Consider the following 115,343-nt stretch of genomic DNA (forward strand, 5'->3'; position numbering starts at 1 on the left):
TCAGCAAAGAAGAATTAATGCCTTTTAAAGATATTGTGGACAGTTTTTGTATTATGTACGCTGCAGCGAATAACAGACTGGAAAATGGTAAGGCTTATGAATTAATGAAAGATAAGACGGTTTATTTTATTGGTAAACTATTTACAGATTTTCCAAAAGCTGGTGATGAAATTGCTTATTTAGGAATTGATCGAATAGCGAGCGATGGATCACCATATGAAGCAGTTAAATGCTTTTTAACGAAAGAGAGTGCAGAGAAGTTCAATAGTGAAAAAAGACCTGTCACCCCTGCAAACTTGGCTTATCTAAAATCATTCTGGGGTAAACCAGTAATTATTGAGCCCCATCGTAATTATTGGATCGAATTTTTTTAGAAAGTATAAAAGAGCGTAAGATTCTATCAAAGATCTACGCTCTTTTTCTAACACTAAATATATTACATAATTTATATTATGTATCTCATAAACTATCCAAGGCATTTTTCTGTTCGTCATTTACGATATGCGTATACAAGTCCGTTACCTGAGTGCTGGCATGTCCTAGCTGATGGCTGACCAAAACTTGGGATTTGGTTGCATCATAGAGACGAGTTGCTAGGGTATGGCGAAGCTTGTGGGGTGTCACACGGACTTTGAAGTCTTCTGAATACTTGGCCACCATCTTTTCGACACTAGAAGCATCAATCCGGTTCGGAACACCTCGATATAAGGTTAAGAAGAGTGCTGTATCGGTCTTTTCTGTCTTGTAGCGTTTATCCCGAATAGCGAGATATTGCTCTAAATAAGGCTTAGCAAAGGCAGCGACATTAACCGAGTCACGTTTTCCACCTTTTCGAGTGACGTCAATCACCATCATCTTAAGATTGAGATCTCGAAGATCCAGGTTAACTGCTTCAGAGAGACGGACACCAGAGGCAAGAAGGAGTGCGATAATCGCTAAATCTCGTTCTTTATTCTTATTAAAGGAGGATAAGGCACGATTTGAGAGAGTTTTAGGGTATTCCTCATCTATATATTTCAAAAACCCCTCTGTTTCATCACCTAAAAAGAGCTTTTGCTTGATATTCTCAGCCCGTGCAGCTAAAGTTTCTTTCTTTTTCTTGGTAGCAACCTTCTTCATGACGTTGCGGTAGAAATACGGTTCACCTTGCTCGTTTTCAACTTCTTCGGTCAAATACTTATAGAGACTAGATAGTGCAGAAAGGGTGCGGTTAATCGTTGTTTGGGAAACCCCGTTTTTTGTCGTATTGGCATTGAGCAGAGGACGTTCACGTAAGTAAAGAATAAAGGATTCCATGTCTTTCTTGGTCATGTGCTCCAGAACGTCTAAGGGGATCTCGGCCATGGTGTCAGCATCCGATATACCAGATTCTAAGACCCAGGTGAAAAATCGATCGTATTCCTTTAAGTATTCGTACAAGGTTGTAAAACTGTATGGAACGGCCAGTTTCGATTGGTAATATTCCAATACATACCAGGGCATGACTTGTTTGAGTTTATCAATCCGTTCTAATAAGATCTCGCGTTTCATGTTTTTCTCCAAATCTTTCTATACTAGTAGTATAGCATAGCCAGATATATTTTTCAAGAAAATTATTGTTTTTCGGAAAGATGTTATAGGGGTTATATAGGACTGTTTTGTATCTCTTTCTATACTAGATCCCTTTCAAACACAAAACAATCAGTAAATCTCCCGGATCTACTGATTGTTTTCTTCTGTAACTTATTATTTTTCTACATACTGAAATGGAATCTTGCTACCACAGAGCCAATTATAGACTCGATCATTGACTTGAACATTCATAGCTTCGTGGGCATATTCTGGCATGATTAAATGCTCTTTTGGACATTTTAATCGATTATAAATGGCAAACTGCGTTTCAGGATAACAGACATCATCATCCAGCCCTGTAATCATGTGAACCTGTCCTTTGATGCGATGGGCAAAGTTTTTTACATCAATATAGGCCAATGTCTGAATCAAACGATCTTCGGTTTCGTGGAATGGATCATGGAACTTGAAATAACGGAAAAGCTCGTCATATGCCTCGCTGGTGTTCCCAATCTCCAATACTCGTCTGAAATCTGATAAGAATGGATAAATAGCTACCGTTCGTTGTATACGAGGATTCAATCCAGCAGCAACCAGGGCCAAGGCACCACCTTGTGAGGCTCCATAGCTGGCAAGTTTGCTGTCATCTACTTGAGGAAGGCTGGCTACAATTTCAATTAACTGGTAAAGATCTAAGTAGATATCCTTATAAAAGAGCTCATCTGGACCTTCCACGGCGCCACGGATAATCTGTCCTTTTACCGTATTTCCAAGTGGTGAACGATCTCCGTCGGTTGAAAAGCCTGACTGACCTCTTACATCCATAGTCACAACACCATAGCCGGCTACTGTATAAGGCAGCATGTCAGACCAATCCCAACAACGGCCCATATAGCCATGAAAATGGAAAATAACTGGAACCTTTTGATCCGTTTTTGGGAGAACAACCCGCGCATAAACAAGCCCATCTCGTGTTCCTTTAAAGGTTAATTCATAACAAATCACATTTGGAATGCTGAAATCTTGTTCTTCGAGCTTGTATTCAGGCAGACTAGTAAGGTTTGCTAGGGCTTGATCCCAAAAAGCATCAAAATCTGCGGGAACCTCATCTCGTCCCTTATAATCTTTCATTGTTTCTAATAATTTGGGATCTTTCATATAATCCTCCTTAAGTATGTGTAATCGCTACCAAAAATGTACCATATTTACTTAAGGATTGCAAGAGACAAATAAAAATTACATAACCGAAATTATGTAATTTACTTATAGATTCAAAAATAGACTTAATTGTTTCACTAGATCTGGATTAGTGGGTAAAGCTGAATGATGAGCTTTACGACCGTTTAAATTCACTTCTGTATAGGCTTGTTTCTCAAAAATAGATTGTGCTGCTTGGGCACTAGAAAGGGGGACGATCCCGTCTGATTTTCCAGCAAAGCTACCGACAAAGTTAAGGACCTCTACTTCTTTTTCTAAGCGATGCTTCCATTTTTGAAAATCATCATACATTTCCTGATTGAATTGGTAAGGACTGCCAATAATAGCGAGCTTGCTCACGGTAAGTTTTTTCTTTTCTAAAAAACCACTTTCCAATAAGCCAGTCAAAACTAGTCCACCATTGGAGTGCCCGACTGCCTTGAACTCTGTAAAATAATAGTGATCAAGGAGGTAGGTGATGGCGATCTTAAGGGATTCGATTTGCTGCTTGATATTGCTGTAGCCATCTCGATTGTTCTCGAAGCCAATCACAATCATCGGATTCGGCTCTTTCGTATTCAGTCTTCCCTCCATTTCTATAGAATCATCATTATTGACTTTTATTTTTAAGAGACTCTGTTTTTTTCTAGAAAAGCGATGGAGCATGCGGATGGTTCCGTTGAATCGCTGGATACTGGCTGAACTCCCAGGTACAAAGATGATTGGCCTGATTGGTGGTTTCTTTGACCCTTTAGGAAATTCAAAGGGCTTTCTGTGCGAAGAAAACAGTCTTACAAAGAAACGAATGACTTGTTGAAATAGTTTTTTTAACATCTTTCCTCTAGTAGTAGTTTCTAAAAGAACCCAGAACAGTGTGTTCCAGGCCCTCTTAGAAACGATTATTTCCGTTTTTTCTTATTTTTGCGCATTTGTTTGGCCATCTTGTTCATCGCCCGTTTCATCATGAATTCACCGGCTTTTCCTTTGAGACCACCACCAAACATTTGGCTCATATCAGGCATTCCAGCGCCTCCACCAAGAGCTGACAAGTCAGGCATGCCACCTTGACCCATCATGCCTTCGAGGGCAGACATATCAGGCATTCCACCAGGCATATTCTTCGGCATATTATTTGGATTGAGCCCCATTTGTTTCATCATCTTGTTCATATCGCCAGAGAGGACGCCTTGCATCATCTGTTTGGCTTGATTAAAGTCCTTGATGAATTTATTGACTTCGACAAAGCTATTTCCTGAACCAGCAGCAATCCGACGACGACGGCTTGGATTTAACAAATCTGGATTTTCACGTTCAGCTGGGGTCATGGATGATACGATCGCACGTTTGCGAGCAATTTCTCGTTCATCGACCTTGAGGTTCTTCATGGCTGGATTGTTGGCCATCCCTGGAAGCATCTTGAGCAGGTCTTCCATTGGTCCCATGTTTTGAACTTGATCTAATTGATCGATGAAGTCATTAAAATCGAAGGTATTTTCCCGCATCTTCTCAGCGAGTTCAAGGGAACGTTTCTCATCGTATTCTTGAGAAGCCTTCTCGATCAGCGTCAGCATATCCCCCATACCGAGGATCCGACCAGACATGCGGTCTGGGTGGAAGGTTTCGATATCAGTGATTTTTTCACCAGTACCAGTGAACTTGATTGGCTTCCCAGTAATCTGACGGACAGAAAGGGCCGCACCACCACGGGTATCCCCATCAATCTTGGTCAAGATCACCCCGGTCACTTCGAGTTGTTCGTTGAACTCACGCGCCACATTGGCCGCTTCTTGACCGATCATGGCATCGACAACCAAGAGGATTTCATTTGGCTCAGCAAGGGCTTTGACATCACGCAACTCGCCCATGAGTTTTTCATCGATTTGCAGACGACCCGCCGTATCGATCAAGACATAGTCATTGTGGTTGGCTCTCGCTTGCTCCAAACCTTGACGAACGATCTCCACTGCAGGGACTTCTGTACCAAGTGAAAAGACAGGGACATTAATCTGCTGACCAAGGGTCTTCAACTGGTCGATGGCTGCTGGACGATAGATATCGGCCGCAATCATCAAAGGACGTGCATTTTCTTCCTTGACCAATTTGTTGGCCAATTTCCCAGCAAAGGTTGTTTTACCAGCCCCTTGAAGACCGACCATCATGATAATGGTTGGAATCTTTGGAGATTTGATAATGTCTGCTGTTTCTGAACCTAAAATCGCTGTCAATTCTTCATCGACAATCTTTACGATTTGTTGGGCAGGGTTGAGGGTTTCGATGACCTCATGACCTACGGCCCGCTCACGGACGCGTTTGATGAAGTCTTTTACAACAGGAAGGGCAACGTCGGCCTCTAAGAGGGCTAGACGAATCTCTTTGGTTGCCTCTTGGACATCTGCTTCAGAGATTTTCCCTTTCTTACGAAGATTTTTAAAGACGTTTTGTAAACGTTCGGTTAAGCTTTCAAATGCCATTATTTTCTCCTATTTTTTCAATTCAGTGGAAATCGTCCGAAATGTTGGAAACATTCTAGTTCTTCGGGTGTAACTTCTTTCATGATTTCATTTGGATATCCCCAACAGCTAAAACCTATTTGCATAGCCTTGGAGATATCATTGGGCGAGATAATCTGTAGCCGACTAGGAAATGGTTCCTCTGCAGCTAATAATTTACAGGGTATTCCTTTATAGATGACAAGATTTTCCATGATTACTCCCGATTGTCAATACTTGATAAAATTTCAACCTGCTCTTGTAGAAAAGTATCTTCCGGATAGCGTTCTAAAATCTGATCAAAAATCTGGCTGCGTACAATGTAGTCAGAGTACATATGCAACTTCATCTCATAATCCTCTAGAATCTTCTCTGTCCGCTTAATATTGTCATAAACCGCCTGACGGCTCACTCCAAACTCTTCCGCAATCTCAGCTAAGCTGTAGTCATCTGCGTAATAAAGCTCGATGTAGTTCATTTGCTTGTCCGTTAAGAGCGCTGCGTAAAACTCAAAGAGCGCATTCATTCGGTTGGTTTTCTCAATTTCCATACCTTTCATTATATCAAAAAAGCCCGCCAAAGACTAGCGGGACTTACCTATTTTGTCTCATAAGAAACAAGGAGGTCCGATTTCAAATGATTTAAAACAAGATTGATGTTTACTAGCGAAAGACTCCTGTGAATTACGTAATATAAATTATGTAAATCTAATTATTTTCTAAGTAAAACTCAAAGCGTTCTCCAACATATTGGCTCTTTACATACTCAAAAGCGACACCATTATCAAAATATGAGATTTGAGTCAATCCAAGGATGGCCTGTCCTTTGGGGATTTCTAAATATTCAGCAATCTTCTCTTTGGCTAATCGTGCATAGATGGTTTGTTGAGATTTGCCAATTCGATAGCCGTGCTTTTCCAAGGTTTGGAAGAAATGACTGGTTACTTCTTCTTTCTTGAAGTTCTTGATAAATTTCTCTGGGATGGAGGTAACTTCATAAACGACTGGTATACCATCCGCATAACGAACCCGTTCCATTCGAACAATTGTTTCGGTCTTGTCGATACCAAGCTTATCTACTTCTTGAAGGCTAGGAATGGTACGTTTGTAGGAAATAACCTGTGTCGAAGGGATCTTCCCCTGTGCCTTCATGATTTCAGTAAAACTAGTTGTCCCCCGCATCTTTTCCTGGACGCGCGTGCTAGCGACAAAGGTACCACTACCAACACGGCGCTCCAGTACTCCTTCTTCTACCAAGAGTGTAATAGCTTGACGGAGGGTCATCCGACTAACCTGGAACTTCTCAGCCAAGTCCCGCTCACTAGGGAGGCGCTGTCCAATTTTCCAGATTTTCTGGTCAATTTCGGCTTTAATTTGATCGTGAATTTGTATGTAAGCTGGAATCATCTTGCTACTCTTTCTGTGTGTTATAACCTATTGTAGCGCAATTTTGTTAAATCTTCAATCCTAGTCAGTCTTGATTGGTAATGAAGGGGCTTTTGTGTTAGAATAGAGGAAAAGAATTTTCTAGAAGAAGGGGAAAAGATGACAAACCTATCAACTGATTTGCATGATGTTGAAAAAATCATCGTGCTTGACTACGGTAGCCAGTACAATCAGCTCATCTCTCGTCGTATTCGTGAGATCGGTGTCTTTTCAGAATTGAAGAGTCACAAGATTACTGCAGCTGAAGTGCGTGAAATCAATCCAGTTGGGATCGTTCTTTCAGGCGGACCAAACTCAGTGTATGAAGAAGGATCTTTTGACATTGATCCTGAAATTTTTGAACTTGGAATTCCAATTTTGGGGATCTGCTACGGGATGCAGCTATTGACACACAAACTTGGAGGAAAGGTTGTTCCTGCAGGCGATGCTGGTAACCGTGAATATGGTCAATCTGAGCTTAGCTTGACGGAGTCTTCTGCTCTCTTTGCAGGCACACCAGACAAACAATTGGTCTTGATGAGCCACGGGGATGCTGTTACAGAAATTCCTGCTGACTTTGTTCGTACAGGTACTTCTGCTGACTGTCCGTATGCATCGATTGAAAACCCAGATAAGAAAATCTACGGTATCCAATTCCACCCAGAGGTTCGTCATTCAGTTCATGGTTATGATATTTTGCGTAACTTTGCTTTGAATATCTGTGGTGCCAAAGGTGACTGGACCATGGATAACTTCATCGAGATGCAAATCAAACAAATCCGTGAAAAAGTTGGAGATAAACGTGTTCTCCTTGGTCTTTCAGGTGGTGTTGACTCTTCAGTTGTTGGGGTTCTTCTCCAAAAAGCTATCGGAGATCAATTGATCTGTATCTTTGTAGACCACGGTCTTCTTCGTAAAGGAGAAGCTGACCAAGTCATGGATATGCTTGGTGGTAAGTTTGGTCTCAATATCGTTAAAGCAGATGCTGCCAAACGTTTCTTGGACAAGTTGGCTGGTGTATCTGATCCTGAACAAAAACGTAAAATCATCGGTAACGAGTTTGTTTATGTCTTTGATGATGAAGCAAGCAAGCTAAAAGACGTGAAATTCTTGGCACAAGGAACACTCTACACTGACGTGATCGAGTCAGGTACGGATACTGCTCAAACCATCAAGTCTCACCACAATGTGGGTGGTCTACCAGAAGACATGCAGTTCGAGCTGATTGAACCACTCAATACTCTTTACAAGGATGAGGTTCGTGCCCTTGGTACAGAGCTTGGTATGCCAGACCACATCGTATGGCGCCAACCATTCCCAGGTCCAGGTCTTGCCATCCGTGTCATGGGTGAAATCACGGAAGAGAAACTTGAAACTGTTCGTGAATCCGATGCGATCCTTCGTGAAGAAATTGCCAAAGCAGGTCTTGACCGCGATATCTGGCAATACTTCACTGTTAACACTGGCGTTCGTTCCGTAGGTGTTATGGGAGATGGTCGTACTTACGACTATACCATTGCCATCCGTGCTATCACTTCTATCGATGGAATGACAGCTGACTTTGCCAAAATCCCTTGGGAAGTACTCCAAAAAATCTCTGTACGTATCGTAAACGAAGTTGATCACGTTAACCGTATTGTCTACGATATCACAAGTAAACCACCTGCAACTGTTGAGTGGGAATAATATATAAGAGTAACTTAGGCTAAGAATCCTTGATTTAACAGCATTTTAGTTGTTGTAAATGGTATTTAAATAATATAGATACATTTGGATTGTCGCCAAAGTGTCGCCAAAAGAAGCTCTTAATTAGAGCTTCTTTTGTTATATATAATGAAAAAGAGAAATAAAATGACTTATTATTACTTAAAAAGTGAAGAATCGACTTCAGAAAAATTGAAGTTATATATAGAAAAAAATGTTATTGATAAAAAAAAGGGGAAAATAGAGGATAAATTAGGTGATGCGTTTGAACAATATTGTGAGAATTTATTTTCATCAATAGAATTACTAAACTGTTATAATGGAACTTCTTGTTTAACTGAAGAATATAACATGTTTGATTTTTATATTTTTCAAATACTTCTTAACTTAACTAGTGTTTTCCCCAATCAAATAAATAAGATTAATGCTACAAGAGAAATACCGACTTTAAGCACAGGGGGAAACCCAAAAACAGATTTACTAATCACTGTTAATGAGGGAGATGATGAAATAAAAGTACCTGTAAGTATAAAACAGAGTATGTCTGATAAGGTGAGTATAGCTGAATTTTCAGTTGATACAATTATTAATGAGGTAGGTATAGAAAATCCAAATTTAATAAGTTTAATGAAAAAACATCAATCAGATAGTTCTGCAAAAAATTTTAGCGATCAAGAAAAAAGTACTTTAAAATCAGAATTAAATGTCTATAGAGAAAACTTAGTAAGGTGGGCTTTAACTGGTTCAAAAGAAAAGACTGAAGATATTCGTAATCCAGATTATCTTATTAGATTTAATCTTAATAAATATACAAAAGACACTATAAGTGATATTTGTGTAAAATCTGTTGAGATATTTTCTATGGACGATTATGTAAATAAAACATTGCAATCAAAAGCTGGTTTTGGTACTGGCCTTCGATGGACATATGCAACAGGTTCCAAAGGAAACAAAATACAATTTAAAGGTTAAAAATCATAAGAAGGAATTAATGAGATGTCTTTTAATTTTGATAATCATCAGAAATCGTTATCCGGTTCAGCATCTAATTTAACATTGAATATTATGCTTAATGAATTATTGTTAGTTCCAAGTATAAATATATCAGTTAGTAAGAATTATTCTATAGGCTATGAGGGTTGTAAAAAACAGTTTAAAATGGACTATAAAATTTGTTTTCATGATTTTGATGATGAAGTTTGGTTGATAAAATCAACAAGTTCGATAAGAAGTGATCGTTTATATGGAAATGAATTCTTTGCACAAAATATTAAAATTCTGGATCCAAAAGTGACCAATATTTTTGTAGTTATCCCAGATTCAGTAAATGCTGTAGAGTTAAAGAATAAAAATGATTATTCCATCAAGATTCGTAGTAAAATTTATAAATCGTTTATAGATGACCTGCTAACATTTTCGGAATTAAGAGATAAGATTTTAGCATACGCTTCTTCAAAATTAACTCAAGGAATAAAGTCTAACATTCTTGGAAATAATGCGGAAGATCTGATAGTTAATCTTCTAATTGATAAAAATAATATATTACTATGGAATAATTATAGACAAAATCATAAAACAATAAAATCCAGTACCTACAACTGGTTCCTTAAAATACTTTTAACCTCGGGTTTCAATAAAACAAAGAATAAAACAATTGAAAGAATAATTGCTACAAATATAATACCTAATTTAAATAATGGAGGTAAACCTAAAACGGATGTGATGTTTACTGTACTTTCAAATGGGATTGAGGAGTCAAAAACTATTAGTATAAAGCATACCCAAGAGCGTGTAGTAACGATTCATGAGGGAGATGTCGAAGATGTTATCAAAGCATTAAAACTTCGTCCAGACTCTCCATTATCTCAGGCGTTGAGGAAATTCCAACATTTCGGTAGTTTTAAACTTCTTTTGGAAAATGATCATAATGCATATAATGTACTAGAAAATCAGCTTCACAAATATAATAAAGAGTTGGCATTGTTATTTTTGTTTGGAATTAACAGCCCTTTAGTAAACAATCCGATCCAGATTCCTGACATGATTTTATATACTAGCAATTTTGAAGTATTCTCTAGAAATAATTTCATAATTAATTATATAGAAAAATATGCTTCTAGCGGGCAGTTAAATACACCTTTTAAATGGACGTATCCAAGTAAAAAACGGGGGAAAAAAATTCAAATCAAAGGTTTTACAAATAATCAAAAATAGCGGAGTATTCTCCGCTATTTTTGATTTGTATCAAATTAGAAAGTGTTTCATTTTATCTGCAACTGCTTTTATCATTGGAACAGCTACAGAATTCCCAAATTGTTTATACATTTGCGTTCTTGAAACAGGTACTTTAAAATCATCGGGAAAGCCCATTAATCGTTTACATTCCAATTCACTATATAAGCGTAATCCCGTTTCCCCACCTATAACAAATGTTCCCGTTAAACGCTGAATTTTATGATAACTAGCAACTAATGTATTAACTTGTATGTCACTGTATTTATCAATAATTTGGGGTTTTCCGTCATTTTTTTTAAATAGATAAGTTTCTTGCAGATGTTTTGAAATAGAATACCCTTCGGGATTTTCTTCAAGTATAGTACCTACTGCTACTTTCTCATTGCTTCCTTCTGGAAATTCAAAATCATCTACTTTTAAATCTGGTCGAAATCCTACAATAATAATTCTTTCTCTCCTTTGGGGCAATCCAAATCGCTGTGCGTCTAGGATTTTATAAAAAACTGAATAACCTAGCTCATTTTTTAAGGATTTTAGAATTACTTTAAAAGTATTGCCGTTATCATGAGTAACTAGTCCTTTAACATTCTCAAGTAAGAAAGCTTTTGGTCGTTTTTCTTTTAAGATTCGAAGTACATCGAAAAATAAAGTTCCTTGAGTTTCATGTGTAAAGCCTTCTCGTTTCCCAATATGACTGAATGGTTGGCAAGGAAATCCAGCTAGAAGTATATCGTGATCAGGTATATCCTTCTCATTAATTTGAGTAATATCTCCATCTGGTTTTTCACCATAGTTCTCCTCGTAAGTCTTTGAAGCAAACTTATCCCATTCAGAGCTGAAAACGCATTTAGTGTTAGTATCTTCAAATGCTTTTCTTATTCCACCAATACCAGCAAATAAATCTATAAACCTAATTTTATTTTTAGAAACATCATGTTTATCATTTGATCTCTTTGTTTCTAATCCAAGTTTAATTAAGTTTGAGCATTTTTGACTAAAGTTTTTACAATCATCTATATTAAGTGAGTCAATTGCATCAATTTCATCTTGAGTAAGATATATGTTTTTCATTATCTTTTTATTATTTATTGGTTTTCTGCCGGCTCCATTTCTAATGCCACCTTTCATGTATCCTTACCTACTTCTTAATTTTTAATATAAACTATTATACCATCTTTTTGAAAAAACAAGGTGTTTTTTTGATTATTCGTCCGTAAAAAGTGCTTTTAAAAAATTAAATCAAATGATCATCTACATCTACATTTATATATACTTCAACTTTTTTGCTTTCTAATTCGTCAAATACTTTTTGAAATTTAGCTAATCTTTCGACATAGTTTAAAGTATCTATAGTAATTTCCTTCTTATTCTTAAAATATACATCATTATCATCAATTTTATCAGTCAATAGATCATTTCCACGATTAATTTGGTATTCAAACAAATTTTTATGCACTTCGTCCTCTAATAGGTTATATGCAATCCATCCATAAGATCTTCCATCATTTGGTGTGAGAAGATCGAAAAAATCTTCTTTTATCAGCTCAAAGAAATGATCAATAGTTTTTGATAAATTACGTAATGTGTCTTGTTTAGTACCAAAGTAAAAACTGTAATACTTTGAAAAACTCATACTATAAACTCTTTGAGATTCAATTTCCAATTTCAAAATTAAACGTTGAACAGCTGCAAATATAATATTTTGGAATTCACTGTCTTCAATAAATTCCTTTCGACTAGTTGTGTTGCTAAAAGCTAAAAGTCTCAAGCGTTTTTTTACAATGTATTCAGAAAACGGCACGTAATCTATTAATAATTTAACTATGTCAGAATTATATTTCTCAGAAATGAAAGCATCGCAAAAAACTTTAAATAAAAATTGTGGCAAAAAAATTTGGTATGAAAAATAATCAATCCCTTCAGCATCTCCAACTACGTTCCAAATCAAATTAGAGTACGTACTATTCATATTTTCTGCTATAGTTTCTACTATTTCATCAGTATATTTTATTTTTCTATTTAATAGTCTACTCATAGTCTGAGTGGAAATCTGTCTAGAAAACCCATAATACGGTTCTTTACCGGCAAAGTTCGGATTTTGGGAATTTGAGGAGATTGTTACTTCATTCTTCTTAGAATATAAAATCTCATATTGTTTTAAGTTATTATTCTTTATATAGTTTTTGATCTTTAAATTTAAAAGATACTCAACATAATCACCGCTACTTTTAAAAATATTTTTCATTATTATGCCTCATATTAAAAATATTGTATAGAAGTCTTTAATTATTTTATAAAATCTATACAACAATTTTATTGATTATATCATTATTTTTATAAATAATCAAAATTAGTTGTATGAAAAATCAATAAATTTAGGATGATTTTACGTAATTAACATACAACATTATATTTGAGATAATTGATTAGTAGATTAGTTTAAAACTACATATAGTCCAAATGGTGCACCATAGACGGATTGAAACAATATGTTAATCAGTTCTAAAAACTGATTATACTTCATTGGTCTTCACCGTAATTTTGTTGTGTCTTTTTTCACTGTATTCGGTAAATGTAATGATAATATTGTTTTTTTCCGTCAATGGGCGGAAAGGACATTATGCTTAAAGATAAAATTAGAAATTTGTACTGTGAATTACTTGGGTTAAATATAAAGAAACGATTGATTGATAATAATATTTGTCAGAATGAGATATCTCATTATTTTTATGATGAAGTAAAATTGATTTCAGCACCAACAATAAGCCAAATATTAAAGGGTAAGAGAAATATTACTAATGATTCTGTAGTCGCTTTACAAGATACATTGAATCTATCTAATGTGAAGAGTATATTTTTTCCAGATCTAATTTTTTGCAATTTGCTACTTAAAAAGTTAATACACTTTATTCTTACTGATGATCACTTTATAGGTAGCACAACGCGAGATCTTTTTAAAGAAAAAGAAAATGTTATTCAAGAAAATATCTCATTACTAGCGAATGAACTATATAGTTTCTTCCCTGACTTTCCAGAAGAGGAGACTTCTTACCAAATTTCTGACAGTTTGACGGATTGGTTGATTGAATTTGTTGCTCTTGTAGCACAACTTTAAAAATTATTGTTTCATTAATACTGAAAGCGGCACATAGCTAATTCATTTATTATAGAACTGTACTTAGCTAAGACAGTCCAGCTCAGACTAAAAAATGAGCATAGTGAGGTCTCAATTAAATAATCAAAAAGGAGTCTAATATAAATGACAATTAAAACAAAGCATCGCAAAAGTGGATACTCTGCTCAAACAGCAATGAACTATATAAGAGCTAATGAGGCTATCTACAGTTTAAGCACGGAACTAGAACCCCAACAACTATTTGAGGATGGTAAGCCAACAGGAGAAATTGGAGCCTACAAGGCTACTTTTGTCCAAGAAGGCGTAGAACCCTTTCAAGTTAAATTTGAAGATAAAGTTAAGCTTCCTAACTTTCTCAGTTTGATTCAATTCGACAACCTTCAAGCTGTAGAAGTTCGATACAATGTTTACTTTAAAGCAGATGGAATTAAAGAGGTTAAATAATAGTGTTTAAAGAAGAAATAAATTTTCAAGCATATTTGCTCCAGAGTCTAAATATGACTCTTGGAGCCTTGATACAGGGAGAAACGAGTTATACTAACAGTTTTAACATTGTAATTAAAGAAGATGGCTTTATTTTCATTCCTAGACTTCCATGTTCATATATTTTAGATAATGAACTCTACAATAAGATTTACCTGATTGCTAACGCTTCGCTCTATCCACATTACACCTTATTAAAGCAAAATGCCACTTACTTTATTCCTTTAAAAACAAATGATATTCATGTTCAACGTGGTCTCTTTTTTCCATGGAAGGCGGGAATTTCAAAACGCTTGATTATTCCTGATCTCGATAAATTCACAGCTGAACTTCCAAAAAATTATGTTCCAATTATGGAAAATTTTTCCCTAAATCTTGATAAAATCAATCATATAGCTATTTGTGGTAACTCTGGTTCAGGTAAAAGCTACGTTCTTACCTACTTACTAAGTGTTCTCGTTAAACAGAGTGAACTTATCATCGTTGATCCAAAATTTGATAGTCCTAGTCGTTGGGCACGCGAGCATAATATTTCGGTTATTCATCCATTAAAAAATCGCTCTAAATCTGATTTTGTTTCAGAGGTCAATGAACAGTTAAGTCAGTGTGTTAATTTAATTCATGAACGTCAGGCAATCTTATATGATAATCCTAGTCATGAATTTACTCATCTTACAATTGTAATGGACGAAGTATTGGCGTTATCAGAAGGTGTTAATAAGACAATAAAAGATTCTTTTTTATCCCTTTTGTCGCAAATCGCTTTACTCGGACGTTCCACAAAGATTCACTTGCTTCTCGTCAGTCAACGCTTTGATTATACAACTATCCCTATTTCTGTACGTGAACAGCTCAACGTTCTCATCCAAATAGGAAATATCAACAAAAAGACTACTCAATTTTTATTTCCCGATCTTGATCCTGAAGGAATCGTGATTCCAATTGGTCATGGTACAGGCTTAATACAGGTAATTGATAATGAGCATCCTTACCAGGTACTTCCTTTACTTTGTCCAACATACTACACTAAGAAAGGTATTCATTAATGATTAAAAAAACATTCTTTATAAAAACATATAACCTTAATATATACTTGATTCTATTTTCACTTTTAACAGGATTTATTGGATGGTCATTAAATTTTCTATCGAACTCAATTGATCTAAGTTTACCGATCTCTTTTGACTTCTCACAGATTAATTTCTTTTTAAGTTTAGGGAGTCATTACTCCTATAATGCAATGATTGGTATTCTCTTTATCTTATTTTCATCAATCATGATTGAAGTTCTGAATCGAGTAAGGTTTGATAGTTTCCTCAACTATCTCAAGTCTATATATCACACATTTAAACTTCGTAATTTCTTAATACAGCGAGAAATTACGAGGGATGCAAAAACTATAGAAAACCAAGTCATTGCACCAATAAATCAAATTAATGATAGTTTCAATCGCTGTGCTCGTAAAAGCGTAATAGATATCCAAAACGATGAAGTTAAAGTCTTTATAAAAGTTCCAAGAGACCAGCAAGGGCAAAAACTCTTAGGAGATATGATCTCTCATCTTAAAGACGAGATAGCTAGTCAACATCCTGACTACTACTTCTCTGCACCTAATCGTTTACGCAACAACCTATGGGTGATTGGTAAAAAAAGATAAAAGAAAGAGAGGCTGTGGCTTGCGTTAAGCAATAGCCAAACTGCCTCTCTTTAATTGATACATAGAATTGGGTTTTACTACGACTCCCAATTCTCCAATAATCTATAATCAGAAAGGTTTAATAATATGGCAAAAGAACATCGTTCGAGTAAATGGACATTTATTTTCTACAAAGAAAGTGCACCTGTTGACTATCTTGAAATTCTTGAAGAATTACACGTACCATTTGTCTTAAGTCCTTGGCATGATAAAGATATTAACCGACAAACTGGAGAATATAAAAAAGCACACAAACACGGAGCATTCTTCTTCGATTCACTCAAAAGTTATAAACAAGTATCTGAGTTAATTAAGGAGAAACTTAATGGCCCGTCACATGTTGAAATAGTTCAGTCTCCAAAAGGACTTTTTAACTATTTTACTCATGCTGAAAATAAAGAGAAAACTCAGTATGATGTAAATGATATTGAAGTTGGTTGTGGCTTTAATCTTGATAAATTTCTTGTTGAGGTTAACTCAGAAGATTTTATTAATGAGGTGGTTGATATAATTACTCAAAAAGATTTTACCGAATTTGAAGAATTGGTGTTGTATGCACGTAACAATCAAAAGCAACTACTAAATTTTATTGTTGATCGCACCTTTTTTTTTGCTAAATATCTCGATTCACGGCGATGCAATCCATTACGAAAGAAGGTAAAGGTTGAAAAAGATGAATAATAATATTCGAATTATCACATATAACGATTTAGTTAAAATAGGCTTTGCCAAAGCCACAGCTCAGCAAATTATTAGACAAACAAAGCTTAGTATGGTAAAACAAGGATATACCATTTATAATAATAGAAGACTAGGAACAGTTCCTACAGATGCTGTTGAAAAGATTCTTGGCTTTAAGTTACATGAATAGAAAGAAGGTAACTTATGGTAAAGACAAATTTTCAAGATGTCTATATTGACGAGAAAGGACAATACTATTATGAGGTTAGTTTAGGAACCGATAATATTACAGGTAAGCGTATTAAGAAAAAAGCTCGAAAAAATGCTAACGGAAAGAAATTTTCATCTGCAAAAGAAGCATATACAGAAGCTATCAGGATTAAAAATGATTACCTACAATCACATGGCTATTCAAATTATGATATGACTTACGAACAGTTCATGAATACGACCTACTTACCATATTATCAATCAGAAGTAAGTGAACACACATATTCTACACGCCAACCTACATTAAATTTAGTCATAAAACGATTCGGGAAAAAGAAACTCAAGGATATTTCTATTAGAGATGTACAGAGTTTTAGAACATGGCTACTATCTAAAAAATGTGGGAACTATTCTCAAGCATATGCTAGCTTGACTTTTGGAATGTTTCGTAAATCTCTTGAATTTGCTGTAAATATGCAATTTCTTGATACTAATGTTTCTATGAAAGTCAAAGCAATTCCGAAAGGTAAAACACATTCTCGATACTGGACAAAGCAAGATTTTGAAGAAGTTATCAGTTGTATATATATTGAGGATTTCTATGAACATTTAAGCTTCGTTTTACTATGGCTCTATTTTTGTACAGGATTGCGTGTAAATGAGGGAACTGCTTTATGGTGGAATAATATTGACTTTGAGAAAAAACAGCTTACTGTCAATCATATGTTGATTATGTCAAGCAAATCAAAATGGATTCGTCAAAATCATACCAAGACTGATTCAGGTTTACGGACAATCTCGTTAGATGATGATACAATCGCTATTCTCAAAGAATGGAAAGATAGGCAAGCTAGTTTTGGAAGAATAAATTTTGTTTTAAGTTATGACGGAAATCCTATGCTTAAATCAACCATATCAAGAATTATTAAGAGGTATGCAAGATTAGCAAAAGTTCCAGAAATACAAGCAAAAGAACTAAGACATTCTCATGCTTCTTATCTTATCAATGAATTAAACGCTTCGGTTCTTATAGTCTCTAAACGTTTAGGGCATTCTTCCCCTGAAATAACATTGAAGCACTATGCTCACTTATGGTCAGGTGTTGATAAGGAATTATCAGAAGAAATGACTGGCTTAATTTCAATTAAGCATGCAAACAAAACAATGATACATTTTAATGGCAACCAATCATTATCGAAAAGGTCGCCAAAATTGTCTCCAAAATAATCAAATTTAGCCAAAAACACTGTTATATCAACGTTTCTAAATCTCTGTTTAGTCGTTGAGTGGGAATAAAATGACTTGATAAAATAACGCTTGAAATCATTGATTTCAGCGTTTTTTTATATATGTAAGACAGCATTTATAATCAAAATAACCTCTACCTCTAGACCAGTTCCAGGCAGTCTATATCAAGGAGCAAAATTTCCTAATTCAAAAAACATAGAAAATATAGACGGAACTTGTGAACTCTATTTGGGTGTTAGATTAATATTAAATAATTTAGAATGAAACAGGTTCTTGTATGAAGCTCGTACTTATGTTATGATAGTTTTAAATCTATTCCTTTTGAGTAAGGAATTCATAAAGTTAGGAGAATCAAATGTCTAAAATTACAGTTTCGCGTCAAACTGGCCTTGTAGGTGTATTAATGAAGGTAAACGTTTATATCAATGGAGAATGTGTTGCCAACTTAAGCAAAGACGAAACCGTTACACTTCCGCTTCCTGAAGGGCTTGATATGGTTAAGGTTTACGTAGATCAAAGAGGAGCCTTCACTCGTTCTAAGGAAGTGATCGTAAAAGCTGGTCAAACAGCTATTATTAAAGCTTCAGCTATGAAAACACTTCTAGGTATTTTCGGAAAAATCTTAGGTATTCCTTATCTCTCAATCGAAGTAACAGATTAAAAAGCCATCATTCGATGGCTTTTTAATGTATGCACACTAATCTTATCTTACATAAAATAATCTCTTTGAATCAATAATGATGATTACTTGTTGTTAAAATTATACGAGCAATTTTGAAATTTTCTCAGTGAGAAAAGTGCTTGAAACAGTATGATTCAAAACTTAGTCATGGAACTTCCTGGATTGCTGAAATCATCCACTGGATAATTTCAGCTAACCTCCTCACTCACTTAAGGAAAGTTTCTAAAATACTTCGTATTTGAACTGAAATCATCTAGCATTGGTTTTTTTATAGTTTATTTCCTCTTGATTTGTTTAGTATGAAAACGAAAAACTATTAATCCGATTGCAAGGAGCATCAGGACTCCCAGTCCAATCATAAGGTACAAAGGAAGCTTGTTGGTTTCTTTCAGTAGTGTTTCTGTATTGAGCTTGGTATCAATCGTATTAAAGCTATCTCCTGCTTTCTCAATGATATCCTGTTTTAGAGCTTTGAGGGACTTGACAAGGTTTTTATCAGAGCTTAGCTGACTATTAGAAAGCTTGCTAGCAAAATCAACTAATTGTTTGGTTTGTTCATTCGTTATAGCACCCTCTAATTGATAAGTTTCCAGAATCTTTTTTACCAGCTTTTGGAAATCTTTCTTCTCGAGCTTTTTGTCTTGATTGCTTCCTGTTAGAGCTGCGATTTTAAGATCGATGACAGCTACATTGAGCTTATCTTCATGGAAGCCTTTTTTACGGGCACTCTCTTTATAGATGGTTGCAAGCAGGGATAATTCTTCCTGAGCAAGTGTTTTGTTTTCATCAGATATGGTGCTACCATTTTGCTCAAGGGAGTATGCGACCGCTGCAAGGGCACTCAGGCCTGATGCTACTGTTGGAGATGCAATCGTGATGTCGGCGTGTTTCTAGCCCAAGAGTGGTCAGTGCATTGCGATGCATATCCGCTGTTACTTCTGTTATATTTTGAGGAGTGACAATGTGCACGCTAACGGGCGCTTTCTTGGCTTGTTTCTGCAGTTTAACGGAGGAATAATGATCTCCATTCTCATCAATAGTAAAACTTGTATAAGCAGAAGGATTCATGATTTTCCATTCCTTCTCATTTTCCTCGTTATACATCAAGAGACCGAGGGTCTGTTCTACTTCAAATTCATCCAATGATGAGCCAATGACATAGTCAGCTTGGCTATATTTTTGATCAATGACTTTTTGAATGGTTGAGTTTGCAAAAACTGTTGAAGAGCTTGCAAGGAGGGCTAAGCAGCTTACGATTAAGATTCCAATAAATTTCCTGAATGGCTTCATACCTTCTCCATAACTACTTCTATCATACTAAACCTCTTTTGGACAATAAAAAGGAAGCAGGTTTTATCCCTTTGCCTCCCAACTAGTTTATCCTTTTTATCTTAAGACTGACTTACAGCTCCTTTAAAAACAGATGGCAGTTTGCTCCATAAAAAACAAGGGATTCTTCCCTTGTTTAGAGCGACTGCTTGTATTAGAACCAGGAAAATAGTTTCATGATGAACTGATTCATTTCAACGAGACGTGAATAATAATAATTTCCCCCATTAACGTAGAGCTCTGAGCCATGTAAAAATGAAATAGGATGGAGATAAATATAGGTCTTCCCTGTGACATTACCAAGACTCGGTGCAACCACTTCTTTTGAGTATTTACGAGCTAATTCAAGACTGTTTTTCCCGCCATTTTTTTCTACATATTCAATGTAATCCTGTCCGAAATTATAAGCCTGAACAGCTGTCCAGGGATCGACTCCCTTCTCCTTTGCTTTTCGCAGATTCTCAGAGAGGGTTTGAATCCCTTGCCGGATACTTTCTTTGTTATTGGTGATAGAATTTGTCTGGCCTGTTGCACTTTCACTGGCCTGCATGACATCATCTTCCTTGCCCTTGGTCTCTGTATAAATCATAGCAAGGATCAGATCTTCATTCGTACCAGTATCTTCCTCAGCCAGTACTTCACGCACTAAGGTACGATAAGTCATGACCTGTTTGACATCCCGGTGTATTTGATAACCCTTGAATATGAAAAAGACGAGCAAGAGGCAAAAGAAAATTTTTATTATTCGTTTCATCATTATTTATTCTGAATGTCCTCTATATTCTTGATGAGGATCGAGTAAGTCCCATTTTCATTCTGAATGAACTCTACCGATTCAGCATCTTCGTAAACATGGTTAGGGACCAAAAGCTCAATTCCGTTTGAAAGGGAAAGTTTTTGGTTTTCAAATTTCTTCAATTGGCGGCTGGCATCAATCTCATCGAAGCGAACAGGATCTGGAATAGTCTCTTTCACCTGATCGACAAAACTGAGTCGAGCCGTTAAGTTGTTATCGAACAAATCATTGGCTAACTTTTCAGGTGACAATTCATTCTCTTCTTCCAGTTGGTTGAAAATTGCTGATTTGACCTTGGATTGGAACTGAAAATCATCTTGTTGGAAGTTCTCAGCAATCCGTTGGGCTGTTTTTTCGATTTCTTTGATCGATTTTTTAGGTGAAATCTTAGGTTGTTCCTGGAGGAGATTCTCAGAGAAATAGTTCAAGAAAGCCCCATTGAACTTGATTCGTTTTTCGATCAAATGGTACTTGCGACTTTGAAGATTGATGACCAAGGCTTCATCGGCCCCCGTTCCAAAGCCAGGTAGATTGTTTTGCGTTAGCTTGATTGGGTTATCTACTTCTCCTCCAAGATGGGTCAAGGTTTCCCGTAAGGCAATCCGAAGAAAGGCAAAATGATCCACCCCTTCTTTTGAGAATTGGATAAACACCAAATCGTTGGTCTTTTGATTATCAGAGACGACAAATTCTTCTTTCCAGCGATTGGCTAAGGCTACTGAAGTTTCTAGGAGATCATCCGTTATCATCTTAAGGAATGGATTGTCTTCCTCAAAAATGCCGGTCTTCGCCTCATCGGAATAGACCCGCTCAATCTTTTTGCGCAAGTATTCCTCAATTTTTGGGGTGATATTCAGGAATTTGTCTGCTAGATAAAGATCGGTATCATCTGGGCTAAATTGATGAATGATGGCTTTTTTTACGTAAATATCCATAAGATGGTTTAGTCCTCGTAAAGTGGGAAGGCATCTGTCAAGGCTATGACTTGGTTCCGCACCTCTTCTAATACAGCTGGGTTCTCTGCGTTTTTCAAGGTTTTAATCATCAGTTCAGCCACTGTACGGCTTTCCTCTACTCCAAAACCACGAGCGGTGATGGCTGCTGCCCCGATACGGATTCCACTGGTCTTGAATGGTGATAAAGTTTCGTAAGGGATAGAGTTCTTGTTGAGAGTAATGTTGACTTCATCCAACAAGTTTTGCGCCACTTTCCCATTTTCAACGACTTTCGTCACATCGACAAGGAAAAGGTGGTTCTCAGTTCCGCCTGAAATGACACGGAAATCAGGATCTTTTAAGAAGACATCCGCCATAGCCTGACTGTTTTTAATGACGTTCGCTGCATACTCTTTAAAGGCTGGATCCAACGCTTCTTTAAAAGCGACAGCTTTGGCTGCGATGACATGCTCCAAAGGTCCTCCTTGGATACCAGGGAAGATAGCTGAATTGATCTTCTTGGCCAAATCTTCATCATTGGTTAAGATCAAGCCACCACGAGGGCCACGAAGGGTCTTGTGAGTGGTCGTGGTCGTGATATGGGCATAAGGAACTGGACTTGGATGAAGACCTGCCGCTACCAAGCCAGCGATATGGGCCATGTCAACCATGAGCTTGGCTCCTACTGCATCCGCAATCTCACGGAATTTTGAGAAATCAATAATCTGAGAGTAGGCTGATGCACCAGCAACGATGAGCTTTGGCTTCACTTCTTGGGCTTGTTTTAAGATGGCGTCAAAATCCAAGAGTTCTGTTTCGGGATCCACGCTGTAAGATACAAAGTTGTAGGTTTGCCCTGAGAAGCTCACAGAGGCGCCGTGAGTTAAATGTCCCCCTGCAGCCAGATCCATCCCCATAACAGTATCGCCAGGCTCAATCAAGGCCATATAAGCAGCACAGTTGGCCTGACTACCTGAGTGGGGTTGAACATTGGCAAACTTAGCACCAAAAATTTCCTTAGCGCGTTCAATCGCCAAGCTTTCAACGACGTCTACAACATCTGTCCCACCATAGTAACGATGACCAGGGTAACCTTCAGCATATTTATTGGTCAGGATAGACCCTTGTGCAGCCATAATTGCCTTTGAAACGACGTTCTCAGAAGCAATCAACTCGATATTGTTTTGCTGGCGCTCCTCTTCTTTTGCGATGGCATTCCATAGGTCCGCATCATAGGCTTTGTAATCTTCTTTGTCAAAAATCATAGGTCTTCTCCTTTATAAAAAAATATTTATGTACATTATCACTGAGGAAATTCATCATCCTCAAAGGAAAGCTCGGGCACATGTGCAAGCAAATCAGCTTTCGTTATAGAACCTTGCCGCAAAATCCTAGCTTTAGAACCAGAGATATCCAAAATAGTTGAATCTTGGCCAGTCAAGAAGTCATCATCCTCCATACCAGGAACCACTTGATCAAATTCGCTTACAATAGCCTCATACTTTGTTCCACTTGCATGACCTGAAAGATTAGCCGAGGGACCTACCAAAGGGCCGTATTTACGAACTAATTCCAATGTTTTTGGGTGAGCCGGAATACGGAAACCAACTGTATCTAATCCTGAATGAATCCAGTCTGGGACCTTGTCATTCGCCTGAAGAATGATAGTGAGAGGCCCTGGTAAGAATGAATCAATCAGTTTTGTTAAATAACTGGGTTGATTTTTCGAATATAGTCTGATATCTTCTTCGCCGGCTACATTTAAATTCAGTGCCTTGTCTCTCGGTCTACGTTTTAATTCGTATATATAATCAACTGCCTCTTGGTCCAAAGCTTTAGCGAAAATACCATAGACTGTTTCAGTTGGCAGAATAACCGCACGGCCTGCTTCTAATTCTTTCTCAATGTTATCCATTGTCTACTACTACCATTCTATCTTGTCCAAATTGGTCTTTCAGAACGCGAACGCGTTTGTTGGGAAATACTTCTTGAAAGAGCTCTTTTACTTTGCCTCCTTGCTTATAGCCGATTTCTAGATAAATCTTTCCATCTGCTGTTAAAACACTTGGTGCCTGCTTGGCAATCTTTTCGTAGATGGCATATCCATCACGATCCGCAAAAAGAGCTAAGTGGGGTTCAGAGGCTAAAACGTTGGCTCCAACCTCTTCTACATCATCGCGAGAGATATAGGGTGGGTTGGACACAATCAGGTCATAAGGACCTTCTAGTTCGTCCAGTACATCTGACGACTTGAATTCAAGGACTGCTTCTAACTGCTTGGCATTTTCTTGAGCCAGGGCTAAGGCCTCCTCTGAGACATCACTAGCTTGAACCTGCCAGGAAGGTCTAGCAAGGGCTAGGCTAATAGCAATGGCACCACTACCTGTTCCGATATCTAGAACTCGTAAGGCTTCCTCATCGTTTTCCTCCAGTATGAGATCCACCAACTCCTCTGTCTCTGGTCGTGGGATCAGCACTCGCTTGTCAACTGTAAAAACATGGCCACAGAATTCTGCGCTGCCAATAATATACTGGGCAGGGACGTGATGTTTCAACTGCTCAAAGATGGATTCAAGCAAGTCCTGGTCCTCTGCTTCCACTTCTTTTTGCAAGACAAGGACAAAGTCTGTAAAGGTCCAGTTTTTTAAAGCTCGATACGCGAAGGAGAGGCTTTCTGCTTCCTCTCCAACGGCTATTAATGCTTCTTCATACTGGGCTAATAATGGTCCCAACAACATTATTTATTCAACTCTTCTAGTTTTTGAGTTTGGTCATACAAGACCAAAGCATCTACCACTTCGTCCAGTTTACCAGATAAGATAGTATCCAGTTTTTGAAGGGTCAAGCCAATCCGGTGATCGGTCACACGGTTTTGAGGGAAGTTATAAGTCCGGATCCGCTCTGAACGGTCACCAGTACCGATAGTGGACTTCCGCTCAGCGTCTTGCTCGTCTTGGGCAATCTGAGCAAAGTGGTCAGCCACACGCGCACGGATGATCTTCATGGCTTTTTCGCGGTTCTTCTGTTGCGTCCGTTCTTCCTGCATCTCTACCTTGATATTGGTTGGCAAGTGGACGATACGAACGGCTGTTGCGACCTTGTTGACGTTCTGTCCACCCGCACCAGATGCGTGGTAGATGTCAATCCGAAGATCTTTTGGATCAATGTCGTACTCAACTTCTTCAATTTCTGGCATGACCAGAACGGTTGCTGTAGAGGTATGGACACGCCCTTGGCTTTCTGTCACAGGAACCCGTTGCACCCGGTGGGCACCAGATTCATACTTGAGTTTCGAGTAGACTGATTGACCAGAGACCATGGCTACGACTTCTTTGATCCCGCCAACGCCATTGTAGGAAGCTTCCATGACTTCAAAGCGCCAGCCTTGGCTTTCTGCGTATTTTTGGTACATCTGCAATAGATCACCAGCGAACAATTGGGCTTCGTCTCCTCCTGCTGCCCCACGGATTTCCAAGATAATGTTCTTATCATCGTTTGGATCTTTTGGAAGAAGTAAGATCTTCAGTTTTTCTTCGTATTCTTCTTTTTCAGCCTTAGCATCCTTAAGTTCTTGCTTGGCCATTTCTTCCAAATCAGCGTCTCCACCTGATTCTTTAATCATTTCTTCAGCATCGACGATATTTTGAAGGACTTGTTTGTACTCACGGTAAGCTGTCACCGTGTCACGAGTGGAAGCTTCTTCTTTTGAAAGCTCCATAAAGCGTTTGGTATCAGAGACCACATCTGGGTCACTCAACAATTCTCCTAACTCTTCATAACGGTCTTCTACAGCTTGTAGTTGATCATAGATATTCATGTTTGCTCCTTAAGATTTCTTTTCTTGCTTAATATCTGGATTAAAATAATGCTTGCGGCAAACCGAGATATAGGTCTCGTGTCCACCGATCTGGATCTGCTCTCCATCGTAGACGGGTTTTCCCGCTTGGGTACGCAAGACCATAGTCGCCTTGCGGGAACAGTACTGGCAGATAGTTTTGATTTCCTCGATCTTGTCCGCTAACAAGAGGAGGTGTTTGGAACCTTCAAAGAGTTCATTTCGGAAATCATTTTTGAGGCCGAAAGCCATCACCGGCACATCCAGTTCATCCACGACTCTTGCCAGATCATAGACATGGTGGCGTTTCAAAAACTGGGCTTCATCGATCAAGACACAATAGGGTTTCTCTTCCAAACTTTGGATATAACCGAAGATATCTGTCTCGTCTTCGATGGCCATCGCTTCCCGTTTCATACCAATCCGGCTAGAAACTACTCCCACTCCATCTCGTGTATCGATTGCCGAGGTCATGATGACGACGCTCTTACCTTGCTCTTCATAATTATGGGCCACCTTCAAAATCTCAATGGTTTTCCCCGAGTTCATGGTCCCATATTTATAATATAATTGTGCCATTTTCCTTCTGTTCTCTCTAAAAGTGTTTCATTATATTTTACCATATTTTTGCCCAGCTTTGTATCCTAAAATGTGATAAAATAAGGTTAAGATTTATGAAGGAGGTGGCGCAATGCCATTTGTACGTATTGATTTATTCGAAGGGCGCACATTGGAGCAAAAGAAAGCTTTGGCCAAGGAAGTAACCGAGGCTGTCGTTCGGAATACAGGTGCTCCCCAATCTGCTGTCCATGTCATTATTAATGATATGCCTGAAGGAACCTACTTCCCTCAAGGTTTGATGCGCACTAAATAAGAGAGTGGGACAGAAATAGGTAATTCGTTAGAATTCGATTTCGTCGTCCCACCTCCGCACAGTTGAGTAGGGCTGTAAAAGCTGATGAAATCAGCGAAGTAGAGTCCACTCAACCACTGCGTTTTGCTCGATAATCCAAAGACAATTGAGAGGCTAGGACTTTTGTCCCAGCCTCTTTTAGGAAATTTGGTATTTCTTTTGAATCTGCCATAGTCGTATCTGGTAACAAATACCACTAACGACAATACTAGAAATTAAGCCAATCCAGTAAGCATACGGACCTAGGTTAGTGACATGGTCTAAAAAGATCCCCAAGGGAATAGAGACACACCAGTAACAAAAGACACCAAGTAAGAAGGGAACGGTAGTATCCTTGTACCCCCGAAGAATCCCTTGAATCGGTGCTGCGACTGTATCTGCTATTTGGAACAGCAGGCTATAGGTCATGAAAATGGCTGTCTGATGAATAAATTCTGAGTCAGTTCCATAGAGACCCGCCACTTGATAGCGATACAGATAGAGGAAAGTGAGGGTAAAAAAGGCAAACCCAAAGGCTGTCCAGCGTCCGATCCGACAATATTGACGAACGACATCGGGACGCCCAGCCCCAATCTCAAAGGAAACGATAATAGCCATGGTATTGGAGATGCTAGCTGGGAAAGCATACATAAGGGTTGAGAAGTTCATAGCCGACTGGTGACTGGCAATGGTCATAGATGGGAATTTAGCCATGAGCAAGCCCACTACAGAGAAAATAATCACTTCTGCAAACACAATCCCTCCAATCGGTAATCCGAGTCGGATCGTCTCTTTCATCTCTTTGAGGTTGAGAGGTTGGATCTTCCATAGTTGGTAGATAGCTACTTTAGGATGTTTGAAAAGAATCAAGAAAGCAATGATGAGGAGAACCCAGTAAGCTAAGGATGTCCCTAGTCCTGCTCCTGCTCCTCCTAGCTCAGTTAGACCAAAAGCTCCATAGATCAACATGTAGTTAAAACTTGCATTTAAAGGCAATAAGAGGAGCATGAGGTACATGGACAAGCGAGTGAGGCCCAAGGTATCTAGCAAGGAACGGACCACACTAAAGAGTAAGAGTGGCAAAATTCCTAGAGACAGAAAGGCTAAATAATGGGTTGCGATCCCAGCTACGACACTTTCTAGACCAATTTTTCTTAAGACAATCGGTGCAATCAGCAAGACAAAAGCAATCAAAAGAACAGCCATCATAAAAGAGAGATAGATAAATTGATAAAAATCAGAAGCGATTCGTTTTTTATTTCCCTGTCCTAAATGATGACCGATAATCGGTGTTAAAGCTGATACAATCCCCGTTAAAAAGGTAAAAAATGGATTCCAGAGACTTGTGGCAGTCGAGACTCCAGCTAAGTCTAAGGTATTGTATTGTCCCGTCATGGCTGTATCCACAAAACTAGCAGAGTAGTTGGCAAGTTGATAGACCAGGAGAGGGATAAATAGACTGATAAACAAGCGCAAGCGCTCTTTAAAATGATGGGTTAGATACATGGTAGGACTCTCTTCTTATCATGGTGAAATTTTCTCTTACCACTCTACTATATGTCTCCTTAAATGTCAAAAAAATTAAAAAACTGAAGATTTAACGGATCCTCAGTTTTTTTAGATTATTTTTTGTTGCGGTTTAAGATGGCGTTCAGAATGATAGCCAAGACACTGGCAACAACAATTCCGTTTGCAAAGAACATTTTAAAGGCACTTGGTAGGCCATTAAAGAGGGTGCTGTTGTTCAATCCTACTCCTGCTGCGATCGATACAGCTGCGATGAGGAAATTGTGCTCATTGTGCTCAAAATCAACACGCGCAAGGATCTGCATCCCTTGAATAGACACAAAACCAAACATGACTAGCATAGCTCCACCAAGTACTGGACTTGGAATGATTTGCGCCAAAGCTCCAAACTTAGGCAGGAGACCAAGAAGAACGAGGAAGCCAGCCGCGTAGTAGATTGGAAGACGGGTCTTGATACCAGACAATTTCACCAAGCCGACATTTTGTGAGAATCCAGTGTATGGGAAGGTATTGAAGATACCGCCAAGAAGGACGGCCAAACCTTCAGCGCGGTAACCATTACGAAGGCGCGTGCTATCAATTGGATCTTTTGTAATATCTGAAAGTGCAAGATAGACACCAGTTGATTCGACCATGGAAACAGTTGCGATGATACACATCATGACAATTGAAGTAATTTCAAACTTAGGAGCTCCAAAGAAGAATGGCGTTGGAACATGAACGACTGGAGCTTGTGCTACAGGTGCGAAGTCCACCAAGCCCATTGAAGCTGCTATAGCTGTCCCAACGATCAACCCAATCAAAATAGAGATGGATTTGATAAAGCCAGTTGTATAGATGTTGACCACCAGAATGATGAGGATGGTAATAACAGCTAAAATCAGACTTTGAACTGTTGGTTCTTCAGCATTGTTCCCCATATTCCCAATCGCTACTGGAATCAAGGTCAAACCAATGGTCGTAATGACAGATCCCGTTACAATGGATGGGAAGAGGTTAGCGATTTTAGAGAAGAAACCTGAGACCAGAACCACATAAATCCCGGAAACAATCAAGGCACCAAACATGGCACCACTACCATGGCTAGCCCCAATCATGCTGAGAGGTGCCACAGACTGGAAGGCCACCCCGAGGACGACTGGAAGACCAATCCCGAAGTATTTGTTTAATTGCAATTGCAAGAAAGTGGCTACCCCACACATAAAGATATCTGTAGAGATGAGATAGGTCAATTGCTGGGCATTATAACCCAAAGCACCTGCAATCATGATCGGTACTAAAATAGAGCCCGAATACATAGCCAATAGGTGCTGCAAGCCTAGAATGGCTGCCTGTGAATGTTTTTCTTGTTTTTGCATTAGATGTCTGCCTCCTTAAATACAACCTGACCGTTTTCAAAACGGTCCAAACGAGCAAGTGAAACAACTGGGTAGCCGAGTTCTTCCAACAGTCCACGGCCATCTTGGAAGGATTTCTCAATAACGATACCGACAGCTTCTACACTGGCACCAGCTTGTTCGATGATCTGGATCAAGCCTTTAGCAGCTTGGCCATTTGCCAGAAAGTCATCGATGATTAAAACGCGATCAACAGGTGTTAAAAACTTGCTAGCAATGGAAACCGTACTGGTCACTTGCTTGGTAAAGGAATAGACTTCTGCTGTCAAAATGCCTTCATTCATGGTAATATTCTTGGCTTTTTTGGCAAAGATCATGGGAAGTTCCAAAGCTTCTGCCACATAAAGGGCAGGAGCAATCCCGGAAGCTTCAATGGTCACAATCTTGGTCAGACCAGCATCTTTAAAGCGTTCCGCAAAAGCCTTCCCAATTTCTTTCATCAACTGGTAATCCACTTGGTGGGTCAAGAAGGAATCGACCTTGAGGATGTTTTCTCCCAGGACATTTCCGTCTTTCAATATGCGTTCTTCTAATAATTTCATGTTTTCTCCTAAACAGTTTGGAACAAAAAATAGAGACTTACCAAGTAAGCCTCTACAGAATCCAAGTATCCCTGGATCAATCTAAGACTTACTTATTGTTAGATGTTCCGGCACCTTGTAGAGACCTTGCGCCAATCCGCAAGATAAATAAGTAATTGTAGTTTTAATGAGAGTCACCATTCCAGATAGAATTCTTTACGATGACATAATCGACATGCTTGAGATCAGCAACCTTGCGGCCTCCAGCATAGGAAATAGAGCTTTGCAAGTCTTGCTCCATCTCTGTCAAGGTATCTTGCAGATGACCTTTGGCTGGTAGGAGGATTTTCTTGCCTTCAACATTCTTATAGGCCCCTTTTTGGTACTCGGAAGCAGATCCGTAATACTCCTTAAAAGATTCTCCATCTACTTCAACCGTTTTCCCTGGGCTTTCAATGTGACCTGCAAAGAGAGAACCAATCATGACCATGCTGGCACCAAAACGAATGGATTTAGCAATATCTCCATGGGTCCGAATGCCACCATCCGCAATAATGGGCTTGCGAGCTGCTTTTGAACACCAACGAAGGGCTGCTAACTGCCAACCGCCAGTACCAAAACCAGTCTTCACTTTCGTGATGCAGACCTTGCCAGGTCCAATTCCAACCTTGGTAGCATCTGCTCCAGCGTTTTCCAATTCACGAACGGCCTCTGGAGTTCCGACATTTCCTGCTATGACAAAGGTATCTGGTAATTCCTTCTTGATATGCTGGATCATTTGGATGACACTATCTGAGTGACCGTGAGCGATGTCGATGGTGATGTATTCAGGTGCATCGTCCTTGAGTTGTGTCACAAAATCGTACTCATAATCTTTCACTCCAACTGAAATGGAAGCAATCAAGCCCTGATCGTGCATCCGTTTGATAAAGGGAATACGACCAGCTTCGTCAAAGCGGTGCATAATGTAAAAATAGCCCCCTTTAGCCAGTTGTTCGGCCACATCTTCATCCAGGATGGTCTGCATGTTGGCAGGTACGACTGGTAGCTTGAAAGTGTGCTTACCAAACTGAACTGTCGTGTCTGCTTCTGCACGACTTTTGATAATACACTTGTTAGGGATTAGTTGAATATCTTCGTAATCAAAGATTGGAAATTCGTTTAACATACGGATTGAAATCTCGTTTCTAAATTTAAATCGTGATGGGTCATCACTTCGTCTTCCGACGTTTCCATTCAAGATTATAACAAAGATACGGAGGCGATTCAAATAGAATGCTGATTATATAAATAATGTTCGGAAATTACTAGCCGATTGATTGGAAAAACTTCTATATATGAGTTATTTATGAACAAATTTTAATCCAATTGATGATTTCTTTGCTGACAAACTCGGGAACTGCTGTATAAAAATCGTGGCCTAGATCCTTTAAGAGCACCTTCTTGATAGAAGGATCTAAATTTTCAAGTGCTCTAGCTCTCCATTCAGGCTCTTCTTCGTATTTAGGACCGATGAACATGACCTTGGTATCTATTAGTGGAGCTTGAAAAGATCGGAGCTCTCGTCTGAGTCTCAGCAGGGAAAGAACCGCTTGTGAATCAAAATCCAGTTCATAATGATGGAGATCAGGATTCCAACGATAACTGGATTGGATGGCCTTTATAGTTGCTGGCGAAGGGTTGTCAGTGTCTCCAAGTTCACTTGCAACAGCTTCCTCTAGAGATGGAAATACCTGTTGCTTCAGATAGGCGAGTGTCTCTTCGATTTCCTGCTCTAATGATAGGATATGTTTCATGTCAAGATAGCCACCATCTAGGAGGACCAGGTTTGTAATTTGTGACATATTGGATGCTAGGTATCGAGCCAAATCTCCACCAAGCGAATGGGCAATGATACAAGTCTTTGTATTAGAATCCGTATGGGCTTCAAACCAGTCTACTAAATCTTGGGGAGATTCCAGTTTCAGCTTATAGGGATCTAGATAGGTGATGGGGAATGGAAAGCAGTGAGCAAATTCGCTCATATGATTTTCGTTACTTCCGAGTCCTCCGATAAAGTAAAACTTCACTCTTTCACCTCTATTTCCTTAATGATTCTGGCTGGGTTACCAGCTAGGACTACATTATCCCCGAAGGATTTGGTCACCACTGCTCCTGCTCCAACGACGACATTATCGCCTAAGGTCACTCCTGGAAGGATGATAGTTCCACCACCTGCCCAGAAGTTATCTCCAATCGTTATCGGAGCTCCATATTCTTTTCCTGCATTCCGTTCATGTGGATCTAGGGGATGGAGAGGGGTGAGAAATTGGCAATTGGGACCGATCATGGCGTTCTTTCCAATCCTGATCGGGCAGACATCCAGCATGGTTAGGTTCCAGTTGGCATAAAAATTCTCACCCAAGTGGATATTAACCCCATAGTCACAAGCCAAAAAGGGATGCAAGGATAGATTTTCTCCAGTAGATCCGAACCAACTTTTTATGAGTTGACTCCGCTTCTCCCCGTCTGCTTCTTGGTTAAAGGCAAATTGCTTGGTCCGAGCTTCTTGTGCTAACTTCCTCAATTCTGGATCAATGGGACTGTAAAACTCGCCAGCAATCATCTTTTCATATTCCGTTTTCATAATTATCTCCGTCCTATAGTAAAAAACCACTCAAAGTGAGTGGGCTTGTTTATTTCTTAATGGTACATCAGGTAGCCATCAAAGAGCTCAAATATTTTTCCTATCGCTCGGAAAACAAGAGCCGCAACAAGGGCAACCAGCAAAAAGTAAGCTACAGCAAAAATCACACTAATGATCATCATGACACACTCCTTTTTTATGTACTTTTTCCACCCTCTATTATACTCCTGGCCGATTTTAGATTCAAGGAAAACGCTAACAAATTTTGATTTGTTTTCAATTTGTAATTTACAAAAATTTTCAGACGGATCAAAAATAACAAAAAGCAGGATTCTTACTCAGATATCGTTTTAACGATCTACTCCTGCTTTTGCTATTATTGAAAATGAAAGAACAAAAGATAGTTTTGTCAGAAAATATCATGAAAGGAAAGCTATTATTCTTCAGTCTTACCAGTCTTTTCTTTGTCCTCTTCTTTTTCAGCGACACCATTGTTGACGGCTGACTTGAATTCAGAAAACATTTTCCCAAGCGAGTGTCCTAACTCAGGCAAACGCTTTGGTCCAAAGATTAAGAGGGCTCCCAGGATGATAATAATCAGTCCTGGTGCACCGATATCACGTAAAATTCCCATAATTTATCTCCTTTTTTGTATACGGTTATAGATGATGCGACTGATGCCCAGACTCACTTCATAGAGCAAGATAAGGGGCACGGTCATTGCTAAATCACTGATAAAATCAGCTGGCGTCAGGACGACTGCCAGTACTAGTAAAAGAAAGTAGGCTATTCGACGATAGCGCCTTAACCAGTCTGGCGTTAAGATATGAATCGAGGTCAAAAAGGCTACAAGGACCGGCAATTCAAACAAGACACCCAAAGGTACTGTTGTATGAAAGATGAAGGCCAAGTAGTTCTGTGCCGTTAACTGGATGGTAAACTGGCCTTGTCCCAACTTCAAGAGCACCTCGAGAATAGCTGGACTAACCAGATAATAGCCGAAGAGTAAGCCTAGCAAGAAACAAATCAAACTGGCCGGCACATAGAGCAGAATGGCTCCAGCTTCTCCTTTTCTCAAAGCTGGTTTTACAAATTGCCAGACTTGAAAGAGGGTGAAGGGCAGGGTGATGGTAAAGGCTATTAAGCTCGCCAACTGAAGGTAGATGCTTAAAATGTCATTAGGGCCAAGGACCAAGAGTTTCTCTCGAAATCCAGCCGTCAAAAAGGCATAAAGCTGGTCAGAAAACAAGAGGGCTCCACAAAAGACAACGAAAAAACAAAGGATACAAGCGATGAAGCGTCGTCTAAACTCGCTTAAATGCTCTACAATAGTGAGCCTTCTATCTTCATTTTTCATGCTGCTTCACCGTCACATTCCCGACAATAAGAACGAATAGAACTTGGCAAGCAAGAACTTCCCAGCTCGGATAGATCCCCGCCCAATCAATGGTTGGGAAATTACTCAAGATATGATTGGGAAGCATATTGGTTAATTGAAGCGCGTGCAGGCTCACCCCCAGCATCTTAAAGGCCAGGGCATAGATCATCCAAGTCAGGATGAAGAAAATCTTATGTGGCTTGACCAGATGGCTCGCCTTGGTCATGAGAATAGCAAGAATGGCCAAAACTGCGAGTGCCAAGCCGATCCCTAGAAAGAAATCAAAGGAGCGAATACGAGGGAGAATCCCTACATAGAAAAGGATAGTCTCAGCCCCCTCACGGAAGACAGCTAAGAAACTGAGGGCAAACATAGAAATGAAACTTCCAGTTGCTGTCACAGCCTTCATCTGACTTTCCATGAATTGGTTCCATCTTTTAACGGAGGACTTGCGATGTAGCCAAATCCCAATGACAATCATCATGCCTACTGCGATAATTCCTACCGCTCCCTCGATCACCTCGCGGTTTGAAGCCGAGGTCACAGCTGGGAATAAGAATTGAAGAGCGACTGCAATGGCTGCACTGGCCAGGATACCTAGAAGAGCACCTGCATAAACCCATTTCAATCCTTTGACCAATTTAGCTGACTTGAGAACTGTCACCAAAGCCATGACAATCAATAGCGCTTCGACTCCCTCGCGTAAGAGGATCAACATAGCGTCAACCGCCGAATAGGAGGCGGTGGTATCAATAGCTGATAGATCACTAATCAGAGCTTCCAGTTGCTTTTGGTACTTGCTTTCCTTCCCCTTGACCATAATAACTGGACTTTGACTTTCCACTCTGGTATAGAGACCAGGATTGGTCGTGCTGACATCGCCTTCGATCGTTGGCCAAATGGTAATGAACTCCTTCATCACTTGACTAGCTTGGCTAGTGTCATTGGCTTGGAAGAGGCTTAGAGCTTTCTTTAGGAGCTTGATCCCGTCTGAAAGAGTCAGATTGGAGCTTGTTTCCTCAATCTTTTCCCCACTGATAAATTGATCCAGTACATTCTTTAAGTCGTTGTAAGAAGATTGGATGGCGTCAAAGTTTGTAGGCTCTGTTTCGATGGCACTTCTCAAGAAGGAGATAGCTGTTTCTACCTTTCCATAGTAAGCCGTACTATGATTTCTGACAACGGCTTCATTCCGAGTCCAGGTGTTGTTTAAATCAGCATAAGCCTTTCGTGTCGCCTGGAGATCCTTTGCTGTGATCGCCTCTTGAAGCTTCTCAAAGTAAGGTTGCAAGCGAGTTTCTAGTTTCTCTTTTTCAGCATCCAAATCGACTGGATTTTGCTCTTTTTCAAAGGCTAGCAAGTAAGTGGAGACGGTCACCAACTGCTTTTCTGTGATCTCTCCTTTCAAGTCCAGACTCTTCTGGACTTCTTTTCCTGCCTTGGAATCATGATTGGCCTTCTTTAGAAACTCCTCTTTTATCTCTGCGACCAGAGTGTGAGCCTTTTCTTGGTCCTTATCCCGAACTGCTGTCGTTGCATCAGTGATTTTGATAAAGAGATCACTATAGGATTCGGCCTGAACAGGAGTCACGATGAAAAAGAGACAGGCTACTAGGACGACTAACAATTTATTCAAATAAGTCTTGACCAATGTACCCTCCTTCCTTCACACCTCCGAAGCAGGCAAAGAGGCCACTGCCAATATGGGTCACATATTCATTCATCTTATCGTCTGCCCCAAGATTGGTTTGGATTTTCACAAAGCGGTCTGGATCCTTTTGAAAGGCAATAAATAGCAATCCTGCATCAAACTGCCCCGTTTTCGGATCAATCCCATCAGAGTAAGAATAAGAGCGTCGCAAAATTGGCAGATCCACTTCTTTGGCCAAACGGACATGTGAGTCAACTGGTAAGAGGGAGAGGTCCACTTCGTCAAACTCGTTTTGCTTTCCAAATGGTGCGCCACTTTCTTTATAGCGTCCAAAGGTATTTTCTTGCTCCTGTAGGTTGGTCCGGTCCCAGGTCTCTAGGTGCATGATAATCCTGCGGACAGCCATATAAGAGCCGTTTTTCATCCAGTCATTACTATCATCCCAGACCACCTTATCAAAATCTTTCTCCGTTGTAACGTTGGCAGTCCCATCCTTAAAGCCAAAAAGGTTCCTTGGAGTTTCCATACGATCCCCAATAGCAGCAAATCCTGATTGGCTCCACTTCATGGTCACCTTGTTCCGTCCTTTACGAATCAGATTGCGGACAGCATGAAAGGCCACCTGCTCATCATCTGCACATGCTTGGATAACGATATCACCACCCGTATACTGCTCTCTCAACTGTTCCTTAGGAAAAGCTGGCAGATCCCGGAAGAGTTTAGGGCGTTTCTTCTCAAGGCCTAGTTTGGTCAAAAAGCTAGCCGAAACACCAAAGGTTAGGGTGAGGCGATAAGGATTTAGTCCGACTGTTTCCCCAGTATCACTTGGTGGCAAAAGGGCGTTGGAACCATCCTTTTTGACAAGTTCCCCATTGACTAATTTCTGGCTATAATCTGTCCAATCCTTAAACAACTGAATCAATTCGTTTTTATCTGTCGTCCGGAGATCGAGCACCACAAAATAGATATTCTTCTGCATGGGGGTGGTAATTCCAGCCTGATGCTTGCCGTAAAAACTAATTTCTTCTTGACCGTCAGCGATATTTTTGGAACCTTGCTCCTTATTAGCGAAAAAAGCAGAAGCACCGGATAGACCAAGTGCTAAGCCTGCTCCCCCAATACCTGCTTTTTTCAGAAATTCGCGACGATCCATCTTCTTTTCAAAAAATTTTTCGTCTTTTGTCATTGTTATTTACCGTTTAAAATGATTCCCATTTGAGAGAGTGGTTCTCCCAATTTTGTAACTGCTTCTGCTAGTTCTTTGGTATCTTCTTCTGTTAGGTCTGTATATGATTTATAGTTGGAATCATCTGTCATATGTTTGTCTAACAAGTCATTCACCGCCTTGAATTCTGTTTCAAGGGTTTTCACTAGTTTGGCATCCTTCTTCTCAATGAGAGGTTTGAAGAGAGCAAAGATCTTCTCAGCCCCTTCGATATTGGCACGGAAGTCATAGAGATCTGTATGAGAGAAAATTTCTTCTTCCCCAGTGATCTTTTGTGTCGCCACTTCATTCAAGAGGTCAACCGCACCTGTCAACATCAAATCTGGCGTTACTTCTACTGTCGCAATCTTAGCTTTCAACTCTTTGATATCATTTACCAATTGCTCTGCATATTTTTCAGTGCCTTCGGTTGTATTTTGTTCCCAGAGGATGCGTTCGATACGGTGGAAGCCTGACCATCCTTCTTCTGATTTATTTTCATCGACATAGTCAACCAAACGGAAGTCAATCTTCACATCAGACTCCCCAAAGCTTTCAGCGATTGGTTCAGAGCGTTCATAAGACATCCGAATCAAAGGATAAACCTTCTTAGCTTCTTCTAAATCACCACTTTTGAGGACTCTTTGAAATTCCTCTGTATCTTTTAACAACTGATCAATTTGTCCTTGCACAAACTCCTTGTATTCACTTGTCGCCTGGTCCAAGGCTTTTTGGTCCTCTTTAGACAATTTCACTGTCGAAGAGGAACTATTTGTAGTTGTATTTTTTGAAGATGTATTGGCACAGCCTGCTAATAAAGCGACTGATAAGAGTGCTACTGCAAGTTTTTTCATGAGAATTTCTCCTGGATTCGTTTTTTACGTGGTCTATTATAGCAAAGATTTTCTCATTTTTCAACAATTGTCAGAAAACTTTAATAAAATGAATTAAAGGAGTAATTCTTTCACCCGGCCGATATCTGTCTCTTTTACCACGAGGTAGATGCTATCTCCTAGATAGAGGCGGGTACTACCATGCACCGTACTGTTTTTTCCATTATGCTGATGAGTTGTGATTAGGAGGTCTCTCGGTAGATCTAAATCTCGAACCTGACGGCCTGCTATTTTCTCTGATACTGGAATTTCGATCAGGGTTAAGACATCTGAACCGCTGGTCACCTCAGGCATCAATTGCTCCAGCATAGCCTCGTAGACAGGGGCCCCTTTTAGCAGATCCATAGTAATGTAAGCTGTCAAAGTCACCAAGCCAATCGGCATCAAGGTTCGTATATCTCCTACCATTTCAGTCACTAGAATCATGGCTGTCAAGGGCGCTTTTGAAATGGCACTGAAATAACCACTCATTCCTAAAATGACAAACAAGGGAAGTTGATTAGAATGTATGAGACCAAACTTTAATAAAACAGCCGCAACCAAGGCTCCTAAAACAGATCCAAGAGCTAGAATCGGAAGAAAGATGCCACCAGGAAGACCACTACCGTAACTAATCATGCTCCAAATAAATCGTATCGCAAAATAGAAGATCAGCATCTGGATACTAAGAGGGTCATGCGCTAAGTTCAAAACCAACTGATTTCCACCACCTAATAAGTGAGGGAAATAATAACCGATCGGTAGGATCAAAAGAAAGGCAAAGAGTGGATAGTAAGGAGCAGTCACCTTGAAACAGCTACCAAGCTTTTGGTATAGCCGACCAATATTTAAAACAGCAACTTCATAGAAATAACCAGTTAGGCCCAGAAAAATTCCCATGACTAAGAAAATCCAATAGCTGGATAAATCGATATGGGGAATATGATCTGGCATATTTAATACAGGTGTTTGACCGAAAATATTGAGGGAGACAAAGTTTGCGACCAAACTCGCAGCCAAGGTCGATACCCAGAAGACACGAGAAAAATGATGGTAGACTTCTTCTACTACAAAGAGTAGACCAGCGATCGGAGCGTTAAAGGCTGCTGCCAAACCTGCTGCGGCACCGCTGGCAATCAAGGCTCTTTCTTCTACAGGACTAAGTGCAAGTTTCTTAGCCAGCCCCTTTCCTCCCATGGCGCCAAGTTGGATACTGGGTCCTTCACGCCCCAACATCAGACCACTAGCAATTGCTAAAATCCCTAAAATGTACTTCTGCCAAAGCGTAGCCCACCAGTCTATCTGTAGCAGTCCTTTTAATTCTGCTTCTACTTGAGGAATACCAGATCCTTTAACGTTTTTGTTCTTTTTGATGAGCTGGCTAGCTAGCAAAATAATAAAAAGATACATAGAGAGGATAATGATCCAATTGATCGGACTTCTTCCAAGATCCTTATACAATCCCTGTACAATATGAAAGAGATGCTCAATAAAAAATCGAAAACTCGAGACAATCGCGCCGACTACAAGCCCTACTAAAACACCTCTGCTAACCTGAGACAAAATAGATCTCGAGGTCGATTGAAATTCTCTTTGGATTTGCTGACTTTGTTTCATAAATTCTCTTCAACTCCCAGATTTCTTGCTTTTATTATACTATTTTTCACAGCTCTTGAGTAAGACAACAGCAAAAAAACGCCCAAATGAGCGTTTCTATAGAATGCATTATTTAGCAGTAAGTGCTGCCATAGTAATGTAGTTGTATGGTTTGTTGAAGTGTGGCAAGAAGAATAGATCTGTCAATGCCAATTTTTCAATTGTAACATGCTCTTGGATTGCCAATGAGAACATGTGGATACCCATTGAGATTGCAGCATCACGTGATACCATTTGAGCACCAAGGATTTCGCGGCTATCTTGATCATAAACAATCTTGATGGCAACTTCATGGTTGTCATGTTTGATAAATTCTGGTTTTTGAAGGTCGTTGAAGCCAGTTTCAACAGCGTTGTAGCCTGCTGCTTTTGCTTTTTCAAGAGTCAAACCAGTTGAAACCATGTGAAGACCATAGATAGAGATACCGTTAGATCCTTGCACACCGATTCCTTCAAGCTCATGTCCACAAGCATTGTAAGCACCTACAATACCAGTACGAACAGCGTTTGATGCAAGGGCAATGTAGCTAGTGTCTTTACGAGCGTTGTCATAAACAGTCGCACAGTCACCAACAGCGTATACACCTGGGATTGAAGTTTCTTGTTTCTTGTCTACAAGGAAAGCACCGTTACGGAAGAGTTCGATCTTACCATCAGCAAGAGCTGTGTTTGGACGGAAACCAACAGCAAGAATAACCATATCAACGTCGAATGTTTCTTTGTCAGTTACCAAGCGTTCTACTTTACCGTCACCTTGGATAGCTTTAACAGTTTGACCAAGTGCCAAACGGATGTTGTGGTCTTCCAAGTTTTTAGCCATCATTTGTGTGAAGTCTTTGTCATAGTATCCGTTCAATACTGTGTCAACGATATCAACAAGGACAACTTCTTTTCCAAGACGTTCGAATGCTTCAGCAAGCTCAACACCGATGTAACCACCACCTACAACAGCGATGCGCTCAAGGTGTTTGCTCTTGTCTTCAAGTTTCTTAATAACTTCTTCAGCATTTTGGTACAATTTAACGAATTGTACATTTTCAAGAGTCGCTTTGAACTCACGGTTCCCTTTGACAATTTCAACACCTTCAATTGGTGGCAAGATTGGAGTTGAACCAGTTGCGAAGATCAATTTTTCATATGATTCTTTGTGTTCTTTACCATCTACTTCTGCAGTTACAACTTTGTTGTCGTAGTCGATTGAAAGAACTGGTGAGTTCATGTAAACTTTAGCGCCTTTAGCTTCTAATTTTTCTTTATCTGAATAGAACAAGCCTTCAGGTCCGTCAATTTGTTCACCAATCCAAAGAGCCATTCCGCATCCAAGGAATGAAATATTTGAGTTTTGGTCAAACACAACGATTTCATTTTCGTTTCCAAAATTATCCAACATTGTGTTGATACATGCAGTTCCAGCGTGGTTAGCACCCACAACTACGATTTTACTCATAGAAAAAATCCTACCTTTAATTTTATTTACCATACAATTATAACATGAAAATGATATCGTTTCCAATTTTTTTGCTTACAATTTGTGATTTTATTTTCAAATCAATTTGCATAAGTCCTGAAAAATGTCAATAAATTTGCTTGGGGGGATTGTGAAATGGCTTTCTTTTTGATAAACTTGAAGTAGGTGAATATTGGAAAGGTGGTTTACTATTTGTGGAACTAACTAGTCGATCCGAACGCCTAATGGGCTCCACCATAACCGTTTCGATTTCTCATCAACAAGCTGACCAAATACTGGTCGATTGTTTTAGTCTCCTGCGATCCTATGAGCATCGCTTTAGTGCTAATGACCCTTCTTCTGAATTGATGGAGGTCAATCAAAAGGCTGGCATTGAACCCGTAAAGGTTCATCCAGATCTTTTTTCACTGATTGCTCTAGGAACTAGCCATAGTCAGGCGCAAGGAAGTCATTTAAACATTGCGATTGGTCCACTTGTCCAAACTTGGAGAATTGGTTTTTCAGATGCTAGGAAGCCTGATCAAGTAGAAATTGAACAAGCCCTAACAGTCATTGACCCTCATCAGATTTGCTTGGATCCGGATCAACAAACTGTTTTTCTCAAAAGAAAAGGGATGAAAATTGATCTAGGTGCTTTAGCTAAGGGATTTAGTGCGGATTTACTAGCTAATTATTTCAGGAGTCAGGGGATTGAGCAGGCTTTAATTGATTTAGGGGGCAATATCCTTACCCTTGGTCATAATCCTGTCAGTCATCGCCCTTGGCGAATCGGGATTCAAAATCCTCAGCTTCCAAGAGGGGAACATTTACTCGTTCTATCTGTAACTGATAAGTCCGTCGTTACATCAGGGACCTATGTTCGTCACCTCGAGGTTGACGGCCAGACCTTCCATCATATTTTTGATCCTCAAACTGGCTATCCTGTCGAAACGGAACTGGCAAGTCTCACGATTATTTCTGATCGATCAGTCGATGGGGAGATTTGGACCACGCGCTTGTTCGGTGAAGAACCGACCAACATTTTAAATATTGTTGAAACCTTACCTGCCATAGATGCTATTCTCGTCTATCAGTCAGGTCGCCTCGCCTATACCAGTGGGCTACATGATTATTTGTAATTTTAATTTCAGAAAGGAATTTCCATGACAAAACTTATTGCGATCGTTGGAACAAACTCCAAACGTTCAACAAACCGCCAACTACTTCAATACATGCAAAAGCATTTTGCTGATAAGGCTGAAATTGAATTGGTTGAGATCAAAGATATCCCTGTCTTCAACAAGCCAGCCAACAAACAAGTCCCTGAAGCTATCTTAGAGATTGCTGCGAAAATCGAGGAAGCTGATGGTGTCATCATTGGCACACCAGAATACGATCATTCCATCCCAGCTGTCTTGATGAGCGCCCTTGCTTGGCTATCTTATGGGATTTACCCACTCTTAAGCAAACCAGTGATGATTACAGGTGCTTCTTATGGTACGCTTGGTTCATCTCGCGCTCAATTGCAGCTTCGTCAAATCTTGAACTCACCAGAAATCAAGGCAACTGTCCTTCCAGACGAATTCTTGCTTTCTCACTCTCTTCAAGCATTTGATCAAAATGGTGACTTGGTAGATCTTGACGTCATCAAGAAACTCGACGCCATCTTTGATGATTTCCGTATCTTTGTTAAAGTTACTGAAAAACTGCGCAACGCTCAAGAATTGCTTCGCAAAGATGCCGAAGACTTCGACTGGGAAAACTTGTAAGATAGGAGACATACTAGCATGAAATTTGTAGGACTTGTAGGATCAAACTACGACCAATCATATAACCGCAAACTTTTGGAATTCATCCGTCGTCACTTCAAGATCAAATTTGAATTAGAAGTTCTTGAAATCGACGAAGTTCCAATGTTCAACCAAGATGAAAAATGGGACGAAAGCTTCCAATTGCGTCTCCTTAACAATAAAATTACCCGTGCTGATGGTGTGATTATCGCAACACCTGAACACAACCACACCATTTCAGCAGGATTAAAATCTGTTTTAGAATGGCTTTCCTATGAAGTGCATCCTTTCGAAAGCAAACCGGTCATGATCGTGGGTGCTTCTTACTATGACCAAGGGACTTCTCGTGCCCAAGTCCACCTTCGTAAGATTCTGGATGCTCCAGGTGTCAATGCCTATACCCTTCCAGGAAATGAATTTCTTCTCGGAAAAGCGAAAGAAGCTTTTGACGCAGATGGCAACATCATCAACGAAGGGACTGTAAAATTCCTTGAAACTTGTTTAGATAACTTTGTGAAATACGTAGGAGTCGTTTCTAAATTGAAAAAACCAAAACCAATTGAACCAGAAGATTTGGATTGCGGAAAACCAATCGCTACTACTGTTACCGAGGTTGATCCAGATGATCCAGATTGGGTAGAAAAAGTTGCAGAAATTACAGGGGCTGTATCTGGTGATACTTATGTCAAATTGGACCACGGTATCCTGACTGTTAATCAAATTGATATGTTCTTGAAAGCTATGCCTTTCGAATTGACATACGCTGATGATAACAACCAGTTCCTCTACTACAACAATGCCCACCAAGATCCAGATACCATGTTTGCAAAACGCGTGCCACCTCAATCAGGTAGCCGGATGTCAACCGTTCACGGTTCCCTTCCACCAGCACGTATGAAAAACGTTGAATGGGTCATCGGTACTCTTCGCAACGGAAACCAGGAATATGTTCGTACCATTGTCCCAGGATCCCCTGAAGGCGTAATCAATACTCATAACTACCAAGCAATGTACTATCCAGATGGCTCATATGCTGGTATCAACGAAATCGTCTTTAACTTCCAGCCATGGTTGGACTGGTATCTTCAAACAACAGGTCAACGCCTTGTAGGCGGTAGCGGACCATTCGCTCCTGCTGGTGGCCATGGGGATGCAGACGCAACTTCAGGTGCTTCCGATGCTGGAGGACACGGTGACGGAGCTGCCGATGCTACATCTGGTGCAAGCAACTAATAAAAAGAGAGTGGGACAGAAATCGGTAATTCGTTAGAATTCGATTTCGTCGTCCCACCTCCGCACAGTTGAGTAGGGCTGTAAAAGCTGATGAAATCAGCGTAGTAGAGCCCACTCAACCACTGCGTCTTGCTCGACACTCCAAAAACAATTGAGAGGCTAGGACTTTTGTCCCAGCCTCTTTTATTTCAATTCTTTGATAATCTTCTTGGCATCTTCGTTTGAAATTGCCCCTAATTGAACATGTCCAATCTTTCCTTGGCTATCGATAAAGACTTCAGTAGGGATCGAACGAACTTGGTAATTCATAAAGGCAGATCCATCTGGATTGTACAAAACAGGAACCGATTGATAGTCTTGTTGGGCAAACCATTTAACGAACTCTTCTTCTGTTTTTTCACCTTGCATTCCCGGTGCCATAACGGTAAGAATCTCAAAGTCCCGGTCCTTTTCTTCAACTAATTTATTGAGTTCAGGCATGCTTTGGCGACAAGGACCACACCAAGTTGCCCAGAATTTCAAGTAAACCTTTTTGCCTCTATAGTCTGAAAGTTTGACCGTATTCCCCTTCATATCCTTTAGTTCGAAGTCACTAGCTTCTTTTCCTACTAAAGGATGTTTACTTGTGCTAGTGTTGGTCATGGACTGGTTATCCATAGATTGATTATTCATGCCACTTTCGGACTGATTCATAGAGCAAGCACTCAGGATAGACAGAGAAAGAAGAGAAAAACAGGCGTATTTAATAACTTTCATAATGAGTAAACCTCCATTTGATTTATGAAAAGATAGCAGATAAGCTATTCAATTGTCCCAAGAGTAACAAAATCCCCATAATGATGATGATCAAGCCACCAATTTTCTTCAGTAACAAGAGATGGGGTTTTAGACGATTAAAGTATGGGAGAACAATCCCAGACGCTAGGGCCAAAAGTAAAAACGGAATGGCCATCCCTAATGTATAGATAAAGAGATAGAGAGCACCCATGAGGGCATCTTGACCATTGGATGCTGCTAAGGCAAGTACAGATCCAAGAACCGGACCGATACATGGCGTCCAGCCAAAGCTAAAACCAAGCCCAAGCAGAAAAGCTGAAAGTAATTCATTCTTGTGCTTGTTCGCCCCGAAATCCATTGTCTTTTGCTTTTCTAAGAAGTTAAAGTGAAAGACTTCCATCTGATGAAGACCAAGGATAATGATCAGCGCTCCCATCAAGTATCGGAACCAGTTGGTGTACATAATTTGACCAAGTAGACCTGCCCCGAAACCAATAATGAGAAAAATAACAGAAATCCCTGCGATGAAACACAAGGTCTTTACAAGACCATGCCAGCGAATCTTCTTCCCAAAAATCTGAATGGATTTTTCCTGATCACTTCCTAGCAAGACCCCGATGTATACCGGAAGCAAAGGAAAGACACAGGGAGAGAAAAAGGAAAGAATCCCTGCCAGAAAGACAGTAAAGGAGAAAACGATTTGATTCATAAAACACTCCGTATATTGATATGCTACAACTAGTATAACATTCCAGCTCCTAAATTAAAAATTTCTGCTACGCTTTGATTTCTAAAGGATCATTTAGAAACTAGTTTCAAAGCCAAACAAAAACTCCAAAGTATTTCACTCTGGAGTTCAATTGACGACTTATTCTTCTTCTGCACTTTGTTTATTTGGCAAGAAAAGAGAGAGGACAATACCAACTACTGCTGGGAGTAACCATGGAAGGGACTGGGCGGCAAATGGTAAAGTTTTAATGACGTTTGCCAGACCTGTAAGTTTGAAGGTGCTTGCAAGAACATCTGCAATCGCCACCAAGCTAACTAAGAAAATAGTTAGTTGCATTCCTGGTTTTGATAGTTGAGTAAATTTGTTTACAATCACAATCAACACAATAGTAATGGTGATTGGATAGAGGATCATCAAGACAGGTAATGAATAGGCAATAATGGCGCTCAAGCCAAGATTGGCAATCGCAAAACCAATCAAAGTGAAGATTGTCGCATAGACCTTGTAAGAGATTTTAGGGAAGGTATTATGGAAGAATTCCCCTGTTGACACAATCAAACCGGCTGTTGTAGTGAAGCAAGTCACCGTTACCATACCTGCAAGGAAGATTTGAGCAGCTGGGCCAAAGATAGCCTTGGTCGCTTCTGAAAGGACATAGACCCCTTTATTGGCATCAGATGCCATTACTTTTGCTGGAATTGGGAAATGATTTCCAAGGTAACCCAAGCCAATGTATAAAATACTAAAGCCAATTGCTACGACAATCCCAACGATCCAGATGGTTTTAATGTATTCCTTCTTGCTGGTGAAACCAAGTTGATTGAGGGTGGTTACCGCAATCACACTAAAGGCCACTGAAGCGAGGGCATCCAAGGTATTATACCCTTCAAGGAAACCTTGACCAAAGGCAGATGCTTGGTAGGCTTCTGTTGCCACTTGTGGCGCGTGTCCGCTGTACTTGAGAGCACCAAGAACAACGAGGACAACGATCAAGATAGCAAAGACAGGTGTCAAAATCCGACCAATGCTATCTAGGATCTTAGATGGATAAAGGGCAATCAAATAAGCTAAACAGAAATAGACCAAGGTGAAAATGAAGAGTCTGCTACCTGATTGTCCTAACAAGGGCGCAATCCCAACTTCGTAGGAAACGGTAGCCGTTCTCGGAATGGCAAAGAAAGGACCAATAGACAAATACAAAGCTACCAGATAAACGATAGCAAACCAAGGGGCGATTTTACGTGAAATCTCATGAATATAGCCTTTAGGATTGAGCGTCCCAATGATCAAGGTAATAATCGCAATTCCTACTCCTGATAAGACAAATCCAGCAATAGCTGGCCAAAAATGGCTACCCGATTGGGCACCTAGTGCAGGCGGAAAGATTAAGTTCCCTGCACCGAAGAAAATACCAAATAACAGTAAACCTGTTAAGGAACCTTTTCGTAACATGTGTACTCCTTTACATTTTTCAATCTTATCTAGTATAACAGCTTTCTTCCACCACGGCAATTCTTTTTACTGGAATAATTGCATTTAAAAATAACTTAAGACAAAGAAAACTCTACTGTAGATTCTTATATACTTCTTCATCCATTAATTAAAAAGTGCTTCTCTGCTATCTAACAGAGGAGCACTTTTTGTTTCTAATCTTCACTAAAGCGTCGGTATTGGATGCGAAAATCAAAATAATTTTCTTCCTGAAGTTTACGGAAGATATCACGGTAGGCCTCCTCATCGAAGCCCTCTCCTCGGTAGAGAATCTCGAAACTAAGGTCTTCGTATTCAAGAAAAGCATTGGCTGTTTTAAAGCCATTTCGAATATAGAAATCCATCCGAGCTTGACGTTGCTCTAGATTATCACATTCTTCATCCAATCGCTCAACTTCTAACAACATGGTCCGTTGGTAAAATTCCACTAATTTTTCAATAATTTCTTGACCATAGCCGTGACTCCGCAAGTGAGGCATAATGGCAAAGAAACTGACGTAAAATGCCTTAGCATTTGAAATAGCAAAGGCAAATCCGACAAATTCTTCCTCATTGTAAAAAGCGAAAAAGTGAGCGTCATCATTATCCGTATAGCGTAAAAACTCCGATAAAGGAATCCGTTCCTCTTCTGGAAAAGCTTCAATGTTAAGCCTTTCGACCTTATCCAAATCTGGGAACGTTTCAGTGATTAATTGGCTGGTTAAGCGCATAAAGCCTCCATTTCTGCTACGATTATAGCAAATAAAACAACCACCTTCAAGAAATCCGACTTCTAACAAATTGAAGTGTTTTGCCTAACAAAAAAGAGCGACTGCTCTTTTTTGACGTTTTTATTGAGCTTCTACTTTCTTGGAGAATTGGCTCATGTACAAGTCGTAATAGAATCCTTTTGCAGCCAAGAGAGACTCATGATTCCCTTGTTCGATGATTTGCCCCTCTTTAAGGACTAAAATCTTATCCGCTTCTTGGATTGTAGACAAGCGGTGAGCAATGACAAAGCTAGTCCGTCCCTTCATCAAGTTCTTCATAGCCTTTTGAATCAAGAGTTCCAGACGCGTATCCACTGAGGATGTCGCTTCATCTAAAATCAAAATTTTAGGATCAGCTAGAAGGGCACGCGCAATAGTCAACAACTGCTTCTGTCCCAAAGAGATATTACTAGACTCTTGGTTCATCTCCATATTGTAGCCCCCCGGAAGCGTCCGGATAAAGTGGTCTACATTGGCAGCTTTGGCAGCAGCGACAATCTCTTCGTCTGTTGCATCCAAGTTCCCAAAGCGCAGGTTTTCTTTAATGGTCCCTTCATAAAGCCAAGCATCCTGAAGAACCATCCCAAACTGCTTGCGATAATCTTGGCGAGATAGGTCACGGATATCATGTCCATCTACCGTAATAGCCCCCTTGGTCACATCGTAGAAACGCATGAGCAGATTGATGAGCGTGGTTTTGCCTGCACCTGTAGGTCCGACAATGGCCACCATCTCACCTGGATTGACTTCAAGATTAAAGTCGCGGATCAATGGCTTATCTTCCACATATTGGAAGTCCACATGGTTAAAGCTAACCTGTCCAGTCAATTCCTTGTCCAGAGCTTCATTTTTACCAAGTACTTCATCTGGTTCATCAAGTACTTGGAAGACCCGATCCAGTGAAGATTTGGCACTTTGTAAGGTTCCAGCCAACTGGCTCAAATTTTGAATAGGCTGATTAATCTGCCAGACATACTGGACAAAAGCCTGCATGTTCCCAACTGTCAGACGACCGGCAAGAACTTGAATGGCTCCGATAACTGCGACCAAAAGATAGGTCAAATCAGAGATTGCATTCAGAATAGGCATCATCAGTCCAGAAATAAAATTCGCTTTAAATCCAACTTGCTGCAGACGACGGGTAATGTCACGGAAGTCTTCTTGCGATGATTCTTCTCGTACATAGAGTTTTAAGACGTTGAAACCACTTAAGTTTTCCTGAACAAAACCATTTAGAGCTCCAAGGACATCAGCCTGCTCCTTAAAGTAAGGCTGGGATTTCTTCATAATCAACTGGGCACCGAAGAAGGTGATCGGGATAGAAGCAATCACGATTAACCCCAAAGTAAGGTTGAGATAGAGTACCATAGCGATGACCAAGGTTAGTGTGAAAATGGCATTCACAATTTGAAGGAAGGACTGCTGCAAGGCATTAGAAACAGTTTCGACATCGCTGGTAAAGCGACCAAGAAGATCTCCGAATTGGTGCTGATCAAAGTAAGAAACAGGGATGCGATTGATTTTTTTAGATAGGTCGTTACGCATATCCTCGATCATGCTTTGGACGGCATTGGTCATGAAATAGTTGGAATAATAAGATCCAAGCTCATACAAAACTCCTCGGAAGAGATAGACAATCATGACCCAACCAACATAGCCAACATTAATCTCAGCTCCCGCTACTCCTCTAGCCATATCTGTTAGGTTAGCGGTCAATTCTGTGATAGCGAGTCCAAGAATATAGGGCTCAATGACACTCATAACCACACTCAGAATCTTTAGGAGTGTAGCGAAAATAACGGCAAAACGATAGGCTCTTAGATAGCCCCAAAGACGTACAAAACTGGAACGTTTTTCTTTCATTTTCTTCTCCCTCCTATTCTTCTGTTAATGATTGGTTATTCAACTGAGAGCGAGCAATCTCACTGTAGATTTCATTGGTTGTCAGGAGTTCCTCGTGGGTTCCACGACCGACGATTTCTCCATGATCCAAGACAATGATTTGATCCGCATCCATAATCGTTCCAACCCGTTGAGCTACGATTAAGACGGTTGCATCTCCTGTTACTTCCTTGAGACGTTTTCTCAGTGTAGCATCTGTCTTGTAGTCAAGAGCCGAGAAGGAATCATCAAAGATATAGATATCCGGCTCTTTAACAACTGCACGCGCAATGGATAGACGTTGTTTCTGTCCACCAGAAAGGTTGCTTCCCCCTTCTGCTAAATGAGTGTCAAACTGTTCTTCCTTGCTTTCGATAAATTCTTTAGCTTGGGCCACATCTGCTGCCTTGTCTAGCTCCTCAATGCTGGCATCTTCTTTTCCGTAACGAAGGTTTTCGGCAATAGTCCCCGTGAAGAGCAAGGCCTTCTGCGGGATAAAGCCAATCTTTTGGCGAAGGGCTTTGATATTGTAGTCTCGTACATCTACACCATCCACCAAGATTTTCCCTAAAGTAACATCATAGAAACGTGGAATGAGCTGGACCAGAGAGGACTTCCCAGAACCGGTCGATCCGATAAAGGCAATGGTCTCCCCCGGCTTAGCCTTAAAGGAAATATTATGAAGAACTGGACTCTCTGTCTCACCAGGATAGGCGAAGGTTACATTGTCAAACTCCAAATAACCCTTGGTTTCAGTCTCAGTAACTCCATTTTCATTTGGATCGATAGAAATCGGCATATCCATGATTTCCTTCAAACGATGACTAGAAACAGCTGTCCGTGGATACATGGTAAAGAGATTAGCTAGGAATAGGAAAGAAAGCAAGGCATGGAAACTGTATTCGATAAAGGCGACAAGATTCCCGATTTCTAAACTTCCATCCCCTAGAGGATCCAAGGCGAACCATACAATAGCTACAATCATGGCGATGATGATTTGGACAAAGAGCGGCTCCGTCAAGCCGGTCAATTTAAAGAGTCTATTGGAGTTGTCCGCATAGATTGCATTGGCTTGGCCAAATTTTTCCTCTTGGAATTCCTCACGCGCAAAAGCACGAATGACCCGAAGTCCCGTAAGGTTTTCGCGAGCATATTGATTGAGCTTATCCAGGGTTTCCTGCTGCTTCTCTGACAAAGGTTTGGTCTTGATAGCTACATACCAGACGACCACAGCCAAAAATGGCATCGAAATCGCCACAATCCAGGCAAGAGATGGACTCGTCTGTAAAATTAACAGAATACTGGACAGCATCATGATAGGAGTGATGACGCCAAGCTTCAACATCTGGTCAGAAAACTGCATCAAGACGAAGGCATCAGACGTCATCCGCGTTACCAAGGAAGAAACCCCAATCTTCTCATACTCATGGTGGGAATATTCCTGAAGCTTCTCATAAAGGTCATTGCGCATATCCATGACCATGGTTGTAGTAATCTTCCCAACCGCATAGGCTAGAACGATTCGCCCGAGAATCCCTACGATGATCACACCAAACATAACCCAGGCCCAAAAATAAACCCGCTCCATATCTCTCGGATTGATCCCCTCATCAATCATACGGGCTAGAACAGTTGGCAAACCGAGATTGACAATCACAAAAAAGATGGCTGCTGTAACATTCAAACACAACCATTTTGGATATTTTCTCAAATAGGACCAAATATATCCCATACCTTTCTCCTCCTTATACAATAAAAAAGCACCCTCAAGTACTTTTTAAGCTATTTTACAAAGCACGTTGGCTCCTTCAAGTCATCCCTATTATATCAGATCCCCCCTAGGCTAGCAAGGAAAAGAGCTGATGTAAAGCAAAGAATAAAAAAGAGGATAGCCTCCGCTATCCCCTCTATATACGATTATTTTTGACGTTTGAATTTTGCATCTTTGAAGAAAGCAAATGTTTCGCTATCGTTAGACTTAAATTTACTCAAGTCCAAAGTTAAAACATCCCCGTCAATCTTATACTTGACTTTATCATTACCACCTTCTTCTGACTCAAGAGTTTTGCTACCTTGATCAGCTTTTAGGTCAAATGATTTCTTTCTATTATTTCCTAGGGCATTCATTTCAACAGTCAATTTGGCTTTTTTATCTTTAATTTCGATCGTCATTGATAATGCAATTTGACCAGCGACTTTCTCAAGCTCCTCATCAGTAGCTCCTTGCTCTTTAAGGATGCTTTCTATTTTCTCCTTATCAGCTTTATAGACATATTTCCCATTATCGCTAGTTGTAGAACCACAAGCTACAAGGAAAATCGCACCAACTGCCAATAAAGCAGCAAAGACAAGACGTTTAAAATATTTCATCAGAAATCTCCTTTTTTGTTTATAGGAACTATTTTAGCAAAAAAATAGAAGTCTAACAACATAATAAATTAGTAAGAACTTGATAAGAATTGTAAATATGTTGATTGACAGAGATTAAATTTAAAGGAGTATGATTTCAAGAATAGACAATCATTCAAGACTCAAAGCTTTCTAATCTTGAAAAATTTAGATAAAATCCTACAGTAGACAAAGTACAGAATTAATCTGTAAAAAATAAAGACTTAAACTCAAAAATGTACACAAAAAAACCGAGATCTAAACCTCGGTTTTCATTTTGATTGGAAACTCTATTATTTAAGAGTAACTGAAGCTCCAGCTTCTTCCAATTTAGCTTTGATTTCTTCAGCTTCAGCTGTAGCAACACCTTCTTTAACAAGTGCAGGTGCTCCATCAACAAGTTCTTTAGCTTCTTTAAGACCAAGACCAGTGATTTCACGTACAACTTTGATAACGCCGACTTTCTTGTCGCCTGCAGATGTCAATTCAACGTCGAATGAATCTTTAGCAGCACCTGCGTCAGCAGCACCAGCTGCAGCAACAGCTACAGGAGCAGCTGCAGTTACACCAAATTCTTCTTCGATAGCTTTTACAAGGTCGTTCAATTCAAGGATTGAAGCTTCTTTAATTTCAGCAATAATGTTTTCAATGTTCAATGCCATTGTTATTTCCTCCAAATAAGTTTTTATATTTTATGTTTTTATTTTTTGTAGCTAGGCTACGCTGCGTAGCTTAAGATTAAGCTGCGTCTTCTTTGTTGTCTGCAACCGCTTTGACTGCAAGAGCAACGTTGCGCACTGGCGCTTGAAGTACAGAAAGGAGCATAGAAAGAAGTCCTTCGCGGTTTGGAAGAGTTGCAAGAGCAAGAATCTCTTCTTTAGATGCGACAGCGCCTTCGATTGCACCACCTTTGATTTCAAGTGCGTCAGCGTTTTTAGCAAAGTCGTTCAAGATTTTCGCTGGTGCGATAACATCTTCGTTAGAAAATGCTACTGCAGATGGTCCAACAAATACTGATGCCAATTCTTCAAGACCAGCTTTTTCAGCTGCACGACGTAAGATTGAGTTTTTGATCACTTTGTACTCAACTTCGCTTCCACGAAGCTCACGACGAAGAACTGTATCTTGTTCTACTGTCAAACCACGAGCGTCCACAACGACGATTGATGCAGCAGCTTTCATTTTCTCAGCTACTACGTCAACTAGTTCCGCTTTTTTAGCAATAATTGCTTCACTCATTAGTGTGTTCACCTCCGTAATTATTTTGCTTGGGGAATTTTTCCAAAAGAAAAACGCGCCCAAACCTAGACACGAAAGTACAATACGCTTCTTTTACATGATACGTTTTGTCCTCGGTAGGATCTTTATGAGTCGAGCTCCCCTACTGTCTTAGGCAGTTTTTTCAAACCGTTATTTAGTGTATCACATAAAAAAAAAGAATGCAAGTATTTTTGCAAACTTTTTTTAAAATAGTTAATCTTTATAGATAGTCTTGGTACGATTGAGCCATGCATAGGCCAAGCCCATGATCACTCCTCCACCTACCCAGTTACCTACAAAAGTGACTGCATAATGACGAAGCACATTGAAGAACTCTAAGTGAGGTAAATCTTTCGAAATCGAGTTAAAAGTAGCTAATGAGAAAGAAGCAAAGTTTGCCGCGATGTGTTCATTTGTAAGGAAAACAAACATATAAATAGCTGACAAAGCCATCAGAACTTTAGCTGTTTCATCTTTAAAGAAGAGGTAGGACAAGATGGCTATATTAACAAAGATGTTAGCAACAACCCCTTCAAAGAAAACCAATTGATTAGAACGTTGCAACTTCATCTCTACAACCGAACCAAGGAAGCCTTTTGGATTCAGATTTGCAAAAGCACTTGTCTGACTGAAGAGAAATGCAAGGAACAAGGCACCAATCAGATTAAAGAACGTACAATACAGCAAAATTTCTAAAGCTTTCTTCCAATTAATTTTCTTTAAATAAACACCAGCTGTCAGGTACATCATATTGGAAGTCGTTAACTCACTATTTAAGAAGAGTAAATAAACCAATCCCCAAGCAAAAATAAAAGGGAACAAGAAACGACCAGAACCAGGCAAGAAAGTATTGAGAAGATCTGCACCCACAATCCCAACTGCTGTACTCATGGTAAGAAATGCACCCGCAAACATAGAGCGAACAGCATACCGAGCCTTAGAAGCTGTATATAGTTCTTCCTTCTTTTGACATGCTGCCTCTACTTTAAGAACAAAATTTGATTCTCCCATCTGAATCTCCTTATATATTGAATTTGTGAACTTCTTCATTATATCATAGATAGAACCTTCTGAAAAGGTTTTCAGAAAAATAATATAAAAAATACTGTTTTCAATGAAAAATGATATAAAACGATTTAAAACGACTAAAAGAAAAAACAGACCTTAATGGCCTGTTTATCATTCAATTTAATTCATATCTTACAAGAAACGATTTGCCCATGCGATATCCAAGTTCAAGATTTCTTGAGTTGTATATTGTTGGCGATAAGGGTTGTAGACCGTACCTTCATAACCTCCATATACACTTGGTGAATCATACTGAGTAAGGTTGTAAGTTTCGATAATATGGTTCAATTTTGCATAGTAACTTGTATCAGTAGCATAGACACCCGTTAAGGCAGATGTAGCATCCTGATAGCTACTTGTATTACTCTTCCAAGCTCCAGCAAAGTGACCTTGTTTTAAAACTGCTACATAGTCTTGTAATGATTCATAGTAGCTAGGATATGAACGGAAAGCATCGTTGATGGTATAGGCATTTCCATTACCGTCATCTTCCCACGTCTGCATCACAGTTGATTGACCAGCATAACTACCTTTAATACCAAAGAGGTTATAGTGTGGATAAGATGACAAACCAGATTGACCAGCTCCGCTTTCTAAGATAGCTTGAGCAATCATAACAGAAGCATAAAGATCATTTTCTTGACCAAGCTGACGAGCAGATTCACCGATTTGTGAGATAAAAGTTTCTGTTGGATCTGCGTATTGAGTATAAGCACCATCATTAGCATCAACTTTCCCTACATGCTCACTCATAGCTGCCGCTACTGTTCCTGCAGCTACTAGAGCCACTAAGGATCCAATTAATTTCGATTTATTTAGTATTTTTTTCAATGTGATAATCTCCTAATGTTTTAATGAAAACTCTTTAAGATGATTATAGCACAGAAAAGCATTAAATTGTTGAGCTCAATATTACATTTTAATTACAATATCGAGATAAATCAAATAAATAAATAACAGGTTAGTAATAATACGATTTATTCCGAAAGACTATAGTCAAAAATTGCATCCCAAGCTTCTTCTACTCCTGTCTTATTAACGGATGAGAAGATGATAAAGGTATCTGTTTTATCAAAATCCAATTTCTTCTTGATCATAGATTCATGCTTGTTCCATTTTCCTCTTGGAATTTTATCGGCTTTGGTTGCAACCAAGATAACTGGAATCTCGTAATATTTTAAAAACTCGTACATTTGGACATCATCAGCTGAGGGTTCATGACGAAGATCAACCAGGCTGACAACAGCTCTTAAATTCTCTCTTGATGTCAGATATTCTTCGATCATCTTTCCCCATTTCTCACGTTCTTTTTTAGAGACACGAGCATATCCATAGCCAGGTACATCGACAAAGCGTAATTTATCATCGATATTGAAGAAGTTTAATAACTGTGTTTTCCCTGGTTTTCCAGACGTACGGGCCAAATTCTTGCGATTTAGCATGGTATTAATAAAAGAAGACTTGCCGACATTTGATCGACCGGCAAGTGCAACTTCTGGGATATCATCTTGAGGATAATGGCTTTTATTGGTAGCGCTCAAGAGAATATCCGCATTATGAGTATTTACTTTCATAGAATTTCTTTCTAGGCAGTTTCTAAAATTGGTTTTTCAGTTCCGTTAACTGCTTCTTTGGTGATTCGAACCAATTTGACATCTTCTTGACTTGGAACTTCAAACATCACATCCAACATAGTTTCTTCGATGATGGAGCGTAATCCACGAGCACCTGTTTTGCGTTCAATAGCTTTGCTTGCAATTTCTTCAAGTGCTTCGTCATCAAATTCCAATTCTACGTCGTCAAAGGATAAGAGAGCTTGGTATTGTTTCACCAAGGCGTTTTTTGGTTCTTTCAAAATACGAACCAAGTCATCCACTGTCAATTGCTCTAATGCAGCAAGAACTGGAAGCCGACCGATTAACTCAGGGATAATACCGAATTTTTGGATATCTTCTGCAATGATTTCTTGCATATAAGAGCTTGATTCATCGATGGATTTGTTGTTTTGACCAAATCCAATGATCTTCTCACCTAAACGTTGCTTCACGATTTCTTCAATCCCATCAAAGGCTCCACCGACGATGAAGAGGATGTTCTTGGTATCGACTTGGATCATTTCTTGTTGTGGGTGCTTGCGTCCGCCTTGAGGTGGCACACTGGCTACAGTTCCTTCAATGATCTTCAAGAGAGCCTGTTGAACCCCTTCACCAGAAACATCGCGGGTGATAGAGACGTTCTCACTCTTCTTAGCAATCTTATCGATTTCATCAACATAGATGATGCCACGTTCTGCACGCTCAATATTGAAGTCAGCTGCTTGCAAGAGCTTCAGAAGGATGTTTTCAACGTCTTCTCCGACATAACCTGCTTCTGTCAAGGCTGTCGCATCCGCAATGGCAAATGGAACATTCAAGCTCTTAGCAAGAGTTTGAGCCAAGAAAGTTTTTCCTGAACCTGTAGGCCCCACCATCAAAATGTTTGATTTTTGGAGATCCACATCATTGTCTTCTTCACGATTTTCGTGGAAGTTAATCCGTTTGTAGTGATTATATACCGCTACTGCGAGGGCTCGTTTAGCACGATCCTGACCGATGACATAGTGGTTAAGGATATTGAGTAGTTCGATTGGTTTTGGAACCTCTGAAAGGTCTGCCAAGACTTCCTCAGCTAGTTCTTCACGAATGATTTCTTGAGCTAACTCAACACATTCATTACAGATAAAGGCGTTGTTCCCTGCGATAATCTTCTGTACTTCGTCTTGGTTCTTACCACAAAACGAACAATAAACCATCATATCATTTGATTGATTTGTAGGCATTTTCTTCTCCCGATTCTAAAGTCTGTTTGTAATTTATTTTAAAAAAGTCATATAAAAGGCGTGAATCGAATTCACAAGATTGGTAAAGGCATTTAGCAAAAATAGAATGGCTAATCCATAGCGCTTTTTCCGAAGGGCCTGAGAAGCACATACTAGGCAAATCACGCATAAAACCGCTGTAAAAAAGCCAAAGATACTACGTTCCATGAACTAGTCTTCCTTTCTTTCAAAATGTCTAATGGTAAAGTCATAAGGGTTTTTTTCGTCTTTTTCGATCGTCCGCTCGTCCAGTAACTGGAACTGATCCCAATGGAAGTCTACTGGGAAATACGTATCTCCTTCTAATTGGGCATCGATGACAGTCTGGTAAAGCTCCTCTAGATAAGGCTCGAAAAGGCGAATCACCTTCTCCCCACCGATAATAAAGAGTGACTGATCCTGATCCTTATACCAGTCTAAAACATCCTCTACCGAGGTTTTTAACAAAACTCTTTCATTCTCTACATCATACATGTCATCTCTAGAGAGAATGATATTGGTCCGATTTGTCAGGACGCGTTTGTTTAATCCTTCGTAGGTAACTCTCCCCATAAGGATCGCGTGGCCCGTTGTCGTTTGTTTAAAGTGCTGCAATTCAGCTGGTAAATGCCAAGGCATGACCTGATCCTTACCAATCACTCCATTCTTTGTCTGAGCCCAAATACCAATTACTTTCTTACTCATTCTTACATCCTTTACACTGATACTTCTATTTTATCAAATTTTTTTAGAAAAGACTGTTTCCAACTATTGCTTCCTTGAGCAAAACTTCCTATTTTTTCCGTCAAAAAAACCGCGATTTCTCGCGGTTTTAATGAGGCAAATCCTAGATCTTAGTCTTCTTTTTTGCGTTTAGCAAGTCCAAATAATGAGAGACCTGTTAAAGCACTTAGAAGAGCAAGACCTGTTTTAGAAGTTTCCTCAGTACCAGTTTCAGGAAGAACTGCTGTTTCATCAGAAGGATTGATGAATTTAATTTCCTTAGTTTCTGGAACTGGTTTTGGATCTGGTGTTGGCACTGGATCTGGCGTCGGTACTGGATTTGGTGTTGGCACTGGATCTGGTGTTGGAACTGGATCTGGTGTTGGCACTGGATCTGGTGTTGGAACTGGATCTGGCGTTGGCACTTTCTCATAAACGTGCTCTGTATCACCATTTGGAAGTTTCTTAGTCTCTACGAAGCGGTAGCCTGGAATATCTCTCTTAGGATTTTCACCATCCTCGATTGGATAACCTGGAATCTCGTTACCTTCCTTATCCTTATGATTAGTTTTCACTTTCTCATAAACATGTTCTGTGTCACCATTTGGAAGCTTCTTACTCTCTATGAAGCGGTAGCCTGGAATATCTTTCTTAGGTTGTTCATTGTCTTCAGTTGGATATCCCGGAATTGCTTTACCTTCTTTGTCTACAAATGTAGTAACAGGAAGTACAGTTGGTGTGTACGTTGCAGAAGCTTTTGTTCCATTCATATCTTCACGGACAACAGTTACAGATGGTGCTTTTCCAGTAAATTCTGGTTCAGGTTTAAAGGTTACAGTTCCGTCAGGAGCTACTGTATACGTACCAACACCTGGAATTGTCTTCGTTGTTGAACCATCGTCAAATGTAGCCGGAACGGCATCGTTCATTGGAACAATTGGATCACCTTCCTTGAAGTTTGGCTTACCAGATTGTTCTTGACCTTTAGGGCCAATAGTTGTGGCTGGTTCACCTGTTGGTGTTACTGGAGTTACAGTTGGTGTGTATTTAGCTGTTACTGGTGTACCGTTCTTATCTACACGTTTAACAGTCACGCCTGTTCCTGTTCCTGTGAATGATTTTTCTGGTACGAAAGTGACTGTTCCATCTGGGGCTACTGTGTAAGTACCTTCTCCTGGAATTGTCTTCGTTGTTGAGCCATCTTCGAATGTAGCTGGCGTATCATCATCCATTGGAATGTTTGGATTGCCTTCTGTAAACTTAGGCTTACCTGTTTGGGTTTGACCTTGTTTATCTGTTGAAGTTACATCCTCTGCTGTTGGAACAACTGGAGTAATCTTAGGTGTGTATGTTGTTTCAGCTGGGGTACCGTTGGCATCCTTAGCTTGAACCTTAACTGAAACGACATCACCTGAATAGGTCTTATCTGTTGGGGTGAAGGTTACAACACCTGTTGCTTTATCAACTGTGAATGTACCGATAACCTTGCCGTCTGGTGACTTAGCATCTACTGAAGCTGCTGGTTGACCATTTTCGTCAAGAAGGGTAATCGTATCCTTGTCGATTGGCGCAACTGGATCACCTTCTGTGAAGGTTACTGTTCCAGTTTGAACTACACCTTGAGGAGCTACTGATTCAGCAGGTGACGCTGTTGGTGTTACTGGTGTTACGGTTGGTGTGTATTTACCTGTTACTGGTGTACCATTCTTATCCACACGCTTAACTGTTACACCTGTTCCTGTTCCTGTGAATGACTTCTCTGGCACGAAGGTTACACTTCCATCTGGGGCTACTGTGTAAGTACCCTCACCTGGAATTGTCTTCGTTGTTGAACCTTCTTCGAATGTAGCTGGTGTATCATCATCCATTGGAACTACTGGATCACCTTCTATAAACTTAGGCTTACCTGTTTGTGTTTGGCCCTGTTTATCAATTGAAGTCACTTCTTCAGCTGTTGGTGTTACCGGTGTTACGGTTGGTGTGTATTTAGCTGTAACTGGTGTACCATTCTTATCTACACGCTTAACTGTTACACCTGTTCCTGTTCCGATGAATGATTTTTCTGGTACAAAGGTTACACTTCCATCTGGGGCTACTGTGTAAGTACCTTCACCTGGAATTGTCTTCGTTGTTGAGCCATCTTCGAATGTAGCTGGCGTATCATCATCCATTGGAATGTTTGGATTGCCTTCTGTAAACTTAGGCTTACCTGTTTGGGTTTGGCCTTGTTTATCTGTTGAAGTTACATCCTCTGCTGTTGGAACGACTGGAGTAATCTTAGGTGTGTATGTTGTTTCAGCTGGTGTACCGTTGGCATCCTTTGCTTGAACCTTAACTGCAATGACTTCACCTGAGTATGTCTTATCAGTTGGTGTGAAGGTTACAACACCTGTTGCTTTATCAACCGTGAATGTACCGATAACCTTGCCGTCTGGTGACTTAGCATCTACTGAAGCTGCTGGTTGACCATTTTCATCAAGGAGGGTAATCGTATCCTTGTCGATTGGCGCAACTGGATCACCTTCTGTGAAGGTAACAGTACCAGTTTGAACAACACCTTGAGGTGCCACTGATTCAGCAGGTGTCGCTGTCGGTGTTACAGGAGTTACTGTTGGTGTGTACTTACCTGTTACTGGTGTACCATTCTTATCTACACGTTTCACAGTTACGCCTGTTCCTGCTCCTGTGAATGATTTTTCTGGAACAAATGTAACAGTTCCATCTGGAGCTACTGTGTAGGTTCCTTCACCTGGGATAGTCTTAGTTGTTGAACCATCTTCAAAGGTTGCAGGTGTATCATCATCCATTGGAACTACTGGATCACCTTCTGTAAACTTAGGCTTACCTGTTTGGGTTTGACCTTGTTTATCTGTTGAAGTTACATCCTCTGCTGTTGGAACAACTGGAGTAATCTTAGGTGTGTATGTTGTTTCAGCTGGGGTACCGTTGGCATCCTTCGCTTGAACCTTAACGGCAACGACTTCACCTGAGTATGTCTTATCTGTTGGGGTGAAGGTCACAACACCTGTTGCTTTATCAACTGTAAATGTACCGATAACCTTACCGTCTGGTGACTTAGCATTTACTGAAGCTGCTGGTTGACCATTTTCATCAAGAAGAGTAATGGTATTCTTGTCGATTGGCGCAACTGGATCACCTTCTGTGAAAGTAACAGTACCAGTTTGAACTACACCTTGAGGAGCTACTGATTCAGCTGGAGCTGCTGTAGGAGTTACTGGTGTTACTGTTGGTGTGTACTTACCTGTTACTGGTGTACCATTCTTATCTACACGTTTCACAGTCACGCCTGTTCCTGTTCCTGTGAATGACTTCTCTGGTACGAAGGTTACACTTCCATCTGGGGCTACTGTGTAGGTTCCTTCACCAGGAATTGTTTTCGTTGTTGAGCCATCTTCGAATGTAGCTGGCGTATCATCATCCATTGGAATGTTTGGATTGCCTTCTGTAAACTTAGGTTTACCTGTTTGGGTTTGGCCTTGTTTGTCTTTTGAAGTTACATCTTCTGCTGTTGGAACAACCGGAGTAATCTTAGGTGTGTATGTTGTTTCAGCTGGGGTACCGTTGGCATCCTTCGCTTGAACCTTAACGGCAACAACATCACCTGAATAAGTCTTATCTGTTGGGGTGAAGGTTACAACACCTGTTGCTTTATCAACTGTGAATGTACCGATAACCTTGCCATCTGGTGACTTAGCATCTACTGAAGCTGCTGGTTGACCATTTTCATCAAGAAGGGTAATCGTATCCTTGTCGATTGGCGCAACTGGATCACCTTCTGTGAAAGTAACTGTACCAGTTTGAACTACACCTTGAGGGGCTACTGATTCAGCAGGTGACGCTGTTGGTGTCACAGGTGTTACGGTTGGCGTGTAAGTTGCAGAAGCTTTTGTTCCGTTCATGTCTTCACGAACTACAGTTACTGCAGGTGCTTTACCAACAAATGATTTTTCTGGTACAAATGTAACTGTTCCATCTGGAGCTACTGTGTAAGTACCTACTCCTTCAACCTTCTTACTTGTAGTTCCATCATCAAATTTAGCCGGAACAGCTTCGTTAATGGCTACAGTCTTTTCAACACCATCAATTTCAGCAGTACCACCTTTAAATTCTGGTTTACCTTTTTGAGTCGCACCTTGAACATTTATAGTTTCTGCTGGTGTTGCGGTTGGGGTTACTGGAACGATTTCTGGTGTGTAAGTTGTATCCACCTTGATACCGTTTGAACTTTCAGCTTGAACCTTAGCTGGGGTTACTTTACCAGTGTATGATTTGTCTGTTGGTGTGAAGGTTACTTGCCCTGTTACTGGATCAATAGAGAAAGTACCAATTTCAGTTGTACCATCTTCAGCAAAGGCTGGTGTGCTTGAAACTTCGTTACCATCTTTATCTAGCAATGTGTAGCTATTGTCTTTAATGGTAATAGCTTTATCTTCACCATTTACTTGAACAGTAGTTCCTGCAAAGGTTGGTGTCCCTATTTGTGTTGCACCTTGGATATCTTTAGAAGTTGCAGGGTTTGCAGTTGGAACTGCTGGCACAACAGTTGGTGTGTAGGTCGCATCTGAAGTAATGGTTGCAGTCTTACCATTAGCATTTGTAATAGTAGCAGTTGCCTGAACAGTTACGCCTTTTGCAGTACCAACAAAGTCTTTTTCTGGCGCAAATGTTACTGCTCCAGTCGTTGGGTCGATAGTATAGCTACCTTCACCTGCTACTGTCACTGTTGTTTCATCAGTTGGTTGACCAGTTGCGGGATCCACCAATTTCTTTCTTGTGATTTCAGCAGTCTTGTCGTTGCTCAACTCAAATGTAGGAGTTTGTGTTTGAGGAACGTTTTGAACATCCACAGAAACCTTGTCTGTAGGAGTCACTGTGATTGGAGTAACCGTTGGTGTGTATTTAGCTGTAGCAGTCTTGATGTACTCCTGTTGGATCTTACCATCTTTGTTTCGACCAACTGGCGCTGACAATGTAACATCCACACCTTTAGCTGTACCAGTAAAGCTTGGTTCTGGAGTGAAGGTTACTTCACCTGTTGAAGGATTGATCGTGTATGTCCCTTCCCCTTCAACTGTTACAGATGGCTCATCAATCGTGCGACCTGTAGCTGGATCTACCAACTTAGCAGGATATTCTGCACTTGGAGTGATTGCAATCTTGTCACCATTTGAGTTAGTCGCAGTTGTGTTAAAGGTCGGTGTTTCTTTTTGAGTTGCACCTTGAATATCTTTAGAAGTCTTGTCAACCCCTTCAATGTCAATCGGTGTTACAGTAGGAACATATTGACCATCCATAGTATTTAATTGGCCATTCACATTAGGCTCGCTGTCTGGGAATTTTGTTGACCAACCAGTATCATAGCCATTATTATCTGAACGACGGATAGAGATACCATCAGCTGTTCCTAGGAAGTTATCTTCTGGGATAAACTCAACGTCTACATCTTTGCCCTTAGCAGTAATCTTGTATTTACCTTGTCCTTGAACGACGTAGTAACCGTCTGCGTCAAGGGTTGCGCGGTTGCCATCTTTGTCAACGATGTATGGTTCTACAGTTTCATCAATAACAGCATTAGAATCACGTTCAAACTTGTGTTCTCCACGTGCTGTAAAGGCAACAGTTGCTGATTGTTTCGTACCTTGAGGGCCACTTGTTTCCTTAAATTCTCCTTTTGGTGGGTGGGTGATTTGAGTCTTGAAGTCTTCTACTTCACCTGAGAAGGCCATGCCAGTTGGGCTTTCGATCTCGTTCGCTTTCTTAGCGATACGAACACGAGCACCTAACTCTTTAACGCTTGGGTCGACGTAAGTCTTGCTGTTTGCAAAGGTCAACTCAACAGTACCATCTTGTGTGATTGTAGCGAGATTTGAGCGTTCATCTTCATCGAATTTACCATTTTGGTTAAAGTCTACCCAACCATAGATATGTGCTTCTGAAGCTCCATCCGTATGAGCTTGAATTGACATCTTGTAGTTACCTGGTTTGGTACGGTCCATTTGGATCATCTCATTGGTTGTCCCTTTGAGTTCCTCTGGAAGCAATTGGTTAATTCCTTCATCGGCCGTAGTTGCCTTATCATCACCGAACCAGTCTTGAGTGGTGTTCTCATCCATATCTGGGCTCACGTTACCAATGTACGGTTGATTTACTTTAGCTCCAGTAACACCGTCTACAGTTGCAATGGTATGGACTGCCTTACCATATGACTCAGGAGCATCCCCTTCATCAAGTGGGAAGAATCCTAGCATTGCTGACTGTTTACCAGCTGAAGCGATATAAAGTCCCACTTCAGATGCTCCACGTGTCATAACGAGTGGAACTGTTCTATTTCCTTCAGAAATGTTTGGTCCAAAGATACCGGTTCCTAGACCACCTGTAACTTGGTCAGGATTTCCAAAGTACTTCCATGCTACTGGTTTCTTATCTGGTCCAGCTTGAGTAGAATTATCACGAAGTTGTCTTAGGTTAATGTTATTATATTTAGGTTTAGAACCAAAAAGATTCTCTGTATCTTGTGGTTCATAAGGAACAGAGGTAGCTGGTCTAGTAGTTTTCTTCCATTCCCCAATGTGCTGCCAACCTTGTCCGTTGGTAGTAAACATAACAAATTCACCAGGGTTAGCAGACTCACCATCAGCCATAACAATAGCTGGCTTAACTTTCTTTCCACGGAAGGTTGCAGAGATTTCAAACTGAATTCCAATATTCCCACCATTATATGCAGAACTCATGGTCGTCTTTTTGGCTTTCGTATCAACGTTTTCATGTTTGATTTCAGTCCAACGGTTTTGGGCATCAGCGATAACGTCGGCTTCTTTGCCATCAGCAAAATATTGCCTAGCAATTGGTGAAGTAACACCCTTTACATATCCATTTTTTGCATTTGGATCATAGGTCGCTTTTTCAGCTTCTGTAGCCCCTTGTTCTTCCATCCGTTTTTTATAGATTTCAGTTGCTTGGAATGGTTTCAAAGATTTGACTTTTACAGTAACTACATAACCAGGCATGATTTCCTTGGTATAGGTTGCCCCAACTTGAAGAGCTAAGGCCTCTTCTAGTTCATTTGGTTTAACTTCCTTTTTAGCGACTTGGATTGTTTTTGCTCCTGTCCAGTTAGCTACATCTCCAAAGTCCAACCAAGAGATTTGGCTAGTCATAGATTTAGCATCAAGATCTGTTGTAAAGCCAGGTTTTTCAACTTTTGGAGTTGAAGTTGCATCTTCAACATCATCCGCGATCAAGTTAGGATCGTTGGCGTCACCAAGAGCACGACGGCTACGACGGCGAACATCCGAGGTTGCTACTGGAACAGCTGGTGTTTCTGGCGCAGGTGCTACTACAGCTGCAGAAACTGTTTCTTTATTATCAGTTGCTGTTCCTTCTGTCCCTTTGTTACTTGGGTTTGTTGATCCTTCTGCCACTGCAGGAGTTGCTACTGGAGCCTTTTCTTCAACAGGAGCTGTTGTAGTTGGGGCTGTTTCTGGTGCAGTTACAGGAGCTTCAGCTTGGTATGTTGTAGCTGAAGTTGAAACTTCACTAGTTGTTGAAACGGGTGCTTCCGTTGTAATCGCAGGTTGGCCTGCTTCTTCTTTCGTTGCAACCCCTACTTGGTTCTCTGCGTTTTCATCAGCTGCGACGCTTGAAGCTGTCCCAACCATCACTAGCGTCCCTAAAAGAACCGAGCATACTCCGACATTCAATTTTCGAATTGAAAATCTACTAATACGATCATTGAATAAATCCTTACTCACTTAAATTCCTCCAAAAATTTTAAAACTTATATTTATATTTTACGGCTAATGCCTAACCTTATTAATTCTACCAAATTAATTTAACTATTCAAAATACAATGTCTCAAAAATTGATCAATTTTTTAAAATTTGACGATATTACTAATCATTAAATTTAAAAAATAGGAAGTACGAATCATTATTTAAAAAATAACAAACGGTCTTCCTATTTTTGTCAACTAACAATAATCTCTATATAGCTAAATCAAACTTCAACTGAGGTTTGACAGGATCATAATCCTCTAGTACAAAATCTTCAGGTTTGATAGCAAAGAAATCTGTACCATCTGGCACATTCAAAACCAAACGAGGCTTGCAATCAGAAGGCTCACGCCGAAGCAATTCCTCCGCCTGTTCGAATTGGTTATCATAGATGTGCAGGTTGTTAATAAAGTAAAAGAACTTGCCAACCTTCCAGCCAAAGTGCTTGGCAATCATCATTTGAAGAGCTACGTATTGCATGGCATTGATATGGTGCGCCACCAACATATCATTGGAACGTTGGGTCAAGGTCGCATCCAGATAGATTTCCCCATCTATACGGCGCACATCAAACATGGTTTGAAAAGCACAAGGTAAGAGCCCTTCGCTCTCCTCAAAGGCTTGGTAGTCCCATAGAGAAATGATATTGCGACGATTCCAGGGATTGGCTTCCAACTGTTTGAGAATTTTGTTGATGATGTCGTGCTTTTTAACGACAGCACCATAACGCTCTCCAATCGTTCCCGTGTCTCCCACTTCCCAATCATTCCAGTAACGGACCTGATACTTATCATTTAGGAGTTCCAGACTATTGGACTGGTCCTGGTAGATCCAGAGCATTTCCTTGATGGCTGACTTGATGGCGATAGGACGAAGGGTCGTAATAGGGAACTCGCCCTTGGCCAGATCAAACTCCATAAAAGCTCCCGTGATGTACTTGGAATTGGCAGTTGTGCCATCCTTGTACTTGGGCCGAGCTTGCTCAGACCAGACGCCCTCTTCCATAATTCTTCGAATATTTTCTTTAAAAAGGATATCTGCTTTTGTCATTCAATCTCCTTAAATACTGTAATACCTACATTATAACACAGGATAAAAGAAAAGAGGTCCAAATGATTCGATTTGGATCTCTTTCAAATAAATTCTATTGTAGGACAAGTGATGCAGCACCAATCACACCTGCATCATTTCCAAGATTAGCAAGCACCAGTTGGGTCGATGTACGAACTTGTGGGAAGGTATTTTCATCAAAGACCTTTTGAACTCCATCCAAGAGGAATTGACCGGCTGCTGATACACCACCACCAATGACGATGTTGGCTGGGTTCAAGACACTAGCGATGTTGGCACAAGCAATACCCAAGTATTGAGAGAAATGACGGTAGACAATCAAGGCCAACTCATCTCCATCTTTAGCAAGATCAAAGACTGTCTTAGCTGTAACTTCTTCGCCATCATCAATGAGACGTTTCAAGGTCGCATCTCCTGCATATTCATCTGCATAGCGACGAGTCAAATTGACAATCCCGGTTGCTGAGGCTACTGTCTCCAAACAGCCTTTCTTACCACAAGTACAATCAAATGGACGATCGAAGTCTACTGTGATATGACCAAGCTCACCAGCTACACCACCAGCACCGTGCAAGAGTTTTCCTTCCGCAACGATACCGCCACCAACACCAGTTCCAAGTGTCATGAAGACGACATCTGGTTGGTTTTCGCCAGCACCTTTCCAGCGTTCCCCAAGGGCAGCTGCGTTGGCATCATTATCGATGAAGAAAGGAATTCCCAAGGCAGACTCAATATCTTTCTTGATCGGCTGTACGGTTTTCCAGTTGAGGTTGTATGCTCCAACGACAGTTCCTTCGAAGCGATCCACTGCACCAGGAGATCCCATCCCAATTCCAATAAAATCTTCTGCGGATAAGTTTAACAACTCCAAGTGGTGTTGAATGGAAGCGATGATATCAGGAACGATGTGGCTTCCTTCGTCAAGGATGTTGGTCTTGATAGACCACTTCTCTTGAATCTCTCCTTCTTGCGTCAAAATGGCAAATTTGACAGATGTTCCACCTAAGTCAATACCAATAATTTTTTTGGACATTTTATACTCCTTTGTTCCTATTCTCTTGACACTAGTATACCAAAATGTGAAAAGGGTTTCAATTATTTTTCAAGAATTCTCTCAATTTCATTTGCAAAAAAAGAACCTGTCTGCAAAAACACAGACAGATTTCTTTACTCTTCGTTATGAAGTTTTAAAAAGAGTCTCAAGGATTGAACGCCAATTATGAAAAAGAACAATCCCAAAATATGTAACAAGAAGATACTAATAGATAGAGGACTAACAATGAGAAACAATCCTGTAAACAATTGAATAAGCCCCCAAAAAGTAAACTTCTTGGATAATTCTTCAGATCGTTTGGAAAGATAGTGAGCCTTACGTAAACTCAAAGCAGACTTATATAAGAGCCAAATTCCAAGTGTAATCGGAAAGACAATCGGCAAGGTCTTGTAGCCATATAGTAAGAGATAGACTGCAAAGACTAGCGAGACCACGCTTTGAAATAAATAGGGATCCGACAAGGTCGCTTGAGTCCGTAGACGGTAGTAACGCGACAAACGCGAAACTGAAATCAAGAAAAAGCCCAGAGAAATCAACCAACTAAAGGTGGCAATTTTTTCGATTGGATTCACAAAGAGAATAAAACCAATACCACAAAATAAAAATGATGACAATAACAGACTGTATTTGCTAATATGATGCATTCTTCCTCCTTTAGTTTTCTGCCAACTCACTCAAGTACTCATACCGTTCATATTTGGCTAAGAGCCGCTCGTTTTCTTCATCCATCTGACGTTGGAGACTGGCCAACTTACCGAAGTCAGAACCATTCTCATTCATCTCAGCCTCGATGGTTGCAATCTTGTTTTCAATCTCTTCAATCTCACTTTCAATGGTCGCCCACTCCTGCTTTTCCTGGTAGCTCATTCGTTTCTTTTCTTCTCGGACTTTGACTACCTTTTCTTTTTCAGGCTTGCTACTTTCAGCAACCATTTCTAGCTCAAACTTTTTCTCATCTAGGTAATCCGTATAATTTCCGAAGAACTCACGAATGCTACCATTTTCAAAAGCTAGAATCTTAGAAGCAACCTTGTCTAGGAAATAACGGTCGTGACTAACCGTAATGACCGGACCGCCGAACCCTTGTAGGAAATTCTCTAACACTGTCAAGGTCGCGATATCCAAATCATTGGTCGGCTCGTCTAAAAGCAAGACATTTGGTTTTTCAATGAGAAGCTTCAAAAGATACAAGCGTTTCTTCTCACCACCAGATAGTTTCTCAATCAAGGTTCCGTGGGTCGAACGAGGGAAGAGAAATTGCTCCAACAATTCGGCAATTGATGTAGACCCTGCGCTGGTCTTGACTTCTTCCGCTACTTCCTGCAGAAAGTTGATCATTCGCTTACTTTCATCCAAGCCTTCGATCTGCTGCGAGAAGTAGGCAATCCGTACCGTTTCTCCGATAAGGACCTTCCCAGCAGTCGGTTGAAGTTTCCCAGCAATGAGGTTGAGCAAGGTTGACTTTCCAACACCATTATCTCCCACAATTCCAATCCGATCTTTGTTTTGAACCAATAGATTAAACTGCTGCAGAATCGGTCCCTGATCATAGGCGAAATCAACATCTTGAAATTCAATGACTTTTTTGCCGATACGACTGGTTTCAAAGGACATTTCCAGATCAGTTTCCGTCGTCTGATGAGATAGGTCCTTTTTGAGGTCGTGGAAACGATTGATCCGAGCCTGTTGCTTGGTAGCACGCGCCTGTGGTTGGCGACGCATCCAGGTCAATTCTTGTTTATAGAGTTGTTGCTTCTTGTGAAGAAGAGCTGCATCCCGTTCGTCCTGCTCAGCTTTTAAGCGGACATAATCCTGGTAGTTTCCTTGGTATTCGACTAGACCTGCACGGTCCAATTCGAAAATACGTGTTGAAATATTGTCCAAGAAATAACGGTCATGGGTGATGAAAAGAACAGTTTTTTTAGAGTTCTTCAAGAAATTGGTCAACCATTCGATGGTATCAATATCCAGATGGTTGGTCGGCTCATCTAACAGCAACAAATCAAGGTCTCCCAAGAGAACTTGTGCCAGCTGAACACGGCGACGCAGACCACCAGACAAACTCCGCACCTTAGCAGACAAATCATGAATCCCCAATTTGGTCAGGACTGTTTTGACTTGGCTTTCAATTTCCCAAGCATTGAGAGAGTCCATCTCCGCCATGACTTTTTCCAGTTTTGCTTGCTGACTCTCATCGTACTGGCTCGTCAACAACTCATACTGACGAATCAATTGAAGTTCCTTCACATCATCTGACAAGACTGTATCAAGGACAGTTTTGCTATCATCAAATTGAGGTTCTTGGGTCAGATAACCAATCTTATAATCATTCTTTGCAGAAAAAGGGGAACGATCTCCATCATAGCCTGCACGACCAGACAAAACATCTAAGAGAGTTGTTTTCCCTGTCCCATTGACCCCTATTAGTCCAATCCGATCCAGCTCATGAATGATAAAAGAAATATCTTTAAAGACCGTCTTATCCCCGACGGACTTGGTTAGTTTTTCAACAATAAAATCGCTCATGCTTCCCCCTTCTTGGCTTCAAGATAGTGGCTCAAAAAATCACCAATTGCTTGTTTGTCGTTCTCTAATTCGCCATCTACAATGGCCCATTCGATGGCAGAAAGCACTTGTCCTAGACCTGGACCTGGTTTTAAGCCGTATTCCTTCATCAACATCCCACCATTGACTACGATTTCGTGCTTATCATGGATAGCTAGAGAATCATACAATTCTTCGATGACTTGGAAATCTACGGGCAATCCATGAGCCTGACGTAGTTCTTCCGCTGACAAGAGAAGGCTACGGTCATAGCGATAGACATCCCGACGATTTAAACTAGCCTTTTCACGCAACCAGTAGATTTCAACCAACTGCTCCACCTTCTTAGCGAAGTCACGAGAGGTTTTCCATTTCTTGAAAAAAGCAGATACCTTATTCTCATCTAAGGTCAAGAGTAAGGCGGCCCAAGCTTGCTCAGAACTCGTAAAGGTATAGTCCATGGACAGCTGGAACAGTTTCTCTAGGGACGATTGGCTATTTTGTAAGAGAGGGAGGTACTGATAGCTTTGGCTAGCAATTACACCTTCTAAGCCCTTGCGCCAAAAAGGAGCTAAGAGGAGCTTATCCAACTCAATAAAGACTCGTTCGACAGAGATTTTCTCCAACAAAGGAGCGCAATCTGTCATGGCATTAAAGGTTGCTTCTTCTAGATCAAAACCAAGACTGGCCTGAAACCGAAAACCACGCATAATCCGAAGAGCATCCTCGTTGAAGCGTTCTGTCGCCACACCAACAGCTCTTAGAATCCGATTCTCCAAATCTTCCAGTCCATTGAAGAGATCAATGATTTCCCCTTCTTCACTCAAGGCAAAGGCATTGACGGTAAAATCGCGGCGCTTGAGATCTTCTTCTAAGGAACGGACAAAATTAACCGCACTAGGTCTTCGAAAGTCGACGTAGACATCCTCTGTTCGAAAAGTGGTAATTTCATATTCTTGATGATTCTCAAGAACTAAGACCGTCCCGTGTTCAATCCCGACATCAATGGTCCGCTCGAAAATAGCCTTGGTCTCTTCCGGGTAAGAGGAGGAGGCAATGTCTACATCGTGGATAGGACGACCTAAAATGGCATCCCGTACAGAGCCCCCGACAAAATAAGCTTCATATCCAGCTTTTCGAATCTTTTCTAATATTGGCAAAGCCTCCTGAAATTCAGAAGGCAGTTTTTTTAATCTCATAATAGATGTTCTAAACCATAGACAAGCTCATGACGCTTGACTACTTCTTTTACTCCTAGATTAACCCCTGTCATGAAGGACACCCGATCGTAGGAATCGTGGCGTAAGGTCAATCCTTCTCCTTGACTACCGAAAATCACTTCTTGATGGGCTACCAGACCAGGCAAACGAACCGAATGGATGTGCATGCCTTGGTAGTTAGCACCGCGAGCACCTGGAAGACTCTCTTCTTCATCTGGCGCTCCCTGCTCTTGTGGTTGACGGACCTGACTAATCAGCTCAGCTGTCTTCACAGCAGTCCCACTCGGTGCATCCTTCTTCTTATCATGATGCAACTCGATGATCTCTACATTCGGGAAATACTTAGCTGCCTGCGCTGCAAATTGCATGAGCAAGACTGCACCAATAGCAAAGTTTGGCGCGATGAGGCCTCCAAGATTCTTCTCACGAGACAATTCAATCAAATCAGTGATTTCTTCTGTTGTAAATCCAGTTGTCCCAACCACAGGCGCTAGTCCATGCTCCAAAGCAAAGCGGGTATGTTCATACGCCACTTTAGGGATGGTGAAGTCAATCCACACATCCGCATCCAGCGACAAAACCCCTTCTTTGTCATGAAAGACCGGAACACCCGCCAGCTCGTTTTCAGACGCATGGGGATCAACCAAGCCAACTAGTTCAAGCTCGGGGTCTTCTAACACCATGTGACAAGCCGCTTGGCCCATTCTCCCTTTAAAACCTGCAATCACTACTCTAATTGGCATGTTTTCTCCTTATACTTTCGGTACAAAACTGATAGCAACACTGTGATTTCCTAAGTGCGTACCAATGACACTGCCGAAGGTCGCAAATGGAATCTCACCAGCAAAACCGTTTTGATGAAGAATATCGCGAAGCGTTTCTGCTTTATCCAGTGCATTCCCATGGATGATAATGATCTGATAGTCTTTATCCGCAGTTCCTCCTTTGACAATCTCAGCTAAGCGTTTGATGGCTTTTTTCTCAGTCCGAACTTTCTCGTATACCTCAATCACGCCTTCCTCGTTAAAATAGAGGATGGGCTTGATGCTGAGGAGATTCCCTAGAATCGCCGCTCCATTGGAAAGACGCCCCCCTTTGACCAAGTGATTGAGATCATCAACCATGATGTAGGCAGAAGTCCCATCGATTTGTGTCTGGATGTTGGCTAGAATTTCATCAAAAGAACGGCCTTCATCAGCCCATTTAACAGCTTCTTCAGCCATCCACCCAAGAGGAGCGCTGGTAATCTTAGAATCTGGAAAAGCGATCGTAAAATTTGGGAATTCGTCTTTCATATACTGGATATTCTGATAGAAACCAGAAATACCAGAAGAAAGGAAAATCCCTAAAACATGGGTATAGCCTTTAGCCTCTAATTGCGACAAGAGTTCTTCTAATTCCGCGATACTAGGTTGACTCGTTTTCGGAAGCTCAGAGGAAGCTTCCATCTTTTGATAGAACTCTTCTGCTGTCAGGTTTTTACCTTCTACATAAGATACTCCATCAATGACAACTGGAATATCTAGGACAAATAAATTATCGTGTCCTCTTGATTCATCTGATAGATAGGCAGAAGAATCTGTGATGACTGCTAATTTCATGCATTAAAACTCCAAATTAATCCCTGGTAAATCAAGGGCGATTTCAGTTACCTCATAGGTCAAACGATTCAGCATATTCAAGCAAGGACGAGCTAGTTCTTCCACTTCTTCTTTGCTGAACTCACTTGGCTCGCTGACCAAACGATTGTGAATGTGGTTGATTTGGGTAATGGTCCCGCTGATGACAAAACCATCAAAGACAATCATATAGGTCAAAATAACGATTAAAGAGGTTGTCTTTAACTCTGTATCGCGTTGAATCAATTGAAAGTTGACGTCTACTTTGGTCTCGGGAGTTCCATTCTCTTTTTCCCATTCAAAGTTACGAGCATCATAATGATACTGGCTGACGAATTCTTTTTCACGTTGGATATCCATACTTGTTCTCCTAAAAATAAGCGTTATGAAAATTATACCATAAATTAAAACAAGATTCTATTGCAGAACCATGTCTTTTCACACTGTTTTCTCTCAGAGAGAGAAGAAAAAAGGCTGGGGAAATCCCAGCCTTTTCGTCATGTTTAGTTTTTAGGTTTGCGAAGCAATCCGAACAAGATACCACTTACAACTGCACCGATCAATACGAACAAGATATAAAGAAGTGGATTTGAAGTAAGGGCGATCACGAAGATTCCTCCGTGAGGAGCCATCAGTTTCAAGCCTGCAAGACCAACAAGAGCACCTGTCAATGCTGAACCTGCGATGAAGCTTGGGATGGCACGAGCTGGGTCAGCTGCACCGAAAGGAATGGCACCTTCTGTGATGAAGGAAAGACCCATGACAATGTTTGTCAAACCAGAATCACGTTCTTCTTGTGTGAATTTATCTTTGAACAAGACAGTTGCTACGAATACTGCCAATGGAGGAACCATACCAGCTGCCATAACGGCTGCCATAACAATAGAACCACCTGAAGCAACAGATTCAGCAAGTGTACCTGTAGCGAAGACATAAGCGGCTTTGTTCACTGGTCCACCCATATCGACAGCCATCATACCGCCGACGAGAAGTCCAAGAAGGACAGCTGAGCTACCTGACAAGCTTGAAAGGAAGTTGTTAAGACCAGTATTGATAGCAGCCATTGGAATATTGATGAGGAACATCAAGAATCCTGTTAAACCAACACCAAGTAATGGCAAGAGAAGGATTGAACGGATACCATCAAGAGAACGAGGAAGACCTGCTAGAGCTTTACGAAGAACAAGAATCACTCCACCTGCTAAGAAACCACCAACTAAGGCACCAAGGAAACCAGATGATACTGCACCTGGCAACTCACCTTTAGCAGCGCCGTAGGCGATATTTCCAAATGCTGACCCTGAGCTAGCAATAGATCCAGCGATAAACCCTGCTACAAAACCAGGTTTTTCAGCGATTGAGAATCCGATGTAACCTGCAAGTACAGGAAGCATGAAGCCAAAGGCTGCACCACCGATTGTCTTGAATTGAGCTGCTAATTCATGGTATGAACCAAGTTGAGATAATTGATCTTGAGGCACTCCAAGAATTTGGTCAATCAAGAAGGCAAGAGCAATCAAGATACCACCACCGATAACGAATGGAAGCATTTGAGAAACCCCACTCATCAAGTGTTTGTAGAAGGCTCCAGCCAAACTCAATTTTTCTTGGCTAGCGCTAGCTTGTGCAACATTTTCGGCGTGGAAGACTTCTGCTTTGCCATCCAAGATGGTTTGGATCAATTCTTCTGTCTGACGGATACCTGCTGCGACTGGTTTAGAAATTAATTTTTTGCCATCGAAACGAGCGGTTTCAACTGCTTTATCCGCTGCAATGATGACCCCTTCAGCTTTTGCGATTTCTTCAGCTGTCAAGCGGTTGCCGACACCAGATGCACCGTTGGTTTCAACACGGACCGTAACACCCATTTCTTCACCTTTTTTGATGAGGGCTTCTTCTGCCATATAAGTGTGGGCGATACCAGTTGTACATGCTGTAACAGCAACGATGAGCGGTTTGTCAAATGAAGCTGCTTCTTTGACTGCTTCTGCTTTTTTCGCTTCTTCAGCTGCAGCTTCTTGCTCTTCTGCATCAAAGGCTGCGATCACTTGATCAGGTGTGCTTGCTTGGCGAAGTTTGTCCGCAAATCCTGGTTTCATCAAGTACTTAGACAATTCAGCAAGGGCTGCCAAGTGAGTGTCATTTGCTCCTTCTGGAGCGGCGATCATGAAGAACAAGTCTGTTGGCTGTCCATCAAGTGATGCATAGTCCACACCCTTGTTTGATTTTGCGAACAAAACCGTTGCTTCTTTGACAGCTTCATTTTTGCTGTGAGGCATAGCAATTCCGTCACCCAAACCAGTTGAAGTTTGTGCTTCACGGTTCATGATTCCAGTTTTAAAAGTTTCAAAATCTGTCACCACACCATTGTTAACGAGCGATTGGACCATCTCATTGATCACGCCCTCTTTATCTGTTGCTTGAATATCAAACAACATCACGTTTTTATTTAAAACGTCTTGAATTTTCATAGTTTTTCTACCTCTACTTTTTCATAAGTTTCTTTTATATAGTCAGCTGTCGCCAAATCATCTGAGAAGGTGGTCGCCGTTCCACAAGCCACGCCCCATTTGAAAGCTTCGATGACATCACCCGTCGTTGCAAGCTTCCCAGTGAAGCCTGCTACCATGGAATCTCCAGCCCCGACAGAGTTCTTCACTTGACCTTTGATTGGTTTTGCGAAGTAAGTGCCGCTTGGACTGACAAGGAGAGCACCATCACCCGCCATGGAAATAATGACGTTTTGTGCACCCTTGGCTAAGATTTCTTTGGTATAGCGTTCAATTTCTGGCAATTCCGTCAAGGTAACGCCAAAGATATCTCCCAATTCATGATTGTTTGGTTTGACCAATTGGGGATTGAACTCCAAAGAATCAATCAAGGTTTGCCCTTCAAAGTCACACACCACTTGCGCACCTGTTGCACGAGTTGCTGCGATCAATTGTTTGTAAACCGCATTCCCAAGTGAAGATGGAGCAGACCCTGCAAAGACTACTACATCATCTGCTGTTAAGCTGGATAGGATGCTGAGCAATTCTTGCAACTGAGCTTCCGTCACTTCTGGGCCGTTCCCATTGATTTCTGTTTCCTCATCGGCCTTGATCTTGACATTGATCCGTGTATCTTGGTCCACTGTCACAAAGTTGGTTGAAATAGCTTCACTAGTCAGTACGTCTTCAATGAAGCGTCCTGTGAAACCACCGATAAATCCAGTCGCTGTGTTGTCGATATCGAGACGCTTTAAGACACGACTGACATTGATTCCCTTACCACCGGCGAATTTATCTTCCGAAGCCATCCGGTTGACCGCCCCTGTCTCTACATGATCGATACGAACGATGTAATCAATCGCTGGATTTAATGTAACTGTATAAATCAAACCTCAATAACCTCCGTTTTTTCTTTTAATTTAGAAAGGATTTCCGTATCTGAAGCATTGGTAATGATGGTTGCTCTCTTCACCGGAGCTACCTTTACAAAAGATGTCCGCCCAAGTTTTGACGAGTCCAGGAGAATGTAAGTATTCTTTGCATTCTCTAAAATGGCCCGTTTTACAGCCCCCTCTTCAAGATCCGGAGTGCTGTAAGACTCTAGGTCGACGCCATTCATCCCAATAAAAGCTCGATCGAAACTTAACTGACCGATTTGATTCAAGGCCATCCCTCCGATGCTAGCGTCGGTTGACGTCTTAACCATCCCGCCGATGATGACCGTCGGAATATCTCTCTCCACTAAACTCGCTGCATGGTGAATGGAATTTGTCACAACTGTAACGGTTGGATTGGCCAATTCATGAACCAATAATTCATTGGTGGTCCCTGCATCGATAAAGACAACTTCAAAATCTTTGATCAATTCTGCTGCTTTTTTTGCAATAGCAGATTTTTCTTGAACGTTTTTGATTGCTTTATCTTTATTGCTTTCTTCTTCCTGCAAGGAATGGAGACTTTCAGCCCCACCATGAATTCGTCTCAGTTTATTCTCAGCTTCTAGTTCATCCAAATCGCGCCGAACCGTTGATTCTGATGAGTTTAACTCTTGAACTAAATCCTCAATAGAGACGATTCGCTCTTTGATAACCTTTTCTAAAATGATGTGTTTTCGTTCAGATTTTAACATATTACCTCCTTTCGGAAACGATTACAAGGACTATTATACTCTCTTATCTTTCAAAGTCAAGCATTAAATATCATTTTCTTTCATTTTCTATCAATTTCTTTAAAATCGTCCATTATACTTTCTTTTCATATCGCTACTTAAGTCTTGAACAAAATACCTAAAAACCTCAGCAGTAAATTTCTGACAGAATAAAAAAGAGGCTGGGACAAAAGTCCTAGCCTCTCAATTGTCTTTGGATTATCGAGCAAGACGCAGTGGTTGAGTGGGCTCTACTACGCTGATTTCATCATCTTTTACAGCCCTACTCAACTGTGCGGAGGTGGGACGACGAAATCGAATTCTAACGAATTACCGATTTCTGTCCCACTCTTACTTTAACAACTATTCAACTTTTTTAAACCCAAGTCCTCGGAACCATTTGGATAGTCCCTTTTTACTTTTGTGTTCGTCTTTTCCAGTAGCTTTCTCAAGGTTAGGTTCGTCTTGCAAGTGATCTTCTGATTGAGTAGAAGCCAGTAACGAAACTGGGGCCTGATCAGTAACTTCTTCCTCTCCTGCTACTGCAGATTTATTTCCATCCTCATTTGAATGAATTTTCTCTATTCGACTCCTGAACTCACTAGCTTCTTTTTGGTAAGCCATAAAACTTGCAAAGGCTGTTTCAAATTCTACTTTTTTCTTTTCAAGTTCAGTTTTTGCGGAAGCCACCAAGGCTTGGGCATCAACTAGCAGTTCAGATGAATTGGTAAACAGTTTAAGATGACCTTTAGCTTGCGTTAATTGTTTTTGAGCGATTTGAAGTTGGGCATGTGCGCCTTCAAGTTTAGATGCAGTCTCTTTCGCTGCATTCTGTAAAGCTTCTAATTGCTTTTTATCTTCTTCTAATGCCAGAGTAACATTTTTCAAGGCTTCTTCCTTCGGGCTAATACTACCTTGTATACGAGCTCGTGATACTGCCAGTGAGTTTTCGGCTTCCTTGACTTCTATCGACGCAACCTGCCATTTCTTCATCAGTGAAGCTAGGTTACGTTGTGCACGCGCTAATAGTTGCTCATGACTTGCAAGAGAATTCTTAACATCGAATAAATGCCCAGAAAGGATATTGATGCGAGACTCTTGGTTAATCTTTTCAACCTTTAGGCTCTCCAATATATTTTTTACAGCCTTCACATCCGCTTTTGTCGTCCTTGCATTGGCAACTTTTCTCATCCACTTGGTCAGTTCTTCGCTGGTATAAAGCGGGCTTCCTTCTTCAAAGAAAGCTACTTGAGATACCTCTAAATCTGGATCATAGGCAACTGAAATGGCCTTGTATTGATTTCCCATCATGTGTACATAGTGGCCAACCTTAGCAAATAGCTCCGGTCCCATTTTTCTGGAGATCTGTCTAGGATCTAGCTGACTTTCATCCGTCGGTAAATCGAATTGCTTGGCTAATTGACGATAGTGGTCTTTTTCACTATACCAGAAGGCAACCGCTTCTCTAGGTCGATAGCCCCAGGCAACATTCTCATTCTCTTGGTAACTGGACAAGCCTTTTCGATGGTTTACATAATACTCTGTTTGAAGTTGACTAGCAGGCAATTGATAAGGATCTACCAAGAGCTCCTCTAAACCAGCCTGGCGACGGTACAGATTAATCGTATCTACGATTTCTAACGCTTTTAAGACGTTATCTAATCTAGTGACCTTTCCACCTGCCAGCTGGTCCTCTTCACTCCTACGGCGATAAAGAGACAAGGCTCCGACAGCGCATCGGTCACCCGCCTTGGCCCACTCTTGAAGTAAGGTCTCATAGCTTGCCTGTTGAAGATTGATGGGACTCAGCATTGCCGCTTTACGGACCTGTTCTAACTCCACTTCTTTTAGGGAAATTTGATGGGCTAGTCGCTCAATTTTCTCTTGTGCGCCAGCAATCTCACTGGAAACCTGCTTTAAGACCTGAGGCACATTGGCATGTGTTTCTGTCAGATTAACTACTAATGCCTGAGCTATTTTTAATTCGTTTTGCGCCTGCTCCTCTTTTTGCTGTGCGTTGGCTAATACTGTCTCATCGTTCTGGATGGGTTGTTTGGCTTTTCTCAATTCATTACCTGCAATATCAACAAGCAACTGTTGGGCAGCAATTTTATTCTCTTGATTCTTTATGGCAGAACGGACTTGGTGATCGGCTTCTGTTGCTTGGCGTACCTTGTCTTCTTCCAAAGTAACAACTGCTTTAGCAACCGCAACTTCATTTTCAGTTTTGCCAATAGTGCTTTGATTGGAGTTTTGAATCCTTGTTTCAGTATTCTGTAAGTTAGCTTCAGCAGCTTCAAGACCAGACTTGGCTACATTGTATTCAGATTGAGCCTGATTCAAGCGCAAACGTTGGTCTTCTACTCTTTTTTCAGCTTTTAACAACTGTTCATTTAAGATATTCATATCCATAAAACTTGAATCCATTCCAGTCACATCAGGCGCTTGCTGATCAGCAGCATCCTTCTGGGCAATCTCCTCTGCTTGCGCCTTATGTCCAGCCAAAGCTGAAAAGAGGGTTGTCGCAGCGACACCCGTTGTAAAGACTGATTTTCCTATTTTTTTGCCCATTGCAATCCCCACCAAAACTTTTTCATATCTGTTCTCTCTTCATAAGGATACCACATTTTGTTACCAATAACTAGTAGGATGGGAAAGATTTTTTCTTATTTTAGTGCAAAAGAAAAACAGCTGTCGCTGTTAGTCTTCTTGTTTAATTTGCTCCAACATCTTCTCTTCTTCTGCTGTCAATTCATAGTTTTCTAGCAGATCAGGGCGACGCTCCAAGGTCTTTTTCAAACTCTGGTAAAGACGCCATTGACGGATATTTTCATGGTGACCACTCATGAGGACATCTGGAACCGTCATCCCTCGGTATTCATAAGGCCGTGTGTATTGAGGATACTCTAAGAGACCAGACGAAAAACTATCATCCTGGTGGCTGGACTCTTTTCCGATCACCTCTGGAATCAAGCGGACTGTCGCATCAATCATGGTCATGGCTGCTAGCTCACCGCCCGTCAGAACATAATCTCCCAGAGAAATCTCATCTGTCACCAAGGTCTTGATCCGTTCATCGTAGCCTTCATAGTGACCACAGATAAAGATCAATTCTTCTTCCTGAGCCAACTCTTCTGCATACCTTTGATCAAAGGTCCGACCAGCTGGATCTAGCAAGATCACGCGCGGGTTCTTTTTCTCAATGGCATCAAAGGCATCAAAGATCGGCTGCGCTCGTAGAAGCATACCTTGCCCACCACCATAGGGCTCATCATCGACGTGGCGTGCCTTCTCCGCATATTCACGAAAATTATGGTAGTTTATCTCTAATAGGCCTTTCTCACGCGCTTTGCCGACGATCGAGTGCTCCAAAGGCGAAAACATCTCTGGAAAGAGGGTTAAAATATCAATCTTCATCGTCTAACCCTTCTAAGATGTCCACATCGACCCGATTACCCGGGATATCGATATTGAGCACCACTGGTGGGATATAAGGCAAGAGAAGGTCTCGTTTGCCTTTGCGTTTGACTACCCAGACATCATTAGCACCTGGTTGCAGGATTTCCTTGATCTGACCGATTAGCTGGTCATTTTCATAAACATCAAGGCCGATGATCTCATGGTAATAAAACTCGCCCTCATCCAAATCCGTCAAGTCTTCTTCCGCAACCTTGAGGCTAAAGCCCTTGAATTTTTCGATGGCATTGATATGGTACATATCCTTAAACTTGATGATGTCGAAGTTCTTGTGCTTGCGGTGGCTAGCAATGGTCACTGTTTGGACGAACTGATCCTTCTCATCAAAGAGGGCCAATTCAGCTCCTTTTTTAAAGCGCTCATCCGCAAAGTCTGTCACAGACAAGACCCGCATCTCTCCTTGTAAGCCTTGGGTATTTACAATTTTCCCAACGTTAAAATAATTCATGATTTCACTACATTCCTCTTTTAATTAATTTATCTTTACAGTTCTCTAATAAGAGTTGCAATTTTTTCCGATTCTGACCAGTGTAGATAGTGGTGGTTTCCACCTAGAATGAGTTTCGTATTTGAATTCCAATATTCTGAATCTCTGTACTCTTTTTCTCTGTACGCCTGACAAAATACGAAAACAGGAATATTATCTGCTAAGGTCAAACTATCAAAATCTTCAGCGGTAATATTTACTGATATCTGAAATCCAGGAACTTGCTTTTCCAATTCTAAGCCCTTTTCTTCCATCAATTCCCAAATCAGTCTATCAGTTTCAGGTTCAAATGTTGCATGAGTTAGTCCCTTAAAATAATTTTCCGGACCACATTCTTCAATCATCCTCATTTGCTCTTCCATTTCTGGATAAGGATTTTTTGAAAAATCAGCAAACATTATATTTTTTGTTGTTGGTTCAATTGCTATCAAAGCTTGACACTTAATTGGTTTACTCAGTAACTTTAAAGCCAAAACACCACTTAAACTATGAACACAAAGTATATAATCGGAAATTTCCAACCCTTTCAGGATTTCGAATACTACTTCAACAAGATTGTCCAAATTAATTCCTGTTTGACTATGAATCGGACTCCTGCCTGTATTCGGAAAATCAATCGTTAAGTAACCTATTGAGGAAGGAAGTTTTTCAAGGATTGGTAGGAAATTTTCATAACTTGGTATCAAACCAGCACCATTTAAACAAACTAGTATTTTATTTCCCTTTTTATAAGTAACAGAGAGACAACCAATCTTTGTAGTTACTTCAAATCGGTTCATATCAAAATAACTCCTTCTAAACAACAATTCACTTAACATTCTTAGGTTTTATTTTATCACGTTCAATAGATTTTCTCAAATGGACTTTCTTGCTAAAAAGCCTTCCAAATCTTGTTCATGCTGATACTTGATGGCTGCCTTCTTGTCTTTTTCAAAAATGGTCTTCGTTAGGTCGATATGGTTGATAGCTGCAATTGCCACTGTGTAATGAATGATATCTGCCAACTCCTTTGCCAATACCTCGTTTGAATCTTGGACACCTTCTTTTCTACCTGAACGTCCATTTAAAACCTCAGCGACTTCTCCAACTTCTTCCACTAGTTTGATAAAAAGTCCTTCTTCTGTTCTAGATTGTTGATAATGATCAAGTAAGTATTCCTCTAGTTGTCTAACTGTTAAATCTCTCATTCCTTCTCCTTGCAACAAAAAAACGGGACAGAGTCCCGCCTTTTATTTTTCGTCAATAACGATTCTTACTTTTTTATCTTCAGTTGGGACAGAGTAGACAATCGTTCTTATCGCAGAAATGGTGCGACCTTTCCGACCGATCACTCGACCAACATCGCTAGGATCAAGGTCAAGGTGGTACTCCAAGAATTCAGGAGTATCTTCGATCTTGATGGTTAAGGCATCCGGTTGTGAAATCAAAGGTTTCACAATTGCAATAATAAGATTTTCAATCGTATCCATACATCAACCTACTTTTTGATTATTTTGAGAATTTAGAATCGTGGAATTTCTTCAAGACACCTTCTTTTGAAAGGATGTTGCGAACTGTATCTGAAGGTTGAGCTCCATCAGCCAACCATGCAAGAACGCGGTCTTCTTTCAAAGTAACTTGGTTTTCTTCAACAAGTGGATTGTAAGTTCCAACTGTTTCGATGAAACGTCCATCACGTGGTGAACGTGAATCTGCTACGTTGATACGGTAGTAAGGTTTTTTCTTAGAACCCATACGAGTCAAACGAATTTTAACTGCCATTTTTATAAGTCTCTTTTCTATATTTTAATTTTCGGTGAAATAGACAAGCTATTTAGCACATGATCTATTATAACACATTTTATAGACCTGTCAAGAAAAAAACTTGACACTATTAAAAATTTTTTAATCGATCTCAAAGTAATAAGATCCTTCATCTTTGGAATCCGATTCAATCACATAGTTCCCAGAAGGAAGACCGGATACATCCAAGTGCTTCCCTTCAAATTCTTTGGCGAGGGAAGTTACCGTAACGGTAAAGGAAAACCCCTTAATTTGGCGGTAGGTAGCATAATCCAAGGTCAGAATCCCTCGAAGATCTGTTTCTCCTATTTTTTCAGCAGCCAGTAAGTCTCTTGCCAATTGATCTTCAAAATCGGGATTTTGGTTTGGTAACTGAAGACGAACCTCGCTTACCTCGAGGCCTTGTTGATGAAATCGCTTTTTTATCTCTTGCTTTAATTGTTGAAATCCTTGAGATTCCGTAAAGGCTCTTTCAAAAAACGGGGCTACTAACCAACTGTTGTAATGTTGAGCCAGTTCTCCTGCCGTGTCATAGTTTTTCCCAGTTTCTTCTTTTGATAGATGAGTCGCATCGGGAAAGTCAAACTGGACCGTCTTTCCCTCAACCCTTTCTTGATAGCTATAGGCATATTCGGTCGACATCCCATGGAGTTTAGCTGCTTTAAAATGTAGGTCTCCTTTAAATCCCGCTTCCTGATAAAAGCCGGAAATTTGCTGTTGGATTTCTTTTTCTTCTTGATTACTAAAATAAAAAAGAAAACAAATCAAGAGAGCGCCCCCTATGAAGTATGCACGAATCAGGTAGCCGATCCATTTCTTGATCCTACCCTTTATTTGTTTTAATTTATTCATTCCTCCATGATAACAAAAAACTAGCCCGAGAGCTAGTTTGTAATGGAATGAAATTTGAACAAAGCTTATTCAGGTTGTTAAAGAGATGCTTATATTTGATGCTCCTCCACATCACCGCTACATTCAATCCAGGGATATTGCTTCATCAGATAGGTCCAAAAATGATGCCACTCCTCTTTCTGATAGCTGATAGCGAGATAGTATTCCTTGTAGTCAAAATCCCTTAACACAAGAAAATACTTAGGAGGAAGAAGTGATTTGTTTCTACCAGAGTACCTACTATAACTATACTTTTGAAATTTCTGAAGTTGGATTTTCCAAATGTCCTCATCTATTCTCAGATAGTCGAAACAAGAGCGATAGGTTATCAAATAACCCTTATATACTAGTAACTTCAACCTCGGTTCACTAAATGTTGATTCCTTCTCTATCTCCAGCAAAGAGATTGATTCGTTCCATTGCTGCGAAAACTCTCTGCCTTTTCTGCTTGTTTTACAAATCAGACGAACAAATTCGAATACTTGCCGAATGAGAATGAAAGAAACCGTGCAGCCTAGCATTATCCACGCTCGAAACCCTTTTCTTTCCTGAACAGTAGCTTGGTCCCAATCCATCCCATTCAATAAGCATAACAAATAGAAAGCTGCACCAGCTAATAGGAGGATATAAGCTAGTTGAATAAGAAATTGAAAAAATAAATTTCTTCTAATCATTTAACCCCGTTTACATCTCCTTCTTTTCAGGTCAATTCCATTTCACCTCTAACTGAAAACAACTGGTATCAGTACTAGGCTAATCTTTTCGCAAGAGAGCCAATAACGCCTCATAAGAATCCACTTCATAAGTCGGCACTGCTGGACTGGTATTTTCTTTATGATTCGGATTGTACCAGACGGTATCAATCCCCGCAGCATTGCCTCCAGCGATGTCCGCCGTCAAAGAATCCCCAATCATGAGAGCTTGTTCCTTAGCAAATCCTGGGATTAGGTTCCCAATTTTTTCGTAAAAGGCCACTTCCGGTTTTTGAGTTCCTAATTGTTCAGAGATGAAGATTTCTTTGAAATAAGGTGTGATGGCTGACTGCTTCAAGCGCCCTTGCTGAATAGCAGTAACGCCGTTGGTAGCACCGTAGATCTGGTAACCTCTTTCTACTAGCTTAGCTAACATGTCTTCTGCTCCTGGGAAAGTCTGTCCCTGTTGACTAATGTAGTCCTGGTAGCGCAAGGCCATCTCTTCACCATCTACTTGTCTTCCAAAATGGGCAAAGGCGATGGCAAACCGGCTGTTAATCAAGTCTTTCTTGCTAATCTTCTTTTGCTCCAAATCTTTCCAGAGGCCTTGGTTCATGGGTTTGTAGTAATCCTTAAAGGCTTGAATATCTTGAACCCCCTGATCTTGGAGAAATTGCGTTAAGGCCACTTCCTCCGCTGTATCAAAGTCCAACAAGGTGTGGTCTAGGTCAAAAAGTAAAAATGTATATGTCATTACAAACGATCCTTCAATTTTTCTACAAATAAATAGGCTGCTGGGCAAGTGAGGGTATTCTTGATAGTCAGATGGTTGATCTGGTAGATTTTCTTTCGGTCTGTATGAGGAAATTCTCGACAAGCCTTAGGACGCACATCGTAGATGGAACAGAGATTATCACCACCCAAGAAAGGGCAAGGCATGGATTTAAAAACCTTATCTCCATCTTCATCGACTTGAAGAAATTCCGCCTCAAAAGCGGGAAGCTTCATCTTGAAATACTTGGCGATGCGCGTGATATCTGCTTCCTTAAAATCGGGTCCTAGGGTCTTACAGCAGTTGGCACAGGCTGTACAATCAATTTCTTGAAAGACTTCATCGTGAATCTCTTGGGCTATTTTATCTAGATTTTTAGGAGGCTTCTTTTTCAGATTCGCCAATACCTTGCGGTGCTCCTTTTGTTTTTGAAGCGCTAACTGATGGTATTTTTCTAAGTCAATTTCTTGAGACATAAACTACTTTCTAATTGCTAAATGGATAAGAGCATTATACCATAGAGGCCGTAAAAAAAGATAGATTCATCAATCTATCTTTTTGCATTAATCCGTCACGGCACCTGTTCCATCAAGGCTCCAAGTGTTTTCTACATAGGAGGTTAATTGAGCTAATGTTTTTTCATCTCCAAGACAGGCAATGTAATGCATCTTCCCATCTATTTGAAAAAACCAGCAAGTAACATGTCGACCCGACTGAAGAATCATGTTTAATTGGGTGGCTACATTCCCTCCAACTTTGCTAGTAGATCTCCACGATTTTACTACTTTATTTATTTCGTTCAAGTCATTCTCAAATCTTTGAGCCATCACTTCATTAAAATCTTCCTCTTCGGTGACACGCGCTCTTTCTCTGGTAGTAGCGTTCAAAATAATCGCATTATCCACGTTTTTATCTGCGTATTGGATATTATCTCCACCTTCTTCATTTGTATATTTTACCCAATCACTTGGAATATTGACATACCCAAAATCTGCTGATCCAATTCGTTTCGTTTCTGCGAGACTCTCACTATTATCTGATAGTTCTTCCTTTACCTTGCTACTTGATTTTGTTGCTTCTTTCACCACATTCTTGGAGCTAGACGCTGCCGATGATTTACTAGACTCTTTCTTTGGACTGATACAAGCAGAAAGACTGACAACAGACAAAAAAGTTACTGACGCCAGTAGGAACTTATTTTTCATTTTTCTCTCCTCTATGATAGATCATATACACTAGTCTAACATCTTATACTCTATTTTAAAAGGACCATTTAAATTTCTTACCAAAAAAAGAACTAATTCAAACTGATGAACTGTTTGAATTAGTCCCTGCTTTCTTAAGGATATACAACCTGAGAGATTCTTTGCTAACCAGGTTGCAAAAAGTTAAATGTTACAAAAATAGAACCTACTGACAGCGTCTAAATCGTATTCTATCATGTATTGAAAATTGGTGACAATGAAACCAACTTCCTCACGAATGCATTAGGCTTTTGGACCTTTTTCATCCAAACTCCAAGTTTCCTCAATGTAAGGAATGAATTGAGCCAAGGTCTCTGGATCCCCTTCAAAAGACATCAAGTATACCTTATCATCCTTTTGGAAGACCCAAGTAATGAGGTACTGTCCAGATTTAAGGATAATATTCAGCTGCAAGGCTTCATTCCCTGAGACAGTGGTCTTCGCTCCCCACATTTTCTCTACTTCTTTATTGTCTTTCCAATAATAAGCAATTCGGTTCGCAATCAACTCTGCGTTGAAGACTTCCCCTTCACCGACATTTGCTTTTTCTTTGGTATACCCGTTCATGGTAACGATATTGTAGGCACTTCCATCTGTAAATTGAATGCTGTCTCCGCCATCTATATCTGTAAATTTAATCCACTTGCTTGGGATATCGATATAACCATAATCTGCAGAACCAACCCGTTTGGTTTCGACAGAACTCTTGGTATCATCCGATGATTTTGACTCTACCTTGCTAGAAGTCTTTTTACTAGAGGATTTTTTACTCTTTTTTACCACCTCAGTGGAACTAGATTCAGATGACAATGGTTTTCTAGACTCTTTTTTAGGTGTGCTACAAGCTACAAGGGCAATAGCTGATAAGACCGAGACAGTCGCTAGTAGGAACTTATTTTTCATCTTTCCTCTCCTTTGTGATGGATTTTGATACCTCTAGTTTATCACGTTCAATGAAGATTTGAAAGCGCTATTTGTCTAGTCCGATAGAAAAACGCCCCTAGCGGGACGTTTGATTTGTTGGAATATTTCAGAGAGAAGCTTACTCCTCATCCATTGAAAGAACTGACAAGAAGGCTTCCTGTGGTACTTCTACAGATCCGATAGCTTTCATCCGTTTCTTACCGGCTTTTTGTTTTTCAAGAAGCTTCCGTTTCCGTGAGACGTCCCCACCATAACACTTGGCCAAGACGTTCTTACGAAGAGCCTTGATATCTGTACGTGCAACGATCTTATGACCGATGGCTGCTTGGATAGGCACTTCAAACTGTTGACGAGGGATAATCTTCTTGAGCTTCTCAACAATCAATTTACCACGTTCATAGGCAAAGTCCTTGTGAACGATAAAGCTGAGAGCATCGACGGTATCGCCATTAAGAAGGATATCCATTTTAACCAATTTAGATGGACGGTATTCAGACAGCTCGTAGTCAAAGCTCGCATAACCACGCGTAGAAGATTTCAATTTATCAAAGAAATCAAAGACTATTTCCGCCAGTGGGATTTGATAGATCACATTAACCCGATTTTCGTCGATGTAGTCCATGGTCACAAAGTCCCCACGTTTGCGTTGGGCCAATTCCATGACAGCTCCGACAAACTCTTGAGGCACCATGATTTGCGCTTTGACATAAGGTTCTTCGATCGAAGCGATCTTGGTTGGATCTGGGAACTCAGACGGATTGGACACATCCAGCACTTCTCCATCTGTCAAATTGACCTTATAGATTACAGACGGCGCTGTCATAATCAAGTCAATATTGAACTCGCGCTCCAAGCGTTCTTGGATAACGTCCATATGAAGGAGTCCTAAGAAACCACACCGGAAACCAAAACCAAGGGCTTGAGATGTTTCAGGCTCAAATTGAAGACTAGCGTCATTCAATTGCAACTTCTCCAAAGCTTCCCGAAGATCGTTGTATTTGTTAGATTCGATTGGGTAAAGACCGGCAAAGACCATTGGGTTCATTTGCTTGTAACCATGAAGGGGCTCACTTGCTGGATTGGTCACTAGGGTCACCGTATCCCCGACACGGGTGTCCGCAACAGTCTTGATAGAGGCTGCAATATAACCAACATCTCCTGTCGCAAGGAAATCACGACCAACCGCTTTAGGAGTAAAAATCCCTACCTCTGTCACATCAAAGGTCTTGCCATTGCTCATCAACTGGATGGTGTCACCAGGCTTCACCATACCATTAACCACCCGAACTTGAAGGATAACTCCACGATATGAGTCGTATACTGAGTCAAAGATCAAGGCTTGCAATGGAGCAGCAACATCCCCAGTAGGAGCTGGAACTTTCTCAACGATTTGTTCCAAAATCTCTTCAATCCCGATACCAGCCTTGGCTGAAGCTAGAACTGCTTCACTGGCATCCAGACCAATGACGTCTTCTACTTCTGTGCGCACCCGTTCTGGATCGGCAGCTGGCAAATCGATTTTATTGATAACTGGCAGGATTTCCAAATCATTATCCAAAGCCAGGTAAACATTGGCTAGGGTCTGCGCTTCGATCCCTTGAGCCGCATCCACTACGAGAATGGCTCCCTCACAGGCAGCCAGCGAACGAGAAACCTCATAAGTAAAGTCCACGTGTCCCGGTGTGTCAATCAAGTGGAAGATGTAGGTTTCTCCGTCTTTTGCCGTGTAATTCAACTCGATGGCATTAAGCTTAATAGTAATCCCACGTTCCCGTTCTAGGTCCATGCTGTCCAAGAGCTGGGCTTGCATTTCCCGACTAGAAACGGTCTCAGTTTTTTCTAAGATTCGGTCCGCCAAGGTTGACTTTCCGTGGTCAATATGGGCGATAATCGAGAAGTTCCGAATCTTCTCTTGTCGTTTCTTTAATTCTTCTAAATTCATTTTTTCATCCTTATAAAACTATTCAGTATATTATAACAAAAAAGATAGGCCTTTGCCTATCTTAATCCATTATTTTCAAAAATCGCTTCTGTGTTTTATTTCCTTCATAACCTATATGTTCATAAAAAACATGGGCATCTTTACGATGAGAGGCAGAACTCAAACGAATAAAGGAATAGTTATGAGTTCGAGCAAGAGCTTCAACTCGCTCCATCAATTGCCGACCAATTCCACGTCCTTGAGCAGATGGGAAAACAGCAAGTCCTAAAACATTTAAACCCGGATCGCTATATATACTCTCATAGGCTTCTGCTTCGACATAGCCTAAAATATTTCCAGTTTGGTCCTCTTCGTAAACAAAGCAAAAGTGACCCGAATCTTGCTGATTGAATTTATCGATCTGAGCTGTTACTTTCTCAAGGGTCGAATCATACCCCAATGCCTGGTGGCACAAATCACGAATTTGACCTGCATCTTTAATTTGAACGGTCCGAATCATACTTTTACCTCCATGAAGTCTTTTCCTTTATTTTAGACCTTATACCTAAAAATATCAAGTTTTAAAATATATTAATAGAATATATTGTGTTTCTATTTAATTCGAATTAAAATAATTAATGAACAATAAAGGATTTCTATTTACTTTTTCGATTTAATTCGCTATAATAAATTGTAATGTAAAAAGGAGGTGAAGCTCTTGGCAAGAGGACGTGGAAAAGCAAGCCCACAAGATAAAGAGGCTTTGCGCATTATTTCCGAAAAAATAAGAGAACTATTAAAGGTTCAGAATAAGAAACAGGTCGATTTATCTCGTACTACTGGTATCCCAGCTAGTACCTTGACTGGCTATGTAAAAGGGACTTCTCTCCCAGTCAGTGAGAACTTAGAAAAGATTGCTAGTTTCTTTGAAATCCCCATCTCTGACCTAGATCCTCGTTATGGACAACCAGATACCTTGGAGGATTCTAAGATTGAGTTTATCTATAAGCAACTGGATGAGGATTTTCAAGATTCACTCTTAGAGGAAGCCAATCGCTTGTTGGTTTTGCAGGCCGAACGGAAACGTATCGAGAAGAAATACACACCATATACGGTCTTCGACAGTTATGCTGCCAGTCAAAGTGCTTCTAAGGGAGATTTGGTTTGGTTTGATCAAAAACTAGCTTATGATTTAGCACTTTGGATTCATACAGACTCGCTGGAACCTAAATATCCAAAGGGATCTGTTGCTCTAATCAAGCAAACTTTCTACGATACTGCTGGTGCCATCTATGCTATTGAGTACGATGGGCAAACCTTGATCAAGCGTGTCTTTCGTGAAGCACAAGGGATTCGTCTCGTTTCCCTCAATAAAAAGTACAGTGATAAGATTATTCCTTTAGAAGAGGAACCGAGGGTCATCGGAAAAGTCATTGCTAGCTTTCTTCCAGCTAAGGAGGATGAGCTATGATTCGATTAGTTGCTATTGATTTAGATGGGACCCTTTTATCACCAGACAAAACCATTAGTCCTGCTAATAAGCAGGCTCTTTTGGATGCTGAAGCTGCTGGTGTACACGTCGTTATCTGTACAGGTCGCCCTCTCTCTGGTGTACGTCCAATTTTTGAAGAAATTGGCTTCAAAAGTAATCACTCCTACTCTGTGATTAATAATGGTTGTACAACTGTTAAATCATCAGATTGGTCCGTCATCAGTTATAATGCCTTATCTGAAGAAGATTTGGGTTATCTCGATCAGTTGACGCAGGAGATTCATCCTCAATTAAGTTTGTTCGATTTAAATCGCTATATCATTTTGAATAAGGAACCTTCTGAAATAGCTAAAATGGATGCTAGCATCGTTTCTGCAGTCCCCGTGTCACTTGGCCTAGAAGAAATTCTTGAGGCACAACCGATTTTCCAAGGGATGTTTATCGATCAGAAAGAGCAGATTGATGTCTTTCAAGAGACCTATGAAGAAGTATTAGCCCAGCGCTTCCACACCATTCGCTCACAACCGATTCTATTCGAGATCCTTCCCAAGGGAGTAAATAAAGCGACCGGCTTAAAGGCACTGGCTGAATACTTAGGTATTCCAAGGCAAGAGGTCATGGCTATCGGTGATGAGAACAACGATATTGAAATGATTGAGTACGCGGGTCTTGGAGTTGCTATGGGCAATGCTCCAGCTGCTATCAAAGCTTTGGCTGATGTCACTACCACTTCTAACGAAGAAGATGGTGTCGCTACTGCTATCAAGCGCTATGTTTTACAAGCACAGAACTAGAAAAGGAAAAACAAATGAAATACCCAACATTATTAGAACGTTTTTTAACCTATGTCAAAGTCAACACTCGCTCTGATGAGACTTCAACAACAACTCCTAGTACAGCTTCTCAAGTAGAGTTTGCAAAGAATGTACTGCTTCCTGAAATGGAACGAGTTGGACTTCAGAATGTCTACTACCTTCCAAATGGTTTTGCTATCGGAACGCTTCCGGCAAACGATCCAAGTCTCACCCGAAAGATTGGCTTTATCTCTCATATGGATACAGCTGATTTCAATGCGGAAAATATCAGCCCACAAGTCATCGAAAACTATGATGGTGGCACCATTGCTCTCGGAGATTCTGGTTATTCACTAGATCCAGCCGACTTTGCTAACCTCCATAACTACAAAGGTCAAACCTTGATCACTACTGACGGTACGACCCTTCTTGGTGCAGATGACAAATCAGGGATTGCTGAGATTATGACAGCCATCGAATACTTGAATGCTCATCCAGAAATCAAACACTGCGAAATCCGAGTTGGCTTTGGACCAGATGAAGAAATCGGAGTCGGAGCAGATAAGTTTGATGCAGAAGATTTCAATGTAGACTTCGCTTATACAGTGGACGGTGGTCCTCTTGGTGAATTGCAATACGAAACCTTCTCTGCTGCAGGAGCTGAAATCACCTTCAAAGGGCGTAATGTGCACCCAGGTACTGCAAAGAACCAAATGGTCAATGCTCTCCAGTTAGCCATTGACTTCCACAATCAACTCCCTGAAGAAGACCGCCCTGAAAAAACAGATGGCTACCAAGGCTTCTTCCATTTGATGAATATCGACGGGACTGTTGAGGAAGCGCATGCTAGCTACATTATCCGAGACTTCGAGACTGAGAACTTTGAAGCCCGTAAAGCCATGATGGAAGACATCGCAAGCAAGATGAACCAAGAACTTGGTGCCGAACGTGTTCTCTTGACCCTTAAAGACCAGTACTACAACATGAAACAAGTCATCGAGAAAGACATGACACCAGTCAACTTGGCTAAGGAAGTCATGGAAGATTTGGGCATTACGCCGATCATTGAACCTATTCGCGGTGGTACAGACGGTTCTAAGATTTCCTTTATGGGAATTCCAACTCCAAACCTTTTCGCTGGTGGCGAAAATATGCATGGTCGCTTTGAATATGTCAGCCTTCAAACCATGGAACGTGCAGTGGATACCATCATCGGAATTGTTAGACATTCCTAATCCACACTATTGAATTAAACAAAGAGCTTCGGTTATCTTGACCGAAGCTCTTTTTCTATTCATCCAGATATACTACCTTACTAAACTGGCTATTAATCTGGTCTTGGTAAGTCTCATAAATTGAAAGAGGGATTCGCAAGCACGTATCTGCTGCATGTCCTGCAAAAGGACGATGTGTCAGAAGGGCTACTTTCCTTCCCTTTTCATGCTCTTGGTTCAAGTGATTTATCAGACTAAGAATCTGGCTCGAATCTTCTGGAGCGCCTCGATCAACCAATAAGGTCCATTGACTCCAATCTGGCGCCTCATCTTCGCCACAGATAGAAGTATAGTAAGAAACCTTTTCGCCAACTTGACCGAATCCAGCTGTTAAATCCAAAGGACGTAATTTTAGCTCAGGACATAGTTGCTCCTTCTCTTGTCGCTCATACAAGTAAAGATTATATAAAAACTGGAGATAAAACGGATCCATTCGACTCAGTTCACTCACTTCTTCCATCTCGAACCCTCGATGAAATGCTTCTAAGATAGATGAAAAGCGATATGGCATTCGTTTGGCGATCCGTTGGATGAGTTCATCGTCCGAAACCTCTTTTAGAATATGCTTAGGCCATTGATCCGAACCGAAATTTTCAACGGCTTGCTGATAGGCTTCTTCCAAACTACTACCAAACCCATGAATTGCATCAACTGAATGAATTTGTGTATTGAGAACTTTTGTCACCTTTTCCATTGGAAAGACGGGTAGTTTAAAGAAAATACGATCTAGAGTGGGTTCAAACAGGGCTGTAAGACCCTTCATCGTAGGATGAGGAAGGTCCAAAAGGTGGTCGCCTAATTTTAAGCATAAGGCCTGGTGGTAAATCGAATAACCTAAGGCCATGGACATGGTCGAGAAGGAATCCGAAGCAAAAGGATTGACCTCAAGAATATAGAATTGGTAACTCTTTGGATCAAGCGCAAACTTGATGGATGTCGCTCCAACCAGTCTCAAGTGCCGGACAATAGACAAAGCTGCCTCTCTCAAGGTCTGATGCTCGGTATCTGTCAACGTCAGACTTGGGATGACTTGATAAGAATCACTGGAATGGATCCCAACCGGGTCGATACTCTCAATGTTTCCCGCAAGATAATAATTATCCTGACGGTCTCGGACGACGATGTATTCCAACTCCTTGAAACCAACCGTTGAGAGCTCCAACAAACACTGAGCCTGTGGCGATACTTCTAGTCCTTTTTCGACAGCATCACATAAATCATCCAAGTTATTAGCAATCCGACGACCTTGCCCATGCTTGCTGGCAAGTGGCCAAACAACAATAGGGAATTGGATCTGCTCTGAGAACTCAATGGCCTCTCGCACTGTCGAAACCAAGGATGAGGAAGGAACTTGATAACCTAAGTCCTGTAGAAATGACTTTTGGTCTGCCTGGTGGTAAAAGGTACGGTACTGCCTAAGCGAAGTTCCTAGAATACGGATCTTGTGTTCCTTGAGAAACCCAATTTCTTCCAATCGGAATAAAAGCCCAAGGACTTGCTTATCCGCAAAAGACAGCAGTAAATTTTTGGTTTTCGTCGCTAGAAGGGCTTCTTTGAGACTGTCCAACTTTAAACGAATAACGGAAACAGCATCTCCTTCTTCTTTGGTGATTCCGTTCTCGTCTCCACAATAGAGGACTTCTGTCTGGTAACCACGTTCTTTTAATAAGGGACAAGACGTGAGTGCTCCAAGCAAACTGACATCATTGAAGGATTCTGCACACAACAGCGTTACTTGATTCATGACCATAACTCCTCCCTTCTTTCGTCTAATTTACTTTCAATCAAATCCATAAATTCATCATAGAAATAAAGACTTTCCCTTGGTCCTGGACTGGACTCAATATGGTAGAGGACACCTATCAAGGGAAGATAGCGGTGACGAAAGGCCTCGATAGAGTGATCATGAAGCTCCTCATGGGTGATCAGAAAATCTCGTGGAAGAGTATCACGCTCGATGTTGTACTGATGATTCTGGCTAGTGATTTCGACTTTTCCAGTAGCAACTTCTTTTACAGGAATGTTAAGTCCTCGATGAGGACTTTTTAGTTTGGTGAGGCTTCCCCCGTGGGCAAGGGCCAGCAATTCTGCCCCCAAGCCGATTCCCATAATTGGAATATGAGGATCGATTTTAGCAATAACCTGGCAAATACCATCGATATGATGAGGATTCCCTGGACCACTGGATAGAATAATGCCATCCGGCTGCAAATCCTTTAATTCCTTCAATTTAATAGAATAAGGAACGACCGTGACGTTACAACCTCGTGCAATCAATTGACGCAAAACGGAATGCCGTAAGCCCAAGTCGATCAAGACGATACTCTTACCAAACCCTGGTGCAGCATAGGGGGTTTTGGTCGACACCTGGCGGACTTGGTCAAAAGGCAAGACAGTTGCCCGGAGCTGATCCAAGATATGCTCGATTGCATCCCCCTCATTGACCACTGTAGCCTTGATACTTCCATGTTCAGTGACAATTTTAGCCAGCTTTCGAGTATCGACTCCTTGGATCCCTGGAATATTGTGTTTTTTCAGGTAAGCATCTAAGGATAATTGTTTGCGCCAATTACTGGGATGACTCGCTAATTGGTGCACTACCACTGCTAGACACCCAGGAAAAATAGATTCATAATCATCTCGGTTTATCCCAGTTGTACCGATAACTGGAAAAGTAAAGGCTAATATTTGCCCCTTATAGGACTGGTCGGTAATCAACTCCTGATAACCCGTCATGGCAGAATTTAAGACCAATTCCCCACTGACATAGGTATCAGCTCCAAAACCAGTTCCTTCAAAAACCGTCCCATCTTCTAACACTAAGAGACGTTTTACCATAAATTCTCCTTACAAACTCCAAAAAGAAAAGTGAGAAAAGACCACCTTTTTGTAGACTCTCTCACTTCTCCTTTCTTTTTTACATATTATTTACGTCCAGCTAAAACCGCTTCGATGATAGCCATACGGACAAAGACACCATTGGTCATTTGCTCCACGATGCGTGATTTAGGAGCTTCTACCAAGTGGTCAGCAATCTCCACATCACGGTTTACTGGAGCTGGGTGCATCAAGATGGCTGTGTCTTTCATACGATCATAGCGTTCTTGTGTCAAGCCATGCAAACGATGGTAGTTCTCTTTTGAGAAGAGTGACTCATAATCATGACGCTCGTGTTGCACACGTAGGAACATCATGACATCGACCTCTTCGATCACTTCATCAATCGTCACAAAGGTTCCGTATTCTTCAAATTCCGCACTTCTCCATTCGTCTGGGCCTGCAAAGTAGAGGGTTGCTCCCAAACGTTTCAAGATTTGCATATTTGATTTTGCCACCCGTGAGTGATCCAAGTCACCAGCGATACAAACCTTGAGTCCATCAAAGTGACCAAACTCTTGATAGATGGTCATCAAGTCTAGTAAACTTTGGCTTGGGTGTTGACCAGATCCATCTCCCCCGTTGACAATAGAGGCTGTGATAGTTGGACTTTCAATCAATTGCTTGTAGTAGTCTACTTCTGGGTGACGGATGACGCAGATATCAACTCCGAGAGCTGACATGGTCAAAATGGTATCGTACAGAGTTTCACCCTTGTTTACAGAGCTCGTTTTCACATCAAAGTCAAGGAGGTCACAACCTAATTTCAACTCAGCCACTTCAAATGCTTTGTGCGTACGTGTTGATGACTCAAAGAAGAGGTTAGCCACGATATGTTGCTCATCATAATGAGCTTTTGCTCCATTTTTAAACTCAATACCACGCTTAATCAAGGCCATAACTTCTTCGTTTGATAAAGCTTCCATTGAGACAAGGTTTTTAAGTGCGATTTGATTTGTAGACATGTTGTAACTCCATTCCAAAGATATGCATATGTGAAAACAATACAGGAAGCTTCCTCAGTCACTCCTGTATATAGCGACGATTTGAAAACTACCTTATTCACTCACCTCGATCAAGATGCGATCTTGACCATCTAGCTCAGTCATCTCGACAATAATTTCCTCTGATCGACTTGTTGGAATGTTCTTTCCAACATAATCTGGTCGGATCGGTAATTCTCTATGACCACGATCCACTAGGACTGCCAGGCTGACACGCGATGGACGTCCACGACTGACAAGATTATCGATGGCTGCTCGAATGGTCCGACCTGTATAAAGGACATCATCAATCAGGATGACATCTTTGCCAGTAATATCTACTGGTAAAACGGTTGAATCTTCTGTTACTTTGATATCATCACGGAAAGGCTTGGTATCCAATTCACAGACTGGAACTTCTATTTGTTCTAGCTGTGCTAACCTTTCTTTGATGCGATTGGCAATGAAAACGCCACGAGTTTTGATCCCTACCAAAACAATTTGGCTCAGATCCTTATTCCGTTCAATGATTTCATAAGTGATGCGAGTAATCGCTCGCTTCATGGTCAAATCATCAACGACTTCTTTGATCTTCATCTTTTCCTCCTAATTGATAGAAAAAAGCCTCCCTTTTCAAGGAGGCTTCAGAAAAATATCAAGAGATAAGATCTAGAACGCATCTAGTTCACCCCTTATTTTGATCAGACTCCTTGCCTGCCTCACGGGACAGGATTAAAGGACTATTTAATTATCCATACTATATCACAGTTTATAGTGGGATGCAAGAAAAAACTCATTATTTTCTACGAATGTTCGGATTTACATCCACAAATCTTTTATTTAATGATGATCTGTTCCTTTTTTCCCAATCTTCTTCAAGGCAAACAAGCCACATCCAGCTAGTAAATAAGCGACAAAAATGATGGTCGCCATCTTAACCACATAAAGCCAACCAAAACGATTGACATTGATAAAGAAATAAGGAAAAGGACTGTCTTTGGCACCTGGAACCGGCCACTTAAGGACCAAACCGTTGAGAAGAGCAAAGACCATATAGAGTACGGGAAGCACGGTCCAAGCCAATGGATCCGACTTACGGTACTGTTTTGGTTTATCAATCACCAGGGTGTCAAAGAAGAACATCAAAGGAACAATGTAGTGACAGAGGAAGTTTTCCAAGCGGTAAAACTTCTCAGGTGTCGCGATGGGGGCTAGCATAAAGTGGTAGATGACACAGGTAATCATGATAGACATGGTGACACCACCTTTTAAACGAAGATAGCCCTGAGTCTGGGTCGAACGACCACGAAGCATGCGCCAGACCATGTCCCCCATAAAGAACATGACCAACATGTTGGACAAAATGGTGTAATAGAGCATCATCCCAAAGCCACCATGCTTGGTCAGTTGCAGATAAACGCCGATCACACTCAAGATAAACAATAGAAAACGATAGCTAAACAATAGTTTGAATTTCATAGTATTCTCCCAAAAGAAAAGGGTTTAGGCCCTTCTTCTTATCCTTAGATTTTCTTCACAAATTCTGATTTGAGTTTCATTGCACCAAAGCCATCAATCTTACAATCGATATTGTGGTCGCCTTCGACGATACGGATGTTTTTCACGCGCGTTCCTTGTTTCAAATCTTTTGGTGCGCCCTTCACTTTCAAGTCTTTGATCAAGGTGACAGTATCACCATCAGCCAATTTATTTCCATTCGCGTCGATGGCTACAACACCTTCTTCTTCCACAACTTCAGCTGGGTTCCATTCATAAGCACACTCTGGACAGACCAAGAGGGCACCATCTTCATAGACATATTCAGAATTACATTTTGGACAGTTTGGTAAGTTATTCATTTCAATCTCCTTATCAAAATTAACTCCCATAGTATACCATGAAAGGGAAATTTTGACAAATTCTGTTTAACTGTAGCATTGTCAATAAAAGAAGAGGCAACTTGGCCTCCTAAAATTGATGGTAACCTTTAATCCTCTTGCAATTCCTGAATGTCTTGAATCACGCGCACGCCTGCTTGACTCTTATTCTGTAATTCTTCGTCCGAGTAGGGGAAGGTATTGATCAAGATACTTTGCATGCCGATGCTTTTCGCTACAGCCACATCTGTAGTGAAGTCATTCCCTATCATGACTGTTTTATTCGGATTCAACTGGTGGTCTTTGATAACTTTCATGAGAAATTCGCGCTGAGGTTTGCGAATCCCTGCATCAGACGACAGATAAATGTCATGAAAAATCTCTCTCAAGCCAACCAAATCAATCTCTGGGTTGGTAAAGTCCGCTTGGGCATTGGATAAGAGATAGATCCGACACCCTGCAGCTTTCATGTCTTCTAAGACTTCTTTCGTGTGCGGATAGAGCTCCAATCTTTTGCGAGAGAGGACACGGAAGGTCCGAGCAATCAAGCGTCCCCACTCTTTGAAATGATGGACACTGGCTCCTGTTGGATGACTCTCTAGATAGAGTTGAACGAAAATCACGGTCAAATCAATCTCCGGATATGTAACCTGTTTTTCCTTAGCGATACTTTGCTCAGCTTGCTGCACCAACTCCTTATAGCGGACTTGCAAACTTTCCCCTGTATAATGAGCACCATAGGACTGGTAGATCTGGGCCATGGTCTCCCATAAGACTGGACTCGACTCATCGGTTTCGATATCGACCAAGGTTCCATAAAAATCAAAAATATAGTTTTTAAATGCGTACTTTTGCTGATTCATCTCTTTCTCCCGTTACAAACATGGTAAAGGTGGCCTTACAGACATTGGCACCTTCCTGATTGGTAATATCGACATCCACAACCCGAGTCGTCCGTCCACTGTGGACACATTCCCCGTGGATGGTTAGGATATCTCCTAGGCGCCCTGCTTTCAAATAATTGATGGAAGACTGCAAGGTCACACCATCTACTCCCTGTGAAATCACGACCAAGCCACTGATCTGGTCACACAGGGTAAAGAGATAGCCGCCGTGCGCGTTTCCATAATAATTGAGCGACGATTCGACCACCTTGGTTGTCACCACCACATGGCCATCTCTCATGGTTTCAATCTCGTAATTTTCAAATGCTGCAATGGCATCAAAGTGAAAATCCTTCATATATAATAAATCCCCCTAGATCAGGTATTCCTAAACCCTTCCATCATACTACTTTTTTCGACTTCTTACAAGAATAAGAAAAGAGCTGGTCTACCCAACTCCTTAATAGCGAAATTTTTCCCAATCATCGTCTGTCCGTTTGCGATAATAGAACTCAGACAAATCCGGGTCTTCCATCACTTCCAGCAGAGGAAGCATGTCGTAGGACAAGTCCAACTTTTCTAATTGGTCCTTCTCAACCCAAGAAACTTCTCCTTCATCAGACGATCTTAGCTGGCCTGTAAATTCTGTCGCTTTGTAGCAAAAGACGATGTAGCGGATGCCATCCTCTAACTGCCAGTTTTTTACAGCGACCAATCGGGGGTTGAAAATGGTGAGGCCAGTTTCTTCTTCAATCTCACGGATAACTGACTCGACCAGACTCTCGCCTTCTTCGATATGGCCACCCGGAAAAGCATAGCCCGCCCAGTGAGTCTTTTCAGGTGAGCGGTATTGGAGGACTACTTTCCCATTTTCAAGATCTTCGACCATGCAAAGATTGCACAGTATAGTAGGCGTTGTACGTGACATATATTTCCTTTCTATGATATTGACAATTAATCAATATAAACTTTTTTCTTTATCTCTTTTTTCATGACAAAGGGATTCACCAGCTCATGGTATTCATCAAAGGCATCTAAAAGGGAGCCTCTTTGAAAGACAATTGACTTCTCTTTTAAATAATATTCTGAGTGAATCATTACCGAACCATGACCATCAAAACTAAAGAAAAACACAATGAATAATACTAGGATCAGGCTAACAAAGAAACTAAACAGTAGCCCCACTACATTCTTCCAATTGACTGCGTGAGTTCGATAGAAGCGATACCAGATGTGACAAAAAATCGTCACTGCTCCTAGATACAACCAAGGGTTCCACAGGAGCGGAGTAAAGGCGTAACCATAGAAGCCTAATATGAAGTTAGCAATAACAAAAAGTAATAGAGTCAGATACAAAATCCTAAACAGGTTCACATACTTTCCCATAATTGACCTCTCCTATGTAAACATTGGTGGAGATTTAAAAAACGAATAATCTTCTTTTAAATAATGATCAATAGGATATGAACTCCTAATCGAAGCCAATGATCAATCAGAGGCGTATCCGGATCACTGTTTTTACTATCTAAGAATAGGCTGAGCGATAATAAAAGCAAAAGAATGGCAATGATCAATCTCAGAGAGAGCATCACGCCCCCAATAGCAAGAGCAGCTAGAAAGCCAAAAAATGGCAACGGGCTAAATAAAAATGACAAAAAACTGAAATAGAGCATAAACGAGGAGAGTATCAATAAGCCGTAAACAATCAACTTAGTGAAAATTGAGACTCTTTTACCTTCATTTTTCATTTTTGATAGTGAATAAATGACATAGATCATATAGATAAAAAGTAGCATATTGAATCATTCCTATTTTTTATAGAGTATGTTAATAGTTTAACCAAAAGCTAATCAAAATACAACTAAAGACACTAGCTTATCAGTAGTAACACATCTCTGATCAAAGTTTCTCCACTTCTGCTGCTACCTTTCGGAGATGCTGTTCCCGCATGCTAGCGGTGTTCACATCCCGGCCGACTTCTCCCAAAATGCAGACACGCTTGGTTTTGATCCCACAGTGGTTCAAGACGGCATTCTTCAAAACAGAGATGCCATAACTATCCGGAATGTTGAGAGGGCCTGAAAAAATCTTGTACCACCAAGTAGGCGCCATGGAGGTCGCATAAATACTAGCTGTTTTGCCTTTGAGTAACTTCTTAAATTGCTTGCCTCTGAGGTAATTCCAGATAAAGCTTCCCTGATCATTGGCCGAGTAAGCAATCCCCGGTGTAAAGACCCGATCGATCCAGCCCTTCATGAGGCTCGGCATACTACTCCACCAGATGGGATAGACAAAGATGAAATGATCCGCCCACTGGATCAATTCCTGAGACCGAAGGATAAAGGGATCTTCTTCCATCCGCTTTCGATAGCCATAGCGTAATACAGGGTCAAAATCCTCTTCATTGAGACTGATGACTTCAAGCTCATGGCGCTTTGAGTCAATAGTTTCGACTATGGTTTGAAAAATAGCCTGACAGTAACTTTCCTTATCTGGATGCCCATTGATGACTAGAATTTTCATTCGACTTCTCCTTCATTTATTTGGTTCTTTCTATCTCTTTTATTTTTTTACTTGATTAATTGATAATGGTTCAAAGATTGATAGATAGGTCCTTTAGGAATTTTTATTTGAAGAACACATCATCCGCAATTCCTTAACGGGTTTTCCAAGTTTAAGTATTTTTTCTTGCCCATCAAAAGTAAAACCCATTTTTTGATAGAAAGCAATGGCTCGCTTATTATCTTTCAATACCCATAAATAAATTTCAGAAAAATGATCAAGAGTCCTCAAAGCTTCCTTCATTAATTTCTGAGCAATACCTTTTCCATAATAGTCTTTTAAAACATATAAAGCAATGATTTCACCAGCTTGAATGGCCTCATCACGAAAATTTCCATAGCTGATAAATCCAACGACTTTCTTTCCATCCATCGCAATCAAGGTATTTTCTGGATACTTTTGACTAAAGAAACGACATCTATCTAAAGTCATCGTCTCCTGAAATTCCGCGGGTAAAAGATTGTCATAAGCCTCTCTCCACGTTTGCCAATGAACGAGAGATTTTCCTTCTATCTCTTCAGGAGTTTCCATTGTTTTAATGATAATCTTCATTCGCATTATCCTATCTAATCCAAGGCCTTGACTTCCAACATCATATCACGGATTTGCGCTGCTAACTCAAAGTCAAGCACTTCGACGGCTTCTTGCATCTGGCTTTGTAGTTTCTTGACCAGTTCCTTGCGCTCTTGGCGGTTGAGACTGGTGATATCCACTTCCTTGTCCTCTTCCTTGGCCACCGCCTTTGTAACAGAGATCAGGTCACGGATTTCCTTCTTGATGGTTTGTGGCACAATGCCATGCTCTTCATTATAAGCCATCTGAATCTGACGACGACGGGCTGTTTCATCGATAGCTTTTTGCATAGACTGGGTCATGGTGTCCGCATACATGATCACGTGCCCCTCACTATTACGGGCAGCACGACCGATGGTCTGGATGAGTCCCCGCTCGTTACGGAGGAAACCTTCCTTATCCGCATCGAGGATGGCAACTAGACTCACTTCCGGTACGTCAATCCCTTCCCGAAGGAGGTTGATCCCGACCAAGACATCAAAGACACCCAGACGCAAATCACGGATAATTTCTGTCCGCTCCAAAGTCTTAATATCCGAATGCATGTATTTGACCTTGACACCCATTTCTTTGAAGTAGTCGGTCAAGTCCTCTGCCATCTTCTTGGTCAGGGTGGTGACAAATGTCCGCTCTCCCCGTTCTACACGCGCATTGATCTCACCCAAGAGATCGTCCATTTGTCCCATGGTAGGGCGCACTTCCACCTCGGGATCGAGTAGACCTGTCGGACGAATGATCTGTTCGATGACAGTATCGGTTTGTTCCATCTCATAATCACCCGGTGTCGCTGACACATAGACAATCTGGTGGACATGGCTTTCAAACTCCTCCCGACGCAGTGGCCGGTTATCCAAGGCAGACGGCAAACGGAAACCATAGTTGACCAGCATTTCCTTACGAGAACGGTCACCATTGTACATTCCCTTGATCTGTCCCATGGTCATGTGGCTTTCATCGATCATGATGAGAAAATCTTCTGGGAAGAAGTCAAGAAGGGTGTAAGGCGGCTCTCCTTCACTCCGGCCATCCATATGCCGGGAGTAGTTTTCGACCCCGTTGGTGTAGCCCATCTCCCTCAACATTTCGATGTCATACTCGGTCCGTTGTTTCAGGCGCTGGGCTTCTAAGAGCTTGCCTTCTTTTTCGAAGACCTTCAACTGCTCTTCTAATTCCGCCTGAATCTTGGCAATGGCTACTTCCATATGATCGTCATTGGTCACGAAGTGGGTAGCTGGGAAAATGGCCAAGTGGTCCACATTTCCCAGAACCTGGCCCGTCAGAGCTTCAACCTCACGGATGCGGTCAATCTCGTCCCCAAAGAACTCAACGCGAAAGGCATGCTCATCACGCGAAGCTGGGAAAATCTCGACCACATCTCCCCGAACACGGAATTTCCCCCGTTGAAAGTCGATGTCATTGCGCTCAAACTGGATGTCCACCAGGTCATTGAGTAGTTTATCACGAGAAATCTCCAGACCTGGACGCAGACTCACTACGCTATCGGCATATTCCTTCGGCGAACCCAAACCGTAAATACATGAAACAGATGCGACAACGATGACATCGTTACGCTCTAACAATGCTGAAGTCGCGGAGTGACGAAGCTTGTCAATCTCATCATTGACTGAGCTATCCTTTTCGATGTAGGTATCGCTCGAAGGCACATAGGCTTCTGGTTGGTAGTAATCATAGTAAGATACGAAGTACTCGACCGCATTCTCCGGGAAAAATTCCTTGAACTCTCCATAGAGCTGGCCTGCTAGCGTCTTATTGTGGGCGATGACCAAGGTCGGTTTATTGACTTGGGCAATGACCTGGCTCATGGTATAGGTCTTCCCCGTACCAGTCGCTCCCATCAGGATTTGCGCCTTCTCACCACCCTCGATGTTATCCACCAACTGTTCAATAGCCTGCGGTTGATCCCCAGACGGTTGGTATTTGGAAACGAGTTTAAATTTGTTATCTGTAATTCGATTAATCATCTCTTTGTCCTCACATATATAGACCTTATTTTACCATAAATCACTAGAATTCTCTGAGATGAGGAATGAAGAGGGAAGACAACATGTTACAAAATGATCCGTTAAATCGGGATATGTCCGAATTACAACATCATTAATTAGACACGCATTAGCATGGAAACTAAACAAGACTCTCGCAATTACTTCGAAAGTCTTGTCTTTTATTCTAAAACCATGAAATACGTAATTAACATCAATGTCATTGATTTACAAAATTAGCAAGGTTCGCTCATCAGTATCATTTTTATTTACTACTTAACTTCTTGATTCCTTACCAAGAGGTAGAGAGTCGCTCCAAGTGAACTTACAAGTCCAAAAACGTAAATACAGAGTTGCAAATTGGAAGCACTACCTAATATGGTATCCGCAACAATATTATAAAATAGATAACTAGTCAATGGTTCCACTACTCTTTCTATGAATGGTTGTACCAAAATAGGAAAAAGTAGCAAAATAGCTAAACTCCCCATTGGACTTTTGAAAAAATAACTTAAGAAGTAAGAAATCAAAAAGTATTGGATGGAGCCAATCAAATAGAAACTGAAAATTTCTAAACTGACACCATTTTCGCTACTAAAAAAATGAAACCATATAAGCAGTACAATGAAATATAAGGTTGATTGTAGTACTACATCACATAACTCTACGAACAGGATCCGAATTGAACTTAAGATCCTTTTTCCACTTACCAAATAAACTAGTTTTGTTTCGTGTGATTGTAACTCTACAAATACATTAACACTCCCAATACCAACAGAGAGCATTGATGCAAAAACAAGAGCTTGCTTTAAAGATAATTCTACAATTGTACCATTGATTGCAACTGGTAAAATACTTAAGAGACACACAAAACCTATCAAAAATGACTGTATGGTTATCTGGTACTTCACGGGTTTTAAACTATATTTTTTGACGATAAGACTGAAAAATACTTTTGCCATTCTTCCTCCCCATTCGAATCTTTTCTACAACCATTATGAACACCAAGAACAAGATCCCTTCTACTACTAAAAGTGTAAATCCATACAATTGGCTCGTTTGAGTCCCTTCAATTCGGCCAAAAGCAAATGACTTTGCTCCAATCAAAGGCAATAGATTTTCTATTTTAGAGGAAATTCCTCTTAGAATACCTGATAAACTGATTACCAATAATAAAACATCTGCAATTAATGAAGTCATTGATTTTTTCGTTACTATTACGAAAAGTAAAGCTAATAAAGTAAGAACGATTGCAAATATCATAACTCTTACCGTAACATCTAAGAACAAAGTCAATTCTAAATAATTCTTTAAAGTTGAATCTAGAAAAATGAGTAAGATAACAGCATTTACTATAGAAATTATTAAAGTAGAAAGTAACGATAAAACAATCGAACTTGCCATAAACCCAGTAAGACGAACTTTCCAGTTTGGGATCAATAACTGAGTAAAATTATCATCACCAAATTGGTAATGGGTTGAATAAACAAGTGAAACCAAGATTGGCAAGAAAATAACACTTGCTTGGTAGGGAGAGGATAAGAGAGCATCCCTGACTGTATAGACTGGATTCGATGATAACATAGACGGATCAAGGTTAACTGCTTGGCCATTTCCTTCTACTAAGGCATTTATCACCTGGATATTTTGAATTGTAAAAAATATGCTGACTCCCAAAATAAGAAAAAAAGTGGATTTAAAAGTAACTAAACTACAATATTTATAGAGGTCACTAAAAAAGGAACGTTTCAACATATTATTCACCTTCTTTCCCTTCGAGCGCCTTAAAATATGCTTCCTCAAAAGATCCAAACTGTTTCAAAATATCTTTTGTAGGAGCATCAATAACAATTTTCCCATTAGAAATACCAACTAGATGATCTACAGTTAATTCTAACTCACTCATATAATGACTTGTCATTAAGACAGTTTTACCTTCATTGACAAAAGACTGCAAAAAATTGCGTACCCAGCGTATACCCTCTGGATCTAGTCCATTGATTGGTTCATCTAAAATTAAGATATCAGGATTTGCTAATAATGCTGTTGCTAACCCAAGACGTTGCTTCATTCCTAATGAATAGTCTTTTACTTTTTTATTTTTAGCTTCACTTAACCCCACCAACTCTAAACATTCATTGCACCTATTTTTGTCAACGCCACAAGCCAAGCCAATCCACCGAAGATGCTGAAATCCTGTTCTAGTTGGATAAGGTTGGCAACTATCTAGGAATGATCCAACAATACCAAAAGGATTATCTCCCAATTGAGAGTATTTTTTGCCATTGATCAACGCTATCCCCGTTTGACTATTTTCTAAACCAAGTAAAATTCTGATTAAAGTTGATTTTCCGGATCCATTCGGTCCAATCAATCCAGTAATCTCACCTTTTTTGGCTTTGAAAGACACGTTTTGAAGGACAATTTTATTATTATATTCCTTATGTAGCTTTTGAATTGTTATCATTCATTCTTTTTCCCTTCTGACTTTTAGTGAAATTCCACCTTCACTTGGAGCAAGTATAACAGGAGAAAATCAGGAAATTATCAGAATAATTATTTTCTTCATTTCTAACAAATTGCATTTTATATTTGCTATAATATGCTCATACAATTGGAGGGACTATGAAGTATAAAATTTTAGCCATTGACGATGATGAAAAAATCTTACGATTAATAGCGAATGCATTAAAAGCGAATAACTTTCACGTGGAAACTCGTAAATATATAGAGGAGATCAATATCTGCGACTTTACTGGATTCGATCTAATTCTACTTGATGTCATGATGCCTATTTCTGGTTTAGAAATCTGTCGTTCCATTCGTTCACAAATTACTACTCCAATTCTATTTCTAACCGCTAAAGATTTTGAAGAAGATTTACTAAAAGGAATACAAGCCGGAGCCGATGATTACATCACAAAACCATTCAGCATTAAAGAATTGATTGCAAGAATTCAAATGCACCTTCGTAGAGAAGAAAGATCTCACAACGCCTCTAAAGAAGAGATGGATTCAAATATAGCTTTTTATCGAGATAGTCAAGAAGTTTATTATCAATCAAAGAGAATTTCATTAACTAAGCGAGAGTTTGATTTACTTTATCTTTTAGCAAAAAATGAGAACCGAATATTTAGCATAGAAGAACTTTACAATTACCTCTATCCTGTAGACTCTGATGCACAACTACGATCCATTACTGAATACATCTATCAAATTAGACAAAAATTTAAGATCCATCAAATTGACCCCATCAAAACAATATGGGGAGGAGGATACAAATGGAAAAAGAATTGACAATCAAGCAACTCATTAAGCGTACTTACCTTAAAATCATTTGGCAATTTCTTCTATGTCTGATACTTTTTTACATAGTTCCAGCTCTTCTATCTTCTGTATCTGGAATTAATGAGAAAAATGCCAATCACTTTGCTTTATTTTTTAGCGTCAGTTCTTGGATTTATCTTTGCATCATTTTAATTTTTATCATTGTAATAAATATTAAACAATTATTAACCAAGATTCAAACAGAATTGAACATGGTTTATCATAGTGGTCTATATTTCACCAAAAATGAACATCACCATTTGCAGATTAAAGAATTCATTGAAACAAACGATCTGATCGAAAAAATGCAATCTGAAATAAAAAATAGAATTCAAAATGAAAAAGATCAAAAAAAAGAACTCATGTTTCAAGTATCTAGCGCTGCACATGATCTTCGTAGCCCTCTAACTGTCATCAGAGGAAATGCCGAATTCTTACAATCCACCGAGCAAACACCTCAAGCAATGGAATGTCTAAAAGATCTGGAGCAAGCAAGTATTCAATTAAATGATTATTTTAACCACTTCATCCAATACTCCAAAACTTTTTATGACCATGATATTCAACTTGAAAACATATCAATTCAACAAGTAACTCATCAATTGAAGGAACAGATCACTCCGTTACTCCCGAGAAATACACAATTTGTTTTTTCAAATACAGTAACTCCATCAACACAAATTGCCATTCATTCCAATTTGTTTTTTCGAGCAATCACAAATATTATTAATAATGCAATACAACATCAAAAAGATAATGATGCAAAGATACAGCTAACAATGTCACAAGAAAATAATCGATTAGTTCTAACTATATGGAATAATCAATCTAGATTTTCAAAAAATGTTTTACAACATGCTGGAAATCTTTTCTATAAAGAGGACCAAGCAAGAACACTTTCTCAAGAAAGTCACTATGGACTTGGTTTATCTTTCGTAAAACGCGTCATGAAACTTCATAATGGAACGATGCATTTAGAAAATATTCATAATGGTGCCCAAGTCAAGCTAATTATTCCCATTATATAAAACAAGCCGAACTCATCATTAGGTGTTCGGCTTGTTTTATATAATTGATAAAAAAGACCGGCACTTTTGCCAGTCTTCGTTTTTATTTTTATTTCCTATCAGCCATTTCACACTTGTTCATTAACAACTTTTTCTCTTCTTTCACCTAAGCGGTAAACAATCACGACGGATAATAGAAGAACCAAAGTGGTGATGATCGATCCTTCTGCACCAAATGCTCCTCCAGTTAGCCAGTCAGGTCCTGATCCCATGGTAAAGCTAAAGATAGACGCATCTGCGCCCGTCCCACTGACTTGAAAACCAAGGAGATTTCCTTGTACATAGTTCCAAGTACCGTGTTGAGCGACCACTAGCCAGATACTATCGGTGTAGACAAGGAGCAGACCAGCTAGCACCCCATCAAGGACAATATTCAGGACGGATAAGAAGGTCACTCCTGAATTTCCCAGATGAAGAAAGCCAAAGAGACTACTAGAAACTGCGATCGCTAATGGTAGATTAGCTCTTGCTGCAATCCGAGTGAGGAGCCAACCCCGCGTCGCTACTTCTTCAGTCCCTCCTTGAAGGAGCCAAAATGGAAATAAACCGAGAATAAAGAGGATGGGTTCTAAACTTAATTCATTTAGCTCAAAAGTCCCGATTCCACCTACCTGGTAGACAAGTGCAATGACTCCCATTTGAAGAAGGGAAAGCAAGATCCCCCAACATAGATACTTAAGCCAATTCCTTTTTACAAAACCTAACGTCGATAAGGGATTCTTCTCAATGAACTTCACCCAAAAAATAAAGAGGATGAGAATGAATACAAAACTGAAAAGCTCATAATAGAGAAAATAATGGTAGAAGAACTCTTGAACACTTGCGCCTCCATTTCCTGGTGAAAAGAGCTCCGTTAAAAACTCTATGACTAGAGAAAATGGTCCTACAAACTCACTCCCAAGCCAAAGCCCACCTTCAACAAATAGGAAAGTTAAGAACACATAGAATAGTGTAGAAACAAGTACTGACCATGAGGTGTCAGTTTTTATATCTTGAAAAATGTTACCTTTCTTCATTATCTTCCTCCTTTTATCTTATAGTTTCATTGTAACAAAGAAAATCAGAGACTGCAATATTTAATGATGTCAGAAAACATAACATGGATTGGTTAAAATTCTTGATTTTAGGTTTCATTTATGGTATGATAATCCTCGTAACTAATAAATGATGAAATTCATACTTGTTTTCAGTATGAATTCTTTATTTTTTTGAGCCCTTTTGGGTATCCCTTCCATTGCTCTTCTCGAGACAACTGGATTTGATATAAAGGAGAACGAAATGAAGAAAAAACTAGTAGCATGTTTGCTTTTCTTATTTCCACTATTCGCCTTTGCGAGTCAAGCACAGGCTGAAACTGTAAAAGTCGTTTTCGATACGGCATATGCGCCCTTCGAATTCAAAGACTCAGACCAAGTTTATAAAGGAATTGATGTTGAAATCTTGGATAAGGTCGCTGAAATTAACGGATGGACCTTAGAAAAATCGTTCCCAGGCTTTGATGCAGCGGTCAATGCAGTTCAAGCTGGTCAAGCCGATGCCATTATGGCAGGGATGACCAAGACCAAGGAACGTGAGCAAGTCTTTGCGATGTCTGATACCTACTATGATACAAAAGTCGTGATTGCGACTAAGAAAGCTAACAAAATCACTTCCTATGACCAGCTCAAAGGAAAAACGGTCGGAGTCAAAAACGGAACAGCTGCTCAACGCTTCCTTCAGAAGAACAAAGATCAGTACGGTTATACAATCAAGACATTCGATACCAGTGATTTGATGAACAATAGTTTATCAACCGGTGCAGTGGATGCCATTATGGACGACCAACCTGTTATCGAATATGCCATTAAGCAAGGCCAAGATCTTTCTATTAATATGGAAGGAGAAGCTGTTGGAAGCTTTGCTTTTGGAGTCAAAAAAGATGGGTCCCATGAAAACCTTATTAAACAATTCAATACTGCCCTTGCTCAAATGAAGAAAGATGGTACACTAGACCAAATTATTGAAAAATGGACTGGTAGCAGCCAATCATCATCTTCAACAACGACTACCGCCAGCACTTCTGCTGTTCCTGAAACGAGCACAAAAGCTGGCCAAAAGGCGACTCCTAAGAAGAAAAAATACAAAATTTCTAGTGATTCCTCTTTTGCTCCCTTCGTCTTCCAAAATGATCAAAGCAAATACACTGGGATTGATATGGAATTAATTAAGGCCATTGCCAAAGACCAAGGCTTTACTCTAGAAATTAGCAACCCTGGTTTTGATGCCGCCGTCAGTGATGTTCAGAATGGAAATGCGGACGGAATGATTGCAGGCATGACTGTAACAGATGCTCGTAAGGCAACTTTTGACTTCTCTGACCCATACTACACAACGAATTCGATCCTAGCAGTTCAAGAAAGTAGTAAGATTTCTTCCTACGAAGATCTAAAAGGAAAAACAGTTGGTGTCAAAAATGGTACTGCTTCTCAAACTTTCCTCGAGGAAAACAAGAGCAAGTATGGCTATAAAATCAAAACCTTCTCAGATGGGGCTTCTATGTATGACAGCTTAAACTCTGGTTCTGTAGCTGCTATCATGGATGACGAACCTGTGATCAAATACGCCATTAAACAAGGACGTAAATTCAAAACACCTATCGAAGGAACTCCAAGTGGTCAGACTGCCTTTGCAGTTCAAAAGGATTCAAACCCTGAATTGATTGAAATGTTTAACAACGGTTTGGCCAACTTAAAAGAAAGTGGCGAATACCAAAAGATCTTGGATAAGTACCTTTCAAGCGATAGCGAAGAATCCACAGAATCTACTGCAGTAGATGAAACGACTATCTGGGGCTTGCTCCAAAACAACTACAAACAATTGTTAAGTGGACTTGGTGTCACTATTGCACTAGCACTTCTATCATTTGCGATCGCTATGGTGATTGGGATCATCTTTGGAATGTTCAGTGTCAGTCCTTATAAATGGCTTCGTTGGACAGCTGAGATCTTCGTCGATGTCATCCGTGGTATCCCACTGATGATCCTTGCTGCCTTCATCTTCTGGGGAATTCCTAATTTGATCGAGTCCATGACAGGTCATCAATCACCAATCAATGACTTCCTTGCAGGTACCATCGCTCTCTCCCTCAATGCTGCTGCTTATATTGCTGAGATTGTTCGAGGAGGGATTCAAGCAGTCCCTGCCGGACAGATGGAAGCTAGTCGAAGCCTCGGGATTTCTTATAGCAAGACCATGCGCAAGATCATATTGCCTCAAGCGACTAAACTGATGCTTCCAAACTTCGTCAACCAATTCGTTATTGCACTGAAAGATACGACTATCGTGTCTGCGATCGGTTTGGTCGAGCTCTTCCAAACTGGTAAGATTATCATCGCTCGAAACTACCAAAGTTTCAAGATGTATGCAATCCTTGCGGTCTTTTACCTCGTCATCATTACCTTATTGACACGCTTTGCAAAACAATTAGAAAAGAGGGCTAACTAATGGCTAAATTAAAAATTGATGTCCATGACCTCCACAAATATTACGGTGAAAATGAGGTCCTAAAAGGCATCTCAACAAAATTCTACGAAGGAGATGTGGTTTGTATCATCGGACCATCTGGTTCAGGTAAATCAACCTTCCTACGCAGTCTCAATCTTCTCGAAGAAGTAACCAAGGGACAGATTACCGTGAACGGCTATGATCTTACTGATCCAAAAACAAACATTGATATCGTTCGTGAAAATGTCGGGATGGTCTTCCAGCACTTCAACCTTTTCCCTCATATGAGTGTTATCGAAAACATCATGTTTGCTCCTTTAGAGCACAAACGTATGAGTCGGGAAGAAGCTAAGGAATTAGCAATGGAACTCTTGGAAAAGGTTGGACTGGCTGACAAAGCTGATGTCTCTCCTGATAGCTTGTCAGGTGGTCAGAAACAGCGGGTGGCCATTGCGCGTGGTTTGGCAATGAAGCCAGATGTCATGCTCTTTGACGAACCGACTTCTGCCCTTGACCCTGAAATGGTAGGGGACGTACTGAACGTTATGAAGGACTTGGCTAAACAAGGCATGACCATGATTATCGTTACCCACGAGATGGGATTTGCTCGTCAAGTAGCCAATCGTGTCATCTTTACCGCTGATGGGGAATTCCTCGAAGACGGCAAACCAGACCAAATCTTCGACAACCCACAACACCCACGTTTGAAAGAATTCTTGGATAAAGTCTTAAACGTTTAATAAAAATAAAAACTGGAGCTTGACCTCCAGTTTTTTTCTTCTTCCAAATATGAAAAATATTAAGAAATTTCATTTAAATAACTTGCTAAATGAATCAAAAAACTATACCATAGTAGAGTGTCAAAAGACGTAATAAAAGAATGTAGGTAAATATGAAAAAATTATTAGAAAAAGTTAGTATCCTTTCTTTATCTCTGGTACTAACAACTTCTTTCTCTATCTCAAGCGCACTTCCTTCCATGTTTAATTATTACAAGGATTTACCTAAAGGCCAGATTGAACTCTTGGTATCTCTTCCATCTGCTGGTATCATGGTCACCTTATTTTTAAATACTCTTATCGAGAAGTTTTTAGATGAAAGAAAGATGATTGTTACCGGTCTCTTGATTCTTTCCTTTTTTGGAATGATTCCCTTCATCAACCAAGCTTATCCGGTTCTTTTTCTTTCACGTTTAATTTTTGGGATGGGAGTCGGATTGATCAATGCAAAGGCAATCTCCATCATTAGCGAGCGCTACCATGGTCGCGAAAGAATCCAAACACTTGGATTTCGTGGTTCTGCTGAAGTAGTCGGAACTGCCTTAGTCACCTTATTAGTTGGTTTTCTATTACAATTTGGTTGGACTGCAAGTTTCTTAGCTTATGGAGCTGGTTTAATTGTTCTCTTCCTTTTCTTAACCTTCGTTCCTTATGAAAAACACGAAGAAGAACATCATGCTTCTGCTAACCATAAAGAGCCACTAAAAAAAGAAGAGTGGAAATTAACCATTATCTTAGCTCTTGTAGCCGCAATGATTGTCTTATGTAATGTCGGTGTTACTCTTCGCATACCAAGTATTGTTGCTTATACCTTCAAAGAATCATACAATTCAGCTAGTCTCATCCTAAGCGGTATGCAACTAATTGGTATCCTCGCAGGTCTCACATTCTCTGGACTTGTCCATACCTTTAAGAATAAGCTCATTACATTTGCGGGTATTGCTTTCGGCCTTTCATTAATTGCGATAGCTCTATCTCCTAGCATTCCTTTACTTGGAATTTCTGCTCTCTTCTCAGGTTATACCTATAGTACATCCCTCACAATGGTCTTTCAGATTATTTCAGAGAAGATCCCTGCTAAACGCTTGAATCAAGTTACTTCTGTTGCCGTTTTAGGTTGTAGCTTTGGAGCAGCCATTACACCTTTTGCTCTAAGTACCATCGGATTCATCTCCGAGAGCAATGCTTTTATTTTTACTGTATTAGGTATTGCTATGGCTCTCCTGGCCTTCTCTCTTCTCTATCTTTTAAAAGATCAGCAGGATTAAATACAAAAGACTGGACAAAGATCCAGTCTTTTTCTGTCTTAATTACTAGAAAGTTGGGCAGTTTGCATTTTGTAATATACACCTTTTTGAGCCATCAACTCCGTATGATTCCCGTATTCGACAATATTTCCATCTACCATAACTAGGATGAGATCCGCATTTTCAATTGTAGATAGACGATGGGCAATCACAAAGCTCGTTCGACCCATCATCAACTTATGAAAGGCCTCCTGAATGAGCAACTCTGTCCGCGTGTCAATGGAAGAGGTCGCCTCATCTAGGATCAGAATCTTAGGTACTGCAAGAAAGACCCGAGCAATGGTCAGAAGCTGTCTTTGTCCTTGAGAGAGGGAGTCTCCCGCATCCGCTAGATAGGTATCATAGCCATCTGGAAGCTGTTGAATGAAGAAATCAGCATTGGCAGCTTTTGCTGCTTGAACCACTTCTTCCCGACTAGCATCTGGTCGACCAAATGCGATATTCTCATGAACCGTTCCAACTTTGAGCCAAGTCTCTTGTAGAACCATTCCAAACTGCTTGCGGTAGCTTTCTAGACTATAGCTATCTACAGCTTCATGATCTAAGCTCAACTGCCCCTGATCCACATCATAGAATCGCATGAAAAGGTTAATTAGTGTAGATTTCCCAGCCCCAGTTGGACCAACAATAGCTACCTTACTAGCTGGCGGGATGGAAATGGAGAGGTCCTTTATGAGGGTCTGATCAGGGCGATAACCAAAGCTGACAT

116 protein-coding genes, 1 riboswitch and 1 other annotated feature (2 of these 118 running past the window's edge) are annotated in these 115,343 nt (G+C 40.6%); of the genes, 24 read left to right on the forward strand and 92 right to left on the reverse strand.

The features are described 5' to 3' along the window. On the forward strand, positions 1–374 hold the 3' portion of the coding sequence (locus H8S88_RS06090; protein WP_125336111.1) for a hypothetical protein. Its footprint begins 268 nt before the window's first position; only the last 374 of its 642 coding nucleotides appear in the window; its start codon lies beyond the left edge, outside the window; it ends in the stop codon at positions 372–374. An 85-nt stretch (positions 375–459) separates the two neighbouring features. Here H8S88_RS06090 and xerS read toward each other — a convergent pair whose 3' ends face one another. From xerS to H8S88_RS06125, 7 genes are all read right to left on the reverse strand, one after another. Continuing rightward, positions 460–1,530 (reverse strand): tyrosine recombinase XerS, encoded by a 1,071-nt coding sequence (xerS, locus tag H8S88_RS06095; protein ID WP_125336110.1) that lies wholly within the window; start codon positions 1,528–1,530, stop codon positions 460–462. A gap of 195 nt (positions 1,531–1,725) precedes the next feature. Then, positions 1,726–2,709: an acetylxylan esterase gene (locus H8S88_RS06100; protein WP_125336109.1), complete on the reverse strand. Its 984-nt coding sequence runs from the start codon at positions 2,707–2,709 to the stop codon at positions 1,726–1,728. Positions 2,710–2,814: 105 nt separating this feature from the next. Then, entirely contained in the window at positions 2,815–3,582 is a 768-nt protein-coding gene (locus H8S88_RS06105; protein ID WP_023026815.1) for an alpha/beta hydrolase, read from the reverse strand. Positions 3,583–3,647: 65 nt separating this feature from the next. Then, positions 3,648–5,219, reverse strand: a complete 1,572-nt coding sequence (gene ffh, locus H8S88_RS06110) for a signal recognition particle protein (protein ID WP_009731038.1) — start codon at positions 5,217–5,219, stop codon at positions 3,648–3,650. A gap of 17 nt (positions 5,220–5,236) precedes the next feature. After that, positions 5,237–5,452 carry a hypothetical protein gene (locus H8S88_RS06115; protein ID WP_023026816.1) on the reverse strand — a complete coding sequence of 72 codons (216 nt, stop codon included), beginning with the start codon at positions 5,450–5,452 and terminating at the stop codon, positions 5,237–5,239. Between the two features lie 2 nt (positions 5,453–5,454). Then, entirely contained in the window at positions 5,455–5,787 is a 333-nt protein-coding gene (locus H8S88_RS06120) for a putative DNA-binding protein (RefSeq protein WP_003001435.1), read from the reverse strand. A gap of 157 nt (positions 5,788–5,944) precedes the next feature. Then, positions 5,945–6,643 carry a GntR family transcriptional regulator gene (locus H8S88_RS06125; RefSeq protein WP_061563972.1) on the reverse strand — a complete coding sequence of 233 codons (699 nt, stop codon included), beginning with the start codon at positions 6,641–6,643 and terminating at the stop codon, positions 5,945–5,947. Positions 6,644–6,781: 138 nt separating this feature from the next. On the opposite strand from H8S88_RS06125, the gene guaA reads away from it, so the two are divergent. The 3 genes from guaA to H8S88_RS06140 all read left to right on the forward strand — a co-directional run bounded on the left by guaA (position 6,782) and on the right by H8S88_RS06140 (position 10,579). Continuing rightward, positions 6,782–8,347, forward strand: a complete 1,566-nt coding sequence (gene guaA / locus H8S88_RS06130; RefSeq protein ID WP_048691204.1) for a glutamine-hydrolyzing GMP synthase — start codon at positions 6,782–6,784, stop codon at positions 8,345–8,347. Positions 8,348–8,512: 165 nt separating this feature from the next. Beyond that, positions 8,513–9,337: an MspI family type II restriction endonuclease gene (locus H8S88_RS06135; RefSeq protein WP_236128153.1), complete on the forward strand. Its 825-nt coding sequence runs from the start codon at positions 8,513–8,515 to the stop codon at positions 9,335–9,337. Between the two features lie 24 nt (positions 9,338–9,361). Then, entirely contained in the window at positions 9,362–10,579 is a 1,218-nt protein-coding gene (locus H8S88_RS06140; protein ID WP_236128154.1) for an MspI family type II restriction endonuclease, read from the forward strand. Positions 10,580–10,609: 30 nt separating this feature from the next. On the opposite strand, the gene H8S88_RS06145 is transcribed toward H8S88_RS06140, so the two are convergent. Together H8S88_RS06145 and H8S88_RS06150 are read right to left on the reverse strand one after the other, a co-directional pair. Continuing rightward, entirely contained in the window at positions 10,610–11,728 is a 1,119-nt protein-coding gene (locus H8S88_RS06145; protein ID WP_236128155.1) for a DNA cytosine methyltransferase, read from the reverse strand. Between the two features lie 106 nt (positions 11,729–11,834). After that, positions 11,835–12,845 carry a hypothetical protein gene (locus tag H8S88_RS06150; RefSeq protein ID WP_236128156.1) on the reverse strand — a complete coding sequence of 337 codons (1,011 nt, stop codon included), beginning with the start codon at positions 12,843–12,845 and terminating at the stop codon, positions 11,835–11,837. A 375-nt stretch (positions 12,846–13,220) separates the two neighbouring features. Here H8S88_RS06150 and H8S88_RS06155 point away from each other — a divergent pair, with 375 nt between their 5' ends. The 8 genes from H8S88_RS06155 to H8S88_RS06190 all read left to right on the forward strand — a co-directional run bounded on the left by H8S88_RS06155 (position 13,221) and on the right by H8S88_RS06190 (position 18,715). After that, positions 13,221–13,715, forward strand: coding sequence for an XRE family transcriptional regulator (locus H8S88_RS06155; protein WP_236128157.1), 495 nt, complete (start codon positions 13,221–13,223; stop codon positions 13,713–13,715). A gap of 144 nt (positions 13,716–13,859) precedes the next feature. Continuing rightward, complete coding sequence (locus tag H8S88_RS06160) at positions 13,860–14,180, forward strand: hypothetical protein (RefSeq protein ID WP_443032521.1); 321 nt, start codon at positions 13,860–13,862, stop codon at positions 14,178–14,180. Positions 14,181–14,233: 53 nt separating this feature from the next. Continuing rightward, entirely contained in the window at positions 14,234–15,265 is a 1,032-nt protein-coding gene (locus H8S88_RS06165; protein WP_236128209.1) for an AAA family ATPase, read from the forward strand. Then, positions 15,265–15,876 carry a hypothetical protein gene (locus H8S88_RS06170; protein WP_236128158.1) on the forward strand — a complete coding sequence of 204 codons (612 nt, stop codon included), beginning with the start codon at positions 15,265–15,267 and terminating at the stop codon, positions 15,874–15,876. The genes H8S88_RS06165 and H8S88_RS06170 overlap by 1 nt, the downstream gene beginning before the upstream one ends. 126 nt (positions 15,877–16,002) lie before the next feature. Next, complete coding sequence (locus tag H8S88_RS06175) at positions 16,003–16,596, forward strand: replication protein (RefSeq protein WP_236128159.1); 594 nt, start codon at positions 16,003–16,005, stop codon at positions 16,594–16,596. Further along, positions 16,589–16,786, forward strand: a complete 198-nt coding sequence (locus tag H8S88_RS06180; protein WP_236128160.1) for a DUF3173 family protein — start codon at positions 16,589–16,591, stop codon at positions 16,784–16,786. Before H8S88_RS06175 ends, H8S88_RS06180 begins: the two co-directional genes overlap by 8 nt. A 14-nt stretch (positions 16,787–16,800) precedes the next feature. Next, the gene (locus H8S88_RS06185) at positions 16,801–18,033 is read left to right on the forward strand and encodes a tyrosine-type recombinase/integrase (protein WP_236128161.1); all 1,233 of its coding nucleotides are present in this window, start codon (positions 16,801–16,803) and stop codon (positions 18,031–18,033) included. Between the two features lie 376 nt (positions 18,034–18,409). Next, positions 18,410–18,715 carry a hypothetical protein gene (locus H8S88_RS06190; protein ID WP_125329415.1) on the forward strand — a complete coding sequence of 102 codons (306 nt, stop codon included), beginning with the start codon at positions 18,410–18,412 and terminating at the stop codon, positions 18,713–18,715. Positions 18,716–19,011: 296 nt separating this feature from the next. Here the strand turns inward: H8S88_RS06190 and H8S88_RS06195 are convergent, their stop codons facing one another. From H8S88_RS06195 to H8S88_RS06230, 9 genes are all read right to left on the reverse strand, one after another. Continuing rightward, the gene (locus H8S88_RS06195; RefSeq protein ID WP_312023216.1) at positions 19,012–19,614 is read right to left on the reverse strand and encodes a DUF1002 domain-containing protein; all 603 of its coding nucleotides are present in this window, start codon (positions 19,612–19,614) and stop codon (positions 19,012–19,014) included. Further along, positions 19,547–20,026 carry a DUF1002 domain-containing protein gene (locus H8S88_RS09860; protein WP_260469296.1) on the reverse strand — a complete coding sequence of 160 codons (480 nt, stop codon included), beginning with the start codon at positions 20,024–20,026 and terminating at the stop codon, positions 19,547–19,549. The genes H8S88_RS06195 and H8S88_RS09860 overlap by 68 nt, the downstream gene beginning before the upstream one ends. A gap of 193 nt (positions 20,027–20,219) precedes the next feature. Beyond that, positions 20,220–20,822 (reverse strand): lysozyme family protein, encoded by a 603-nt coding sequence (locus tag H8S88_RS06200; protein ID WP_125329414.1) that lies wholly within the window; start codon positions 20,820–20,822, stop codon positions 20,220–20,222. Beyond that, positions 20,822–21,796, reverse strand: coding sequence for a nucleoid-associated protein (locus H8S88_RS06205; RefSeq protein WP_125329413.1), 975 nt, complete (start codon positions 21,794–21,796; stop codon positions 20,822–20,824). The genes H8S88_RS06200 and H8S88_RS06205 overlap by 1 nt, the downstream gene beginning before the upstream one ends. An 8-nt stretch (positions 21,797–21,804) precedes the next feature. After that, a complete protein-coding gene (glyA, locus tag H8S88_RS06210; RefSeq protein WP_125336228.1) occupies positions 21,805–23,061 on the reverse strand; it encodes a serine hydroxymethyltransferase in 1,257 nt (418 codons plus the stop codon). 38 nt (positions 23,062–23,099) lie between these two features. Beyond that, the gene (locus H8S88_RS06215; RefSeq protein WP_125329411.1) at positions 23,100–23,711 is read right to left on the reverse strand and encodes an L-threonylcarbamoyladenylate synthase; all 612 of its coding nucleotides are present in this window, start codon (positions 23,709–23,711) and stop codon (positions 23,100–23,102) included. Beyond that, complete coding sequence (prmC, locus tag H8S88_RS06220) at positions 23,704–24,534, reverse strand: peptide chain release factor N(5)-glutamine methyltransferase (protein ID WP_125329410.1); 831 nt, start codon at positions 24,532–24,534, stop codon at positions 23,704–23,706. Before prmC ends, H8S88_RS06215 begins: the two co-directional genes overlap by 8 nt. Next, complete coding sequence (gene prfA / locus H8S88_RS06225) at positions 24,534–25,613, reverse strand: peptide chain release factor 1 (RefSeq protein ID WP_023026823.1); 1,080 nt, start codon at positions 25,611–25,613, stop codon at positions 24,534–24,536. The genes prmC and prfA overlap by 1 nt, the downstream gene beginning before the upstream one ends. Positions 25,614–25,622: 9 nt before the next feature. Beyond that, positions 25,623–26,210 carry a thymidine kinase gene (locus tag H8S88_RS06230; RefSeq protein WP_048716033.1) on the reverse strand — a complete coding sequence of 196 codons (588 nt, stop codon included), beginning with the start codon at positions 26,208–26,210 and terminating at the stop codon, positions 25,623–25,625. 112 nt (positions 26,211–26,322) lie between these two features. Here H8S88_RS06230 and H8S88_RS06235 point away from each other — a divergent pair, with 112 nt between their 5' ends. Continuing rightward, complete coding sequence (locus H8S88_RS06235; protein WP_236128162.1) at positions 26,323–26,505, forward strand: 4-oxalocrotonate tautomerase; 183 nt, start codon at positions 26,323–26,325, stop codon at positions 26,503–26,505. A 177-nt stretch (positions 26,506–26,682) separates the two neighbouring features. On the opposite strand, the gene H8S88_RS06240 is transcribed toward H8S88_RS06235, so the two are convergent. The 14 genes from H8S88_RS06240 to nox all read right to left on the reverse strand — a co-directional run bounded on the left by H8S88_RS06240 (position 26,683) and on the right by nox (position 40,801). Next, entirely contained in the window at positions 26,683–28,029 is a 1,347-nt protein-coding gene (locus H8S88_RS06240) for an MATE family efflux transporter (RefSeq protein WP_125336230.1), read from the reverse strand. 116 nt (positions 28,030–28,145) lie between these two features. Then, complete coding sequence (locus tag H8S88_RS06245; RefSeq protein ID WP_125336231.1) at positions 28,146–29,408, reverse strand: nucleobase:cation symporter-2 family protein; 1,263 nt, start codon at positions 29,406–29,408, stop codon at positions 28,146–28,148. Next, positions 29,408–29,989, reverse strand: coding sequence for a xanthine phosphoribosyltransferase (locus H8S88_RS06250; protein ID WP_125336232.1), 582 nt, complete (start codon positions 29,987–29,989; stop codon positions 29,408–29,410). Before H8S88_RS06250 ends, H8S88_RS06245 begins: the two co-directional genes overlap by 1 nt. Positions 29,990–30,064: 75 nt before the next feature. After that, a riboswitch (purine riboswitch) is annotated at positions 30,065–30,160 on the reverse strand. Beyond that, positions 30,153–31,136: a GMP reductase gene (guaC, locus tag H8S88_RS06255; RefSeq protein WP_048716041.1), complete on the reverse strand. Its 984-nt coding sequence runs from the start codon at positions 31,134–31,136 to the stop codon at positions 30,153–30,155. Its footprint overlaps the riboswitch before it by 8 nt. A 178-nt stretch (positions 31,137–31,314) precedes the next feature. Beyond that, positions 31,315–32,037, reverse strand: coding sequence for an alpha/beta hydrolase (locus H8S88_RS06260; protein WP_236128163.1), 723 nt, complete (start codon positions 32,035–32,037; stop codon positions 31,315–31,317). After that, entirely contained in the window at positions 32,034–32,594 is a 561-nt protein-coding gene (locus tag H8S88_RS06265; protein WP_236128164.1) for a sugar O-acetyltransferase, read from the reverse strand. Before H8S88_RS06265 ends, H8S88_RS06260 begins: the two co-directional genes overlap by 4 nt. A 56-nt stretch (positions 32,595–32,650) precedes the next feature. Then, positions 32,651–32,776: a hypothetical protein gene (locus H8S88_RS09865; RefSeq protein ID WP_023023285.1), complete on the reverse strand. Its 126-nt coding sequence runs from the start codon at positions 32,774–32,776 to the stop codon at positions 32,651–32,653. Between the two features lie 254 nt (positions 32,777–33,030). Next, positions 33,031–33,228 carry a twin-arginine translocase TatA/TatE family subunit gene (locus H8S88_RS06270; protein WP_236128165.1) on the reverse strand — a complete coding sequence of 66 codons (198 nt, stop codon included), beginning with the start codon at positions 33,226–33,228 and terminating at the stop codon, positions 33,031–33,033. Positions 33,229–33,231: 3 nt separating this feature from the next. Further along, complete coding sequence (tatC, locus tag H8S88_RS06275; protein ID WP_154852922.1) at positions 33,232–33,951, reverse strand: twin-arginine translocase subunit TatC; 720 nt, start codon at positions 33,949–33,951, stop codon at positions 33,232–33,234. Further along, positions 33,941–35,623 carry an FTR1 family iron permease gene (locus H8S88_RS06280; protein WP_236128166.1) on the reverse strand — a complete coding sequence of 561 codons (1,683 nt, stop codon included), beginning with the start codon at positions 35,621–35,623 and terminating at the stop codon, positions 33,941–33,943. The genes tatC and H8S88_RS06280 overlap by 11 nt, the downstream gene beginning before the upstream one ends. Then, the gene (efeB, locus tag H8S88_RS06285; RefSeq protein ID WP_236128167.1) at positions 35,601–36,809 is read right to left on the reverse strand and encodes an iron uptake transporter deferrochelatase/peroxidase subunit; all 1,209 of its coding nucleotides are present in this window, start codon (positions 36,807–36,809) and stop codon (positions 35,601–35,603) included. The genes H8S88_RS06280 and efeB overlap by 23 nt, the downstream gene beginning before the upstream one ends. A gap of 2 nt (positions 36,810–36,811) precedes the next feature. Next, positions 36,812–37,681, reverse strand: coding sequence for an iron uptake system protein EfeO (gene efeO / locus H8S88_RS06290; RefSeq protein WP_048691249.1), 870 nt, complete (start codon positions 37,679–37,681; stop codon positions 36,812–36,814). Between the two features lie 93 nt (positions 37,682–37,774). Then, positions 37,775–39,316, reverse strand: coding sequence for a ClC family H(+)/Cl(-) exchange transporter (locus H8S88_RS06295; RefSeq protein ID WP_236128168.1), 1,542 nt, complete (start codon positions 39,314–39,316; stop codon positions 37,775–37,777). Between the two features lie 108 nt (positions 39,317–39,424). Next, positions 39,425–40,801, reverse strand: coding sequence for a H2O-forming NADH oxidase (nox, locus tag H8S88_RS06300; protein ID WP_125329400.1), 1,377 nt, complete (start codon positions 40,799–40,801; stop codon positions 39,425–39,427). Between the two features lie 245 nt (positions 40,802–41,046). Between nox and H8S88_RS06305 the strand changes: the two genes are divergently transcribed. Genes H8S88_RS06305 through H8S88_RS06315 form a run of 3 tightly spaced genes read left to right on the forward strand, consistent with a single transcriptional unit; the run spans position 41,047 to position 43,824 of the window. After that, positions 41,047–41,940 carry an FAD:protein FMN transferase gene (locus tag H8S88_RS06305; protein WP_236128210.1) on the forward strand — a complete coding sequence of 298 codons (894 nt, stop codon included), beginning with the start codon at positions 41,047–41,049 and terminating at the stop codon, positions 41,938–41,940. Between the two features lie 24 nt (positions 41,941–41,964). Further along, entirely contained in the window at positions 41,965–42,570 is a 606-nt protein-coding gene (locus H8S88_RS06310) for an NADPH-dependent FMN reductase (protein WP_006596326.1), read from the forward strand. An 18-nt stretch (positions 42,571–42,588) separates the two neighbouring features. After that, complete coding sequence (locus H8S88_RS06315; protein WP_236128169.1) at positions 42,589–43,824, forward strand: NAD(P)H-dependent oxidoreductase; 1,236 nt, start codon at positions 42,589–42,591, stop codon at positions 43,822–43,824. A 183-nt stretch (positions 43,825–44,007) separates the two neighbouring features. On the opposite strand, the gene H8S88_RS06320 is transcribed toward H8S88_RS06315, so the two are convergent. The 41 genes from H8S88_RS06320 to H8S88_RS06520 form a co-directional block, all read right to left on the reverse strand. After that, a complete protein-coding gene (locus tag H8S88_RS06320) occupies positions 44,008–44,580 on the reverse strand; it encodes a TlpA family protein disulfide reductase (RefSeq protein WP_236128170.1) in 573 nt (190 codons plus the stop codon). Positions 44,581–44,602: 22 nt separating this feature from the next. Continuing rightward, positions 44,603–45,310, reverse strand: a complete 708-nt coding sequence (gene ccdA2 / locus H8S88_RS06325; protein ID WP_023023299.1) for a thiol-disulfide oxidoreductase-associated membrane protein CcdA2 — start codon at positions 45,308–45,310, stop codon at positions 44,603–44,605. A 159-nt stretch (positions 45,311–45,469) separates the two neighbouring features. After that, positions 45,470–46,783, reverse strand: coding sequence for a branched-chain amino acid transport system II carrier protein (gene brnQ / locus H8S88_RS06330; protein ID WP_236128171.1), 1,314 nt, complete (start codon positions 46,781–46,783; stop codon positions 45,470–45,472). Positions 46,784–46,977: 194 nt separating this feature from the next. Next, positions 46,978–47,532, reverse strand: a complete 555-nt coding sequence (locus H8S88_RS06335) for a GNAT family N-acetyltransferase (protein ID WP_048716068.1) — start codon at positions 47,530–47,532, stop codon at positions 46,978–46,980. Between the two features lie 120 nt (positions 47,533–47,652). Then, entirely contained in the window at positions 47,653–49,434 is a 1,782-nt protein-coding gene (locus H8S88_RS06340; RefSeq protein WP_236128172.1) for an ABC transporter ATP-binding protein, read from the reverse strand. A gap of 13 nt (positions 49,435–49,447) precedes the next feature. Beyond that, positions 49,448–51,184 (reverse strand): ABC transporter ATP-binding protein, encoded by a 1,737-nt coding sequence (locus H8S88_RS06345; RefSeq protein ID WP_125336247.1) that lies wholly within the window; start codon positions 51,182–51,184, stop codon positions 49,448–49,450. A gap of 185 nt (positions 51,185–51,369) precedes the next feature. Then, entirely contained in the window at positions 51,370–51,822 is a 453-nt protein-coding gene (locus H8S88_RS06350; RefSeq protein ID WP_048691271.1) for a hypothetical protein, read from the reverse strand. 311 nt (positions 51,823–52,133) lie between these two features. Continuing rightward, positions 52,134–52,502, reverse strand: coding sequence for a 50S ribosomal protein L7/L12 (gene rplL, locus H8S88_RS06355; RefSeq protein WP_001196965.1), 369 nt, complete (start codon positions 52,500–52,502; stop codon positions 52,134–52,136). Between the two features lie 76 nt (positions 52,503–52,578). Beyond that, a complete protein-coding gene (gene rplJ / locus H8S88_RS06360; protein ID WP_219074328.1) occupies positions 52,579–53,079 on the reverse strand; it encodes a 50S ribosomal protein L10 in 501 nt (166 codons plus the stop codon). Positions 53,080–53,117: 38 nt separating this feature from the next. After that, positions 53,118–53,252 (reverse strand) — a sequence feature (ribosomal protein L10 leader region). A 61-nt stretch (positions 53,253–53,313) separates the two neighbouring features. Further along, positions 53,314–54,111, reverse strand: a complete 798-nt coding sequence (locus H8S88_RS06365) for a formate/nitrite transporter family protein (protein ID WP_048691275.1) — start codon at positions 54,109–54,111, stop codon at positions 53,314–53,316. Between the two features lie 189 nt (positions 54,112–54,300). Continuing rightward, the gene (locus tag H8S88_RS06370) at positions 54,301–54,999 is read right to left on the reverse strand and encodes a glucosaminidase domain-containing protein (RefSeq protein WP_268927087.1); all 699 of its coding nucleotides are present in this window, start codon (positions 54,997–54,999) and stop codon (positions 54,301–54,303) included. Positions 55,000–55,145: 146 nt separating this feature from the next. Further along, complete coding sequence (yihA, locus tag H8S88_RS06375; protein ID WP_236128173.1) at positions 55,146–55,742, reverse strand: ribosome biogenesis GTP-binding protein YihA/YsxC; 597 nt, start codon at positions 55,740–55,742, stop codon at positions 55,146–55,148. Between the two features lie 11 nt (positions 55,743–55,753). After that, positions 55,754–56,986: an ATP-dependent Clp protease ATP-binding subunit ClpX gene (clpX, locus tag H8S88_RS06380; RefSeq protein WP_236128174.1), complete on the reverse strand. Its 1,233-nt coding sequence runs from the start codon at positions 56,984–56,986 to the stop codon at positions 55,754–55,756. Positions 56,987–57,196: 210 nt separating this feature from the next. Beyond that, on the reverse strand, positions 57,197–57,709 hold the full coding sequence (locus tag H8S88_RS06385) for a dihydrofolate reductase (protein ID WP_236128175.1): 513 nt from the start codon (positions 57,707–57,709) through the stop codon (positions 57,197–57,199). Between the two features lie 149 nt (positions 57,710–57,858). Then, complete coding sequence (locus H8S88_RS06390) at positions 57,859–65,499, reverse strand: CshA/CshB family fibrillar adhesin-related protein (protein ID WP_236128176.1); 7,641 nt, start codon at positions 65,497–65,499, stop codon at positions 57,859–57,861. Between the two features lie 231 nt (positions 65,500–65,730). After that, a complete protein-coding gene (locus tag H8S88_RS06395) occupies positions 65,731–66,570 on the reverse strand; it encodes a thymidylate synthase (RefSeq protein ID WP_048788867.1) in 840 nt (279 codons plus the stop codon). 94 nt (positions 66,571–66,664) lie between these two features. Next, positions 66,665–67,624, reverse strand: coding sequence for an ROK family glucokinase (locus H8S88_RS06400; RefSeq protein ID WP_195611672.1), 960 nt, complete (start codon positions 67,622–67,624; stop codon positions 66,665–66,667). Positions 67,625–67,758: 134 nt separating this feature from the next. Next, the gene (locus H8S88_RS06405) at positions 67,759–68,289 is read right to left on the reverse strand and encodes a DUF308 domain-containing protein (protein WP_048788865.1); all 531 of its coding nucleotides are present in this window, start codon (positions 68,287–68,289) and stop codon (positions 67,759–67,761) included. Positions 68,290–68,299: 10 nt separating this feature from the next. Then, on the reverse strand, positions 68,300–70,171 hold the full coding sequence (locus tag H8S88_RS06410) for an ABC-F family ATP-binding cassette domain-containing protein (protein WP_236128177.1): 1,872 nt from the start codon (positions 70,169–70,171) through the stop codon (positions 68,300–68,302). Beyond that, entirely contained in the window at positions 70,168–71,388 is a 1,221-nt protein-coding gene (locus tag H8S88_RS06415) for a CCA tRNA nucleotidyltransferase (protein ID WP_195611666.1), read from the reverse strand. Before H8S88_RS06415 ends, H8S88_RS06410 begins: the two co-directional genes overlap by 4 nt. Further along, on the reverse strand, positions 71,385–72,152 hold the full coding sequence (dapB, locus tag H8S88_RS06420; RefSeq protein ID WP_129822029.1) for a 4-hydroxy-tetrahydrodipicolinate reductase: 768 nt from the start codon (positions 72,150–72,152) through the stop codon (positions 71,385–71,387). The genes H8S88_RS06415 and dapB overlap by 4 nt, the downstream gene beginning before the upstream one ends. 9 nt (positions 72,153–72,161) lie before the next feature. Continuing rightward, on the reverse strand, positions 72,162–73,010 hold the full coding sequence (locus H8S88_RS06425; protein WP_129822028.1) for a DegV family protein: 849 nt from the start codon (positions 73,008–73,010) through the stop codon (positions 72,162–72,164). 3 nt (positions 73,011–73,013) lie between these two features. Then, positions 73,014–73,388, reverse strand: a complete 375-nt coding sequence (locus H8S88_RS06430; RefSeq protein WP_006596301.1) for a DUF1149 family protein — start codon at positions 73,386–73,388, stop codon at positions 73,014–73,016. Between the two features lie 143 nt (positions 73,389–73,531). Beyond that, positions 73,532–75,499 (reverse strand): PTS fructose transporter subunit IIABC, encoded by a 1,968-nt coding sequence (locus tag H8S88_RS06435; RefSeq protein ID WP_236128178.1) that lies wholly within the window; start codon positions 75,497–75,499, stop codon positions 73,532–73,534. Then, positions 75,496–76,407 (reverse strand): 1-phosphofructokinase, encoded by a 912-nt coding sequence (gene pfkB, locus H8S88_RS06440; protein WP_195611658.1) that lies wholly within the window; start codon positions 76,405–76,407, stop codon positions 75,496–75,498. The genes H8S88_RS06435 and pfkB overlap by 4 nt, the downstream gene beginning before the upstream one ends. Further along, positions 76,404–77,147 carry a DeoR/GlpR family DNA-binding transcription regulator gene (locus tag H8S88_RS06445; RefSeq protein WP_048716102.1) on the reverse strand — a complete coding sequence of 248 codons (744 nt, stop codon included), beginning with the start codon at positions 77,145–77,147 and terminating at the stop codon, positions 76,404–76,406. Before H8S88_RS06445 ends, pfkB begins: the two co-directional genes overlap by 4 nt. A gap of 381 nt (positions 77,148–77,528) precedes the next feature. Beyond that, positions 77,529–79,736 carry a CAP domain-containing protein gene (locus H8S88_RS06450; RefSeq protein WP_236128179.1) on the reverse strand — a complete coding sequence of 736 codons (2,208 nt, stop codon included), beginning with the start codon at positions 79,734–79,736 and terminating at the stop codon, positions 77,529–77,531. Between the two features lie 129 nt (positions 79,737–79,865). After that, a complete protein-coding gene (gene trmD, locus H8S88_RS06455; protein WP_236128180.1) occupies positions 79,866–80,582 on the reverse strand; it encodes a tRNA (guanosine(37)-N1)-methyltransferase TrmD in 717 nt (238 codons plus the stop codon). Beyond that, positions 80,572–81,090 (reverse strand): ribosome maturation factor RimM, encoded by a 519-nt coding sequence (gene rimM, locus H8S88_RS06460; protein ID WP_037615386.1) that lies wholly within the window; start codon positions 81,088–81,090, stop codon positions 80,572–80,574. Before rimM ends, trmD begins: the two co-directional genes overlap by 11 nt. 35 nt (positions 81,091–81,125) lie before the next feature. Then, positions 81,126–81,908 carry an alpha/beta fold hydrolase gene (locus tag H8S88_RS06465; protein ID WP_236128181.1) on the reverse strand — a complete coding sequence of 261 codons (783 nt, stop codon included), beginning with the start codon at positions 81,906–81,908 and terminating at the stop codon, positions 81,126–81,128. Between the two features lie 75 nt (positions 81,909–81,983). Then, the gene (locus H8S88_RS06470; RefSeq protein WP_107849268.1) at positions 81,984–82,316 is read right to left on the reverse strand and encodes a MazG nucleotide pyrophosphohydrolase domain-containing protein; all 333 of its coding nucleotides are present in this window, start codon (positions 82,314–82,316) and stop codon (positions 81,984–81,986) included. A 42-nt stretch (positions 82,317–82,358) separates the two neighbouring features. Beyond that, on the reverse strand, positions 82,359–82,598 hold the full coding sequence (gene kphA / locus H8S88_RS06475; protein WP_003001620.1) for an RNA-binding protein KphA: 240 nt from the start codon (positions 82,596–82,598) through the stop codon (positions 82,359–82,361). A 19-nt stretch (positions 82,599–82,617) separates the two neighbouring features. Next, entirely contained in the window at positions 82,618–82,890 is a 273-nt protein-coding gene (rpsP, locus tag H8S88_RS06480; RefSeq protein ID WP_006596292.1) for a 30S ribosomal protein S16, read from the reverse strand. A gap of 123 nt (positions 82,891–83,013) precedes the next feature. After that, positions 83,014–83,763, reverse strand: coding sequence for a hypothetical protein (locus tag H8S88_RS06485; RefSeq protein WP_140814041.1), 750 nt, complete (start codon positions 83,761–83,763; stop codon positions 83,014–83,016). Positions 83,764–83,852: 89 nt separating this feature from the next. Continuing rightward, positions 83,853–84,476, reverse strand: coding sequence for a hypothetical protein (locus H8S88_RS06490; protein WP_195610928.1), 624 nt, complete (start codon positions 84,474–84,476; stop codon positions 83,853–83,855). A gap of 79 nt (positions 84,477–84,555) precedes the next feature. Next, complete coding sequence (locus H8S88_RS06495; protein ID WP_125336092.1) at positions 84,556–85,248, reverse strand: YjjG family noncanonical pyrimidine nucleotidase; 693 nt, start codon at positions 85,246–85,248, stop codon at positions 84,556–84,558. Beyond that, a complete protein-coding gene (locus H8S88_RS06500; protein ID WP_061564019.1) occupies positions 85,248–85,742 on the reverse strand; it encodes a YkgJ family cysteine cluster protein in 495 nt (164 codons plus the stop codon). Before H8S88_RS06500 ends, H8S88_RS06495 begins: the two co-directional genes overlap by 1 nt. 87 nt (positions 85,743–85,829) lie before the next feature. After that, a complete protein-coding gene (locus H8S88_RS06505; RefSeq protein ID WP_125336091.1) occupies positions 85,830–86,471 on the reverse strand; it encodes a hypothetical protein in 642 nt (213 codons plus the stop codon). Positions 86,472–86,753: 282 nt separating this feature from the next. After that, the gene (locus tag H8S88_RS06510; protein ID WP_048690658.1) at positions 86,754–87,413 is read right to left on the reverse strand and encodes a hypothetical protein; all 660 of its coding nucleotides are present in this window, start codon (positions 87,411–87,413) and stop codon (positions 86,754–86,756) included. 139 nt (positions 87,414–87,552) lie between these two features. After that, positions 87,553–89,376: a translation elongation factor 4 gene (gene lepA / locus H8S88_RS06515; protein WP_125336090.1), complete on the reverse strand. Its 1,824-nt coding sequence runs from the start codon at positions 89,374–89,376 to the stop codon at positions 87,553–87,555. A 61-nt stretch (positions 89,377–89,437) separates the two neighbouring features. Continuing rightward, complete coding sequence (locus tag H8S88_RS06520; protein WP_125336089.1) at positions 89,438–89,875, reverse strand: GNAT family N-acetyltransferase; 438 nt, start codon at positions 89,873–89,875, stop codon at positions 89,438–89,440. Positions 89,876–90,073: 198 nt separating this feature from the next. Here H8S88_RS06520 and H8S88_RS06525 point away from each other — a divergent pair, with 198 nt between their 5' ends. The 3 genes from H8S88_RS06525 to pepT are packed head-to-tail and all read left to right on the forward strand — an operon-like array spanning position 90,074 to position 92,876. Continuing rightward, complete coding sequence (locus tag H8S88_RS06525) at positions 90,074–90,826, forward strand: LexA family transcriptional regulator (protein ID WP_048788868.1); 753 nt, start codon at positions 90,074–90,076, stop codon at positions 90,824–90,826. Next, positions 90,823–91,641, forward strand: a complete 819-nt coding sequence (locus H8S88_RS06530) for a Cof-type HAD-IIB family hydrolase (protein ID WP_125336088.1) — start codon at positions 90,823–90,825, stop codon at positions 91,639–91,641. Before H8S88_RS06525 ends, H8S88_RS06530 begins: the two co-directional genes overlap by 4 nt. Before the next feature lie 14 nt (positions 91,642–91,655). Further along, a complete protein-coding gene (gene pepT, locus H8S88_RS06535; RefSeq protein ID WP_125336087.1) occupies positions 91,656–92,876 on the forward strand; it encodes a peptidase T in 1,221 nt (406 codons plus the stop codon). Positions 92,877–92,931: 55 nt separating this feature from the next. Here pepT and H8S88_RS06540 read toward each other — a convergent pair whose 3' ends face one another. The 17 genes from H8S88_RS06540 to H8S88_RS06620 all read right to left on the reverse strand — a co-directional run bounded on the left by H8S88_RS06540 (position 92,932) and on the right by H8S88_RS06620 (position 107,138). Continuing rightward, complete coding sequence (locus H8S88_RS06540) at positions 92,932–94,659, reverse strand: ATP-binding protein (protein WP_236128182.1); 1,728 nt, start codon at positions 94,657–94,659, stop codon at positions 92,932–92,934. Next, positions 94,656–95,753, reverse strand: a complete 1,098-nt coding sequence (locus H8S88_RS06545; protein ID WP_125336085.1) for a carbamoyl phosphate synthase small subunit — start codon at positions 95,751–95,753, stop codon at positions 94,656–94,658. Before H8S88_RS06545 ends, H8S88_RS06540 begins: the two co-directional genes overlap by 4 nt. A gap of 86 nt (positions 95,754–95,839) precedes the next feature. Next, positions 95,840–96,757: an aspartate carbamoyltransferase catalytic subunit gene (locus H8S88_RS06550; protein WP_048690641.1), complete on the reverse strand. Its 918-nt coding sequence runs from the start codon at positions 96,755–96,757 to the stop codon at positions 95,840–95,842. A 93-nt stretch (positions 96,758–96,850) separates the two neighbouring features. Continuing rightward, positions 96,851–97,372 carry a bifunctional pyr operon transcriptional regulator/uracil phosphoribosyltransferase PyrR gene (gene pyrR, locus H8S88_RS06555; RefSeq protein WP_006596278.1) on the reverse strand — a complete coding sequence of 174 codons (522 nt, stop codon included), beginning with the start codon at positions 97,370–97,372 and terminating at the stop codon, positions 96,851–96,853. A 243-nt stretch (positions 97,373–97,615) separates the two neighbouring features. Next, the gene (locus H8S88_RS06560; RefSeq protein ID WP_125336084.1) at positions 97,616–98,254 is read right to left on the reverse strand and encodes a Pr6Pr family membrane protein; all 639 of its coding nucleotides are present in this window, start codon (positions 98,252–98,254) and stop codon (positions 97,616–97,618) included. A 44-nt stretch (positions 98,255–98,298) separates the two neighbouring features. After that, positions 98,299–98,634 (reverse strand): zinc ribbon domain-containing protein YjdM, encoded by a 336-nt coding sequence (locus H8S88_RS06565; RefSeq protein ID WP_009731127.1) that lies wholly within the window; start codon positions 98,632–98,634, stop codon positions 98,299–98,301. A 128-nt stretch (positions 98,635–98,762) separates the two neighbouring features. Continuing rightward, positions 98,763–99,515 (reverse strand): HAD family hydrolase, encoded by a 753-nt coding sequence (locus H8S88_RS06570; protein ID WP_125336083.1) that lies wholly within the window; start codon positions 99,513–99,515, stop codon positions 98,763–98,765. Further along, positions 99,490–99,894 (reverse strand): PaaI family thioesterase, encoded by a 405-nt coding sequence (locus H8S88_RS06575; protein WP_125336082.1) that lies wholly within the window; start codon positions 99,892–99,894, stop codon positions 99,490–99,492. The genes H8S88_RS06570 and H8S88_RS06575 overlap by 26 nt, the downstream gene beginning before the upstream one ends. Positions 99,895–99,996: 102 nt before the next feature. Beyond that, positions 99,997–100,464 (reverse strand): 8-oxo-dGTP diphosphatase, encoded by a 468-nt coding sequence (locus tag H8S88_RS06580; RefSeq protein ID WP_185761538.1) that lies wholly within the window; start codon positions 100,462–100,464, stop codon positions 99,997–99,999. Between the two features lie 26 nt (positions 100,465–100,490). Beyond that, on the reverse strand, positions 100,491–100,922 hold the full coding sequence (locus H8S88_RS06585) for a hypothetical protein (RefSeq protein ID WP_236128183.1): 432 nt from the start codon (positions 100,920–100,922) through the stop codon (positions 100,491–100,493). A gap of 56 nt (positions 100,923–100,978) precedes the next feature. Beyond that, complete coding sequence (locus H8S88_RS06590; RefSeq protein ID WP_125336080.1) at positions 100,979–101,332, reverse strand: diacylglyceryl transferase; 354 nt, start codon at positions 101,330–101,332, stop codon at positions 100,979–100,981. A 103-nt stretch (positions 101,333–101,435) separates the two neighbouring features. Continuing rightward, the gene (locus tag H8S88_RS06595; RefSeq protein WP_125336079.1) at positions 101,436–102,059 is read right to left on the reverse strand and encodes an NAD(P)H-dependent oxidoreductase; all 624 of its coding nucleotides are present in this window, start codon (positions 102,057–102,059) and stop codon (positions 101,436–101,438) included. A 93-nt stretch (positions 102,060–102,152) separates the two neighbouring features. Continuing rightward, positions 102,153–102,650, reverse strand: coding sequence for a GNAT family N-acetyltransferase (locus H8S88_RS06600; RefSeq protein WP_125336078.1), 498 nt, complete (start codon positions 102,648–102,650; stop codon positions 102,153–102,155). 14 nt (positions 102,651–102,664) lie between these two features. Next, positions 102,665–104,653 (reverse strand): excinuclease ABC subunit UvrB, encoded by a 1,989-nt coding sequence (gene uvrB, locus H8S88_RS06605; protein ID WP_125336077.1) that lies wholly within the window; start codon positions 104,651–104,653, stop codon positions 102,665–102,667. A gap of 290 nt (positions 104,654–104,943) precedes the next feature. Then, entirely contained in the window at positions 104,944–105,633 is a 690-nt protein-coding gene (locus H8S88_RS06610) for a hypothetical protein (RefSeq protein WP_048690618.1), read from the reverse strand. Further along, positions 105,593–106,426 carry a hypothetical protein gene (locus tag H8S88_RS06615; protein WP_048690616.1) on the reverse strand — a complete coding sequence of 278 codons (834 nt, stop codon included), beginning with the start codon at positions 106,424–106,426 and terminating at the stop codon, positions 105,593–105,595. Before H8S88_RS06615 ends, H8S88_RS06610 begins: the two co-directional genes overlap by 41 nt. Before the next feature lies 1 nt (position 106,427). After that, on the reverse strand, positions 106,428–107,138 hold the full coding sequence (locus H8S88_RS06620) for an ABC transporter ATP-binding protein (RefSeq protein WP_048690614.1): 711 nt from the start codon (positions 107,136–107,138) through the stop codon (positions 106,428–106,430). A gap of 158 nt (positions 107,139–107,296) precedes the next feature. Between H8S88_RS06620 and H8S88_RS06625 the strand changes: the two genes are divergently transcribed. Both H8S88_RS06625 and H8S88_RS06630 read left to right on the forward strand, forming a co-directional pair. Further along, a complete protein-coding gene (locus tag H8S88_RS06625) occupies positions 107,297–107,968 on the forward strand; it encodes a response regulator transcription factor (RefSeq protein WP_048690612.1) in 672 nt (223 codons plus the stop codon). Then, a complete protein-coding gene (locus H8S88_RS06630; protein WP_048690610.1) occupies positions 107,953–109,026 on the forward strand; it encodes a sensor histidine kinase in 1,074 nt (357 codons plus the stop codon). The genes H8S88_RS06625 and H8S88_RS06630 overlap by 16 nt, the downstream gene beginning before the upstream one ends. Positions 109,027–109,133: 107 nt before the next feature. Here H8S88_RS06630 and H8S88_RS06635 read toward each other — a convergent pair whose 3' ends face one another. After that, on the reverse strand, positions 109,134–110,081 hold the full coding sequence (locus H8S88_RS06635) for a CPBP family intramembrane glutamic endopeptidase (RefSeq protein ID WP_236128184.1): 948 nt from the start codon (positions 110,079–110,081) through the stop codon (positions 109,134–109,136). Between the two features lie 262 nt (positions 110,082–110,343). Between H8S88_RS06635 and H8S88_RS06640 the strand changes: the two genes are divergently transcribed. The 3 genes from H8S88_RS06640 to H8S88_RS06650 all read left to right on the forward strand — a co-directional run bounded on the left by H8S88_RS06640 (position 110,344) and on the right by H8S88_RS06650 (position 114,595). Beyond that, positions 110,344–112,548 (forward strand): ABC transporter substrate-binding protein/permease, encoded by a 2,205-nt coding sequence (locus H8S88_RS06640; RefSeq protein WP_236128185.1) that lies wholly within the window; start codon positions 110,344–110,346, stop codon positions 112,546–112,548. Beyond that, positions 112,548–113,288, forward strand: coding sequence for an amino acid ABC transporter ATP-binding protein (locus H8S88_RS06645; protein ID WP_048690604.1), 741 nt, complete (start codon positions 112,548–112,550; stop codon positions 113,286–113,288). Before H8S88_RS06640 ends, H8S88_RS06645 begins: the two co-directional genes overlap by 1 nt. A gap of 152 nt (positions 113,289–113,440) precedes the next feature. Then, positions 113,441–114,595, forward strand: a complete 1,155-nt coding sequence (locus tag H8S88_RS06650) for an MFS transporter (RefSeq protein WP_236128186.1) — start codon at positions 113,441–113,443, stop codon at positions 114,593–114,595. A gap of 38 nt (positions 114,596–114,633) precedes the next feature. On the opposite strand, the gene H8S88_RS06655 is transcribed toward H8S88_RS06650, so the two are convergent. After that, positions 114,634–115,343, reverse strand: partial view of an ABC transporter ATP-binding protein gene (locus H8S88_RS06655; protein WP_236128187.1) — the 3' end only. Its footprint extends 1,027 nt past the window's final position; the window shows 710 of its 1,737 coding nt (coding positions 1,028–1,737); its start codon lies off the right edge, out of view — the gene reads right to left on this strand; it ends in the stop codon at positions 114,634–114,636.

Origin of the sequence: Streptococcus sp. GS001, assembly GCF_021595565.1 — a bacterium.
GTDB lineage: Bacteria > Bacillota > Bacilli > Lactobacillales > Streptococcaceae > Streptococcus > Streptococcus xiaochunlingii.

Coding starts and splice junctions, on each gene's coding strand:
- xerS (WP_125336110.1), bottom strand. CDS start 1,530: ATGAAACGCGAGATCTTATTAGAACGGATTGATAAACTCAAACAAGTC.
- H8S88_RS06100 (WP_125336109.1), bottom strand. CDS start 2,709: ATGAAAGATCCCAAATTATTAGAAACAATGAAAGATTATAAGGGACGA.
- H8S88_RS06105 (WP_023026815.1), bottom strand. CDS start 3,582: ATGTTAAAAAAACTATTTCAACAAGTCATTCGTTTCTTTGTAAGACTG.
- ffh (WP_009731038.1), bottom strand. CDS start 5,219: ATGGCATTTGAAAGCTTAACCGAACGTTTACAAAACGTCTTTAAAAAT.
- H8S88_RS06115 (WP_023026816.1), bottom strand. CDS start 5,452: ATGGAAAATCTTGTCATCTATAAAGGAATACCCTGTAAATTATTAGCT.
- H8S88_RS06120 (WP_003001435.1), bottom strand. CDS start 5,787: ATGGAAATTGAGAAAACCAACCGAATGAATGCGCTCTTTGAGTTTTAC.
- H8S88_RS06125 (WP_061563972.1), bottom strand. CDS start 6,643: ATGATTCCAGCTTACATACAAATTCACGATCAAATTAAAGCCGAAATT.
- guaA (WP_048691204.1), top strand. CDS start 6,782: ATGACAAACCTATCAACTGATTTGCATGATGTTGAAAAAATCATCGTG.
- H8S88_RS06135 (WP_236128153.1), top strand. CDS start 8,513: ATGACTTATTATTACTTAAAAAGTGAAGAATCGACTTCAGAAAAATTG.
- H8S88_RS06140 (WP_236128154.1), top strand. CDS start 9,362: ATGTCTTTTAATTTTGATAATCATCAGAAATCGTTATCCGGTTCAGCA.
- H8S88_RS06145 (WP_236128155.1), bottom strand. CDS start 11,728: ATGAAAGGTGGCATTAGAAATGGAGCCGGCAGAAAACCAATAAATAAT.
- H8S88_RS06150 (WP_236128156.1), bottom strand. CDS start 12,845: ATGAAAAATATTTTTAAAAGTAGCGGTGATTATGTTGAGTATCTTTTA.
- H8S88_RS06155 (WP_236128157.1), top strand. CDS start 13,221: ATGCTTAAAGATAAAATTAGAAATTTGTACTGTGAATTACTTGGGTTA.
- H8S88_RS06160 (WP_443032521.1), top strand. CDS start 13,860: ATGACAATTAAAACAAAGCATCGCAAAAGTGGATACTCTGCTCAAACA.
- H8S88_RS06165 (WP_236128209.1), top strand. CDS start 14,234: ATGACTCTTGGAGCCTTGATACAGGGAGAAACGAGTTATACTAACAGT.
- H8S88_RS06170 (WP_236128158.1), top strand. CDS start 15,265: ATGATTAAAAAAACATTCTTTATAAAAACATATAACCTTAATATATAC.
- H8S88_RS06175 (WP_236128159.1), top strand. CDS start 16,003: ATGGCAAAAGAACATCGTTCGAGTAAATGGACATTTATTTTCTACAAA.
- H8S88_RS06180 (WP_236128160.1), top strand. CDS start 16,589: ATGAATAATAATATTCGAATTATCACATATAACGATTTAGTTAAAATA.
- H8S88_RS06185 (WP_236128161.1), top strand. CDS start 16,801: ATGGTAAAGACAAATTTTCAAGATGTCTATATTGACGAGAAAGGACAA.
- H8S88_RS06190 (WP_125329415.1), top strand. CDS start 18,410: ATGTCTAAAATTACAGTTTCGCGTCAAACTGGCCTTGTAGGTGTATTA.
- H8S88_RS09860 (WP_260469296.1), bottom strand. CDS start 20,026: ATGAAGCCATTCAGGAAATTTATTGGAATCTTAATCGTAAGCTGCTTA.
- H8S88_RS06200 (WP_125329414.1), bottom strand. CDS start 20,822: ATGATGAAACGAATAATAAAAATTTTCTTTTGCCTCTTGCTCGTCTTT.
- H8S88_RS06205 (WP_125329413.1), bottom strand. CDS start 21,796: ATGGATATTTACGTAAAAAAAGCCATCATTCATCAATTTAGCCCAGAT.
- glyA (WP_125336228.1), bottom strand. CDS start 23,061: ATGATTTTTGACAAAGAAGATTACAAAGCCTATGATGCGGACCTATGG.
- H8S88_RS06215 (WP_125329411.1), bottom strand. CDS start 23,711: ATGGATAACATTGAGAAAGAATTAGAAGCAGGCCGTGCGGTTATTCTG.
- prmC (WP_125329410.1), bottom strand. CDS start 24,534: ATGTTGTTGGGACCATTATTAGCCCAGTATGAAGAAGCATTAATAGCC.
- prfA (WP_023026823.1), bottom strand. CDS start 25,613: ATGAATATCTATGATCAACTACAAGCTGTAGAAGACCGTTATGAAGAG.
- H8S88_RS06230 (WP_048716033.1), bottom strand. CDS start 26,210: ATGGCACAATTATATTATAAATATGGGACCATGAACTCGGGGAAAACC.
- H8S88_RS06235 (WP_236128162.1), top strand. CDS start 26,323: ATGCCATTTGTACGTATTGATTTATTCGAAGGGCGCACATTGGAGCAA.
- H8S88_RS06240 (WP_125336230.1), bottom strand. CDS start 28,029: ATGTATCTAACCCATCATTTTAAAGAGCGCTTGCGCTTGTTTATCAGT.
- H8S88_RS06245 (WP_125336231.1), bottom strand. CDS start 29,408: ATGCAAAAACAAGAAAAACATTCACAGGCAGCCATTCTAGGCTTGCAG.
- H8S88_RS06250 (WP_125336232.1), bottom strand. CDS start 29,989: ATGAAATTATTAGAAGAACGCATATTGAAAGACGGAAATGTCCTGGGA.
- guaC (WP_048716041.1), bottom strand. CDS start 31,136: ATGTTAAACGAATTTCCAATCTTTGATTACGAAGATATTCAACTAATC.
- H8S88_RS06265 (WP_236128164.1), bottom strand. CDS start 32,594: ATGAAAACGGAATATGAAAAGATGATTGCTGGCGAGTTTTACAGTCCC.
- H8S88_RS09865 (WP_023023285.1), bottom strand. CDS start 32,776: ATGATGATCATTAGTGTGATTTTTGCTGTAGCTTACTTTTTGCTGGTT.
- H8S88_RS06270 (WP_236128165.1), bottom strand. CDS start 33,228: ATGGGAATTTTACGTGATATCGGTGCACCAGGACTGATTATTATCATC.
- tatC (WP_154852922.1), bottom strand. CDS start 33,951: ATGAAAAATGAAGATAGAAGGCTCACTATTGTAGAGCATTTAAGCGAG.
- efeB (WP_236128167.1), bottom strand. CDS start 36,809: ATGACAAAAGACGAAAAATTTTTTGAAAAGAAGATGGATCGTCGCGAA.
- efeO (WP_048691249.1), bottom strand. CDS start 37,681: ATGAAAAAACTTGCAGTAGCACTCTTATCAGTCGCTTTATTAGCAGGC.
- H8S88_RS06295 (WP_236128168.1), bottom strand. CDS start 39,316: ATGAAACAAAGTCAGCAAATCCAAAGAGAATTTCAATCGACCTCGAGA.
- nox (WP_125329400.1), bottom strand. CDS start 40,801: ATGAGTAAAATCGTAGTTGTGGGTGCTAACCACGCTGGAACTGCATGT.
- H8S88_RS06305 (WP_236128210.1), top strand. CDS start 41,047: ATGGGCTCCACCATAACCGTTTCGATTTCTCATCAACAAGCTGACCAA.
- H8S88_RS06310 (WP_006596326.1), top strand. CDS start 41,965: ATGACAAAACTTATTGCGATCGTTGGAACAAACTCCAAACGTTCAACA.
- H8S88_RS06315 (WP_236128169.1), top strand. CDS start 42,589: ATGAAATTTGTAGGACTTGTAGGATCAAACTACGACCAATCATATAAC.
- H8S88_RS06320 (WP_236128170.1), bottom strand. CDS start 44,580: ATGAAAGTTATTAAATACGCCTGTTTTTCTCTTCTTTCTCTGTCTATC.
- ccdA2 (WP_023023299.1), bottom strand. CDS start 45,310: ATGAATCAAATCGTTTTCTCCTTTACTGTCTTTCTGGCAGGGATTCTT.
- brnQ (WP_236128171.1), bottom strand. CDS start 46,783: ATGTTACGAAAAGGTTCCTTAACAGGTTTACTGTTATTTGGTATTTTC.
- H8S88_RS06335 (WP_048716068.1), bottom strand. CDS start 47,532: ATGCGCTTAACCAGCCAATTAATCACTGAAACGTTCCCAGATTTGGAT.
- H8S88_RS06340 (WP_236128172.1), bottom strand. CDS start 49,434: ATGAAAGAAAAACGTTCCAGTTTTGTACGTCTTTGGGGCTATCTAAGA.
- H8S88_RS06345 (WP_125336247.1), bottom strand. CDS start 51,184: ATGGGATATATTTGGTCCTATTTGAGAAAATATCCAAAATGGTTGTGT.
- H8S88_RS06350 (WP_048691271.1), bottom strand. CDS start 51,822: ATGAAATATTTTAAACGTCTTGTCTTTGCTGCTTTATTGGCAGTTGGT.
- rplL (WP_001196965.1), bottom strand. CDS start 52,502: ATGGCATTGAACATTGAAAACATTATTGCTGAAATTAAAGAAGCTTCA.
- rplJ (WP_219074328.1), bottom strand. CDS start 53,079: ATGAGTGAAGCAATTATTGCTAAAAAAGCGGAACTAGTTGACGTAGTA.
- H8S88_RS06365 (WP_048691275.1), bottom strand. CDS start 54,111: ATGGGAGAATCAAATTTTGTTCTTAAAGTAGAGGCAGCATGTCAAAAG.
- yihA (WP_236128173.1), bottom strand. CDS start 55,742: ATGAAAGTAAATACTCATAATGCGGATATTCTCTTGAGCGCTACCAAT.
- clpX (WP_236128174.1), bottom strand. CDS start 56,986: ATGCCTACAAATCAATCAAATGATATGATGGTTTATTGTTCGTTTTGT.
- H8S88_RS06385 (WP_236128175.1), bottom strand. CDS start 57,709: ATGAGTAAGAAAGTAATTGGTATTTGGGCTCAGACAAAGAATGGAGTG.
- H8S88_RS06395 (WP_048788867.1), bottom strand. CDS start 66,570: ATGACAAAAGCAGATATCCTTTTTAAAGAAAATATTCGAAGAATTATG.
- H8S88_RS06400 (WP_195611672.1), bottom strand. CDS start 67,624: ATGTCCAAAAAAATTATTGGTATTGACTTAGGTGGAACATCTGTCAAA.
- H8S88_RS06405 (WP_048788865.1), bottom strand. CDS start 68,289: ATGCATCATATTAGCAAATACAGTCTGTTATTGTCATCATTTTTATTT.
- H8S88_RS06410 (WP_236128177.1), bottom strand. CDS start 70,171: ATGAGCGATTTTATTGTTGAAAAACTAACCAAGTCCGTCGGGGATAAG.
- H8S88_RS06415 (WP_195611666.1), bottom strand. CDS start 71,388: ATGAGATTAAAAAAACTGCCTTCTGAATTTCAGGAGGCTTTGCCAATA.
- dapB (WP_129822029.1), bottom strand. CDS start 72,152: ATGCCAATTAGAGTAGTGATTGCAGGTTTTAAAGGGAGAATGGGCCAA.
- H8S88_RS06425 (WP_129822028.1), bottom strand. CDS start 73,010: ATGAAATTAGCAGTCATCACAGATTCTTCTGCCTATCTATCAGATGAA.
- H8S88_RS06430 (WP_006596301.1), bottom strand. CDS start 73,388: ATGGATATCCAACGTGAAAAAGAATTCGTCAGCCAGTATCATTATGAT.
- H8S88_RS06435 (WP_236128178.1), bottom strand. CDS start 75,499: ATGAAAATTCAAGACGTTTTAAATAAAAACGTGATGTTGTTTGATATT.
- H8S88_RS06445 (WP_048716102.1), bottom strand. CDS start 77,147: ATGTTAAAATCTGAACGAAAACACATCATTTTAGAAAAGGTTATCAAA.
- H8S88_RS06450 (WP_236128179.1), bottom strand. CDS start 79,736: ATGGGCAAAAAAATAGGAAAATCAGTCTTTACAACGGGTGTCGCTGCG.
- trmD (WP_236128180.1), bottom strand. CDS start 80,582: ATGAAGATTGATATTTTAACCCTCTTTCCAGAGATGTTTTCGCCTTTG.
- rimM (WP_037615386.1), bottom strand. CDS start 81,090: ATGAATTATTTTAACGTTGGGAAAATTGTAAATACCCAAGGCTTACAA.
- H8S88_RS06465 (WP_236128181.1), bottom strand. CDS start 81,908: ATGAACCGATTTGAAGTAACTACAAAGATTGGTTGTCTCTCTGTTACT.
- H8S88_RS06470 (WP_107849268.1), bottom strand. CDS start 82,316: ATGAGAGATTTAACAGTTAGACAACTAGAGGAATACTTACTTGATCAT.
- kphA (WP_003001620.1), bottom strand. CDS start 82,598: ATGGATACGATTGAAAATCTTATTATTGCAATTGTGAAACCTTTGATT.
- rpsP (WP_006596292.1), bottom strand. CDS start 82,890: ATGGCAGTTAAAATTCGTTTGACTCGTATGGGTTCTAAGAAAAAACCT.
- H8S88_RS06485 (WP_140814041.1), bottom strand. CDS start 83,763: ATGAATAAATTAAAACAAATAAAGGGTAGGATCAAGAAATGGATCGGC.
- H8S88_RS06490 (WP_195610928.1), bottom strand. CDS start 84,476: ATGATTAGAAGAAATTTATTTTTTCAATTTCTTATTCAACTAGCTTAT.
- H8S88_RS06495 (WP_125336092.1), bottom strand. CDS start 85,248: ATGACATATACATTTTTACTTTTTGACCTAGACCACACCTTGTTGGAC.
- H8S88_RS06500 (WP_061564019.1), bottom strand. CDS start 85,742: ATGTCTCAAGAAATTGACTTAGAAAAATACCATCAGTTAGCGCTTCAA.
- H8S88_RS06505 (WP_125336091.1), bottom strand. CDS start 86,471: ATGAAAAATAAGTTCCTACTGGCGTCAGTAACTTTTTTGTCTGTTGTC.
- H8S88_RS06510 (WP_048690658.1), bottom strand. CDS start 87,413: ATGAAAAATAAGTTCCTACTAGCGACTGTCTCGGTCTTATCAGCTATT.
- lepA (WP_125336090.1), bottom strand. CDS start 89,376: ATGAATTTAGAAGAATTAAAGAAACGACAAGAGAAGATTCGGAACTTC.
- H8S88_RS06520 (WP_125336089.1), bottom strand. CDS start 89,875: ATGATTCGGACCGTTCAAATTAAAGATGCAGGTCAAATTCGTGATTTG.
- H8S88_RS06530 (WP_125336088.1), top strand. CDS start 90,823: ATGATTCGATTAGTTGCTATTGATTTAGATGGGACCCTTTTATCACCA.
- pepT (WP_125336087.1), top strand. CDS start 91,656: ATGAAATACCCAACATTATTAGAACGTTTTTTAACCTATGTCAAAGTC.
- H8S88_RS06540 (WP_236128182.1), bottom strand. CDS start 94,659: ATGAATCAAGTAACGCTGTTGTGTGCAGAATCCTTCAATGATGTCAGT.
- H8S88_RS06545 (WP_125336085.1), bottom strand. CDS start 95,753: ATGGTAAAACGTCTCTTAGTGTTAGAAGATGGGACGGTTTTTGAAGGA.
- H8S88_RS06550 (WP_048690641.1), bottom strand. CDS start 96,757: ATGTCTACAAATCAAATCGCACTTAAAAACCTTGTCTCAATGGAAGCT.
- pyrR (WP_006596278.1), bottom strand. CDS start 97,372: ATGAAGATCAAAGAAGTCGTTGATGATTTGACCATGAAGCGAGCGATT.
- H8S88_RS06560 (WP_125336084.1), bottom strand. CDS start 98,254: ATGAAATTCAAACTATTGTTTAGCTATCGTTTTCTATTGTTTATCTTG.
- H8S88_RS06565 (WP_009731127.1), bottom strand. CDS start 98,634: ATGAATAACTTACCAAACTGTCCAAAATGTAATTCTGAATATGTCTAT.
- H8S88_RS06570 (WP_125336083.1), bottom strand. CDS start 99,515: ATGAATCAGCAAAAGTACGCATTTAAAAACTATATTTTTGATTTTTAT.
- H8S88_RS06575 (WP_125336082.1), bottom strand. CDS start 99,894: ATGAAGGATTTTCACTTTGATGCCATTGCAGCATTTGAAAATTACGAG.
- H8S88_RS06580 (WP_185761538.1), bottom strand. CDS start 100,464: ATGTCACGTACAACGCCTACTATACTGTGCAATCTTTGCATGGTCGAA.
- H8S88_RS06585 (WP_236128183.1), bottom strand. CDS start 100,922: ATGGGAAAGTATGTGAACCTGTTTAGGATTTTGTATCTGACTCTATTA.
- H8S88_RS06590 (WP_125336080.1), bottom strand. CDS start 101,332: ATGCTACTTTTTATCTATATGATCTATGTCATTTATTCACTATCAAAA.
- H8S88_RS06595 (WP_125336079.1), bottom strand. CDS start 102,059: ATGAAAATTCTAGTCATCAATGGGCATCCAGATAAGGAAAGTTACTGT.
- H8S88_RS06600 (WP_125336078.1), bottom strand. CDS start 102,650: ATGAAGATTATCATTAAAACAATGGAAACTCCTGAAGAGATAGAAGGA.
- uvrB (WP_125336077.1), bottom strand. CDS start 104,653: ATGATTAATCGAATTACAGATAACAAATTTAAACTCGTTTCCAAATAC.
- H8S88_RS06610 (WP_048690618.1), bottom strand. CDS start 105,633: ATGGCAAAAGTATTTTTCAGTCTTATCGTCAAAAAATATAGTTTAAAA.
- H8S88_RS06615 (WP_048690616.1), bottom strand. CDS start 106,426: ATGTTGAAACGTTCCTTTTTTAGTGACCTCTATAAATATTGTAGTTTA.
- H8S88_RS06620 (WP_048690614.1), bottom strand. CDS start 107,138: ATGATAACAATTCAAAAGCTACATAAGGAATATAATAATAAAATTGTC.
- H8S88_RS06625 (WP_048690612.1), top strand. CDS start 107,297: ATGAAGTATAAAATTTTAGCCATTGACGATGATGAAAAAATCTTACGA.
- H8S88_RS06630 (WP_048690610.1), top strand. CDS start 107,953: ATGGAAAAAGAATTGACAATCAAGCAACTCATTAAGCGTACTTACCTT.
- H8S88_RS06635 (WP_236128184.1), bottom strand. CDS start 110,081: ATGAAGAAAGGTAACATTTTTCAAGATATAAAAACTGACACCTCATGG.
- H8S88_RS06640 (WP_236128185.1), top strand. CDS start 110,344: ATGAAGAAAAAACTAGTAGCATGTTTGCTTTTCTTATTTCCACTATTC.
- H8S88_RS06645 (WP_048690604.1), top strand. CDS start 112,548: ATGGCTAAATTAAAAATTGATGTCCATGACCTCCACAAATATTACGGT.
- H8S88_RS06650 (WP_236128186.1), top strand. CDS start 113,441: ATGAAAAAATTATTAGAAAAAGTTAGTATCCTTTCTTTATCTCTGGTA.